The organism is Bradyrhizobium erythrophlei, from assembly GCF_900129505.1.
In the GTDB taxonomy this organism is placed as follows: domain Bacteria; phylum Pseudomonadota; class Alphaproteobacteria; order Rhizobiales; family Xanthobacteraceae; genus Bradyrhizobium; species Bradyrhizobium erythrophlei_D.
Map to the genome: position 1 here is coordinate 4,179,759 of NZ_LT670818.1, position 113,978 is coordinate 4,293,736.

Annotated in this window: 105 protein-coding genes and 6 pseudogenes; 63 read left to right on the forward strand and 48 right to left on the reverse strand. The window is 61.1% G+C overall.

The annotated features are described in order from the left end of the window. Window positions 1-882 precede the first annotated feature (882 nt). Together B5525_RS19410 and B5525_RS19415 are read right to left on the reverse strand one after the other, a co-directional pair. On the reverse strand, window positions 883-3,990 hold the full coding sequence (locus B5525_RS19410) for an efflux RND transporter permease subunit (RefSeq protein ID WP_079567443.1): 3,108 nt from the start codon (window positions 3,988-3,990) through the stop codon (window positions 883-885). Window positions 3,991-4,003: 13 nt separating this feature from the next. Continuing rightward, complete coding sequence (locus B5525_RS19415) at window positions 4,004-5,251, reverse strand: efflux RND transporter periplasmic adaptor subunit (protein WP_172899929.1); 1,248 nt, start codon at window positions 5,249-5,251, stop codon at window positions 4,004-4,006. Window positions 5,252-5,484: 233 nt separating this feature from the next. Between B5525_RS19415 and B5525_RS19420 the strand changes: the two genes are divergently transcribed. Beyond that, window positions 5,485-6,141, forward strand: coding sequence for a response regulator (locus B5525_RS19420; protein WP_079567445.1), 657 nt, complete (start codon window positions 5,485-5,487; stop codon window positions 6,139-6,141). 3 nt (window positions 6,142-6,144) lie between these two features. Beyond that, on the forward strand, window positions 6,145-7,479 hold the full coding sequence (locus B5525_RS19425; protein WP_154073313.1) for an ATP-binding protein: 1,335 nt from the start codon (window positions 6,145-6,147) through the stop codon (window positions 7,477-7,479). A 294-nt stretch (window positions 7,480-7,773) separates the two neighbouring features. On the opposite strand, the gene B5525_RS19430 is transcribed toward B5525_RS19425, so the two are convergent. Further along, window positions 7,774-8,397, reverse strand: a complete 624-nt coding sequence (locus B5525_RS19430) for a tyrosine-type recombinase/integrase (protein ID WP_079567447.1) — start codon at window positions 8,395-8,397, stop codon at window positions 7,774-7,776. Between the two features lie 521 nt (window positions 8,398-8,918). Here B5525_RS19430 and B5525_RS19435 point away from each other — a divergent pair. Beyond that, a complete protein-coding gene (locus tag B5525_RS19435) occupies window positions 8,919-9,188 on the forward strand; it encodes a DUF2312 domain-containing protein (RefSeq protein ID WP_079567448.1) in 270 nt (89 codons plus the stop codon). 486 nt (window positions 9,189-9,674) lie between these two features. Here the strand turns inward: B5525_RS19435 and B5525_RS19440 are convergent, their stop codons facing one another. Further along, complete coding sequence (locus B5525_RS19440) at window positions 9,675-11,003, reverse strand: MFS family transporter (protein ID WP_197687936.1); 1,329 nt, start codon at window positions 11,001-11,003, stop codon at window positions 9,675-9,677. 770 nt (window positions 11,004-11,773) lie between these two features. Here B5525_RS19440 and B5525_RS19445 point away from each other — a divergent pair. Genes B5525_RS19445 through B5525_RS19460 form a run of 4 tightly spaced genes read left to right on the forward strand, consistent with a single transcriptional unit; the run spans window position 11,774 to window position 15,520 of the window. Continuing rightward, complete coding sequence (locus tag B5525_RS19445) at window positions 11,774-12,688, forward strand: ABC transporter permease (RefSeq protein ID WP_079567449.1); 915 nt, start codon at window positions 11,774-11,776, stop codon at window positions 12,686-12,688. Then, on the forward strand, window positions 12,685-13,578 hold the full coding sequence (locus tag B5525_RS19450) for an ABC transporter permease (RefSeq protein ID WP_079567450.1): 894 nt from the start codon (window positions 12,685-12,687) through the stop codon (window positions 13,576-13,578). Before B5525_RS19445 ends, B5525_RS19450 begins: the two co-directional genes overlap by 4 nt. Then, window positions 13,575-14,570: an ABC transporter ATP-binding protein gene (locus tag B5525_RS19455; protein ID WP_079567451.1), complete on the forward strand. Its 996-nt coding sequence runs from the start codon at window positions 13,575-13,577 to the stop codon at window positions 14,568-14,570. Before B5525_RS19450 ends, B5525_RS19455 begins: the two co-directional genes overlap by 4 nt. Then, window positions 14,567-15,520 carry an ABC transporter ATP-binding protein gene (locus B5525_RS19460; RefSeq protein ID WP_079573566.1) on the forward strand — a complete coding sequence of 318 codons (954 nt, stop codon included), beginning with the start codon at window positions 14,567-14,569 and terminating at the stop codon, window positions 15,518-15,520. The genes B5525_RS19455 and B5525_RS19460 overlap by 4 nt, the downstream gene beginning before the upstream one ends. Before the next feature lie 63 nt (window positions 15,521-15,583). On the opposite strand, the gene B5525_RS19465 is transcribed toward B5525_RS19460, so the two are convergent. Together B5525_RS19465 and B5525_RS19470 are read right to left on the reverse strand one after the other, a co-directional pair. Further along, on the reverse strand, window positions 15,584-17,110 hold the full coding sequence (locus B5525_RS19465) for an ABC transporter substrate-binding protein (RefSeq protein ID WP_079567452.1): 1,527 nt from the start codon (window positions 17,108-17,110) through the stop codon (window positions 15,584-15,586). 129 nt (window positions 17,111-17,239) lie between these two features. Next, window positions 17,240-18,358 carry a serine hydrolase domain-containing protein gene (locus B5525_RS19470; RefSeq protein WP_197687937.1) on the reverse strand — a complete coding sequence of 373 codons (1,119 nt, stop codon included), beginning with the start codon at window positions 18,356-18,358 and terminating at the stop codon, window positions 17,240-17,242. A 467-nt stretch (window positions 18,359-18,825) separates the two neighbouring features. Between B5525_RS19470 and B5525_RS19475 the strand changes: the two genes are divergently transcribed. From B5525_RS19475 to B5525_RS47205, 9 genes and pseudogenes are all read left to right on the forward strand, one after another. Next, a complete protein-coding gene (locus B5525_RS19475) occupies window positions 18,826-19,758 on the forward strand; it encodes an N-carbamoyl-D-amino-acid hydrolase (protein WP_079567453.1) in 933 nt (310 codons plus the stop codon). Between the two features lie 92 nt (window positions 19,759-19,850). Beyond that, window positions 19,851-21,020 carry an amidohydrolase/deacetylase family metallohydrolase gene (locus B5525_RS19480; protein ID WP_079567454.1) on the forward strand — a complete coding sequence of 390 codons (1,170 nt, stop codon included), beginning with the start codon at window positions 19,851-19,853 and terminating at the stop codon, window positions 21,018-21,020. 236 nt (window positions 21,021-21,256) lie between these two features. After that, window positions 21,257-22,861 carry an ABC transporter substrate-binding protein gene (locus B5525_RS19485; RefSeq protein ID WP_079567455.1) on the forward strand — a complete coding sequence of 535 codons (1,605 nt, stop codon included), beginning with the start codon at window positions 21,257-21,259 and terminating at the stop codon, window positions 22,859-22,861. Window positions 22,862-22,878: 17 nt separating this feature from the next. Further along, window positions 22,879-23,819, forward strand: a pseudogene (locus B5525_RS19490) (ABC transporter permease). Next, the gene (locus B5525_RS19495; protein ID WP_079567456.1) at window positions 23,816-24,739 is read left to right on the forward strand and encodes an ABC transporter permease; all 924 of its coding nucleotides are present in this window, start codon (window positions 23,816-23,818) and stop codon (window positions 24,737-24,739) included. The pseudogene B5525_RS19490 and the gene B5525_RS19495 overlap by 4 nt, the downstream one beginning before the upstream one ends. Continuing rightward, window positions 24,740-25,729, forward strand: coding sequence for an ABC transporter ATP-binding protein (locus B5525_RS19500; RefSeq protein ID WP_079567457.1), 990 nt, complete (start codon window positions 24,740-24,742; stop codon window positions 25,727-25,729). Further along, the gene (locus tag B5525_RS19505) at window positions 25,726-26,721 is read left to right on the forward strand and encodes an ABC transporter ATP-binding protein (RefSeq protein ID WP_079567458.1); all 996 of its coding nucleotides are present in this window, start codon (window positions 25,726-25,728) and stop codon (window positions 26,719-26,721) included. Before B5525_RS19500 ends, B5525_RS19505 begins: the two co-directional genes overlap by 4 nt. A gap of 118 nt (window positions 26,722-26,839) precedes the next feature. Next, window positions 26,840-27,319 carry a molybdopterin cofactor-binding domain-containing protein gene (locus B5525_RS19510; protein WP_244567959.1) on the forward strand — a complete coding sequence of 160 codons (480 nt, stop codon included), beginning with the start codon at window positions 26,840-26,842 and terminating at the stop codon, window positions 27,317-27,319. A 25-nt stretch (window positions 27,320-27,344) separates the two neighbouring features. Next, window positions 27,345-28,024, forward strand: a pseudogene (locus B5525_RS47205) (biotin/lipoyl-binding protein); the annotation flags it as partial. On the opposite strand, the gene B5525_RS19520 reads toward B5525_RS47205, so the two are convergent. From B5525_RS19520 to B5525_RS19620, 21 genes are all read right to left on the reverse strand, one after another. Beyond that, window positions 28,022-29,524: a PAS domain-containing sensor histidine kinase gene (locus B5525_RS19520; RefSeq protein ID WP_079567460.1), complete on the reverse strand. Its 1,503-nt coding sequence runs from the start codon at window positions 29,522-29,524 to the stop codon at window positions 28,022-28,024. The pseudogene B5525_RS47205 and the gene B5525_RS19520 sit on opposite strands and share 3 nt — an antisense overlap. Window positions 29,525-29,539: 15 nt before the next feature. Next, a complete protein-coding gene (locus B5525_RS19525) occupies window positions 29,540-30,427 on the reverse strand; it encodes an acyltransferase domain-containing protein (RefSeq protein ID WP_244567960.1) in 888 nt (295 codons plus the stop codon). Between the two features lie 61 nt (window positions 30,428-30,488). Continuing rightward, on the reverse strand, window positions 30,489-31,436 hold the full coding sequence (locus B5525_RS19530) for an AEC family transporter (protein WP_079567462.1): 948 nt from the start codon (window positions 31,434-31,436) through the stop codon (window positions 30,489-30,491). Then, a complete protein-coding gene (mdcB, locus tag B5525_RS19535) occupies window positions 31,424-32,242 on the reverse strand; it encodes a triphosphoribosyl-dephospho-CoA synthase MdcB (RefSeq protein ID WP_244568057.1) in 819 nt (272 codons plus the stop codon). Before mdcB ends, B5525_RS19530 begins: the two co-directional genes overlap by 13 nt. Window positions 32,243-32,319: 77 nt before the next feature. Further along, window positions 32,320-33,000 carry a malonate decarboxylase holo-[acyl-carrier-protein] synthase gene (mdcG, locus tag B5525_RS19540; RefSeq protein WP_079567464.1) on the reverse strand — a complete coding sequence of 227 codons (681 nt, stop codon included), beginning with the start codon at window positions 32,998-33,000 and terminating at the stop codon, window positions 32,320-32,322. Further along, the gene (gene mdcE, locus B5525_RS19545) at window positions 32,975-33,700 is read right to left on the reverse strand and encodes a biotin-independent malonate decarboxylase subunit gamma (RefSeq protein WP_079573257.1); all 726 of its coding nucleotides are present in this window, start codon (window positions 33,698-33,700) and stop codon (window positions 32,975-32,977) included. Before mdcE ends, mdcG begins: the two co-directional genes overlap by 26 nt. Beyond that, window positions 33,687-34,634, reverse strand: a complete 948-nt coding sequence (locus B5525_RS19550; protein ID WP_154073172.1) for a biotin-independent malonate decarboxylase subunit beta — start codon at window positions 34,632-34,634, stop codon at window positions 33,687-33,689. The genes mdcE and B5525_RS19550 overlap by 14 nt, the downstream gene beginning before the upstream one ends. Then, the gene (gene mdcC / locus B5525_RS19555; protein ID WP_079566215.1) at window positions 34,631-34,948 is read right to left on the reverse strand and encodes a malonate decarboxylase acyl carrier protein; all 318 of its coding nucleotides are present in this window, start codon (window positions 34,946-34,948) and stop codon (window positions 34,631-34,633) included. The genes B5525_RS19550 and mdcC overlap by 4 nt, the downstream gene beginning before the upstream one ends. A 13-nt stretch (window positions 34,949-34,961) precedes the next feature. Continuing rightward, window positions 34,962-36,608, reverse strand: a complete 1,647-nt coding sequence (mdcA, locus tag B5525_RS19560) for a malonate decarboxylase subunit alpha (protein WP_079566216.1) — start codon at window positions 36,606-36,608, stop codon at window positions 34,962-34,964. Between the two features lie 135 nt (window positions 36,609-36,743). Continuing rightward, window positions 36,744-37,295: a cytochrome b gene (locus B5525_RS19565; RefSeq protein WP_079567465.1), complete on the reverse strand. Its 552-nt coding sequence runs from the start codon at window positions 37,293-37,295 to the stop codon at window positions 36,744-36,746. After that, the gene (locus tag B5525_RS19570) at window positions 37,292-38,413 is read right to left on the reverse strand and encodes a catalase family peroxidase (RefSeq protein ID WP_079573568.1); all 1,122 of its coding nucleotides are present in this window, start codon (window positions 38,411-38,413) and stop codon (window positions 37,292-37,294) included. The genes B5525_RS19565 and B5525_RS19570 overlap by 4 nt, the downstream gene beginning before the upstream one ends. Window positions 38,414-38,583: 170 nt before the next feature. Beyond that, window positions 38,584-38,862 (reverse strand): BA14K family protein, encoded by a 279-nt coding sequence (locus tag B5525_RS19575; RefSeq protein ID WP_079567466.1) that lies wholly within the window; start codon window positions 38,860-38,862, stop codon window positions 38,584-38,586. Between the two features lie 82 nt (window positions 38,863-38,944). Then, window positions 38,945-39,919, reverse strand: a complete 975-nt coding sequence (locus tag B5525_RS19580) for an MBL fold metallo-hydrolase (RefSeq protein ID WP_079567467.1) — start codon at window positions 39,917-39,919, stop codon at window positions 38,945-38,947. A gap of 74 nt (window positions 39,920-39,993) precedes the next feature. Continuing rightward, a complete protein-coding gene (locus B5525_RS19585; protein ID WP_079567468.1) occupies window positions 39,994-40,419 on the reverse strand; it encodes an organic hydroperoxide resistance protein in 426 nt (141 codons plus the stop codon). A 104-nt stretch (window positions 40,420-40,523) separates the two neighbouring features. Beyond that, complete coding sequence (locus tag B5525_RS19590) at window positions 40,524-41,294, reverse strand: alpha/beta fold hydrolase (protein WP_244567961.1); 771 nt, start codon at window positions 41,292-41,294, stop codon at window positions 40,524-40,526. Between the two features lie 138 nt (window positions 41,295-41,432). Next, complete coding sequence (locus tag B5525_RS19595; RefSeq protein ID WP_079567470.1) at window positions 41,433-41,675, reverse strand: hypothetical protein; 243 nt, start codon at window positions 41,673-41,675, stop codon at window positions 41,433-41,435. A gap of 286 nt (window positions 41,676-41,961) precedes the next feature. Further along, the gene (locus B5525_RS19600; protein WP_172899930.1) at window positions 41,962-42,666 is read right to left on the reverse strand and encodes a sensor histidine kinase; all 705 of its coding nucleotides are present in this window, start codon (window positions 42,664-42,666) and stop codon (window positions 41,962-41,964) included. A 299-nt stretch (window positions 42,667-42,965) separates the two neighbouring features. Beyond that, a complete protein-coding gene (locus B5525_RS19605) occupies window positions 42,966-43,349 on the reverse strand; it encodes a hypothetical protein (protein ID WP_079567472.1) in 384 nt (127 codons plus the stop codon). 183 nt (window positions 43,350-43,532) lie between these two features. Then, the gene (locus tag B5525_RS19610; protein WP_172899931.1) at window positions 43,533-46,496 is read right to left on the reverse strand and encodes an ATP-binding protein; all 2,964 of its coding nucleotides are present in this window, start codon (window positions 46,494-46,496) and stop codon (window positions 43,533-43,535) included. Window positions 46,497-46,688: 192 nt separating this feature from the next. Beyond that, entirely contained in the window at window positions 46,689-49,553 is a 2,865-nt protein-coding gene (locus tag B5525_RS19615; protein WP_079567474.1) for an ATP-binding protein, read from the reverse strand. After that, window positions 49,550-49,969 (reverse strand): winged helix-turn-helix domain-containing protein, encoded by a 420-nt coding sequence (locus B5525_RS19620; protein ID WP_079567475.1) that lies wholly within the window; start codon window positions 49,967-49,969, stop codon window positions 49,550-49,552. Before B5525_RS19620 ends, B5525_RS19615 begins: the two co-directional genes overlap by 4 nt. A 275-nt stretch (window positions 49,970-50,244) precedes the next feature. Here B5525_RS19620 and B5525_RS19625 point away from each other — a divergent pair, with 275 nt between their 5' ends. The 18 genes and pseudogenes from B5525_RS19625 (at window position 50,245) to B5525_RS47860 (ending at window position 70,112) form a co-directional block, all read left to right on the forward strand. Further along, entirely contained in the window at window positions 50,245-50,652 is a 408-nt protein-coding gene (locus B5525_RS19625; RefSeq protein WP_079567476.1) for a nuclear transport factor 2 family protein, read from the forward strand. Window positions 50,653-50,776: 124 nt separating this feature from the next. Then, window positions 50,777-51,742: an AEC family transporter gene (locus tag B5525_RS19630; RefSeq protein ID WP_079567477.1), complete on the forward strand. Its 966-nt coding sequence runs from the start codon at window positions 50,777-50,779 to the stop codon at window positions 51,740-51,742. A gap of 39 nt (window positions 51,743-51,781) precedes the next feature. Continuing rightward, the gene (locus B5525_RS19635; protein WP_079567478.1) at window positions 51,782-53,200 is read left to right on the forward strand and encodes an MmgE/PrpD family protein; all 1,419 of its coding nucleotides are present in this window, start codon (window positions 51,782-51,784) and stop codon (window positions 53,198-53,200) included. Continuing rightward, complete coding sequence (gene ripC, locus B5525_RS19640; protein ID WP_079567479.1) at window positions 53,197-54,039, forward strand: itaconate degradation C-C-lyase RipC; 843 nt, start codon at window positions 53,197-53,199, stop codon at window positions 54,037-54,039. The genes B5525_RS19635 and ripC overlap by 4 nt, the downstream gene beginning before the upstream one ends. Window positions 54,040-54,086: 47 nt before the next feature. Continuing rightward, entirely contained in the window at window positions 54,087-54,614 is a 528-nt protein-coding gene (gene ripB, locus B5525_RS19645; RefSeq protein ID WP_079567480.1) for a (R)-specific enoyl-CoA hydratase RipB/Ich, read from the forward strand. A gap of 25 nt (window positions 54,615-54,639) precedes the next feature. Further along, complete coding sequence (locus B5525_RS19650; RefSeq protein WP_079567481.1) at window positions 54,640-55,962, forward strand: acetyl-CoA hydrolase/transferase family protein; 1,323 nt, start codon at window positions 54,640-54,642, stop codon at window positions 55,960-55,962. Window positions 55,963-56,044: 82 nt separating this feature from the next. Further along, window positions 56,045-57,774: pseudogene (poxB, locus tag B5525_RS19655) on the forward strand (ubiquinone-dependent pyruvate dehydrogenase). A 14-nt stretch (window positions 57,775-57,788) separates the two neighbouring features. After that, window positions 57,789-59,204: a cytochrome ubiquinol oxidase subunit I gene (locus B5525_RS19660; protein ID WP_079567482.1), complete on the forward strand. Its 1,416-nt coding sequence runs from the start codon at window positions 57,789-57,791 to the stop codon at window positions 59,202-59,204. A gap of 2 nt (window positions 59,205-59,206) precedes the next feature. Further along, a complete protein-coding gene (cydB, locus tag B5525_RS19665; protein ID WP_079567483.1) occupies window positions 59,207-60,187 on the forward strand; it encodes a cytochrome d ubiquinol oxidase subunit II in 981 nt (326 codons plus the stop codon). 265 nt (window positions 60,188-60,452) lie between these two features. Further along, a complete protein-coding gene (locus tag B5525_RS19670; protein ID WP_079567484.1) occupies window positions 60,453-60,833 on the forward strand; it encodes a tautomerase family protein in 381 nt (126 codons plus the stop codon). 103 nt (window positions 60,834-60,936) lie between these two features. Continuing rightward, the gene (locus B5525_RS19675) at window positions 60,937-61,266 is read left to right on the forward strand and encodes an AraC family ligand binding domain-containing protein (protein WP_338075291.1); all 330 of its coding nucleotides are present in this window, start codon (window positions 60,937-60,939) and stop codon (window positions 61,264-61,266) included. 66 nt (window positions 61,267-61,332) lie between these two features. After that, window positions 61,333-62,907 (forward strand): malate dehydrogenase (quinone), encoded by a 1,575-nt coding sequence (gene mqo, locus B5525_RS19680; RefSeq protein ID WP_079567486.1) that lies wholly within the window; start codon window positions 61,333-61,335, stop codon window positions 62,905-62,907. 28 nt (window positions 62,908-62,935) lie between these two features. Beyond that, a pseudogene (locus B5525_RS19685) lies at window positions 62,936-64,281 on the forward strand (class II fumarate hydratase). 85 nt (window positions 64,282-64,366) lie between these two features. Further along, window positions 64,367-65,503, forward strand: coding sequence for a threonine/serine ThrE exporter family protein (locus tag B5525_RS19690; RefSeq protein WP_172899932.1), 1,137 nt, complete (start codon window positions 64,367-64,369; stop codon window positions 65,501-65,503). A gap of 180 nt (window positions 65,504-65,683) precedes the next feature. After that, complete coding sequence (locus B5525_RS19695) at window positions 65,684-67,528, forward strand: FUSC family protein (protein ID WP_079567488.1); 1,845 nt, start codon at window positions 65,684-65,686, stop codon at window positions 67,526-67,528. Next, window positions 67,525-67,740 (forward strand): DUF1656 domain-containing protein, encoded by a 216-nt coding sequence (locus B5525_RS19700; RefSeq protein WP_079567489.1) that lies wholly within the window; start codon window positions 67,525-67,527, stop codon window positions 67,738-67,740. Before B5525_RS19695 ends, B5525_RS19700 begins: the two co-directional genes overlap by 4 nt. Window positions 67,741-67,742: 2 nt before the next feature. Continuing rightward, entirely contained in the window at window positions 67,743-68,711 is a 969-nt protein-coding gene (locus B5525_RS19705) for an efflux RND transporter periplasmic adaptor subunit (protein ID WP_079567490.1), read from the forward strand. 362 nt (window positions 68,712-69,073) lie between these two features. Then, window positions 69,074-70,112 (forward strand): annotated as a pseudogene (locus B5525_RS47860) (IS630 family transposase). Between the two features lie 393 nt (window positions 70,113-70,505). Here the strand turns inward: B5525_RS47860 and B5525_RS19715 are convergent. From B5525_RS19715 to B5525_RS19755, 11 genes are all read right to left on the reverse strand, one after another. Further along, window positions 70,506-70,733 carry a hypothetical protein gene (locus B5525_RS19715; RefSeq protein WP_079567491.1) on the reverse strand — a complete coding sequence of 76 codons (228 nt, stop codon included), beginning with the start codon at window positions 70,731-70,733 and terminating at the stop codon, window positions 70,506-70,508. Window positions 70,734-70,757: 24 nt separating this feature from the next. Beyond that, complete coding sequence (locus tag B5525_RS19720) at window positions 70,758-71,096, reverse strand: hypothetical protein (RefSeq protein ID WP_079567492.1); 339 nt, start codon at window positions 71,094-71,096, stop codon at window positions 70,758-70,760. 168 nt (window positions 71,097-71,264) lie between these two features. Then, window positions 71,265-71,627: a hypothetical protein gene (locus B5525_RS19725; RefSeq protein ID WP_154073317.1), complete on the reverse strand. Its 363-nt coding sequence runs from the start codon at window positions 71,625-71,627 to the stop codon at window positions 71,265-71,267. 170 nt (window positions 71,628-71,797) lie between these two features. Further along, window positions 71,798-72,196, reverse strand: coding sequence for a hypothetical protein (locus B5525_RS45850; protein ID WP_197687938.1), 399 nt, complete (start codon window positions 72,194-72,196; stop codon window positions 71,798-71,800). Between the two features lie 254 nt (window positions 72,197-72,450). Next, a complete protein-coding gene (locus tag B5525_RS19735) occupies window positions 72,451-73,215 on the reverse strand; it encodes a hypothetical protein (RefSeq protein ID WP_154073318.1) in 765 nt (254 codons plus the stop codon). 241 nt (window positions 73,216-73,456) lie between these two features. After that, window positions 73,457-73,702 carry a hypothetical protein gene (locus tag B5525_RS19740; RefSeq protein WP_079567495.1) on the reverse strand — a complete coding sequence of 82 codons (246 nt, stop codon included), beginning with the start codon at window positions 73,700-73,702 and terminating at the stop codon, window positions 73,457-73,459. Between the two features lie 58 nt (window positions 73,703-73,760). Then, entirely contained in the window at window positions 73,761-73,883 is a 123-nt protein-coding gene (locus B5525_RS47210; protein ID WP_276328855.1) for a hypothetical protein, read from the reverse strand. Between the two features lie 87 nt (window positions 73,884-73,970). Continuing rightward, window positions 73,971-74,231, reverse strand: a complete 261-nt coding sequence (locus B5525_RS45430) for a hypothetical protein (protein WP_079567496.1) — start codon at window positions 74,229-74,231, stop codon at window positions 73,971-73,973. Between the two features lie 240 nt (window positions 74,232-74,471). Further along, entirely contained in the window at window positions 74,472-74,645 is a 174-nt protein-coding gene (locus B5525_RS44080) for a hypothetical protein (protein ID WP_154073320.1), read from the reverse strand. Between the two features lie 30 nt (window positions 74,646-74,675). After that, the gene (locus B5525_RS19750) at window positions 74,676-74,972 is read right to left on the reverse strand and encodes a hypothetical protein (RefSeq protein WP_154073321.1); all 297 of its coding nucleotides are present in this window, start codon (window positions 74,970-74,972) and stop codon (window positions 74,676-74,678) included. Between the two features lie 125 nt (window positions 74,973-75,097). Beyond that, window positions 75,098-75,529 (reverse strand): hypothetical protein, encoded by a 432-nt coding sequence (locus B5525_RS19755; protein ID WP_079567498.1) that lies wholly within the window; start codon window positions 75,527-75,529, stop codon window positions 75,098-75,100. Between the two features lie 391 nt (window positions 75,530-75,920). Between B5525_RS19755 and B5525_RS19760 the strand changes: the two are divergent. Both B5525_RS19760 and B5525_RS19765 read left to right on the forward strand, forming a co-directional pair. Then, a pseudogene (locus tag B5525_RS19760) lies at window positions 75,921-76,234 on the forward strand (winged helix-turn-helix domain-containing protein); the annotation flags it as partial. Then, entirely contained in the window at window positions 76,231-76,725 is a 495-nt protein-coding gene (locus B5525_RS19765; protein WP_079567499.1) for a hypothetical protein, read from the forward strand. The pseudogene B5525_RS19760 and the gene B5525_RS19765, both read left to right, overlap by 4 nt. A 397-nt stretch (window positions 76,726-77,122) precedes the next feature. Here the strand turns inward: B5525_RS19765 and B5525_RS44085 are convergent, their stop codons facing one another. Further along, entirely contained in the window at window positions 77,123-77,296 is a 174-nt protein-coding gene (locus B5525_RS44085; protein WP_154073322.1) for a hypothetical protein, read from the reverse strand. 2,107 nt (window positions 77,297-79,403) lie between these two features. On the opposite strand from B5525_RS44085, the gene B5525_RS19770 reads away from it, so the two are divergent. The 4 genes from B5525_RS19770 (at window position 79,404) to B5525_RS44090 (ending at window position 81,529) form a co-directional block, all read left to right on the forward strand. Continuing rightward, window positions 79,404-79,664 (forward strand): hypothetical protein, encoded by a 261-nt coding sequence (locus B5525_RS19770; protein WP_079567500.1) that lies wholly within the window; start codon window positions 79,404-79,406, stop codon window positions 79,662-79,664. Further along, a complete protein-coding gene (locus B5525_RS19775; RefSeq protein WP_154073323.1) occupies window positions 79,664-79,963 on the forward strand; it encodes a hypothetical protein in 300 nt (99 codons plus the stop codon). Before B5525_RS19770 ends, B5525_RS19775 begins: the two co-directional genes overlap by 1 nt. 418 nt (window positions 79,964-80,381) lie before the next feature. Continuing rightward, entirely contained in the window at window positions 80,382-80,960 is a 579-nt protein-coding gene (locus tag B5525_RS19780) for a hypothetical protein (protein WP_079567501.1), read from the forward strand. 407 nt (window positions 80,961-81,367) lie between these two features. Further along, the gene (locus B5525_RS44090; RefSeq protein WP_154073324.1) at window positions 81,368-81,529 is read left to right on the forward strand and encodes a hypothetical protein; all 162 of its coding nucleotides are present in this window, start codon (window positions 81,368-81,370) and stop codon (window positions 81,527-81,529) included. A gap of 34 nt (window positions 81,530-81,563) precedes the next feature. Here B5525_RS44090 and B5525_RS19785 read toward each other — a convergent pair whose 3' ends face one another. After that, a complete protein-coding gene (locus tag B5525_RS19785) occupies window positions 81,564-82,532 on the reverse strand; it encodes a LysR family transcriptional regulator (RefSeq protein ID WP_079567502.1) in 969 nt (322 codons plus the stop codon). 119 nt (window positions 82,533-82,651) lie between these two features. Here B5525_RS19785 and B5525_RS19790 point away from each other — a divergent pair, with 119 nt between their 5' ends. From B5525_RS19790 to B5525_RS19810, 5 genes are all read left to right on the forward strand, one after another. Further along, window positions 82,652-83,764 (forward strand): alpha/beta fold hydrolase, encoded by a 1,113-nt coding sequence (locus B5525_RS19790; RefSeq protein WP_244567962.1) that lies wholly within the window; start codon window positions 82,652-82,654, stop codon window positions 83,762-83,764. Between the two features lie 105 nt (window positions 83,765-83,869). Then, window positions 83,870-84,580, forward strand: coding sequence for a hypothetical protein (locus tag B5525_RS19795; RefSeq protein ID WP_079567503.1), 711 nt, complete (start codon window positions 83,870-83,872; stop codon window positions 84,578-84,580). A gap of 41 nt (window positions 84,581-84,621) precedes the next feature. Next, entirely contained in the window at window positions 84,622-85,440 is an 819-nt protein-coding gene (locus B5525_RS19800) for a class I SAM-dependent methyltransferase (protein ID WP_079567504.1), read from the forward strand. 23 nt (window positions 85,441-85,463) lie between these two features. Further along, on the forward strand, window positions 85,464-85,964 hold the full coding sequence (locus tag B5525_RS19805) for a hypothetical protein (RefSeq protein WP_079573574.1): 501 nt from the start codon (window positions 85,464-85,466) through the stop codon (window positions 85,962-85,964). A gap of 38 nt (window positions 85,965-86,002) precedes the next feature. Then, window positions 86,003-87,010: an alpha/beta fold hydrolase gene (locus tag B5525_RS19810; protein ID WP_079567505.1), complete on the forward strand. Its 1,008-nt coding sequence runs from the start codon at window positions 86,003-86,005 to the stop codon at window positions 87,008-87,010. Window positions 87,011-87,436: 426 nt separating this feature from the next. Here B5525_RS19810 and B5525_RS19815 read toward each other — a convergent pair whose 3' ends face one another. Beyond that, window positions 87,437-87,925 carry a winged helix-turn-helix transcriptional regulator gene (locus tag B5525_RS19815; RefSeq protein ID WP_079567506.1) on the reverse strand — a complete coding sequence of 163 codons (489 nt, stop codon included), beginning with the start codon at window positions 87,923-87,925 and terminating at the stop codon, window positions 87,437-87,439. Window positions 87,926-88,124: 199 nt separating this feature from the next. Between B5525_RS19815 and B5525_RS19820 the strand changes: the two genes are divergently transcribed. The 11 genes from B5525_RS19820 (at window position 88,125) to B5525_RS44095 (ending at window position 98,371) form a co-directional block, all read left to right on the forward strand. Then, entirely contained in the window at window positions 88,125-88,763 is a 639-nt protein-coding gene (locus B5525_RS19820) for a 2-hydroxychromene-2-carboxylate isomerase (protein ID WP_079567507.1), read from the forward strand. A 65-nt stretch (window positions 88,764-88,828) separates the two neighbouring features. Further along, complete coding sequence (locus tag B5525_RS19825; protein WP_338075292.1) at window positions 88,829-90,373, forward strand: class I adenylate-forming enzyme family protein; 1,545 nt, start codon at window positions 88,829-88,831, stop codon at window positions 90,371-90,373. Between the two features lie 49 nt (window positions 90,374-90,422). Then, complete coding sequence (locus tag B5525_RS19830; RefSeq protein WP_079567509.1) at window positions 90,423-91,160, forward strand: SDR family oxidoreductase; 738 nt, start codon at window positions 90,423-90,425, stop codon at window positions 91,158-91,160. Window positions 91,161-91,172: 12 nt separating this feature from the next. Then, window positions 91,173-92,354 (forward strand): acyl-CoA dehydrogenase family protein, encoded by a 1,182-nt coding sequence (locus B5525_RS19835; RefSeq protein ID WP_079567510.1) that lies wholly within the window; start codon window positions 91,173-91,175, stop codon window positions 92,352-92,354. 23 nt (window positions 92,355-92,377) lie between these two features. Further along, window positions 92,378-93,508, forward strand: a complete 1,131-nt coding sequence (locus B5525_RS19840; protein ID WP_079567511.1) for an acyl-CoA dehydrogenase family protein — start codon at window positions 92,378-92,380, stop codon at window positions 93,506-93,508. Between the two features lie 14 nt (window positions 93,509-93,522). Next, window positions 93,523-94,710, forward strand: a complete 1,188-nt coding sequence (locus B5525_RS19845; RefSeq protein ID WP_079567512.1) for an acetyl-CoA C-acyltransferase — start codon at window positions 93,523-93,525, stop codon at window positions 94,708-94,710. Window positions 94,711-94,731: 21 nt separating this feature from the next. Then, the gene (locus tag B5525_RS19850; RefSeq protein ID WP_079567513.1) at window positions 94,732-95,742 is read left to right on the forward strand and encodes an NAD(P)H-dependent flavin oxidoreductase; all 1,011 of its coding nucleotides are present in this window, start codon (window positions 94,732-94,734) and stop codon (window positions 95,740-95,742) included. A gap of 11 nt (window positions 95,743-95,753) precedes the next feature. Beyond that, window positions 95,754-96,527 (forward strand): enoyl-CoA hydratase-related protein, encoded by a 774-nt coding sequence (locus tag B5525_RS19855; protein ID WP_079567514.1) that lies wholly within the window; start codon window positions 95,754-95,756, stop codon window positions 96,525-96,527. A gap of 141 nt (window positions 96,528-96,668) precedes the next feature. Next, entirely contained in the window at window positions 96,669-97,397 is a 729-nt protein-coding gene (locus tag B5525_RS19860; RefSeq protein WP_244567963.1) for a glutathione binding-like protein, read from the forward strand. 39 nt (window positions 97,398-97,436) lie between these two features. Continuing rightward, a complete protein-coding gene (locus B5525_RS19865) occupies window positions 97,437-98,138 on the forward strand; it encodes an SDR family NAD(P)-dependent oxidoreductase (protein ID WP_079567516.1) in 702 nt (233 codons plus the stop codon). A gap of 77 nt (window positions 98,139-98,215) precedes the next feature. After that, entirely contained in the window at window positions 98,216-98,371 is a 156-nt protein-coding gene (locus B5525_RS44095) for a hypothetical protein (protein ID WP_154073325.1), read from the forward strand. A 167-nt stretch (window positions 98,372-98,538) separates the two neighbouring features. Here B5525_RS44095 and B5525_RS19870 read toward each other — a convergent pair whose 3' ends face one another. After that, the gene (locus B5525_RS19870) at window positions 98,539-99,420 is read right to left on the reverse strand and encodes a LysR substrate-binding domain-containing protein (RefSeq protein ID WP_079567517.1); all 882 of its coding nucleotides are present in this window, start codon (window positions 99,418-99,420) and stop codon (window positions 98,539-98,541) included. Window positions 99,421-99,697: 277 nt separating this feature from the next. On the opposite strand from B5525_RS19870, the gene B5525_RS19875 reads away from it, so the two are divergent. The 4 genes from B5525_RS19875 to B5525_RS19890 all read left to right on the forward strand — a co-directional run bounded on the left by B5525_RS19875 (window position 99,698) and on the right by B5525_RS19890 (window position 103,824). Beyond that, window positions 99,698-100,159 carry a (2Fe-2S)-binding protein gene (locus tag B5525_RS19875; protein WP_079573576.1) on the forward strand — a complete coding sequence of 154 codons (462 nt, stop codon included), beginning with the start codon at window positions 99,698-99,700 and terminating at the stop codon, window positions 100,157-100,159. 2 nt (window positions 100,160-100,161) lie between these two features. After that, window positions 100,162-102,342, forward strand: coding sequence for a xanthine dehydrogenase family protein molybdopterin-binding subunit (locus B5525_RS19880; RefSeq protein WP_079567518.1), 2,181 nt, complete (start codon window positions 100,162-100,164; stop codon window positions 102,340-102,342). A gap of 7 nt (window positions 102,343-102,349) precedes the next feature. Then, complete coding sequence (locus tag B5525_RS19885; protein WP_079567519.1) at window positions 102,350-103,069, forward strand: hypothetical protein; 720 nt, start codon at window positions 102,350-102,352, stop codon at window positions 103,067-103,069. Between the two features lie 560 nt (window positions 103,070-103,629). Further along, window positions 103,630-103,824, forward strand: a complete 195-nt coding sequence (locus tag B5525_RS19890; RefSeq protein WP_079567520.1) for a hypothetical protein — start codon at window positions 103,630-103,632, stop codon at window positions 103,822-103,824. A 555-nt stretch (window positions 103,825-104,379) separates the two neighbouring features. Here the strand turns inward: B5525_RS19890 and B5525_RS45855 are convergent. From B5525_RS45855 to B5525_RS19915, 6 genes are all read right to left on the reverse strand, one after another. Beyond that, a complete protein-coding gene (locus B5525_RS45855; protein ID WP_197687958.1) occupies window positions 104,380-104,490 on the reverse strand; it encodes a hypothetical protein in 111 nt (36 codons plus the stop codon). A gap of 48 nt (window positions 104,491-104,538) precedes the next feature. Then, complete coding sequence (locus tag B5525_RS19895; protein ID WP_079567521.1) at window positions 104,539-105,288, reverse strand: DoxX family protein; 750 nt, start codon at window positions 105,286-105,288, stop codon at window positions 104,539-104,541. Between the two features lie 227 nt (window positions 105,289-105,515). Beyond that, window positions 105,516-106,067: an ester cyclase gene (locus tag B5525_RS19900; protein WP_079567522.1), complete on the reverse strand. Its 552-nt coding sequence runs from the start codon at window positions 106,065-106,067 to the stop codon at window positions 105,516-105,518. A gap of 12 nt (window positions 106,068-106,079) precedes the next feature. After that, on the reverse strand, window positions 106,080-107,111 hold the full coding sequence (locus B5525_RS19905) for a polysaccharide deacetylase family protein (RefSeq protein WP_079567523.1): 1,032 nt from the start codon (window positions 107,109-107,111) through the stop codon (window positions 106,080-106,082). Between the two features lie 71 nt (window positions 107,112-107,182). Further along, complete coding sequence (locus B5525_RS19910; protein WP_079567524.1) at window positions 107,183-107,620, reverse strand: DsrE family protein; 438 nt, start codon at window positions 107,618-107,620, stop codon at window positions 107,183-107,185. Window positions 107,621-107,705: 85 nt separating this feature from the next. Next, complete coding sequence (locus B5525_RS19915; RefSeq protein WP_079567525.1) at window positions 107,706-108,623, reverse strand: MBL fold metallo-hydrolase; 918 nt, start codon at window positions 108,621-108,623, stop codon at window positions 107,706-107,708. A gap of 39 nt (window positions 108,624-108,662) precedes the next feature. Between B5525_RS19915 and B5525_RS19920 the strand changes: the two genes are divergently transcribed. The 3 genes from B5525_RS19920 to B5525_RS19930 all read left to right on the forward strand — a co-directional run bounded on the left by B5525_RS19920 (window position 108,663) and on the right by B5525_RS19930 (window position 113,221). Beyond that, window positions 108,663-109,067 (forward strand): hypothetical protein, encoded by a 405-nt coding sequence (locus B5525_RS19920; RefSeq protein ID WP_154073326.1) that lies wholly within the window; start codon window positions 108,663-108,665, stop codon window positions 109,065-109,067. A gap of 118 nt (window positions 109,068-109,185) precedes the next feature. Then, complete coding sequence (locus tag B5525_RS19925; protein WP_244567964.1) at window positions 109,186-111,966, forward strand: winged helix-turn-helix domain-containing protein; 2,781 nt, start codon at window positions 109,186-109,188, stop codon at window positions 111,964-111,966. A gap of 409 nt (window positions 111,967-112,375) precedes the next feature. Next, entirely contained in the window at window positions 112,376-113,221 is an 846-nt protein-coding gene (locus tag B5525_RS19930) for a CmcJ/NvfI family oxidoreductase (protein ID WP_079567528.1), read from the forward strand. Window positions 113,222-113,978 lie beyond the last annotated feature (757 nt).

Genomic DNA, 113,978 nt, shown 5'->3' on the forward strand with positions numbered 1-113,978 from the left:
AGCTATCAGGTCGGGGACTGCCGGCCGCCGCTGGCGTGAAGCGGCCGTTAGTCGAGTATGCGATCTACGTGGTTCACGGAACCAAGAAGCGGCGACCAATCGTCCGGCACCTCATCGGAGGCGCGCTTGGCATCCTCGCGCAAGCGATCGGGAGAGCCTCCAAGGGAAGCCGCGACATTGCCGGCATTCTCGCAACGTCATTGCGGCGTAGTTCGTTCCGTTCATCGGCGACTGACGCATATGCAACTCCATGAACCCGATTGGGGCGAGAGCCATGAACCTTCGTATCGGCTCGTGACCCCTTTGGATGCCCTACGTTTACCCTCGTTCAATTGAGCCGCTGATCGCGATCGGTTTAGATAGGGCGTGCGGTAGCTCTCCCGCTATCGCTGCCCTCCTGGGGCGTTTCCTCCCTAGACTTGGGCCGCTTGCGGCAATGTAGGCGGCCCTTCTTTCTCGCGCTGACGACCAAGGCCAATCTCGAGTGGAGGACGGCATAATGTTGTTATTCATCTATTGGTCCGTAATGTTGGACCCTGCAACCTGGTCGCCGAATAGCGTGCCGTTGCAGCGTGATCAGGATTAAGTCCAAGGTCGATGGAATTACGGTCACTATCTTCCTTGCCATCCCTGAATTCTCGGAACGCATCGAGAAAGAAAGTTTGCCAATAGGGATCGGTGAACTCCGCGATGCCAGTGTTCCGCTACAAGGGAAGTCGTCGCTCGATTCGTTTCCATCATCGAGGGTGGCTCGATTCCTTGGCCGCAAGTCCGAAATATTTCAAATGTAGACGATGATTATCAAGGAAGGACCGCTCTTGGCGCAAAGCGGCCGTAGGCTGGCGGCATTTCTGCGTTTGCGTGTCACGTGCCTCGACATCATCACTCTGCTGGATGCGGCGCGTAGGAGGGATCGCGTGCGGCCGCGCGAACGGAGCGGCGCACATGGGAGAACCACGGATAGAGGGCAGGGAGCACCAGCAACGTGAGCAAGGTCGCGCTGATCAGTCCTCCGATGACAACGGTCGCAAGCGGGCGCTGCACTTCGGCGCCGGAGTTCGTCGAAAGCGCCATTGGAAGGAAGCCGAGGCTGGCAACGGTCGCCGTCATCAGCACCGGGCGCAGCCGCGTCATCGCAGCTTGCCAAGCCGCTGCGACGGCGGCGAGTCCTTCCTTGCGCCGTTCCTCCATGTAGCTCACCATCACGACGCCATTCAGAATGGCAATGCCGAACAAGGCGATGAAGCCGACCGCGGCCGAGATGCTGAATGGCATGCCTCGTAGCGCCAGGGCGAAGATCCCGCCGACGGCTGCGAACGGTACATTGAAGAAGATCAGCGTCGCGAGCCGCGCGCTGCCGAACATCAGATGGAGCAGCAGGAAGATGACTGCGAGCGCCACCGGCACGACGGTCGACAGCCGCGCCATGCCCTCCTGCAGATTCTGGAAACTCCCACCCCAGGAGATCGTATAACCCGGCGGCAGATGGACCTGAGCTGCAACCGCCTGTTGTGCGTCTGCCACGAAGCCTGCGAGCGGCCGCGCGCGCACGTTAGCCTGCACCTTGATGATGCGTTTGCCCTGCTCGCGTTCGATCTGGGCAGGACCAGGCTCCCAGCTGACGTCGGCCAGATCGCTAAGCGCAACCGAAAGGCCGGCGCCGTTGCTCACACGCAGCGCCCGGATACGGGCGATGCTGTCACGGTCCTGCGGCGCCAACCGGACGCGGATGTTGTACCGCTCTTCCCCGTCCTTCATGGTGCCCACCGTGCGTCCGCCGAGCGCTTCGACAAGGTCAAGCACCTGGGTCGCGTTGAATCCGTGACGGGCGATGGCATCGCGATTGACGACGACGCGCAGATAAGGCTGGCCGACGGTTTGCTTGGCCTGCACGTCGGCGGCGCCAGGAACGCTCGACACCACGCGCGCCACATGGTCGCCAAGGTCGCGGAGTGTCGCCGTATCGGTCCCGTGGATGACGATGGCAAGGTCCGCCATCACGCCCTGCAGCAGGTCGTCCATCCGCATCTCGATCGGCTGCGCCCAGCTCTGGGTAATTCCGGGCACGCTTTCATCCAGAGCCTGCTTGTAGGCTTCGATCAGCCCGGCCTCGGTCTGCGCGGTCTGCCATTCCGACTTCGGCTTGAGAATGATGAAGGTGTCGCTTTGCTCGACTCCCATGGGGTCGGTCGGGATCTCCGAGCTGCCGCCAAGCGTGACGACGGTCTGGACCTCGGGGAATTTCTTCAGCGTCTTCTCCACCATGGTCTGTGTGGCGATGGCGGATTCGAGCGAGATGCCGGGCACTTTGGTCGTGGTGACGGTTAGCGCACCTTCCTCCAGGCGAGGCAGGAACTCCGCGCCGAGGTTTGAGCCGATCGCGAGCGCGCTGCCCAGCATCATCGTCGCTACCAAGATCGTGATGGCGGGATGGCGCATCGTCCTCGCGAGCACGGGCGCATAACCGCGGCGGGCGACTCCGATGATGCGGCTGTCCCGTTCGGCGACCGGCCTGCGAAGGAAGAATGAAGCGAGCACCGGCATGAGCGTGAGCGTCAGCACGAGCGATGCGACCAGCGCGAACATTACCGTCAGCGCCATTGGGCGGAACATCTTGCCCTCGACGCCCTGCAGGCTGAGGATCGGCAGATAGATCAACGTGATGATCGCGACCGCAAAGGCGACCGGTCGCGCCACATCGTGCGCGGCCTCGCGCACCACCTGCGCCGCGGGGAGGGAAGGCGCCTCGGCGCGGCGACGCACGATGTTCTCGATCATCACCACCGCCCCGTCGACCAGGAGGCCAAAATCGATGGCGCCGAGGCTCATCAGGTTGCCCGACAGTCCGGTGAAATACATCGCGGTGATGGCGGCCAGCATCGAAAGCGGAATCGCCAGCGCCACGATGATGGCGGCGCGGAAATTGCCCAGCAGCAACAACAGGACGGCGATGACCAGGAAGGCGCCCTCAGCCAGGTTGTGGGCCACGGTCTCCAGAACGCGGTCGATCAGATCGGCGCGATTGTAGTAGGGAACGATGCTGACACCGGGCGGCAGCGTTTTGTTGATCTGTTCGACGGCGGTACCGAGCCGCTGCGCGACCACGCGCGTGTTCTCGCCCAGCGTCATGAGTGCGACGCCCACCACCGCTTGGCCGTTGCCTTGGTTGGTAACCGCGCCGAGCCGCGGCATCGGCGCCTCCACCACCTCGGCGACGTTCTTGACGTACAGTGGCGAACCGCCGGCTGCCGTGCGCAGGACGATATTGCCAATATCGCCGATCGATTCCAGCAGTCCTTCGCCGCGGATGACAGCCTGCTCGCCGTTGCGAGCGATCGTCGCACCGCCGGTAGCGCGGTTGTTCTGCGCCACCGCGTTGTAGATGTCCTCGATCGACATTCCAAAGCGCGTCAACGCGCTCTGGGAGACACGGACCTCGTAGGTCTTGAGTTCGCCGCCGTTGACATTGACCTCAGTGACGCCCGGGACCAGCTTGAGCTGCGGCGCGACCTGCCAATCCAGGATCGAGCGCAACTGCATGAGCGAGTAGTTCTTGCCCTCGACCCTGAACTGGTAGATCTCGGAGAGGCCGTCGGAGAGCGGGCCGAGCCTGGGCGCCCCTGCTTCTGCGGGCAGCGCTGCCTGGCTCAGCCGCTGCGCTACAAGCGTGCGGTCGGTCAGGATGTCGCCGCCGTCAGCGAACTTCACATAGATGACGGAAAGCCCGTAGCGAGAAATCGAGCGGTAGCTCGTCATGCCCGGCAGGCCCTGCAGCGCGAGCTCGATCGGCGTGGTGATCGAACGCTCCACGTCCAGGGGGGCGAGCCCTGCCGCTTGGGTGGTGACCAGCACCTGAAGCGGCGAGATGTCCGGGTCGGCGTCAAACGGCAGGCGCTGCATGCTCAAAAGACCGGCGGCGACAAGCGCGGCGATGAGCATGAGCACGACCATGCGGTTGCCAAGGGCGGCATCGACAATTCTGTTGATCATGGCGATCTCACCCTTAGCCTTGGTCCGGAATGGTGGATTGCATCAGGGTCGCCTTCAGCCAATAGCTGCCTTGGCCGACGACCGGCGTCCCAGCCGCGAGTCCGCTCGTGATTTGCGTCTTTCCGTTCGCGATCAGGCCCGTATGGACCGCGCGCCAGGCGAACCGGCGGTCCGCCGTCGGGATGAACACGACACTCTGCCCATTGACTTCCTGCAGGCTTTCGCTCGGCACCGTGACACCGTCGTCTCCCTGCGGTGAGAGAATCGTGACGGTCGCGAACATGTTCACGCGCAGCGCGTCGTCCGGATTTGGCACCTCGCACCGTATTTTGGCCATTCCGGTGGTCGGCTCGATCGCGTCGGGAATGTAGGTGACATGACCGGTAAAAACGCGCCCTGGAAAGGCGTTCACTCTCACTTCCACGGCGTCCCCGACCTTGACCAAGCCGAGATCCTTCTCCGCCACGTCGGCCTGAACCCAAACGGTCGAAAGGTCGGATACGGTGAAGATCGGCGTCGCCGGATCCACGATCTCTCCGGTTGCGACAGCGACCGAATCAACGACCCCTGCAAATGGCGCGACGATGGCGCCGCGGGAAACCGCCGGCGGCTGATCGCTTGACGAGCCGGAGTCAGCAGCGGCAGGGCGCACGGGCAATAGCCGGGCCTCTTCTTCGTGGTACTGCCGCAACTGCGCTTCCTTGGTGCGGAGATCGGCTTCCATGGTGGCCACGGTGGCGCGCCGGGCTTCGAGCTCGGCCTGGGTCACCAGGTCGCTGCGAATAAGGTTTGCCGCGCGGTCATAAGCAGCACTAGCCGCTGCGAGTTGCGCTTTTGCCTGACTGAGCGCCGCCTCGGCGCTCAGAACCCTGCTATGGGCGGCACTGAGGTCGAAATTGTCGAGCACCGCAAGACGTTGACCTGCAACGACCCGATCGCCGGCGGTTACATCGACTGTCTCGATCCGGCCGCGCGCCGTAGGCTTGATGCGGGCAAGGTGGAGCTGATCGTATCCGACGCTACCTGTCGCGGACACGGCGCGCACCAGCGGCCCGGCCTTCGCCTGCCCAATCTGCAATTGCAGGTTCGCCAGCTTCGGCTCGGAGAGAGTAATTGTGGCGGGCAACTCCGGAACGGCGGCAACTGCCGAAGGGGCGCTCACGGGCACGGCGATCGAGGCGGACGGCAACGAACGGCCCGCCGCAAATCCCGCGGCTACGGCGATAGCGACCGTCGCGACACTGAGCAGCAAGCGCTTCACAATCGGTAGCCTCCCAGGAAGGAGGGACCGATTGTCGGACTCCGACCAATGGATCGCGAATACGTGAGCTGTGCGTGATAGGCTTGTATGAATCATCTTCCCGCTCCGACGAAATATCGTTGGCCGGCATCGTTAGCGGGCTTTTCTGACGCCGGCCTGAAGGCTATCTGCTTGACGTTCAGGCTGGCGTCAGCTTTCTCCTGCAATTAACCCTCATGACGACGAGCGGGCCCATGCGAGTCTTGCTAATTGAAGACGAACCACATCTCGGATCGGCTGTGCAGGAGCATGTTCGCGCGGCAGGACATGCGGTCGACTGGTTCGAAAGGCTAGAGCCGGCGGAGCACGCGGTGCGCACGGTATCTTACGACGCGCTGCTGCTTGATCTGCACCTGCCCGATGGGCGCGGCCTGGATTTCCTGCGCAAACTTCGCCGCCGCGGTGATGTGCTGCCGGTCGTCATCCTCACCGCGCGCGATTTGGTCAGTGACCGGATCGAGGGGCTTAAGGCCGGCGCCGACGATTACATCGTCAAACCTTTCGACCTCGACGAAGTGAATGCACGTTTGGAGGCCGTCAGCCGCCGGTATTTCGGCAAAGCAGTGCCGGTCGTTCAGGTCGGTCCGGTGGAGCTGGAGTGGGAATCGAAGGTGGCGCGGCTGGACGGGCGACCGATCGAACTAAGCGCGCGGGAGTGGGCCGTGATTGGAGTGCTGGGGCGACGACGGCAATCGACGGTGTCGAAAGAGCAAATCGAGGATGCGCTGTATGCGTTCGGGGAGGAAATCGAGAGCAACACCATCGAAGTTTATGTCAGCCGCATTCGCCGCAAACTCGGGCGGGATTTCATCCGCACGATACGCGGTCTCGGTTATCGCCTGGGAGACTAAGACGTGGCAGGCAGGAGTCTGGTTTCGCGGTTGATTTGGCTGTTGTGCTCGTCGATGGCGGGACTGTGGCTGCTGGGCAGCGTCACGGCAGGCATGCTCACGGTATTCGAGATCAATGAAAGGCTCGATAATGCGATAGAGGAAGTGGCTCAGCGGCTGCTGCCCGCGACATACGATGTCGTGCAGCAGCCGCAGGCCATGCAGCAGATGGTTCGGCAACTGGTCGCGACGACGGATCCGAAGGCTCTGGCCTATCAGATCATCGGTCCGACCGGCGAAATCGTCATGCGCTCTGACAATGCGCCAGAGACACCGTTTCAGGTCCCGCGCCAGACTGGCTTTCACGACATCCCGCGGTACCGGGTCTATGCTCAGCCTGCGGCTGCTGACGGGTATTTTGTTGAGGTCGCCGAGCCAGCAGCGCATCGCTCCGAGGCGCTATGGCGGGCCGTCGGGCTCACGGTCGGACCGCTGCTGCTTTTCTTGCCGTTGTCCTGGTTTTTGATCCGCTGGGCGGTGTTTCGGAGCATGAGCTCTTTGGACCGGTTGCGCTGGGAGATCGGTCATCGCGACGGCTCCAATCTGTCGCTGATCCCCGATATGGGCCTGCCGACCGAACTCGCTCCAATCCTTGCAGCAGTCAACCGGCTGCTGGAGCGGCTGGGGCGTGCGCTGGCGGCGGAACGCCAGTTCGCCGCGAACAGCGCCCACGAGTTGCGGACGCCAATCGCTGCCGTGCGGGCGCAGATGCAATTGCTCTCGGCACAGCTTGCCGGCACGCAGCACGCAGAACGTGCAGCGCGTGTCGTCAACCAAATAAAAGGGCTAAGCAGTCTTGCCGAGAAGCTGCTGCAACTATCGCGGACTGGCGCAGGAGTCGGGATGCAGCAGGATCCCGTCGATATATTGACTGTCCTACAAGTGCTAGTCGATGAGTTTCGCCGACGCGAGGACGTGGGAGACAGACTGGTCGTCAACGCGGAATGCCGGGACGAATTCATCGTGCTGGGGGAATTGGACATTCTCGGCATCACGCTCCGCAACCTGATCGAAAATGCTGTCCGTTATGGTGCGCCCGACGAGCCGATCGAGATCGTTATCGAGCGCGGCCGACAAATTCGGCTGCTCAATGGCGGCGCCATCATTTCGTCCGAGACTCTCGAAGGTCTGAAGAAACCTTTCGTTCGCGGATCATCGGTCGGCGCCGGCGGCGGTCTCGGGCTTGCCATTGTTGATAGCGTCATGAAGCAGATTGGTGGCAGCCTGACCCTCATTTCCCCTGTCATGGGCCGTGGCAGCGGCTTTGAGGCGCGCCTGGTCTTCCCTGAACCGAATTGAATAATTCGGATCACATCTTCAGGACCTGAGCGTTTGCCGGGCGCTCGTCAGTTGTCGAGCGACGTGGTTGAAATGCGCCTGTGTTCCGGTTGATCCTGAAGGCAGCGCTCCCTCGGAGCGCTCGGGCAACTGAGCAGGATAAGCATGACGGATTCTCCGCCATCCCGTCCTCCGCGCACTCCATAGCGAGCGACGGATCGTAGCCACAAAATGCGCCGTGATCCCACCCAATGCCATTCCTGCTTGGCCGCCTCTGGCGCGCAAGAGACCACCAGCTAACGCTCGCGTCAGCGGCTAGAGTTCGATCTGCTCGGCGATGTTTAGAGCGTCGTCCACCTCAATCCCAAGATATCGAACGGTGCTCTCCAACTTCGTGTGGCCGAGAAGGAGCTGAACCGCACGGAGGTTGCCGGTTTTGCGATAGATCTGGGTAACCTTGGTGCGTCGCATCGAATGCGTGCCGTAAGAGACCGATTCCAAGCCAATGCTGTCGACCCAGCGATGCACGAGCCGACCGTATTGTCGTGTGGATAGGTGAGGGCGCGCATGAAGTCGACTTGGGAATAAGTATCGACAGCCAGTTGTCCTGACCGTTCTTAGCCAGGCTTCAACAGAGACCCTTGTCTGCTCTGTAATTTCGAATTGGACTGGTCGGCCCGTCTTCTTTTGAACGATCGTTGCTCGATCCCGCACCTTGGCGCCTAAACAGACTTCATCCAAACGAAGCTTGACTAAATCGCAGGCGCGAAGTTTGCTGTCGATTGCTAAGTTGAAGAGTGCAAGGTCGCGCCATTTACGCGAGATCTCTAGGCGAACGCGAATGGACCAAACGTGTTGGGGTTGGAGCGGTTTCTTTTGACCGACGAGCAATCCCTTATTCCAAGGTCGTGGCCGGTCTTTGTCGACAACAGTAAGCATGACGCTTTCTCCACCATCCCGCCCTCCACGGCGTTCTATGGTGAGCGACGGATCGTAGCTACAAAAATGCGGCGTGATCTCATCCAAATGCCATTTCCGATTGGCCACTTCTGGCGCCAAGCGGACATTTCGATGGCGCACTTGAGTCCGCGATGAATTCAAAAACGGTCCTCGGTCTATCGTTGACGACCTTTCATTTATGAGCCTTTGCTCGTGCCACTTGCTTGTTCAACCCTTGGAGAATTCACGCTCGATTACCCCGATTGCGGACAAACCGTGACGAAATGTGCAAGTGGGGCATCGAGTGGGGATACTGGTGCACCACGCCGTGGAGTCGAGCTACTGCGTTGAAAACTGAAGAATACATTGGGGTCACTGATCTAAATGGGGCTCCGATTCGGAGCGGTTTTCCATGCTGCCGCCGGGTCCGCCGTTAATCACCTTTCGCTTTGGTTTTTTGGGTTAACACATTAGTTATTTTTTTGCGGGCATTTTGTGCTTCCATCAATCAGGGAGGCACTATGTCTGACGTCACCATTCCCGGCGGCAAAATTCGCGCTTTCGTTGAACGGATCGAAAATCTGGACACCGAATTGTTGGAGTTGAACGAACAAAAGAAGGAAGTGTTTGCGGAGGCTAAAGGGGAAGGGTTTGACGTGAAGATCCTCAAAGAGATCGTCAAACTTCGAAAGCAGGACCAGGAAGAGCGCGACGAGCGCGAGGGTCTGCTCGATCTCTATATGCGCGCCATGGAGCAGGCCGGGCCAGAGAAGGTCGCCAAGGCTGCATGATGAGGTAGGGCGGGTTCGTTCGCCGCAACTGTGGGTAATTCCATCACACCCCGAGACAGGCGCCTCCACCCGCACACTATGTGCCCCGAGACGGAAGCTCGGGAGGGCCTAGGGAACAGTCTCGAAGGCCACGCGGTGTAATTCCCGCGTGGGCCTTTGTCTTTTGTTGTCTGACCACAAAATGGGGACCGTGGGTGAACGGCCGCTTCTGGCGCAAAGCGGTCGTTGATCTGGATTGCGAGGCAATTATCCGAAAGGGCGCCGTGGCTCCAATGTCCGGTTTGTAGTTTGATTTTCATGCGGTATGCCGGAAAAGGAGACAGACAATATTGCCCACAGAAACATTCCCGCGGCGTTTGGTGCGTTCGACGCCAGCATCCACCTGGCAAGCTGCCGGTCACAGTCCGCTCTCGGGCGACCTTGCAGGCCATGACCAGGTCGGAGGCTTCTTTCCGCACGCAATGAAGCTTTCGGGAGGCACAGCAGCTAGATTTCTGTTCCAGAGCCTTGCAGATAGCCCTCCAGTTTCGGATTTGGCATGATGATCGATGCGACGAAAGCGATGGCGCACATGAAGGTCACATACCAGTAGAAATTTGACTCGGTTCCGCTATCCTTGAACAACAGCGCCACATATTCGGCGGAGCCGCCGAAGATCGCGTTGGCGATCGCATAGGCAAGGCCGACGCTCATCGCTCGTACTTCGGGCGGAAACATTTCCGCTTTCACCAGTCCGCTGATTGACGTGTAGAATGACACGATGGCGAGCGCCAGGACGATCAAAGCATACGCCGCGAAGGGGCTCTTGACGTCGGCGAGAGCGTACATGAGCGGCACCGTGAAAACGGTTGCCAGTCCGCCGAACAGCAGCATCGATGTCTTACGGCCGAGGCGATCTGAAAACGCTCCGAACGGCGGCTGCATGACCATGTAGGTGCACAGTACCGCGGTCATCACCGCATTGGCGGTCCGATCGTTCATATGCGCGGTGTTGATCAAATATTTCTGCATGTAGGTGGTGAATGTGTAGAAGATCAGCGAGCCGCCGGCGGTAAAGCCGAGAACGATCAGGAAAGCCCGGGTATGATGTTTGAAAATTTCGCGCAACGAGCCGGCTTCCTTGCGCGAACGGGTTTCGGCCGAAGAAGTCTCGGTGAGCGTGGTGCGCAGAAACAACGCGACCACCGCGAAGATAGCTCCAATAAAGAACGAGATACGCCATCCCCAAGCTCTCAGTTCGGAGTCGGACAGCATCAGCTGAACAATCAAGACTACCAGTGAGGCGAGCAACTGGCCGCCGATCAGCGTGACATATTGAAACGACGCGTAAAAGCCGCGCTTACCTGGCAGCGCTACTTCGCTCATGTAGGTTGCGCTGGTGCCGTACTCGCCGCCGACCGACAGTCCCTGCACCATGCGTGCGAGCAGCAGCAACACAGGTGCCGCCGTTCCGATGGTCTCATAGGTCGGCAGTACGGCGATGGCGAGCGACCCCGCGCACATCATCAGCACCGAGATCATCATTGAGTTCTTTCGGCCATATTTGTCGGCGACGAAGCCGAAAACATAGCCGCCCACCGGCCGCATCAGAAAGCCGATCGCGAACACCGCCGCAGTCTGCAAAAGTTGCGTGGTTTGATTGCCCTTGGGAAAGAACGCCGGTGCGAAATAGAGCGCCGTGAAGGCGTAGGCATAGAAATCGAACCACTCGACGAGGTTCCCTGACGAACTCGCGAAAATAGCCCAAATTCGTCGGCGGCGGTCCGCGCGATCATGAAGCGTCGCTGCGCCGAGGGTCATCGTCTCGCTGGTCATCGGTATGCCTCCCCGCTGAGATTGTTTATTTCTCGTTTTTTGGACCAGGAACCTAGAACGAATTGCGCCGCAATGGCTTTTAGGTCCTCGACAGCTTCGGCTTCAGCGTTCTGTCTCTCGCCTGCTTCGGCTAGGTTGAAACAGCACGTGGCAATCGAGTTCGGGCCACGAGAGACGTTGACAGGTTATACGATCCGTCGTCACTTTGAAGCTAATAAGCAGCGGCCGCGTTGTTGCAGCGCGATGGGCGCCTCCCTGAAAGGCGCGTTCGTGCGAAGCACAGAGGGAGCAAGCATGTCAGCCCAAGCTGCAGACGCAATCCCGTCGGGCGCGAGCGGTCTTCAAGACCTTCAAGAGGAAGCCGGATTGCACAGCCGCCAATACGTCAGCGGTTCCAGCCGGAGCGGTGGCTACCCAGTGACCGCGCAAAGCAGCCGTTCGCCAGGACAACGACGCCAGCCAAGTGACAGCACGGCACCCTCGCCTCGTCGACGGAGTTGCATACCGGCCCGCGCAACCGATTTTTCCGGCCACCAAGCGTCTGACAGGCATTATCTTGTGCCATGTCCCACCCCCGGTTGCGAACGAGCTACGCCATGAACCTCTTTTAGCCCATACACCGTGGGAGCGGCGGTCGGTGCTGCAGGCTTCGGCATATGGCGAACATGTCGCGAGCATATGTAGAAAACACCGGCAGATTTCGATGTCGCCATTGCAATGGTTCTACATCTCAACTTGCAGTGACCGGCTCGCTATCGTAGTTGTCGGTAATGGTCTTGTTTATCGTCCGCAGACTGTGGCTGGCCGCCTTGGTGTGCCTGACCGTACTGGTCGTCAGCTTCATCCTGACACGCCTTTCCGGCGATCTGGCCGCGTCGATCGCAGGCCCGAACGCTTCGGCGGCCGATGTCGCAATCATTACCAAGAATTATGGCCTCGACCGCCCTTTGGTGGTGCAGTTTCTCGAATGGGCCAGCCACGCCGCCGAGGGCGATCTCGGCCGATCCTTCCTCTACCATGTCCCGGTCTGGGGACTTATCCGCGATCGATTACCGGTCACTCTGACGCTTGGCCTGACCGGCCTTGCGATCGCGCTGTTGGTCGCGCTGCCGCTGGGCATTCTGGCGGCGGTGCGTGAGGGCACGGCGACGGACCGAAGCATCATGATGGTGGCCCTGCTCGGGCAGGCGATGCCGGGTTTCTGGTTTGGCCTGGTCATGATCGTCCTCCTGGGCGTCGACTTGCAATGGCTGCCGATTTCGGGCGTGGACACATGGCAAGGCTACATCATGCCGGGGGTCGTGCTGGCCTTTTCGGCAATCCCAGCCTTGATGCGCCTGACCCGCTCGGGAATGATCGACGCGCTGGCGGCGGATTACATTCGCACCGCGCGCGCGAAGGGACTGAGCCAAGCGAAGATCATCCTCAAACACGCCCTGCGCAATGCGGCGATGCCGGTGGTCTCCATCGCGGCGGTGCAGCTCGGCTTTATGTTGGGAGGATCCGTGGTGATCGAGTCTGTCTTCGCGCTGCCGGGCGTCGGCTATCTGGCCTGGGAATCGATCACCAAGGATGATTTTCCGGTGGTCCAGGCCGTCGTGCTGTTTTTGGCCGTCATCTACATAGCCCTGACCTTGCTGGCGGACATGATGAATGCGCTGCTCGATCCGAGGTTGCGTGGATGAGTGACAGTGTGATTGCACCAGAGGTAATCAAACAACATCTGCCGGCCCGCCGGCGGTTACCCGCCTTTCGTCACCTCGCCACGCTGCTCGGCGCCGTGATCATCGGGACCGCAGTGCTGGTCGCGATTTTCGCACCCTATCTGGTGCCGCATGATCCATTCGCTCAGGATCTCAACCAGCGCCTCATTCCTCCGGTGTGGATGGAAGGCAGCCAGCCGACGCATCTATTGGGCACGGATCAGATCGGCCGCGATTACCTGTCGCGCCTGATCTACGGCACGCGCATTTCCATGCTGATCGGCGTGCTGACCGTTATCACATCCGGTGTCATTGGCATCACGCTGGGAATCATCGGCGGGTTCTATGGCGGGCGCACCGACGACGTCGTGATGTTCCTGACCACCTGCCGCCTGTCGATCCCGCTGATCCTGGTGGCGTTGACGGTGGTGGCGCTGGTTGGCAGTTCGCTTGCGGTGGTGATTCTCACGCTCGGGCTGTTGCTATGGGACCGCTTCGCCGTGGTGGCGCGCACCACCGCGATGCAGGTGCGCAACCTCGATTACATCGCCGCCGCCCAGGCGGCCGGTGCATCGCGCATCCATCTTCTGTTGCGCGAGGTGCTTCCCAACATTGCCAATCATTTGGTGGTGGTGGCAACGCTGGAAATGGCACTGGCGATCCTGCTTGAAGCGGCCTTGTCATTTCTCGGCCTTGGCGTGCCGCCGCCGTTGCCGAGTTGGGGGCTGATGATCGCCGAGGCCAAGGAATACATGTTCTTCAGTCCATGGGTGATCATGACCCCGGGGGTCGCGCTGTTCGTCCTGGTGCTCGGAATCAACCTGCTGGGTGACGGGCTGCGCGACATGCTGGGCGCGGATCTGCGGCAATGACATCCTTGATACCGGACCCAGTCCTCAGCGTCGCCAATCTGCGCGTGTCGTTCGGCGGGCGAACCGAAGCGGTGCGCGGCGTATCACTGGCGGTGGCGCGCGGCGAAACCCATTGCATGGTCGGCGAGTCCGGTTGCGGCAAATCCATCTCGGCGCTGTCGGTGATGAACCTGTTGCCGCGTGGGGCCACCCGCACCGCCGATCACATCCGCTTTCACGGACAGGATCTGCTGGGTCTGTCGGAGCGCCAGATTGCACGGCTGCGTGGCGACAAGATTGCGATGATCTTCCAGGAACCGATGACGAGCCTGAACCCTGCCTACACGATCGGGTCGCAAATGTCCGAGGTGTTCGAACGCCATCGGCGGGCCACGCGACGGCAGGCCATGGACCGGGCGGCCGAGTTGCTGGCGCGCGTAGGCATCACCGCGCCCGGGATGCGCCTCGGCCAGTATCCCCATCAACTCTCGGGCGGCCTGCGACAGCGGATGATGATCGCCATGGCGCTGATGTGCGATCCGGAGCTCTTGATCGCCGACGAGCCCACAACGGCCCTCGATGTGACGGTGCAGGCGCAGATCCTGCGGCTGCTGCAGAAGCTGCAGCAGGAGCTGGGGCTGGCATTGCTGTTGATCACGCATGATCTCGGTGTGGTGGCGCGCATGGCGCAGCGTGTCTCGGTGATGTACGCCGGCGAGGTGGTCGAAACCGGCACGGTGGCCGAGGTGTTCGCAGCACCCAAGCACCCCTACACGCGCGGGCTGTTGGACTGCATTCCCGTGCCCGGCAAGACGCGGACGGGCGAGCCCCTTGGCAGCATTCCGGGCGTGGTGCCGCGCATACCGCCGGGCTTCGTCGGTTGCGGGTTTCGTGACCGCTGTGCCTGGGCCATGCCGGAATGTGCCGAAACTGTGCCGCTGCGCGACGCCGGCGGCGATCATCGCTATCTCTGCCGGCTGCCGCCGGATTGGAAGCGGGCTGCCGCGGCATGACCTATGCGATCGAAATTCGGAATGTGTACCGCGAATTCCAGCAGCGCGGCGGTATGGGTACCCGTCGCCCGGTGCGCGCGGTGGACGGAGTGACCTTCTCGCTCCCGGCGGGCGATGTGCTGGGTGTGGTGGGCGAGTCCGGCTGCGGCAAGTCAACGCTTGCCCGTCTCATCATGGGCCTGCTGCCGCCAACTTCTGGCGAAGTTCTGGTAGATGGACGCAGCCTCAATGGCATGGATCGACGCGAACGCGCCCGAATGATCCAGCCCGTGTTCCAGGACCCGTACTCCTCGCTCAACCCGCGCCAGCGCATTCGAGATATCGTCGGGCTGCCACTGGCCGCCCAGGGCGATCAGCCCAAGGCGCGGCAAGCCGATCGCGTCATGGAGATGCTGGCGCGCGTTGGAATTTCCAGCGAGATGGCCGAGCGCATGCCTGGCCAGCTCTCCGGCGGACAGCGGCAGCGCGTGGCCATCGCGCGGGCGCTGGTGCTGCATCCGCGCATTGTGGTGTGCGACGAGCCCACCAGCGCGCTCGATGTGTCGGTGCAGGCGCAGATTCTCAATCTGCTGGCGGAATTGCGCGGCGAGCTTGGACTGACCTATCTTTTCATCAGCCACAATTTGGCGGTGGTGGAACACATTGCGACCGAAGTGGCGGTGATGTATCTCGGCCGGATCGTCGAGCAGGCGCCGGTGCGGGAGCTGTTCCGCACCCCCACGCACCCCTACACAAAGGCGCTGCTGGCCTCGGTCCTGACACCGGATCCGGCGCTGGGGATTCCCGATGTCGGTCTCGGCGACGCCTATCCGGATCCCACCAACATCCCGCCGGGTTGTCGTTTCCACCCGCGTTGCCCGAGCGCCCTGGCGAAATGCGCGGCAACGATGCCCGACAACATTCGCAAGGATGGCCGCCTGGTCGAGTGTCTGCTGGCGGTTCCGGCATAAGGCAAGCGCCACCGCATCCAGATTTGATGCGGCCGCGCCGGCTGTCGAGATCGCGCCAGTAACCTACTTCCAGGTCGACAAATAGAAGCGCGGCACATCGTCCGGGAAGCCCTGGAAACTCAACTGCTTTGAAAACGCGACGTAGCGGACGTCGCTGAAAAGCGGCACGAAATCGACGCGTTCGGTGGCGAGATGGATTGCCTCGCCGAAGGCCTTGCGGCGCTCTTCCGGATCGATGCTGCCCCCGGCCTGTTTCAAGAGCTTTTGCACATCGGCATCGCGCGCGTAGTCGTTCAATCCGCCGCCGAGCCAATAGGGCATGAACGCCGAGGTATCGTTGACGGAATTGCTGCCCCAACTCCCCGAATACAATGGAGCTTTGCCCGCTTCCGCGAGCTGGATGGCGGCGCCGATCTGGAGCTGCTGGATCCGCATGTTGATGCCGACGGCCTTGAGATAGTTCTGCACGGCAGCGCCGACCTGCGGTGTGGCATAGGACACGAGCTCGGTATCGAAGCCGTTGGGATAACCGGCCTCGGTCAGAAGCTGCTTGGCCTTGGCCGGGTCGTAGGGATATTTCACGGCCGCCGCTACGTCACAGCCGAACTGGGTCGGGAAACACGGCGTGTCGATGACCTTCGAATCGCCCTGGATCAGCTGCTTGGCCATGGTGCCGCGGTCGATGGCCGAGATGATCGCCTGCCGCACCTTCAGCTTGGTCAGCGGATTGTCGGCGCCTGAACGGCCGGCGCCGTCGACGGTCATGAAATGCACCCGCATGGTGCCGAACCGTACCGCCTCCAGATTCGGCATCCGGGCGATATTCGCGAACTGATCGGCATTATAGCCCCAGATCCAGTCGGCTTTTCCGCCGAGCAGCTCGGTCAGCTCGGTGGTGGCGTCGGGTACTTCGTGGATCTTGATGTAGCGGATGGCAGGCCGGCCCTTGGGGCTGCCGGCGTAGTAGCCGTCATACCGCTCCATATCGATCTCGGTGGTGCCGTCAACCTTGGTGATCTTGTAGGGGCCGGTGCCGATAGGGGCACGGGCGTAGGCATCGGCACCGATCTTCTCGCGATAGGCTTTCGGCCAGATCGGCGTGACCATCGCCAAATATTCCATCACGGCCGGAGACACGCCGGTCAGCTTGAGGCGGACGTGAAAGTCGTCGATCTTTTCCGCGCCGGCGTAGGAGGTGTAATAGGCGGGGATGGCCACCTGTTTGTCGTGGATGATGTCGTTGATAGTGTACACTACGTCATCGGCGGTAAACGGGTCGCCGTTCTGGAACGTGACGCCCTCGCGCAGGGTGAAGTCGATGGTGGTGGCGTCGACCTGCTTCCACGACGTGGCTAAAGCAGGCTTCATATCCATGGTGACGGGATCGCGATACACCAGACAATCGAAAGCGTGGAAGGCCACGACCATGCCGGTGCGTTGCGAATTATAATAAGGGTCGACATCGGGAATGGCATCGCGCCAGGTGACGCGCAGCGTGTCAGCCGATTTTTGCGCAAGCGCCGGGGCCGTCATTGCCTGTGTCATGAAGGCGGCCAGGAATGCGCCGCGGCGCCAGGTATCGGTTCGCATTTATTTGGTCCTTTTCAATTCCGACGCTTTAGATGACATCGGAAACACATCGCGCCGCAAACATACGGCACCGGAAATAGAAGCAACCCGCATGCCAACGCACTGGTTGCGGGCCGCTGACGCGCCAACCTATCCGTGATCGATGGCCGCGAGCAACCGTTTCAGGAAACCGTCAATCGCCTCACCATCGATCCAGCGAACCACGGCCACGAGATCGTGCTCCTGATCGACATAGACCAGGTTGGTGCCGTTGCCGCTATGGGCAAAGGCGGTGGCCGGGGCACTTGGCCAGCGCTTGCCGTCGGTGTTGAGAAACCAGTTCATATAGCCGTAGATCGGCTCCGGCCTGGTCGGCGTGCGGGCCTGATCGATCCATTGCTCCGAGAGCAGTTGACGGTCATTCCATTTGCCGCGACGCAAGCTGAGATAACCGAAGCGGGCCATGTCGTAGGCATTGATATACATGCCGCCGCCCCAGTGGCCGCCGCCGGTCACCGACTGCATCAGGCTGCCGTCCAGCACCACCCAGGAATTCTCGTAGCCGAACCAGCGCCAGCTGCTGGAGGCGCCGATCGGGTCCATGATGGTTTCCTTCAGCACCTGCGGCAGCGGGCGTCGCCAGACATTGAGGGCGGCGAGCGCCAGGACATTGGTGCGGACGTCGTTGTATTTATACACGGTGCCCGGTGTGTTGCGCGGCCGCGTGGTCCATTGCGCCGGATTCTCGTCGGGCCGGTCTGCCCAGTCCGGCTTGCCCCACAGTGTGCCTTCCCAATCGCTGGTCTGCCGCAACAGATTGTCCCAGGTGATCGTGCGGTTGTGCGGCGATTCAAAGGGGAACAGCAGATCGGGCGTGGTGAGCCGATCCGATTTGTTGGTGGTCGAGGGCGGGGCGTAGAGCTGTATCGGTGCGACATATTCCCTTACGGCGTCATCGACGCTTCTGATCATGCCGCGCTCGACGGCAATTCCGACGACGCTGGAAAGCAGGCTCTTGGTCACGCTATGAGTCATGTCTACACGAAGCGGCTCTCCCCATTCAGCGACGATGAAGCCCTTGTGAATAATGATTCCAGTTGGATCACCGCGTTCCCTGATGGGCCCGATCGCGTAGCCGAATGGTTCGCGGCCGAAGGTTTGATAATGGTTCATCACGAGATCGCGGGGTGCCTTCGTCTCCCCGGCGACCGCAAAATCGATCGCCTGCTTCAGGAGACGCCCGATTCTGAAGGCGTCCTGTGCTGCCACGTTGCATCGGGGTAATAGGCCGCGTTGTGGTCAGGTTGATCGGCTGGTCCATACAGGCTGGAACGAGAAGTCATGACTTTCCTTCAATTAGGATTCTTCAGGAGCGTGGCTGCCGGCTGACCTTCGGCTTCGACGGATTCCGCAAGATGCCCGCCGATGTCTGTCCTGACCGCCTACACTATCCCACTGCAATTGCCTACCGTCCGATGGAGCGCACAGGCCTTCGCGCGCACAAGACCGGTGGCCCGTTCGACTAAGCTGACGAGGGCCGGAAAGTAAGGATTATCCCGCGCAGGCAGGCCTGTCCTCAGGTCACGTCGCCGTTATCCAGCGCGCAAAGCGGTCGTTGACTTCGTGTGAGGCAAAACTCTAACTGCTGATCGAGCAGGAAATGACTCCGAAATCCGCCTGTCCGCAAGCTGGTTCATTTCTTGCGACGTGGCCACAAAAATCTTAGGAAGCTTTCAATGCGCGTCATCAATGTTGCTGCCGCCCAGTTGGGCCCGATCCAGAAAGCCGACAGCCGCCAAGCCGTCGTCAAGCGCATGATCGCGCTGATGGATGAAGCCAGGTCGAAGGGCGCCGATCTGATCGTCTATCCGGAGCTCGCACTCACCACGTTCTTTCCGCGCTGGTACATGGAGAATCAGGCCGAGGTCGATGCCTGGTTCGAACGCGAGATGCCGAATGCGGCCACCAAGCCGCTTTTTGAGCGCGCCGCGCACCACCAGATCGCCATGAACTTTGGCTATGCCGAACTGACGCCGGACGGGCACCATTTCAACACCAGTATCCTCACCGATAAATCCGGCAAGATTGTCGGAAAATACCGCAAGGTTCATCTGCCGGGTCATTCGGAATTCGATACCGAACGCGCCTTCCAGCATCTGGAGAAGCGTTACTTCGAGCCCGGCGATCTCGGCTTCAATGTCTGGCGTACGCTCGGCGGCATTATCGGCATGGCGATCTGCAACGACCGGCGCTGGCCGGAGACCTATCGCGTGATGGGGCTGCAAGGCGTCGAGATGGTTTTGATCGGTTACAACACGCCCTCGGCCAATCCCGAGAAGCGCGTGGAAGCGCTGGAGAAGCGGATGTTCCACAATCGGCTCTCGCTGCAGGCCGGGGCCTACCAGAATTCGACCTGGGTCGTCGGCGTTGCAAAGGCCGGTGTCGAGGACGGCCACCCCCTGTTCGGTGGCAGCCTGATCGTCAATCCCGACGGCGAGATCGTCGTTGAGGCCAGCACCGAGGCGGACGAGCTGCTGGTTCATCCCTGCGATCTCGACGCCACCCGGTTCGGCAAGAACACGATTTTCAATTTCGCCGAGCACCGCCGTATCGAGCATTACGGCTTGATCAGCAGCCGCACCGGCGCGGTGCCGCCGCCGGAAACCTAGCTGTCCGGGATCTGCTTCCGCGATCCACCCGCACCCGAGAATTGGCGGGTCGCGTCCAACGGCTTCCTTCACTATAATTTCAGGAGACTACGATGCCCTTCGATTCAATCCTGCGCGGCGGCCGCGTAATCGATCCTTCCCAGAAGCTTGACGCCGTGACGGACGTTGCCTTCGCCGGCGGCAAAGTGGCGATGGTCGGAAAGGAGCTCAAGGCCGATCCCGGATCCGATGTGCGTGACGTGTCGGGGTACATTGTCACCCCGGGCCTGATCGATCTGCACACCCATGTCTATTGGGGCGGCACCTCGCTCGGCATCGACGCCGAAGAATTTTGTCGCACCTCCGGCGTCACCACCGCGGTCGACACCGGCAGCGCCGGCCCGGGCAACTTTGCGGGCTTCCGCAAGCATGTGATCGAGCCGAGCCAGGTCCGCATTCTCGCCTATCTGCATGTCTCGCACGCCGGCATTTTCGGCTTCTCGCACCGGATCATGGTCGGCGAGAGCGAGGAGATCCGGCTGATGAATCCGATCGACGCCGTCACGGTGGCCGAGCAGAACCGCGACCTGATTGTCGGCATCAAGGTGCGCGTCGGCCTGCACTCGTCGGGCACCTCGGGGATCGTGCCGCTCGAAATCGCGCTTGAGGTCGCCGAACAGGTCGGCATGCCGCTGATGGCGCATATCGATCATCCGCCGCCGAGCTACGAGGACGTGCTGGCGCGCCTGCGTCCGGGCGACGTTCTGACCCACGCCTTCCGGCCGTTTCCCAACACGGCCGCCACCGCCCAGGGCACCGTGAAACGGGTGGTGCTGGAGGCGCGCGAACGCGGCGTATTGTTCGACATCGGCCACGGCAAGGGTTCGTTCGCCTTCAAGACCGCACGCGCAATGCTTGCCAACGGCTTCTATCCGGACACCATCTCTTCCGACGTCCATGCGCTGTGCATCGACGGCCCAGCCTTCGATCAGGTGACCACCATGTCAAAGTTCCTGTGCATGGGGATGCCGCTGCCGGACGTGGTCGCGGCGTCGACGGTTAATGCGGCGATGGCGATGCGGCGTCCCGAACTCGGCAGCCTCAAGCCGGGGAGCGTCGGCGACGCCACCCTGATTGCGATCAAGCAAGGCCAGTTCGACTATGTCGACGTCGTCGGCGAGCACCTGATCGGTGACCGCAAGATCGCTTCCGAAGGCGTCGTCATTGGCGGCCGCTGGTGGCACCCGCAAGAGGCGTCGAAATTCAAGCAGCTCGCGGGCTAAGCGGGCCCTAAATCGATGTGATCGCTCGGAAATGTGATCACGCCAAAATGCATTCTCCCTGGTGACCGACCCGGTAATAACGGCGGCACAAGTGGGCTCCGCTGGCATACCGATTGCAAGCAAAACAGGCAGATCGCCATCGATCTAACTGGCCCGCATCACCTCATTTGGCGCCGAACCCTCGGCCGAAGATAATGGGGAGAACCGCGGGAGCAACTCGAGACCGGGAGAGCTCCATGGATCGCAGGACTGTGTTGAAAGGATTAGCCGGGGTAGGGAGCCTGGCGGCGACGGGCGGGTTTTCGATGCCGGCCCTTTCGCAAGGTGCTTCGGCGCGCACCCTGCGCTTTGTGCCCCAGGCCAATCTCGCCAATTTCGATCCGATCTGGGGAACCCAGTATGTCGTGCGCAACGCCGCAGCCCTGGTGTGGGACACCCTTTACGGCCTCGACGCAACGCTGCAGCCGCAGCGCCAAATGGTCGAGTTCGAGGAGGTGTCCGATGACGGCCTGGTCTGGACCTTTCGGCTCCGGCCGGGCTTGAAGTTCCACGACGGCGAGCCGGTGCTGAGCAAAGATGTGGTGGCGAGCCTGACGCGCTGGTCGGCGCGCGATACCATGGGCTTGATGATCAAGGCGATCCAGAACGAACTAACCGCGGTCGACGACAAGACCTTCAAGTGGTCGCTGAAGGCGCCTTATCCCAAAATGCTGCTGGCGCTGGGCAAGAACAATGCGCCCTGCGCCTTCATCATGCCGGAGCGTCTGGCCCAGACCGACCCGTTCAAGCAGATCGGCGACTATGTCGGCTCGGGCCCGATGAAGTTCGCGAAGAGCGAGTGGGTGCCCGGCGCCAAGGCGGTGTTCGAAAAATTTGCCGATTACAAGCCGCGGCAGGAGAAGGCGTCCTGGCTCGCCGGCGGCAAGCAGATGCAGGTCGACCGCATCGAATGGGTGGTGATCCCGGATCCGGCGACGGCAGCGGCCGCGCTGCAGAACGGCGAGGTTGATTGGTGGGAGTCGCCGATCCCCGATCTGGTGCCGCTGCTCAAGAAGAACCGCAATGTCAGCGTCGACATCGGCGACGCACTCGGCAATGTTGGTTCGTTCCGGATGAATCACCTTTTTCCGCCCTTCAACAATGTGAAGGCGCGACGTGCCGTGCTGATGGCACTAAGCCAGGAAGATTACATGCGTGCGCTGGTCGGGGACGATACCTCGCTGTGGAAGCCGCTGCCCGGTTTCTTCACGCCGGATACGCCACTCTACACCGAGGCAGGCGGCGAGATACTGAAAGGCAAGCGCGATCTGGTGGGGGCCAAGAAGTTGTTGGCCGAGAGCGGCTATGCGGGCCAGCCGGTCACCTGCTTGGTGGCGCAGGATCAACCGATCACCAAGGCGCAGGGCGACGTCACCGCGGATCTGCTGAAACAGTTGGGTATGAATGTCGACTTCGTCGCCACCGATTGGGGCACGGTCGGTTCGCGCCGCGCCCAGAAGACACCGCCGGGCCAGGGTGGCTGGAACATGTTTCACACCTGGCACGCCGGCGCCGACTGCCTCAGCCCAGCGGGCTACAGCGCCATTCGCGCCAATGGCGACAAGGCGTGGTTTGGCTGGCCCGACAGCCCGGCCTCGGAAAAGGAGATTGCATCGTGGTTCGACGCCAAGAATCTCGATGAGGAAAAGGCAGCGATCGCCCGCCTCAACAAGGCGGCACTCGAAGACGTGGTTTATGCGCCGACCGGCTTCTTCCTGGGCTACACGGCGTGGCGCAACAACGTCTCCGGTATCGTGAAGGGACCGCTGCCGTTCTTCTGGGGCGTGTCGAAGACCGCATGACGGCGCGGTAATTCCACATGCTCTCGTATATCCTGCGGCGTATTCTCTCGACCTTGCCCGTCATGGGGATTGTCGCGATGTTCGTCTTCAGCCTGCTCTACATCACGCCGGGCGATCCGGCGGCGGTGATCGCCGGCGATCAGGCAAGCCCCGCCGACGTTGAGCGGATTCGGCAAGGCCTCGGCCTCGACCGGCCGTTTTTGGTCCAGTTTGGGGCCTGGCTCTGGGGTATCCTGCACGGCGATCTCGGCACCTCGATTTTCACCAACCTGCCGGTCGCCTCGCTGATCGCGCAGCGTATCGAGCCGACGCTGTCGCTGATGGCGATTACCCTGGTGCTGACCATTCTGATTGCCGTGCCGCTCGGCGTGGTGGCGGCGTGGAAGGCGGGAAGCTGGGTCGACCGCAGCATCATGGCCTTTGCCGTGTTCGCGTTCTCGCTTCCGGTCTTTGTGGAGGATACGTGCTTGCCTATGTGTTCGCGCTGCAGTTCGAGTGGCTGCCGGTGCAGGGCTACACGCCGCTGGCCCGGGGCTTGTGGCCGTGGCTGCAGAACTTGATCCTGCCGGCCATCACGCTCGGCAGTGTGTACATCGCGCTGATCGCGCGCATTACCCGTGCGTCGATGCTCGAGGTGCTGCAGCAGGACTATATCCGCACCGCACGCGCCAAGGGCCTGGACCAGCGCCGCATCCTGTTCGTTCATGCGTTGAAAAACGCAGCCGTTCCGATCGTGACCGTGATCGGTATCGGTGTCGCCCTCTTGATCGGCGGCGCGGTGGTGACCGAAAGCGTGTTCGCGATCCCCGGCCTTGGCCGATTGACCATCGACGCGATCCTGCGCCGCGACTATCCGGTCATCCAGGGCATCGTGTTGTTATTCAGCTTCGTCTATGTGCTGGTTAATCTGTTGGTCGACGTCACCTACACCCTGGTCGACCCGAGGATCCGCTATTGAGTATCTCGACCATCAGCACTGCATCGATACCGCCGGGCCTTGCGATTGCGCCGCAACTGCCGGATCTGCTGCTGCCGGCTAAAATCCGGCGCGGTGTCCTCGGCTTCCTGCGCAATCATCCGACGGTTGCGATCGGCGGCGCATTGCTGCTCTGCCTGGTGCTGGTCGCGATCTTCGCGCCTTATCTCGGGACCGTCGATCCGACCGCGCTGGCGCCCGCCAAGCGCACGCGCGCGCCATCCGCGGACTTTTGGTTCGGCAGCGATATGCTGGGCCGCGACATCTACTCACGCGTGCTCTACGGAGCACGGGTCTCGCTCACCGTCGGCCTTTCGGTGGCGACACTGGCCACGCTCGCCGGTCTCGCCATCGGCCTCGTCTCGGGCTTCGTGCGCTGGGCCGACGGCGTCATCATGCGGTTCATCGATGGGCTGATGTCGATACCGCCGATCCTGCTCGCCGTCGCCCTGATGGCGCTGACACGGGGCAGCGTCGGCAACGTCGTCCTGGCGATCACGATCGCTGAAATCCCGCGCGTGACGCGTCTCGTGCGCAGCGTCGTACTGTCGCTGCGCGAGCAGCCTTATGTTGACTCTGCCGTGGCTTCCGGCACGCGAACGCCGATGATCATCCTGCGCCACATTCTCCCCAACACCATGGCGCCGATGCTGGTCCAGGCAACCTATATCTGCGCCAGCGCCATGATTGTGGAATCTATCCTCTCCTTCATCGGCGCCGGCACGCCGCCCACCATTCCGTCCTGGGGCAACATCATGGCCGAAGGCAGGGCGCTATGGCAGGTAAAGCCATACATCGTGTTCTTTCCCGCCGCGTTCCTGTCGGTCACCGTGCTCGCCGTCAACCTGCTCGGCGACGGCCTGCGTGATGCGCTCGATCCGCGAATGGCCAAGAGCCTTTAGATGGCATTGCTCGAAGTCGAGAACCTGCAGACCCATTTCCGTACCCCCGAGGGCATCAACCGCGCGGTCGACGGCGTCTCGTTCCATGTCGACGAGGGCGAGACGCTGGCCATCGTCGGTGAATCCGGCTGCGGCAAGTCGGTCACCGCGATGTCGCTCCTGCGGCTCATCCCCGAGCCCCCGGGCAAGATCGCGGGCTCCGTCCGTTTCCAGGGGAGGGATCTACTGCAACTCTCCGAACGCGAGATGCGCGCCATCCGCGGTAACGACATTTCGATGATTTTCCAGGAGCCGATGACGAGCCTCAATCCGGTGCTGACCGTCGGCCGCCAGATCGGCGAGACGCTGCGGATGCATCAGGCACTGGACAAACAGGCCGCAGAGGCGCGCGCCATCGAGATGCTGACCCTGGTCGGCATCCCGGAGCCGGCGCGGCGCGTGCGCGAATATCCGCATCAACTCTCCGGCGGCATGCGCCAGCGCGTGATGATCGCGATGGCACTCGCCTGCAACCCGAAACTTCTGATCGCCGACGAGCCGACCACGGCGCTCGACGTCACGATCCAGGCGCAGATCCTGCAGTTGATGCTGGATCTCAAGCGCCGCGTCGGGGCGGCGATCGTGCTGATCACCCACGATCTCGGGGTGGTCGCCGAAGTCGCCGAGCGCGTCATGGTGATGTATGCCGGCCGCAAGGTCGAGGAGGCGCCGGTGGCCGAACTGTTCCGCTCGCCCCGTCATCCCTATACGCAGGGGCTGCTCGGCGCGGTGCCCAAGCTCGGTTCCTCGCTATCAGGCGCGGCGAGGCGCCTCGCCGAAATTCCCGGCCAGGTGCCGAGCCTGAAGCAGCGCATCGAGGGCTGCGTCTTTGCCGGACGGTGTCCGCTGGTGACCGATCTCTGCCGTACGGTTGCGCCCGGTCTCGAAGAGAAGGCGCCCCGCCACATCGCCGCTTGCCATTACGCGTCGAAAGCGGTGGTCGCGGCATGAGTGCCCCGCTGCTCCAGGTCAACGACCTCAAGAAGCATTTTCCGGTCCGCGGGGGCATGTTCAGCCGCAAGGCCTTTGTCTATGCCGTGGACGGGGTGTCCTTCGAGCTCGCGCGTGGCGAGACCCTGTCTCTCGTCGGCGAGTCCGGCTGCGGCAAGTCGACGGTCGGTCGCGCCATCCTGCGACTGTTCGACGTCACCGCCGGCCAGTTGGTGCTGGACGGCCAGCGGATCGACGATCTTCCACCCGGAAGCTTGCGCAGCATGCGCCGCCGCGTGCAGGTGGTATTCCAGGATCCGTTCTCAAGCCTCAATCCGCGGATGCGCGTGCGCGACATCCTGGCCGAGCCGATCCGCAATTTCGGCCTCGCAAAAACTTCCGCCGAACTCGAAGCCAAGGTCACGGCACTGATGGGCACCGTGCGCCTGCCACGCGACGCGCTGAACCGCCGGCCTCACGAATTCTCGGGCGGTCAGCGCCAGCGCATTTGCATTGCCCGGGCACTGGCGGTGGAACCCGAACTGATCGTCTGCGACGAGGCGGTTTCGGCGCTCGACGTCTCGGTCAAGGCGCAGATCGTCAACCTGCTGCAGGACCTGCAGCAGCAGTTCGGCCTCGCGCTGCTCTTCATCAGCCACGATTTGGCGATCGTCGAGCACATGACGCACCGTGTCGCGGTCATGTATCTCGGCAAGATCGTTGAGATGGCGGGAAGGCAGCAAATCTTCACCGCGCCGAGGCATCCCTACACCAAGGCTCTGCTCTCGGCCGTGCCGGTGCCGAAGCCCGGAGCCATCCGCAACCCGATCATCCTCAAGGGCGACGTGCCGAGCCCGATCAATCCACCAAGCGGATGCCGCTTCCACACCCGCTGTCCATACGTGTTCGATCGCTGCCGGACCGAGGAACCGGAGCTTCGATCGACCGGAGACGGTCAGTGGGTGGCGTGTCATCTCGAAGCGGTGCCCGAAAAGCCGGGGCCCGTTCGGTGATTCGCGTCAGGCGCCGCAGTACCGGGGAGCGACAAGATGCAGGGCCTTGATCGCCTCGCCCTTCAGACTCATGCGGATTACGGCCAACCGCGGTCACTGCGAAAAAAGAGTCCTGCCCGTGAAAATTAAGGAAGCGCCCATCGAGCGGCTGCTCCTGGCGCAAAGCGGCCATCCAGTAGAGCCTCGCGCCCAACCGATCGCCTTTGGAAGCTATCTTTCGCAAGTGGCGGAGGTGGCCGTCGACGAGAAAGGAAATGTGAGGGTGGAACGTGTTGTCTGCGCGGTGGATTGTGGATTGCCGGTCAATCCGATGATGATCGACGCACAAATACAGAGCGGAACGATCTTCGGACTCACGGCTGCGCTGCGCGGCGCGATAACGATCAAGGACGGCCGAGTCGAACAAGGCAATTTTGACTCTTATCCGCCGCGGCGCATCGATGAAACGCCACCAATCGAGACCCAATTAGTGGCGAGCACGGCTGATCCTGGCGGCTTGGGCGAAGCGGCTACAGCCGCTGTGGCCCCCGCGGTCACGAATGCCATTTTCTCGGCGACGGGGCGCCGCATCAGAAGGCTGCCGATACAGCCGGCCTAAGAGCAAGGCCTAGGGAGAGAATGCTTTGAATCAAGAGCAGGGCGTCGCTGCACCGCCGGCCGCTCACACCGTATCGCCACCCGCAACCCCGCTCCCTTCCGCCCCACCCAATGGGTCGGCGTCCGCGCCGATCGGTTCGCGCAGCACTTTGGCGCGGCTGGCCGTTCCGTTGTTCGCCGTGCTGGTCGCGCTTGCCTTCATCGCGCTTGCGACGCTGCGCTGGGACGCCTGGGTCGGTCATGCGACGATCCAGACCACCAACGATGCCTATGTCCGTGCCGAGCTGTTGACGGTGGCCGCGAAGGATTTGCAGCGCGTCAAGGCCGGCGATCTCCTGGTGCAGGTCGATCCCGCCGTGTACCAGGCGCAGGTCGCGCAGGCCGAGGCCGGCGTGGCGGGCGCGCAGGCCGCACTCGACAATCTGAGCAACCAGGTCGAACTGCAATACGCGACGATTGCGCAGGCCGAAGCCCAGCTTGCATCCGCGGCGGCTCAGGAGGTCGAGGCGCGTCAGGAGCAGGAGCGCCAGCAATCGCTGTCGCAGACCGAATCCGGAACGCGGTGGAACAGGCAACTGCGACCTACGCCAAGGCGCAGGCCGACGTGCGCGCCAGCCGCGCCGTCATCGCCGCGCAACGCCACCAGCTCGAAGTACTGTCGGGAACTAAGAAGCAGCGCGCCGCCGATCTCGAGGGCGCCGAGTCAGTCCAAGTTTGGGCAGGCAATTTCCGCCGTGCAACCCGGGCCGTCCGAAATCCTAAAACGGAAGTCATGCAATTTGATGATCGCGGCGACTATGCTCAGCCCCAGACCCAGGCCTTTGGTGTTTCGACTTTTGTCTGAGCGATAAAAGCGCTGGGTCACCGCTTCTCGTTCGATCTCGGGGATGCCGGGGCCGGTGTCAATCACCCGGATGACGGTCTCGCCTTCCTTGCAAAGCAGTATGACCTCCACGCGTCCGCCTTCGGGGGTGAACTTCACTGCGTTGTTGACCAGATTGACAACGGCCTCGAACAGAAGATCGCGGTCGCCCTGCACCGTCGCCCCATCGGGAGCTTCGGCCCAAAGGGTGACACCCTTGTCCTCGGCGATCGGACCGTAGAGATCGCCCACTTCGCGAATCAGATGGGCGAGTTGGACCTCGCCAAACCTTTCGCGCCGTCGGCTATGCTCGATTTCCGCAATGCGCAACAACGCTGTGATCGTGGTCAACGATTGGTCGAGACCAGCGATCGCCTGATCGGCAACAGCGCGGAGTTCCTCTAGCGTTGAGGCGTGCTCGCGGCCGCGTTCGAGACGTATCCGCACGCGGGTGAGCGGCGTGCGCAGGTCATGTGCGATATTGTCGCCTACAACCTTCGCCTCCTGCAGAGCTTCCTCTAGCTGCCCCGCGCGCACCGCCGCGGTTAAGTTGCTGCCCACGCCCCGATAACCGAGAAAATTGCCGTTTGTGTCATAAAATGGCTTGCCGCTCGTTTGGATGTATATCGGAGATCCAGTCCCGACGGTGTACACGAAATTGCGAAATGGCCGATGCGCGTCGAGCATCGCCCGATGCAGTCGCCATTTTTCGGGTTCCGATTCGGTATCAGTTGCAATATCCCAGCGAGAAAGGCCGGCGAGGCCTGGTGGCACGAACCCAATATCACTGACGTGTTCCGATATGCGGGTGACCCGGTGGTCAGGTCCGGTCTCCCAGAGCCAGTCGGAGGCGGTTTCGGCATAATCACGCAAGCGCTGCTCGCCAAGGGCCTCCTCGGCCCGCTTGCGGTCCTCGATGTCGGTGGACGACCCGTACCATTTGACAATGTTGCCCGACTCATCGCGCAACGGCACGGCTTGGAACAAGAACCAGCGATATTCACCATCGAAGCGCCGGAGCCTGGCTTCAAGCCCGCCCGGCATGCCTGATTCCCATATTGCGGCCCACTTCACCAACATGCCCTTCTCGTCGTCAGGATGAAAAGCGCGAGGCCAGCCAGTTGCGGCCTGGTCAAGTGAGAGGCCCGTGTAGTCGAGGGCTGTTTGATTGAGGAAATCGGGGACTCCGTCCGGTCCGGCGCGCCAGACCAGCGTCGGGATTGTGTCGATGACCAGTCGAAGCCGATCCTCGGACTGCTTGATTTCGTCAAAGGCTTTTTGCAGCGCCTCCCTTGCGAGGTGCTGCTCGGTGACATCGATATGCGTACCTACCAACTCGGTCACGTCTCCTATCTTAGTTCAGTTGACGACGCGCGCGAGCCACGCACGCGCGCCTTGTAGCGTTCTGAAGTCTTCCAGGCTACGAGCCGAGATATCGGGATAAGCGCCGGCGGCCATTTCGTTGAGTGCCCGGCCAGGGCCGAGTTCGAAGAAAACGCTCGCTCCTGCTTCCACGCAGCCTTCCAGGCAGTGCGCCCACTGGACCGTGTGGGAGATCTGTTTGGCCAGCTTGTTCAAGCCGGCTGAGATGTTGACAACAGGAGAACCATCGATCCCGCTAAAGAGACGCACATTCGGGTCCGGCGCAAGTTTCGTCGGAGTTTGGTCTAAAATTTTGCGGAACTCCGCCGAGGCCGCAGCCAGGCGCGGGGTGTGAGAGGCCACGTTCACCGCTAACCGAACGGCGCGTGCGGCGCCCATCCTTTTTGCGACATCAGCTATGATGTCCAGCGCTACACCGGGGCCGCCGAGAACGAAGGCGTCGCCGGGATCGACGATGGCGATCGCTGCATCGTGGCGATTGCACAGATCTTCGACAGCGCCATAAGACAAGCCGCGGACGAATAGCAAGCCGTCTCCGGGCCTGCTGAATGCGTCCATGGCGTTGGCACGTCGCGATACAAGGTCGAGGGTCATCGTGGCGTCCATCAAGCCCGCGACACTCCAGGCCGCCACTTCGCCCACGCTGTAACCTGCAATGATCAGCCTGCGAGGCCAGGCACCACGGAGGGTCGCCGTCGCAGCCAGCGCCTGCAACGTGCAGAGAATTTGTCCGACGCGGTTCTGGTGCAGAGTGTCATCGGGATCGGTTTGAACCATTTTGCGTGGGTCGCGTCCGCCGAGTAGGGTCGCTGCGTGAGCAAAGAGGTTCGCGGCTTCCGGTGCGTCGCCGGTCAAGGCAAACATATTGGACCGCTGTGGCCCCTGTCCGGAGCATAAGACGGCAAGTGTCATCGACAGCACCTCATTAGGGAAAGAGCACCGCGATGGTGATCGCCAGCGTCACAATACTGAACGCGGTGCTCGCGATCACCGTGGAGCCTACTTGAGCCGAGTCCAACCGATAGTTCACCCCGAACAAGATGCCGAAGAAACCCGACGGCGCAGCCGCCAGTAGAATGGATACCTTGGCAATCTCTGAGGGGATCGGAAGCACATGAACGATCGCGGCGACCAGCAGGGGCCGGACCATGTTGGCCGTCCCGGTCGCTGCTGCGACCTGCCGGTCCAGGCGGAGCGACTGGGCCGACAAGATCAGGCCCGTCAGGAACAGCGCCACGCCGCCCGCCGTCTGTCCGATAAGATCGAGAGAGGCTCCCGCGACGGTACCCAAATTCAATCCGGACAGCGAGAGCAGGATTCCCAGCACGGGGGCTAGGACGACGGGCGTAGTCAACGCGTGCCGCAGAGCCCGGCGCACCCGTGCGGCAGAGGTCTCGGCATCGTTCTGTCCCTTGCCAACGGACAGTTCGAGCAGCATCAGTGTGATCGGGCTCACCAGGATCGAACCCGCCGCGAGAGCGACCGCGACGGACACGGTCGCGGTTGGGCCAAGGACCGTACTCGCGATCGGCAGCCCGATCCCAGCATAGTTCGGAAGTGACACCGTCAGAGCTTGTAGCGCAGCCTCACCTCTGGATCTTCTCAAGGCCCTACGCTCGAAGAAATACCAGAGCAGATAGATAATCAGCATGACCGCTCCGAGGATTACGAAGAGCGGCCCTTGCGCCATCATCTCTCCGCGCGGGGCAGAGCCGGTCGACGCGAACAGAGAGGCCGGCAGGGCAAAATCCATGACGAGGGCGTTGATTTCTCCCACATGATGGTTGTCGATGGTGCGCATTCGCCCGGCGACATAGCCAAGCGCCATGACGAAGAAAATGGGCGCAAGCACCGTGAAGATCACCTGCGGCATGAGAAGAACTCTGCTTCGCAAGCCTGGATGAAGAGTGTCATCGCGAGAAGGTCTGCCGACCCGCCCGGACTGAGCCGGCGTGTGACGAACGACTGGTGCACGACGTTAGCCCGCTCGCGCCAGTTGCGTGTACCCACGCCGCCATCATCAAGAAAAACGCGGGCGGCGTACTGGGCATAGCGGAGGCCGGACATGCCGCCCCGGTGCAGAAGGTTGGTGTCCTCAAGAGAGGCGATCAACGCGAAACAGGCCTGTACGCGGGCTGCTTCTGTGTCGCCTGGTGCGATCAGGGCGCCCCATTGCAGGGCGGGCAAACCGACCTCATAGACGCTCAGAAAACCTTGAGCGGCCTCTGCTCGCGCACCGCCAGCTCCATAATGTCGGCGTGCCTCGCCACCATGGCTGTGCAGCTGCACAGGCCCATCCAAGATATTCCTGCCCCACAGCCTCACCACCACGTCGCCGAGCGACATCGTGGGATCGGCCAGCCCGCCTACCTTGGCGCCGGCAGCCGCGCAAAGCAAACCCAATCCGAAGATGGCGCCCCGGTGTGTGTTGATACCCCCGGTCGCGGCGAACATCGCAGCTTCGGCTTCAAGACCGATAATCCTGAGATGCCCCATGCCACGACCCTTGGCACCAGCTTCTGTCAGGGCGTGTAGATAGGGCTTGATTGCGGCGACGCTGCGCTGGAATGTGCCAAAATTCATATCCGAATGGCTGCCGGAGTCGACATGGCTGACGAGCCCGGGCTTGGGCCAAGTCTCCAACTCGCTCAGAAGGCACCGGACGGCAATGGCGGCGATGGCCTCTGCCTCATAAACGTTCGCAAACCTCGCCTCGGACGGGCCGCTCTGGTATGAGTGTCGTGCTAGAGCGGCTGTCACGACTGGGTCCTATTGCTGAGGAAGAGGTTCGCGTCGAGCAAGGCGACGCCATCGGTGGTCTTGACCAGCAACTCGCGCGCGCCACTGTGGAGTTCGCGCCAATTCACGCCCGCACCGTCATCGCGCACTAATTCGCCGTCCAGGCGCATAGGCGCCGTAGCTTCGATTGCAGCAAGATCTGCAGTCAGCCGTACAAGAGGGCTGCCACAATGGATCGGCAGGAGAAGATCGAGGTCCGAAGTGTCAGTCAGGTAGTCCAATCCTGTGAGTGTGCACCACGCCAGACTGCCGAAGATTCGCGCCTCTATGCCATACCGGGAAGCCAGGCTCACCACTGCGCCGAGTGGGTGCTGCCACCGATTCGGTGCCACGCTGATGGCGGCGCTCAACCGGGGCGGCGGTGCTGTCGAAACGATATCTTCAGGCTGGATGAGAACCGAAAGCCGTCGTTTGCCGGCGAATGGTGGCAAAGGTAAACCCAACGGCAGCCCGTCAGCCTCGCCGGGCAGGGTGCGCCGTGCGACGAGAGGCCAGCCCCGATCGACCCACTCGATGACCAGCGGCTCCCCGGCAAGATCGTCTCGCGTCTTAAGCAACGAGCGCCACGCCGCCGGCGACACGAAGATGAGATCGTGGCGGCGTGGCCTCCGATTATTTTGATTGGAGTGCGAGATCATGCACACGCTCCGCGATATCAGCCGCCTTCGGGCGTCCCCTACGAGTCTTGCCGAGACGGTCGCGCCGATCGCCACCATCCTGATCGCCGCCGAGCAGCGTCTGAAGCTGCTCTGCCAGTGAGGTTTTCTCGTCCCAGGTGGAAAGCACCGCGCCCGTCTGAGCCAGGTTGTCCAACCCCGGGGCGAAAACTGGTGTGGACTTGGCCTTCTCCTTGAGGACGTCGATAGAGAGCTTTGTCACCTTGGACATCGAGGGCAGGTCCATAACCTCCGGCTCGGCCCCCGGTAGCGCCACAAGGACCCGGGTCGCCAATGCGGTCGCGAGGAAAGCGCCGGCGGCGCTGTGACCGTAAAGCAGGCCCACGGTTTGGCGGCCCTGCATGTCGGCGTAGATCAGGCACTTGGCGAGATGAGCCAAAAATTCATTCAGTCCTAGAAGCTCGTCGCGTTTGCTCATCCGCTGGCTGTCACTATCTACCAACACTAGAATGGGACCAGTGCCGCCACGCTCCATCGCATTCAGCACGTGGCGCGACAGACGGATCGCCTCGTCCACGCCGACCGCGGTTCGATCGGCGATGCCGATCACCACCGCGCGGCCACCGGTCTTCAACGACCCCGAACCCAGCAACACACCGTCGTAGTTCCTGACGTCGTGGCCTTGCGGAAACAATGAGGCGAGAATGTCATCGAGCGTCATAGCGTGGGTCCCCATCCCTATTGGCAAGATCGATAAAGTCCGAGGAAGACATGATCGGAACGGCTTCCGCGTCGAAGATGTCTTCGGCCCTCCAGATGTCCATGGCGTCGGCACAGTCACCGAAGCGTTGGAGGCGTTCCTCCAGGCGAGCCTGCTCGGCTTTGAGAACGTCCAAGCCGAAGCCCGGTACGGATCCGATCAAATGCAGCGTGATGTTACGGAAGCTCTGTATCGTGTCGTCGACGAAAGCCTCGGCGCCGCCGAGCAAGCGCCGGTGTTTGCCACCCATCGTGCGCCACACCAGCGCGCGATCCTTGGAGTCGAACTCCTCCACTCCGCGATTGGTCTCGATGACCTCGGGACCGGAGACACTGATGCGGCCCTGTTCGGACACGGCAAGCGCCGAGCAACAGCCAGCAATCAATCCGCCACCACCGTAGCAGCCCGCCCGGCCACCAATCAGACCGACAATCTTCACACCCGCCATCCGCGCCTCGATGAGCGCGCGCATGATCTCGGCGATAGCTAATTCGCCGGCATTGGCTTCCTGCAGGCGCACCCCGCCGGTGTCGAACAGAATCAGCACCGGCACCGACTTGGTGTCCCGCGCGGCGCGTAGAAGGCCTGTCAGCTTGGCGCCGTGAACCTCGCCGAAGGCGCCGCCCATGAAGCGCCCCTCCTGAGCAGCAACGTATATAGGCGTGCCAGCAATCCTGCCGCGCCCGACGACGATGCCATCGTCGAACTGCGTTGGAAGATCGAACACCCGCAAATGCGGACTCTGTTCACGCTGCTCCGGGCCGATGAACTCTTGGAAGCTGCCGGCGTCGAGCATCAATCGGACCCGCTGGCGTGCGGATGCCTCGTACCAGCTCACGGTCTTGCTGTTTGCGACGCGCGACACATCCGGCGCCTCCAATTTTCGAGCGTTCATCGATCTTCCTCCTCGATCAGGCGGACGGCCTGTGCCAGGCGCAGGGCGACCGTATCTGGACGCGCACCCCCATCGTTGACGGAGAGCTTCAAGCCGCCGGGTGAGCGACGCTCGACGAAGTCGGCAACGACCGCTTCCCACACCGCACCGAAGCCTTCAGCCGCGGTGTTGATGTCGACCTGGCATTCCGTATCGGGCAACAACCGCTCAACCAGGACTTCCAGATTTCCTGAGGCGACAACGCCGATGATGGCCAATGATTTGGAGCCAGCGGCGCGCTCTTGCGCTTTGTGGCGATAGCTCAGGGTTTCCATCGCAGCTTCCTTCTCACCAGTTGCGGAATTTGGAGGGCGGCGCATAGAGGCCACCGGACCATCGGACGAGATCCTTGATAGAACGTGCCGCTAACAGACTCCTGTCCGCATCGAGCGGATCGATGCCGAGGTCTTCCGGCCGACAGATGACGCCTCGCTCTCGCAGGCGCCGAACCATCTTCCCATCCCGGCCGCGGCCGACATCGGTGTAGCCCGCCACGCCACGGATCGCCTGCTCGCGCTCATCTTTGTCGCGGCAAAGCAGGAGATTGGCGATTCCCTCCTCAGTGACGATGTGGGTGACGTCGTCGGCGTAGATCATCAGAGGAGCGAGTTCGAGATTCAGTTTCTCGGCAAGCGTCAGGGCGTCGAGCTTCTCGACGAACAGTGGGACGTTCTTGTCGCCGAAGGTCTCGCCGATCTGCACGACCAGCTTGCGGCCGCGCCGCAGGGGTGGCGGGCCGTCGGGGTCGGCCTCCTTGCCCGCCTGCAGCCAGGGCGCGCTCGGATGGCGGCGTCCCCGAGCATCAGAGCCCATATTTGGCGCCCCGCCGAAGCCAGCAATGCGCGAGGTGGTCACGGTGGAGGAATTCCCCTGCAGGTCGATCTGCAGGGTGGAGCCGATGAACATGTCGCAAGCGTAGAGCCCGGCGACCTGGCAGAACGCGCGGTTCGAACGCAGCGCGCCGTCGGGGCCAGTGAAGTAGATGTCCGAACGGGCGCGGATGTAGTCGTCCATCCCCACTTCCGATCCGAAGGAGTGGATCTGCTCCACCCAGCCGGACTCGATCGCCGGGATTAGCGCGGGGTGCGGATTGAGCGCAAGGTGTGTAGCTACCTTGCCCTTCAATCCCAGCCGTTCGCCGTAAGTAGGCAGCAAAAGTTCGATCGCCGCTGTGTTGAACCCGATCCCGTGGTTCAGCCGCTTGACACCATAGCGTGCGTAAATGCCTTTGATTGCCAGCATGGCGGTAAGGATCTGGCCCTCGGTGATGGCGCCTGGATCGCGCGTGAACAGAGGCTCGACAAAGAAGGGTTTGTCCGCATTCACGACGAAATGCACGCGGTCACCCGGAATGTCGACGCGTGGCACTTTGTCCACGATCTCGTTGACCTGTGCGATGACCAAGCCATCTTTGAAGGCGGTTGCCTCAACGACCGTCGGTGTGTCTTCGGTGTTGGGCCCGGTATAGAGATTGCCATTTCGGTCCGCGCTGACCGCCGCGATCAGGGCGACATGCGGTGTCAGGTCGATAAAATAACGCCCGAACAGCTCAAGATAGGTGTGCACCGCCCCCAGCTCGATTTTGCCGCCGAACAGCATCTTGGCGATGCGCGCCGACTGCGGGCCGGAATAGGAATAATCGAGCCTGCGCGCGATGCCCTTCTCGAATACATCGAGATGCTCGGGCAGCACGACACCTGACTGGACCATATGAAGATCGTGGATCTTGGCGGGATCGACGTCGGCGAGCGCAGAGGCGAGGACGTCCGCTTGTTTCTGGTTGTCGCCCTCCAGACAGACGCGGTCGGCGGGCCGAATCACCGCTTCAAGGAAATTCGGCAGATCCACGACTTCGATAGTCTTGCCCGAAGCGTACCTGCGTCCATCGGCGAGGCGCTCCGCCAGGGTAGTCTTTTGTGCGTTCCAGCTCTTCATTCCTGATCTCTCTTATTCTAGTGGCTTTCTTCCGCGGTCATGCCGCGATCGTATCGCCATGGTGCAGCCTCCAACCACTGATCCGTGCAAGAACGCCCTCGGCCTGGGGTATGCGGATCCCACGATGGATTTGCCTCATTTCGATGCCCTGCTACGCCATGACGCCATACTCTCGAACACTCCATCGCGGCGGATCAGGCCGTGGAAAAGGGCTGCACCGAAATGGGCGAGGAACGTGCAGAAGAGCAAATAAGCGAGATAGGTGTGCAGGGATCGCAACCACGCATACAGCGCGACGTTGTGTGGCAGGATCGAGGGTAGCTGAAGCGGCCCGTAGAGTACGATCGGGTAACGTTCAGCCGAAAGCATCCCCCAGCCGACTAACGGCATCGCGACCATCGAGGCGTAAAGCACGATGTGGGAGGCCTTGGCCGCCCGGCGCTGGACGGGCGGGACCGTGTCGGGCAGCGCTGGCGGCGGATTGAGGCAACGATTTACTAGGCGGACGACTACCAGGATGAGGATGGCGATCCCAAGCGGCCTGTGGATCGAGATCAGAAGCTCGTAGCGTTTGGAGACCGTGGCAACCATGCCGATGCCGATGAACAGCATCGCCAGGATCATCGCTGCCATCAGCCAGTGCAGGAGCCGCGACAGGATCGGGAAGCGGGCCGCGTATGCAGTCATGACTTGCCTCCTGCCTGTACGTCCTGCCGCGTGATCGCACTTGGGGGCTTTTCCGCCTCCTCTCCGGCACGAAGAGTGAAGGAGCTCGAATAGGCCGCCGATCGAGCACTTAGCAGCGGGTCGTCGGATGGCGCGATGCCGGACGGCAACACCAGCGGGTCGTAATTGACGTAGGCGCAGGGCCCTGTGTCTTCACTCGACACCTCGTCAATTGTCACAGTGCCGGCGTTGATTTGCTGCCGATCGGCGGGCCAGGGCAACGTCGCGTCGTCGGTGGGGTCTCCAGGTTGGCCAATGGTAATCATCAGGCGCCATCGCAACGGATGCTGGTGAATCTGCTGGATTAGGTCGTCGAAGAGATAGTTCTCGCCGTTCGATGCCGACCGCACCGCAGACTCTGCCGCGAACGGCTGCATGGGCACTGTGGCCCAGCGAACCGGAATGGACACACCGGCCGCGTTGACGAGACGGAAGGCGTTGAGACTGTTGAAAGTTGAATCGGCGAAGCCCTGGGACGGCGGGCTTTGCTTGATGACCGCCATGGCCTGTACGGTCTCGGGGTGGGCAGCCATGAACGCCTTGACCTTGGCGGGATCAGGCTTTCCGGTGGCCGGGTCAGGGATGGAGGCGAGGACCTGGTCGCGGAAACCTTGCGCGGAGTTCACACCAAACACTGCCTCGTTGTTCATCGTAATCCGCCACTCCCCGGCCCCGGGCAGCAGGAACTTAACGGCCATGCTGCGCACGATTGCTGGCTGATCGGCCTGGAACGGGTTGGCGCCGGAGAGGCCGAAACGGCCGACGATAGCGGTGCGGCCCGGCTTGAACACGGTGGCCGTGGAGAACGAGACTGCCTGTCCGTTGGCGTCGAACCACCCGCTGACGCAGACGCCTTTCGCGTGATTCCGGCGAAACCCGGGGTGCAGACCTTCAGCGTCCGTGAAAGCCGCCAACATCCGGTCCTCAGTCAGCCGGCGCGGCGAAAGCCAGCCCCCCGTGTAAGCGAATGCGCCGGCGACGCAGAGCACGGCTACGCCAATTGCACCCAACCGGATGACCACTCCTGCGCTCGTCAATGGCCGTTTGCTAGTGGTTTCTCCTGACTGATCATCCGACATCTCGTCAAACTCCTGCATAACCGCCTAGCGACGCCATTTCGGCGTTGTCTTCCAAACAAGCATCACGACCGGCTCGTTTCTTGCTAGTGCCTCAGCCAATCTAATGCGGGGATCGATGACCACTCGGACCAGCGCTGTGACCTTGGAGTCGATCCCAACTTCGCTAACTTTTATCGGCAAGGATGCCATTGACCATCGTCGCCAAGATACTTCCCGGACGCCGGGTCGTAGTACGCCCAACGCTGGGCGCAATAGGAAGCAGCAGTGCTCGATACCACGGAGCCGACGCTTGCTTGAGCACCGCGGCCCTTGACCCGTTTCGCTCCGTGTATCAGCACAACGTTGCGCGCCTCGACCGGCGCGGCCGTCTGGGCGCGAGCCTCAAATCCACCGAGCGTTGCTGTGAGCACGCCAACGGCCATCGCCGCAAGTGTCTGTAATTTCATCATCGATCAGACTCCGGGGTTGATTTTTCTGCGTAGCCCTTATGAGGCCGGCGGGGGAGCACACCGCCCCCGCCCGGCGTGGTCGTTAGCTCGTCCACTGCCAATCTGCCGGCAGCCAGCGGTACCCGTTCCCCTCGCGCACCACGTGCCCGAAGCCAGGGAAGGGCAGATGGTAGCTACCAACCAGCGTCTTGTCGGTCGCTGCGCGGTCGAGGAAGTCCACGCGCGCCCTGGTTGCCTGCGCTATGTCCATGTCAAACTCGAACGGCCATTCCGGATGCAGGAAGCTGATCGTGGAGTTGACGACGACATCGGCAGTAAGGAGCAATTCTTCGCTGCCGGAACTCAGATGCACCGACATGTGGCCTGGTGTGTGACCGGCAGTGTCGATGGTGGTCACGCCCGGCGCCACCTCCGCTCCGGCTTTGATCAGGCGCAGCCGAGGGCTGGCCAATTTCAGATTTGCCCGGGTAACCTCCGGCTTCAGAGCGGGCGGCAATCTGTTGGCCCATTCGGGGGCGCTCCAAAAGGCGACCTCGGTTTCGCTGGCGACGAATTCGGCCGAGGGAAACAGCAGCGACGCGTTCTCGTGATCGCTGATACCCCACAGGTGGTCGAAATGCGCGTGAGTGAGCAGGATCATATCGATATCGCCAGGGGCGTAGCCCGCGGCGGCGAGGTTGCCAAGCAGCCCGCCGGTCGTCTTCTGAAATTTGTCGACGCCGCAGCCTGCATCGATCAACACCAGCTTGTCGCCGGTGTTGACGAGAATGGTGTTGATTTGCAGCCCCACCGGGCTAGGCGGTTGGAACGTGGATGTGAGCAGGCCTCTTGCGTTCTCGGCGCGATCACCCCACAGCGTTTCGGCCGGGAACGCGAGCGTGCCGTCGCTGACGACGGTGACTTCGATGGTGCCGAGCTTGAAGCGGTAGAAGCTAGGCTGCGCCCGCTTGCCCGCTTGGGGCGCATGGGCCAGGGCGGGTACGGTCGGAGCGAGTGCAGCGGCCCCGACGGCGGCAGAGCCGGCACGTAGGAGCATCCGGCGGTCGAGCTTGAGCATGTCAGTTCTCCATTGCGAGTTGCGTTTGTGGGGGCTTTCTTCCGAGGAGGTGGCATGAAATCGATCGGTCAGGCTCACCGGACCGAGACGGACGTTGCCACATCGACGTTGCCCCGGATCGCATTCGAGTACGGGCAGATCGCATGAGCACCCTGGACGAGCCGTTCAGCGGTCTGTCGGTCGATGCCAACCATGGCCACGGCAAGCGCGGCGGCCAACACGAAGCCTCCTGTCTCATTTCGACTGAGATCGATCCTGGCGGCGACGGTGATATCGTCGTCGCCAAAGCGGTGGCCGGCATCTCGGCTCACATGAAGGAGCGCATTCTCAAAGCAGGCTGCATACCCGCCGGCGAAGAGTTGTTCGGGATTGGTCGCATCGCCCCTACCGCCAAGCGCCCGGGGCAGTGCGAGCTTGAGGTCGAGCAAACCGTCTTCGCTGCGGATCGAACCGTGACGGCCTCCGCTCGCCGTGACTTTTGTGGAATATAGACTGGCCATAGCACATATGCCTTCTTCGCTGGGATTCGTTAAATTGGGACGGGTCGTCCGGACTGTCGCCGCAACTCATCGGCGAACAGCCCGTGCACGAGGACGCACACCCGCTAAGCGGGCTGTCCGGCGGCTTCCAGGATCAACCGGCTGATCTCGTCGGGTTGGGATATCAGCGACAGGTGACTCGCCTTCACTTCGATGGTCTTGGCGCCCATGCGCTTGGCCATGAAGCGTTCGAGATCGGGATTGATCGTCCGGTCTTCCGTCGAAACGGCATAGAAACTCGGCTTCGACCGCCAGGCCGCATGCGTCGTCTTGCCCGAGAGCAGAGCCTTGTGGAACGGCTCTTGGACCGCATAAAGGACCTTCGCCTTCGCTTCCGGCAGGTCGCCGGCGAAATCGCGCAAGAACGCAGCCTCGCTGAGGCGTCCTTCATCGCCGTCGAAGACAATCCCGGCGGACGCCGGTGGCGTCGGAAATGTCTTGGCCAACGCCGCGTAATCCTCGCCCGCATCCGGCGCTCGCGCCGCCACATAGACAAGAGCCGACACGTTCGGATGCATACCGGCCTCTGTCACGATCATTCCGGAGAAGGAATGCCCGACCAGGACCGTCGGACCATCTTGCCGCGCCAGCACGCGCTCGGCCGAGGCGACCGCTTCAGGCAGCGTTGTCAGTGGGTTTTGCACGGCTGTGGCATTGAGCCCCGCTGCCTGCAATCGTGCAATCACCTCGGACCAGCTTGACCCGTCGGCGAACAGCCCGTGCACAAGGACAACATTTCGGGCCTTCGTCGCCGGCTGCGCGGCAGCGGCGTTGCCCTGGACAAGAGTGCTTGCCGCTCCCGCGGCCACCATGCTTACGAAGGTGCGTCGATTCATAAGATATCTTGGCCGAAGATTGTCTTGGCTATTCATGGAAGTTCTCCTTTGCGTAAAGTTGGAGTTGGCTACTGGGACGGCAGCGTTAAAGGGGACGTTTTCGCTCCTTGACACCATCGGCTCGCTCCTCTGCGCAGCTCAGCATAAAAACGGGTTGTCGCCGACATCGCAATTTTCTCCGTCTGGCGGCGTAGCAAATGGGCCGACGTGCGGCGCTGGAATGCGAGCATAGCCGTCAATATAGCGAGCGGTGGGCGACGCACGCGCATCGGCTTTCTTCGCAACATGCCGCTTGGCTAAGCAATTCTTGCGGGCCATGGTGGGCGTTGAGAGCATGACGGTGGCGATCAATCCCGCCGACAATAGCTTGATTGTGGTCATTGAACTTCCTTTATGGATGCAGCAAACCAAACGTGATCGGTGCTCACGGCACTCTGCGACCGTCAGAAAGTACTTGAGAATCGCCGCAAGAGTGCCGGCAACAATCGTCAGTGTCGCAACATCGTCACCGATCGCTGCTCCGTGATAGCGCCTACCGACCAAGCAAACGGATTTCATTGTCGGCGGGAATTAAAATCGAGAGCGATCGCAACTGTTCGCAAACACCTCCCATTCGTCGTTGCCGTGCGTCTTTGCATTGCTCCGATGGTGGGATAAGTGCTGGCGCTCATTCACTTCTTTCGGCTTGGTTCGCAAGAATTGAAAAGCGTGACCCGCGACAGGGAGTGGAAGCGACGTCGATGCGGTGTCCCAGAATTCCGATCGCCTGGCGCACGATGAAGAGGCCAATGCCTAGACCATCGCATCGCGCAGGATCAAAACGGGTGAAGGCCTCGAACATTCGAGGGATCTGGTCCCCGGTTATGCCGATTCCAGTGTCATACACGTCAATGCGGATCCTCTGGTCGGTGTGCCGGCAACCGACGAGAACGCGGCCACCAGGCAGTGTGTATTTGATGGCATTGCTGACCAAGTTGCGCAGAACGGTACCGAGAAGCAGAGCATCGCTCTCAATCGTAGCGCAAGTCGGGACCGTACGAACGCTGACTCCCTTTGTTAGAGCTGCGACTTTGTTCGCGTAGGTAGCTTGCTGCAACAAAGGCTCGACCCGCACCGACGTTAGCTTCACCCTTTTGCCGCTCTCGCAGAGCCGAAGGGCGGCGAGTAATTCATCAAGCTGATCCCTCAATCGCTCGACCGCGCTCTGACCGTACTGCAGTAGGCGCAACTCAGATGCCGTTCGAAGGCCGCGACAGAGAATATCGTGAACGTTTTGGATGACTTGAAGTGGCTGCCTTAGATCGTGTCCTGCTATCGCAAGTAACACTGACTCAAACTCGGACGGCTTGTGTGGTTTCGCCTTGGCCGTCATGCTCCAAGTCATGGGTCGCGTTGGCATCCGTGGGGTACCAAAAGCCGCGCTGCCTTCTGTCGCTTTGACATGTCCGTGTGTCTCGTGCATGACGTGCTCTCTTAGTTGGGAGGCATTGAACAAATCTGATTGAAAGTGTCGCGCAATCTCGCGACGTACGCGAGTTTGATGTTGTAAGATTGTGTTAGTCATGCAGCTGAGGCGCGCGTTTTGGGCGACGCATCGACTCCCCAGGGAGCTTCAGCTAGACGAGGTGATCTCGTTGGTTGAAATGACCATAGCGACGGCCATGTTGATTCTCAAATATCGTATCGATTACGAAGAATGATCAGTTGAACGATCAAATCGCTCTGGGGGGTGAAATAGAAGGCGAGCACCAGCGGATCAGGCAGGCCGCGCTTGTCATAGTTGCCATCGACATTGGCCGTCGCGATGAAGTTCCCATAGTGGTTGATCACCTTGGTTACGTTCATCGTCAGACGCTCGCCGATGATATCGTGCTTCGCCCACTCTCTGATGGCCGGCTTTCCCCAGTAGTCCCGCAACTGATCATTGACGAGAGCGTCCTCGGCGAAAGTGGCCAGCAGTCGCTCGAGATCGAAACTGTTGGTTGCTTCAACGTAGGCGGCCACCAGGGGTGGGAGGGCGACGGGAGCGTTTGGCGGAACGGAGGATTTCATCATGGTGTCGGGTTCGAACGATTCTTGGCAATTTGCACGCGACGACCATGCCCGATGGACGACGGCTTGGCCCGTTTGATTACGTTAGAAAATGTTAGACGGGTGCAGGGAGTCCAGTTCCGCCGGGTCTCCAGGCGGAAAGAATGTTGCGGAGGTCGTCGGTTTGGCGTGGAGCGGCTAAAAAGACTATCGCAAGTCCTCGAGCAGCGCGCGCGCAAGCCTGAGGTCTGCGGTTTCGAATCCTTCGGTGAAGCGGTCGTAGACGAGGGCGAGCGTATGGCGGGCCTGATCGCGCTGCCCGTCTTCGGAAAGCATGCGCGCCAAGGCCATCGAGGACCTCAGCTCCCAGGCTAGGGCAGATTGCGCGCGTGCGACAGTGAGCGCTTCGGTCAGGCAGTTCATGGCTGATTCACGGTCATGTTGTGCCGCGAGAATCTGAGCCTTGATCCGAAGCAGTTCGGACAAGTTAAATTCCACGCCACCATTTGTCGCGCGCGCAATAGCTCCATTGATCGTAAGCAGCGCCTCCTCGAATTGCCCGGTCTTGCGCAGGCCCTCCGCCAACCCGCCGATGAAGCCCGTGATCTGGAGATTGTACTGTTGAGCGCGCAGGGTCTCCAGCGCGCTCCGTAGCAAATCGAGACCGGCTTCCGGCTCATCTCGGGCGATGGCAAGTTCGCCTTTCAGCGCGATGCCGAGAGCACGGTACGGTGCAAGCGAGTGTCGTCCGGCGTGTACGATCAGTTGCTCGATGAGGTCGCTGGTTCCTGGCAAATCACCGGTCCACAGTAACAAGGTCGAGGCATAAACGAGCGAGATGCAAGTCGGAACTGGGTGATCTCGGCTCGCCGCTTCATCGATGGCCCCTCGCACGAATCTGAGAGCCTGATCGGAGAATCCACGCAGCCACAAGGCGCGGGCAAGGAAGATCATCGCGATGCTGCGAAAATCAAAGACGAAGAAGTTGGCGTTGAAGGTACCAAGTTCGACCGCGAGTGCCGTGCCGCGCTCAAGATGGAGTTGTGCCGCGGCCTGGTTGCCTAGAAAGTGGTGAGCATTGCCCACCCAACACTCTGCCCAGACGGTGCCCGCCGGGTGCTTGGCGGCCTGCGCGATGACGCCGCCCTGTTCCGCGACCGCCAGGGCGCCTCGAACGTCACCAAGTCGGCCAAGAAAGAGGTTCAGACCGACGAGAAGGCGCAGCTGGCGCGGCCGATCCTCAAGAGCTTCCGCAAGCGCAAGTCCACGCTCGATTGCGACGCGCACCTGATCGTTGTGACCCCTGGTGTACATCGACGACATCGCCAGGGCTTGCTGAAGAATCATCTCCTGTCTGGTGCCACGGCTGGCGTCGTCGAGCGCGGCCAGCGCTCGTTCACACCAACCCCTGCATTCTTCGAACAGCGACAGTCCGAAGAACAGCGGCGCTGCCCAGGTGGCGAGTTCGATGCCGACCGCGGCATCGCCGTTGTCGGACAGCGCCCATCCGAGCGCCGCCCGCACATTGCCGATATGTGGGGCGTATCCCGAAAGATCGTGTTCGCCGAATAATGACTGGATGATCTCGTCGTGTTCGAGAAACCTGGAATAAAAGATCGCATGGCGCCGGGCGATGCGAGCCGCTTCGCCACGCGCTCCGAGTTTGGCAGCGGCGTAGGCGCGCGTGGTGTCGAGCAGCCGATAATATGTCGATTCGTTGATGACGGTCGTGGATATCAGGGACTTCGCAACCAGGCTCGCGACCGCGTCGGTAGCGTCCGCCTCGTCTACCTCCGTCTCCGACGCAACGGAGCCGGCGGCCTGAAGCGTGAAGGCCCCGACAAAGACGGACAGCCGGCACAGGACCACCTTCTCGCGCTCCGAAAGTAGGTTGTAACTCCAATCGAGCATCGCATTCAGCGTCTCGTGCCGCGGCAGCGCGGTGCGACGGCCCTGCCAGAGCAAGCCGAAGCGGTTGTCGAGCAGCTCCGCGGTTTCACGAATCCCAAGGGAGCCGACGCGACTTGCCGCGAGCTCAATGGCAAGTGCCACTCCGTCAAGCCGGCGGCAGCTCCGGGCGACGATCGGCGCATCGATATCGCTGAGCGCGGCGCCATAGCCGCTCGCCGCGGCCCGTTCCATGAAAAGCTGGGCAGCGGGATACCGAAGCGCTTCCATGGCGGTCAGGCCGGCATTCTCGGGTGGACAATCAAGTGAGTACAACAGGTGGACATGTTCACCTTCCACCCGGAGGGCTTCGCGGCTGGTCGCCAGGATGTGCGCTTGTGGTGCCTCGCTGACGATGCGTTCGGCCAGTGCTGCCGCAATGCCGATCACGTGCTCGCAATTGTCGAGCACGAGGAGGATCTTCCTGTCGCCGATAAAGGCCAACAGACTAACGACCGGATCCTGGGTTTGCACCGCGAACCCGAGTGCCGATGCGATCGCAGTCACCACGAGTTGGGGATCGGTCAGCGCAGCCAGATCGATGAAGAAGACCGCGTCACGGAATCGATCAGTCAGATTATGAGCGACGGAGATTGCCACGGTCGTTTTGCCGATACCGCCAGGGCCGACGATGCTGACGAAGCGCCACATCTGGATTTGGTGCGCCAAGGATCGAACCGTGTCATCGCGGCCGACCATCCGCGCTGGTCGCGGCGGCAGCTTTTGAACTCGTTCCGTTGTGGCGATCGCGGTGACCGGAACCGTTCTGGCGGCCGTCGAGCGTGTGACTGGCGCAACAAAACAATAACCCCTACCGGCAATATTGGATATGTAGCGAGCACCGCCTCGTCCGTCGCCAAGTGCCTTCCGAAGGGCAGCCATTTGAAAGCGGAGGTTGGCTTCCTCCACCGTCACATCCGGCCACGCGGTCGAGATAAGTTCCTTGTGCGTGACGACTTCCCCGGGCCGCTCCGCGAGTGCGATCAGGATGTCGAGCGCGCGGCCACCGAGCGGTATCGGTTCGTCACCCTTCTTGAGCAGCCTCTCGGCCGTAAACAGGCTGAACGGGCCGAAAGAAAGCACGTCCTTGGGCAGTGGGTTGCGACGATGATTTTCTGACGTCTGTTCGTCCCGCGAAACTCTTCGCTGCAGGCCATTGCAGCTCACCGAAAATGCTAGTCCCATATCCCATATAGGGTCATCACGAATTGGTGATGTTCTCATCCAGGTAGATCCGAACCGCATATGAGTTCGAGACGTTCGGACCGCGCGTCATATAGAATGGCATATAGATCGCAGCTGGCGCCACAAGATGAATGCGGTGGAGTTGCGCGTCGGCAATGCTCAGATCCGCCCGAGCCTGCGCCACCCCGTAGAAAGAATGATATCGTGGCTACCAGCGGTGCTGTGGAGCGGCTAAAATGCCTGTCGCAAATCCTCAATGATCGCCCGCGCCAGCTTGAGATCCGCGGTGTCGAATCCTTCCGTGAAGCGGTCGTAGACGAGAGCCAGCGCATGCCGGGCCTGATCGCGCTGGCCGTCTTCGGAGAGCAGGCGGGCCAGCACCATTGTCGTCCTCAGCTCCAGGGCGAGCGCAGATTGCTCGCGTGCGATAGTGAGCGCTTCGGTCAGGCAGTTCAGGGCGGATTCACGGTCATGTTGTGCTACGAGAATCTGCGATTTAATCCGGAGCAGTTCGGACAAGTTAGATTCCGCTCCACTATTTTTCGCACGCGCAATGGCTCCATTGACCGTAAAATGTGCCTCTTCGAATTGCCGGGTCTTACGCAAGCCTTCCGCCAACGCGCCGATGAAATCTGTGATGAGGATATTGTACTGCTGGGCGCGCAGGGACTCCAGCGCGCTCTGTAGCAAATCGAGACCGGCTTCCGGCTCATCTCGGGCGATGGCAAGTTCGCCTTTCAGCGCGATGCCGCCGGCACGGTACGGCTCCAGCGAGTATCGTCCAGCATATGCGATCAGTTGCTCAATGAAGTCGCCGGCTTTTAGTAAATTACCGGTCCACAGTTGCAACATCGAGGCATAAACCAGCGAAACGCAAATCGGAACTGGGTGATGCCGGCTCGCCGCTTCATGGCTAGCCTTTTGCTCGATTTTGAGCGCGCGATCAGAGAAACCACGCAGCCACAAGGTGCGGGCGAGGCCGACGAGCGCGCGGATGCGCTGATCAAGACCGAAGAAATTGACGCTGAAGGTATCAAGCTCGACCGCGAGTGCCATGCCGTGCTCAAGATGGAGCTGTGCCGCGGCCTGGTTGCCCAGAAAGTGGTGAGTAATGCCCACCCTCCACTCCGCCCAGACGGTGCCTGTCGGTAGCTTGGCAGCCTGCGCGATGGCGCGGCCTCGTTCCGCGACCGCCATGGCGTCGCGGAGGTCGCCGAGCCGATGAAGAAAAAGGTTCAGACCGAAGAGAAGGCGCAGTTGGCGCCCATGGTCCTGGCAAGCTTCCGCCAGCGCAAGTCCACGCTCGAGTTCGGCCCGAACCTGATCGCTGTGACCCCTGGTGAGCATCGACGCCAGCGCTAGGGCTTCCTGAAGAACCATCTCCTGTCTGGTGCCTCGGCTGGCGTCGTCGAGCACGGCCAGCGCCCGTTTACACCAACCCCTGCATTCCTCGAACAGCGACAGTCTGATGAACAGCGGCGCCGCCCAAGTGGCGAGCTCGATGCCGACCGCGGCATCGCCATGGTCTGACAGCGCCCATCCGAGTGCCGCCCGCACGTTGCCGATATGTGGGGCGTATCCCGAAAGATCATGTTCGCCGAACAATGACTGGATGATCTCGTCACGTTCGAGAAACCTGGAATAAAAGATCGCATGGCGCCGGGCGATGCGAGCCGCTTCGCCGCGCCCTGCGAGTCTGGTAGCGGCGTAGGTGCGCGTGGTGTCGAGCAGCCGATAGTAGGTCGATTCGTTGATGACGGTCGTGGATACCAGGGATTTTGCAACAAGGCTCGCGACCGCATCGATAACCTCTGCCTCGTCTGCGTCTGTCTCCGACGCAACGGAGCCGGCGGCCTGACGCGTGAAGCCCCCGACAAACACTGACAGCCGGCACAGCACCACCTTCTCGCGCTCCGAAAGCAGGCTGTGACTCCAATCGAGCATCGCGTTCAAGGTCTCGTGCCGCGGCAGCGCGGTGCGGCGGCCCTGCCAGAGCAAGCCGAAGCGGTTGTCGAGCAGCTCCGCAACTCCACGAATCCCAAGGGAGCCAACGCGACTGGCCGCGAGCTCAATGGCAAGTGCGATCCCGTCGAGCCGGCGGCAGCTCCGGGCTACTATCGGCGCATCGATATCGCTCAGCTCGGCGCCATAGCCGCTCGCCGCGGCCCGCTCCATGAAAAGCTGGGCAGCGGGATACCGGAGCGCTTCCGTCGCAGTCAGGCCGGCATCCTCGGGGGGACAATCAAGTGAGTACAATAGGTGGACATGTTCACCTTCGACCCGGAGCGCTTCGCGGCTGGTCGCCAGGATGTGCGCTTGTGGCGCCTCGCTGACGACGCGTTCGGCCAGTGCGGCCGCAGCGCCGATCACGTGATCGCAATTGTCGAGCACGAGGAGGATCTTCCTGTCGCCAATAAAGGCCAGCAGACCAACGAGCGGGTCCTGGGTTTGCACCATGAACCCGAGTGCCGATGCGATCGCAGTCACCACGAGTTGGGGATCGGTCAGAGCAGCCAGATCGATGAAGAAGACCGCACCACGGAATCCATCAATCAGCGCATGAGCGACGGAGATTGCCACGGTGGTTTTGCCGACACCGCCGGGACCGACGATACTGACGAAGCGCCACTCCTGAAGTTGCTGCGTCAACGCTCTAACGGTGTCATCACGGCCGACCATTCGCGCTAGTCGCGGCGGCAGCTTCTGAACTCGTTCTGTGGTGGTGATCCCGGTGACCGGAGCCGTTTGCCTAGCACTCGAGCGTGTGACTGGCGCAACAAAACAATAACCCCTACCGGAAATATTGGATATGTAGCGAGCGCCGTCTCGCCCGTCACCAAGCGCCCTGCGAAGGGCAGCCATTTGAAAGCGGAGATTGGCTTCCTCAACCGTCACATCCGGCCACACCGTTGAAATTAGGTCCTTGCGGGTGACAACTTCCCCAGGCCGCTCCGCGAGTGCGATCAGGATGTCGAGCGCGCGGCCGCCGAGCGGTATCGGCTCGTCCCCCTTCTTCAGCAGCCTCTCGGCCGCAAACAGGCTGAACGGGCCAAAAGAGAGAACGTCCTTGGGTTCTGGCTTGCGGTGATCACTCATACGCGTTGTCCGCGGTCGCGCTTAAACATTCCGATCAGGGGGGGTGGACGGTTGGCGTGCGGAAAACGAGCCGAAGCCGCAATCTCCTCGACCCGATCGCCCGCTACAAAACAATAGCCTCGCGCCCTCAAGGTCGCGATGTCTCGCGCGTCGTCCTTTGCGTAACCAAACGCCTTGCGCAGGTCGACGATGTGAAACCGAAGACTGCCTTCTTCCACTATGACATCAGGACAGACCCGCGCCAGCAGATCGTTCTTGCTCACGACATCGCACGGACGGGACACCAGCTCCATTAAAATGTCGAGAGTTCGCGCGCCCAATTCGATGCCGTCTTCCACGAGGAGTCGTCGGCTCGCATCCAAGCTGAAAAGCCTCAACGATGTTGCGTCTCTGGTCTCCGTCACCGGTTCCATCATGGCGTCATCTTTCGTAGCCGCCTGACCACCTGGTTTTGACTTTAAGCCAAGGATCGGTTCCGCACAATCAGGATGGGAACCTGCTGTTGTTGCCAGACAAGCTTTGCGAGTTGCTGCCGCTGACGATAACTAACAACATCTTACGATATCAAACGAGCATTCCCACGGCTCCTGCGTAAATCCTTGCAGTAGGCAGCGGATTGCGGCGGAGCGGAAACTCCCCTCACTGCAGTTGCAACGATCGGCCAATATTCAAATGGCCAAGGAGAAATCAGATGGCTGTTACACCTGACTTCGTTCGTGAAATATTCAAAGATCTGGAGGAAAGCGACGGAGCCGCCTTTTTTACACATGTCGCTGACGACGTCGATTGGACCGTGATGGGTACTCATCCGCTCGCCGGTCGCTATCGCAGCAAGGCGGACTTTATCGCCGGTACCTTTACCAAACTGGGCAAAGTGCTTCCGCAAGGAACTCAACTCCACTTGGAATATCTCATCGTCAAAGGCGACCAAGCGGTGGTCGAGCTCCATTCCCTGGCGTCGGCACGGAACGGCATGAGATTCGACAATCGTTACTGTTGGATCCTCTTTTTCGAGGCCGACAAGATCGTGCGAGTTCGAGCTTATCTCGACTCGGCTCTGGTCGCCCAGCTTTTCAAAGAGAATCCGGTCGCCGCCTAGTCCAGACGCCTGCGCACGAGCTCGCCTCCAGCGCTCTCTCAGAGCGGCGCCCGAGGCCGAGAGCACCCGAAGCGTCTTGGCATTGCACCTGAATTGAGACGCCAAGTGGTCGAGGACAACCTTAATGCTGTACACCATATTGGGCGCACTCCTGCCGATGGTCGTCACCTTCGTGCTCGGCTTCATAGCGTCGTGGCATCACGACCTCGGGCGGAACGATGCCTCGATCCTGAATCGGATGGTTCTGCTTTACGCCGTCCCGCTGGCGCTTTTTGCTGGAACGGTCGCGACGTCCCGCGCAGCACTCAGTCAAGACATCCCGCTGGTCATCGCTTTGTGCTTCGCCATTATTGGTCTCTACGGTGTGGTGTTTCTGTTCTCTCGTATCATCCTTCGCTTCCCAACGGGCATCAGCGCGCTCCACGCGCTGACGGCTTCCGCGCCAGCAGTGCCCTTCGTGGGCCCGGCCGTCCTCGGTGATCTGTTCGGAGGGCTCAGCGCCATTCCGATCGCGATAGCCAGTCTCGTCATCAACCTCACCGTCGTGCCAGTCACGATTCTTCTTCTCGCACTGGATACGGCCGCGAGAGACCCACAGGGAGCGAGCTTGGCGGCGCAGGACAAAGAGTATTTGGCCTCGCCCGCAGCCAAACTTGCGGAGACGGTCAAACAGCCGCTTGTTTGGGCACCCGTACTCGCTTTCGTGGTGGTGCTGAGCGGGCTCCACATTCCTCAGCTCATCATCCACTCGCTTTCGCTGCTGGGAGGCGCTTCCGCGGGCGTCGCGCTGTTTGCCAGCGGGATCGTGCTCGCGTCCGGAAAAATCAGAGCCAATTCGCATGTCCTGTTTCTCGTATTCCTGAAAAACATCCTGCAGCCCGCCCTGGTCTTGGGCGGATTGCGATGGGTCGGCTACGGCAAAACTATTGTTAGCGAGGCGGTGCTGACGACGGCGATTCCAACCATGCCCATAGTGATCATGCTCGCTCTGCAATACCGCGTCGAGCAGGAGGACGCAGCTTCCGCCGTATTCCTCAGCGTGATCGGCTCGATCGTTACGATGGGGGTTTTCATCGCCCTGACGTCCTAGCGACGCCAGCCTGTCCACTGAAAAAGGAAAATTCCAAACATGACCCAAGTCGAAGCTCTCGCCAGGTACGCCGCTCGTGCCAAATTCGACGACCTCTCGGTCGAATCGCGCAAGCAACTGCCGGTTCACATCCTGGATTCGCTGGGCTGCTGCATCGCCGCCCTTGGGGCCGGCCCTGTTCAGGCCTGTCGCGAACAGATTGCAGAGTTTGGTGGCACCGGCCCGTCCACGCTGATCGGTGGTGGAAAGGCGAACCCGATCTACGCCGCGTTCTGGCACACCGCACTCGTGCGCTACGTTGATTTCATGGACAACTTCCTGGCCCAGCACGAAACCTGCCACACGGCAGACAATTTCGGCGTGGCGCTAACGATTGCCGACTACGTCGGCGGCACTGGCCGCGACCTGATGCTCGGGGTGGCCCTGGGCTACACGGTGCAGTCGCGGTTCGTTGATCATGCCAACTTCATGACGCGCGGCTTCGACCACACAGCGCAACTAGCCTTCTCGCACAACGCCGCTGCTGGGCGACTGCTTGGCTTGAGTGAGCAGCAGATTGGTCACGCCATCGCGATGGCCGCGGTCAGCGATGCGTCATTCGCTGTGGTTCGGGCAAAGCCGCTCTCGCAGTGGAAAGGTCTCGCCTCGGCGCAGTCGGCGCTCGGTGCCATGAACACGCTCTTCCTTGCCCGGCGCGGCGTGGAAGGGCCGCTGCAAGTGATCGAGGGCCCGCTGGGGATTGACCACCTTCTCGGGATGAAGATCGACATCGATTGGGACAAGCAGGGATATGACGGCGTCACGGAGAGCACCATCAAGAAGTACAACTCCATGATCCACACGCAGTCCGCGGTCCATTGCATGGTCGAACTGGCGAGGCAGAAAGGACTCGATCCCAACAAGATTGTCTCGATCGAGGCAGAGGTGTTCCAACTCGCTTTCGACTTCGCTGGTGGCGGCCTTTACGGCGTGGACAAAGTCATCCGTACCAAGGAACAGGCGGATCACAGCTTGCCGTACCTGCTTTCGGTCGCCCTAATCGATGGCGATGTGACGCCGGCACAATTCAAGCCGGACCGTATCGCCAAGCCCGATGTGCAAGCGTTGCTAAAGAAGGTTTCGGCCCGTCCGAACCACGAATTCACGGCTCAATATCCCCGGAAGATGCCCGCCAAGATCACTGTCCGATTTCAAGATGGGACAGTGATCGAGCACGAGGTCCAAGACTACCCGGGTCTCGCTTCCCGTCCGTTCACATGGGAGGAATCCGTTGAGAAATTCGACGGGCTCGTAGTCGGTCGCATCGACGCGGGGCTAAGTCGGGAGATAAAGGACGCCGTGCTTTCGCTCGAAAGCATCCAGGTTCGGGATTTGCTGAAACTGCTCAGCTACGCAAAGGCACCTGGCGGAGAGGTCGGTGATGCGGGCCGCAGCTTATCCAGAAAGGAAACCGCATGACCAGCCAGGCACCGATCCGCACTCGAAGCTGGCTGTTCACGCCGGCAACCCGCCCGGAACGCTTTGCGAAAGCTTCCCAGGCCGGCGCCGACGTTGCAATCCTGGACCTTGAGGATGCCGTGGCACCGGGGGATAAGGCGCGCGCAAGGACCACTGCTCTCGATTACCTGACGAAAAACCCTTCCGATGGTGCGCTACACGCGCTGCGAATCAACGGGCTCGACACGCGCGCGGGCATTTCTGATCTGGACGCGTTGCTCGGATCCACGGCGGCTCCAGACTTTCTGGTGCTGCCCAAAACGGAGACGGCCGGCCATATTGAAATTCTCGATCGTCTCCTGACTGCGGCCGGGAAAGCGACCCGTCTCATCGGTCTGATCGAGAGCGCGCGTGGCCTCGCCGCGGTCGAAGCGATCGCGACGGCAACGCCGCGGCTCGCGGGTCTGATGCTGGGTGCAGCGGATATGGCGGCCGACCTGGGCGCGACCGTCGCTTGGGAACCTCTCGCCTTTGTGCGCTGCCGCCTTATCGCCGCCTGTGCTTTGGCAGGGGTGGTGTCAGTCGACTCGCCGTACTTCGACCTGCATGACGAGCCCGGCCTCAAACGGGAGGTCGTCGGTGCGGTAACGTTCGGCTTCAGCGCTAAAGCCGCCATTCACCCTGCACAAATCGGCGCGATCAATGCGGCGCTTACGCCGAGTGCCGAAGCGGTGAAAAGAGCCCGCGCGATTCTCGCCGAGAACACCAGGGGAGTCGGCACCGTGGACGGCCAGATGATCGACGAGGCTGTCGCCCGCAAAGCACGCCGCACGCTCGCTTCGGCCGGGCTCGAGGCCTAAGCCAACAACCGCTTATTCAATCCCACTTTGATGAAGGAGACAATGTCATGGAAACCATCCTTCCCGCCTATAAGACCGTCGGCTCCCGCCGCTACCGCGAAACCTCAGGGCTCTATTTTGAGGACTTCGAACCCGGCGACGTGTTCGAGCATCGCCCCGGCCGCACCGTCCTCGATGTCGACAACACTTACTTCACCCTGCTGACCCTCAACATCCAGCAGGTCCATTTTGATGCGGCGTACGCCGCCAAAACCGAGTGGAAGAAGATGCTGGTCGACTCGACCTTCACGCTTGCGTTGCTCACCGGCATGAGCGTCCGCACGGTCAGCGCGAAAGTCGTCGCCAATCTCGGCTGGGACAAGGTGAAAGCGAGCCATCCGGTGTTCGCCGGCGACACGCTCTATGCCGAGAGCACGGTGCTGCACAAGCGCGAGTCCAAGAGCCGGCCGACCCAGGGGATCGTCACGGTCCTGACGCGGGGCATCAACCAGGACGGCGCCGAGGTGATGAGTTTCGAGCGCACCATGCTCGTCCATCGCCGCGGCCATTCGTCCGAGGAAGCAGCCAACTACTAAACGATGACTGAGAGGAGTCACTACGATGGACACTAACTCGCTCTATCAATCGAAATTGACCACGCCCGACCAGGCGGTGGCCTCCATTCCTTCGGGATCAAAGCTCTCAATCGGTATGGCAATGGCCGAGCCGCCGGCGCTTCTGAAGGCCCTGGCGGACCGCGCCGGGGCCGGCGGCATCGAGAATCTCAATGTCTATTACTTCGAGGCGACGAGCATCGCCGGAAAGACAATCCTTCGCTACGAGCTGAACGACCGCATTCGCCCGTACTGCATGTTCGTCACCGAGATCGAGCGAGCACTGATCAAGCGAGGTGTCGAGGATGGCGACCGCAAGGTCATCAACTATGTGCCCAACAACTTTCATCAGGCGCCACGCCTGCTGATAGACGAGATCGGCATCGACACCTTCGTCTGCACCGTCTCGCCGATGGACCGCCACGGCTATTTCACCTTCGGTACCGGCAACGATTATTCGACCAAAGTCGCCCGCTCGGCCAGACGGCTTATCGTCGAGGTCAACAAGAACATGCCGCGCGTGAATGGTGCCGGGGCGGAGCTGCACGTGTCAGAGGTCGACGCCATTGTCGAGAACCATATACCGCTGCTCGAACTCCCTGTGCGCGGACCTGCGGCTGAGGATGAAGTGATCGGCAGGACGATTGCGAGCCTGGTGCCCGACGGCGCCTGCTTGCAGATGGGTGTCGGCGCCTTGCCAAACCTCGTCTGTGCGGAATTGAAAGACCGCAACGATCTCGGTATTCACACCGAAGCACTAAATCCCGGCCTCGTTGACCTGATGCGCGCCGGCGTCGTCAACAACCGGCGGAAGACGATAGATCGCGGCAAAACCGTCTTCACCTTCGCCATGGGGCAGAAGGCGATGTACGACTTCCTGAACGACAATCCAGCAATCGCGAGCGCGCCGGTCGACTACGTCAACGACCCGCGGATCATTGCACAGAATGATAACGTCGTCTCGATCAACGCCACGATTCAGATTGATCTGACCGGCGCCTGCAATTCCGAGCACATGCTCGGCCACCAGTACAGTGCCTCCGGCGGCCAGCTTGATTTCGTCCGTGGTGCCTATGCGTCGAAAGGCGGCAAGTCGATCATTGCCGCGCGCTCGACCGCGGCGAAGGGCAAAGTGTCACGCATCGTATCTCGGCTGGAGGGGCCAATTACTACGCCGCGCATCGACACGCATTACATCGTCACTGAGTTCGGCGCCGTTAATCTCAAGGGCCTGTCCTCGACCGAGCGTGCGCTCAGACTGATCGAGCTCGCCCATCCCGAGTTTCGGGACGAACTGACTGACGCCGCGAAGCAGCTTCACCTCATCTGAGTGAACACCGTGGCAGACGCAAACCAGGACCGGCAAATGGTATTGGCGACCTTCCACATTGACTGAGCACAAGAGAACCGTCATGGCAAAGACTGTTGCTGATCAATTCGCAGAAACCCTCGCCGCGGCTGGTGTCAAACGAATATACGGCATCGTGGGCGACAGTCTGAACGGGTTGACCGATTCAATTCGTCGGCAGGGCAAGATCGAATGGGTGCATGTCAGGCACGAAGAGGTCGCCGCCTTCGCGGCCGGCGCCGAGGCGCATCTGACTGGAGAGCTTGCGGTGTGCGCGGGCAGTTGCGGGCCGGGCAATCTGCATCTCATCAACGGCCTGTTCGACTGTCATCGCTCCCGCGTGCCGGTCCTCGCCATCGCCGCGCAAATCCCATCGAGTGAGATCGGCTCCGGATATTTCCAGGAGACGCATCCGGAGCAGCTGTTCAAGGAATGCAGTCACTACTGCGAGTATATTGCCGGTGCCAATCAGATACAGCGCACGCTGGAGCTCGCGATCCGTCAAGCCGTCACCAATCGTGGCGTCTCTGTGGTCGTCATCCCCGGCGATGTCGCGTTACAGCTAGCCGCTGCGGCGACTGATCCGATCCCTGCGAATCTCCTGCCAGTTCGGCCCGCCATGCCGGCGGCAAATGAAGCTTTGGATCAGTTGGCCGCACTGCTCAACGGAGACAGCCGCGTGACGATGCTGTGCGGCTCGGGCTGTCAAGGCGCTCAGGTCGTCGCTCTCGCCGAACGTCTCAAGGCTCCTGTCGTTCACGCGCTAAGGGGTAAGGAGCACGTCGAATGGGATAATCCGTACGACGTCGGCATGACCGGATTGATCGGCTTTTCGTCGGGCTATTACGCGATGATCGATTGCGATGTCCTGTTGATGCTCGGAACCGACTTCCCTTATCGGCAGTTCTATCCGCGTGGTTCTGGGGTCCGGATCGCCCAGGTCGACCTGAGGGCAGAGGCCATCGGGCGCCGCGCGTCGGTCGATCTCGCCGTGATTGGCGACGTGCGCGCGACCACGACGCGCTGCTGCCACGCCTTGAGGAGAAGCGAGACGGTAATCATCTCGGCCGGGCGCGCGAACACCATCGCAAAGCGCGCAAGGGTCTCGATGAGCTTGCTCGTCCGGCCACCGGCAAGACGCCGATTCACCCTCAGCAGATCGCCAAGGCGATCAACGACCTGGCGGCCGAGGATGCGGTCTTCACCTGCGACGTCGGTCTGCCGACGGTCTGGGCAGCCCGTTACCTCGCGATGAATGGCAAACGGCGGCTGATCGGGTCATTCTGGCACGGGTCGATGGCCAATGCGATGCCACAGGCGATTGGAGCACAAAGCGCGTTTCCCGGTAGGCAGGTGATCTCGCTCTCAGGCGACGGGGGCTTCACCATGCTGATGGGCGACCTGCTCACCCTCGTGCAGCACCGCCTCCCCGCCAAGGTGGTCGTGTTCAACAACGGTGCACTCGGCTTCATCGAGCTTGAACAGAAGTCGACGGGCTTCCTCGATTTTGGGACCGAGCTCAAGAATCCGAATTTCGCGGCCATGGCCGAAGCGATCGGTATTCGCTGTATTCGGATCGAAGACCCCGCCGAGGTCGAGGACGGTATCGCCGCTGCCTTCGCGCATGACGGCCCTGTTCTCATCGACGCGGTCGTCAGCCGGACAGAACTCGCCATTCCGCCCTCGATCAACATCGAGATGGCGAAGGGCTTCTCGCTCTACATGGTGAAGGCGATCATGAGCGGTCGGACCGACGAGATCATCGATCTCGCAAAAACCAATCTCTGGCGGTAAAGGCGCGACGCACGATGGATGTCACGGCGCTCCTTCTCTCGCGGCTGCAATTCGCGTTCACTGTATCGTTTCACATCATCTTCCCGTCGTTCACGATTGGGCTGGTAGCTTGGCTCACCGTTCTGGAATCCCTTCATCTCGCGACGGGGCGCCTGACCTACCGCCTCTTGTTCGAGTTCTGGCTCAAAATCTTCGGTGTGGCTTTCGGATTCGGCGTTGTCTCCGGGATTGTCATGGCATTCGAGTTCGGCACCAATTGGAGCGAACTGTCCCGCATGTCGGGCCCAATCCAGGGGCCGCTGCTCACCTACGAGACCTTCACCGCTTTTGCGTTGGAGGCGACTTTCTTCGGCGTGCTTCTGTTCGGCCGTCAGAGGGTTGCCCCCTGGTTCTATCTGTTTTCGACCACGATGGTCGCCCTCGGCACCACGCTGTCGGCGTTCTGGATCATGATCAACAACAGCTGGATGCAGGTTCCGGTCGGCTATGTCGTCGAGAACGGCATGTTCGTGGCGAATGATTGGACCAAGATCATCTTCAACTCGGTGGTCTGGTCGCGCTTTCCGCACATGCTGCTTGCCGCTTACTTGACCGGCGCATTCTGCGTTGCTGCGACCGGCGCGTGGTATCTGCTGCGTGGCACGTTCGCCGCCGAGGCGAAGATCATGCTCCGCATGGGCCTGTATCTGGCCGCCGTGCTCATGCCAATTCAGCTCTTCTTCGGGCACCTCAACGGTGAATACATTGTCCGTTACCAACCCTCAAAGATGGCCGCCATTGAGGCGCGATGGCACGACGAAAAGCCGGCATCCGAAGTGCTGCTCGCGTGGCCGGACGTAGCGCAGCGGCGCAATCGCTTCGCGATTACCTTACCCGCACCCTTGGGCAGCTTGATCGACTCCGACAGTCTCGACGCTGCGGAAGTTGGGCTCGATAGCATTCCTGAGAGCGACTGGCCGCCGGTACTCATTCCGTTCTTCAGCTTCAGCATCATGGTAGGATGTGGCCTGCTCATGTTGGCCTTGGCCTGGGCCGGAACGTATCTGAGCCGAGACGGACGTCTCGAGCGCAATCGGCTGGTGCTCTGGGCAACGTTCTTCAGCTTCCCGCTGCCCTTTATTGCAACGTTGACCGGCTGGTTCACGGCCGAGGTGGGACGCCAGCCGTGGGTGGTCTATGGCATGCTGAGAACTGCGGACGCGATGACGCCGTTCCTGACGACGCGGGCGGCGACGATTTCTCTCATCGTCTTTTGCGCGATCTACACCTTCATCTTCGCGTTCGGTGTTTTCTACATCTACCGGCTGCTGCGCGCAGGACCGGTTGGACACCTGGTGCTGCCGCCTTCGGCCGCCGTTCCCAACCGGCCCCTATCCGTCGTCGACCACCCAGATACTGCGGGCGTCCTTCACGTTGGAGCGGGAGAATAGCCATGATCATGTTCTGGGCGACGCTCCTCGCCGTCAGCATTCTCATGTACGTCTTGCTCGACGGCTTCGATCTGGGAATTGGCATGCTCTTCGGCGTGGCCGCCAGCGAGCAGCGAAGGCATGCCATGATTAGCGCGGTGGCGCCAATCTGGGACGGCAACGAAACCTGGCTTGTCGTCTCGGGCGTGATCCTCTGGGGTGCCTTTCCGGTCGTCTATTCAATCCTGATGTCGGCATTTTATCTCCCGGTTCTGTTGATGCTGGCGGGATTGATCCTCCGCGGCGTGGCCTTCGAGTTTCGCTCCAAGGCCGAGCGGCTGCGGTGGATCTGGAATGCGAGCTTCGCGGGAGGCTCGCTTGTCGCGGCGTTCACTCAGGGCTTGATGGTAGGCGCCCTTGTGGAGGGTCTGCCGCTTTCCGACGGTCGATACGCTGGCGGCGAATTCGGCTGGTTCAGTCCCTTTGCGGTGCTTTGCGGGATCGGCCTGTGTGTCGGTTACGCGCTGCTCGGCGCCTGCTGGCTCGTGCAGAAATGCGACGACGAGATCCGCGATCACGCCCATCGCCTCATCCCCTATCTGTCGGCGGCGCTGCTGGTTTTTCTGATCGTCGTGTTCGTCTACGCGCTGGCCCAAGACTTTGCGGTCATGACGCGCTGGCTCGACCGACGCTCCTTGTTTGTTTTCCCGGTCGTCTGCGCGTTGGCCGCAATCACTCTTGCCGCCAGCGTTCACCGCCGGCATGACGCGCTGCCGTTCCCGATGGTCGCTGTGATCTTTGTCGCGGCCTTCTGCACGCTGGCGATCTCGTTCTGGCCCTACATGGTCCCATTCTCGATCACGGTCGAACAGGCGGCCGCCCCGTACTCGAGCCTTGCCTTCATGTTTTGGGGAGCGGGTCTCTTCGTGTTTCCGCTCATGCTGCTTTACACCGCGATCAGCCTGACTGTGTTCAGAGGCAAAGTCGTGAGGCCGGCAGATTAGAGCCGAAGCGCTTAGAAAGCAGTGAAACGAGAAAGGCACCATGAGCGCTACACGAGCTGATATCTCTAGAGAATAAGTCGAAGGGAGCTCGCAAGTGCGAACGACATCGGCTGATTTTCGCAAGCGGGCACGATATTACCGTTTTGCCGCAGCTCTAACAAATACTCCACGAAACGTAGCGACGTTCGACGGGCTCGCAGCCATGTTCGATCAGATCGCTTGTCGTTTTCGTCGAGCAGAGACGAGACCCGTAGGAGACGAACTGATGCCTCTCGTTCGCGTTGAACTGCCCGCGGGCAAACCTGCTGAGTATCGAGCAGCCGTGGGTGAAGCAATCCAGCAAGCCATGCATGCGGCGCTCAAGGTCCCGCTGCAAGAACGATTCCACATCTTCACCGAGCATGCGCCCGCCGACCTTGTGATCGACCAGACCTACCTCGGGATCGAACGCTCCGTTGATGCGATTGTGGTCCAGGTGACGCTGAACGAAGGTCGTGATGCCGAAGTGAAGAGGGGCTTCTACAGAACCCTGGCGGACGGCCTGCGCGAGCGCATTGGGCTGCGCCCGGAGGACCTTGTAGTCAATCTCGTCGAAGTGAAACGCGAGAACTGGTCGTTCGGCAACGGCGAGGCGCAGCTCGTCTAACGCAAACACCCGGCGCCCAGCCAACTTTCAAAGGAGAGATGTGATGATACGATGTGTGCGGATCTGGACGGCAAAGGATGGTAACTCGCTATTCGAGGAAGGGATGATCGACCTTCCGAAGGGCGAGCGTGGCGATATTCTCAGCGACAAGATCATGGCGTCAAGCATCTCGTTCCGCGAGACTAGATCGGGCGGCACCTTTGCCCCGCATGACGCGCCGGCCCGCCAGTTCGTCATCACCCTATCCGGTACGCTTGAGTTCAAGACCGCCAAGAACGAGACCTTCATCATCCGTCCCGGCGATATTTTGTTGGCCGAGGATACGACCGGCACCGGGCATAGCTGGCGGCTCGTGGACGACCAACCCTGGCGCCGAGCCTATGTAATCTTGGCGCCCAACGTCGCGGTCCCATTCCGCAAAGCGGATCGCTGATCTTGCGGTCACGAACGACACGTCACCCGCATCCAAACGCCTCGATCTCGAGGGGGAGAACTTCCCATGCCCATCTTTAGTAATTCGGATAGTCCCGACGTCGTTCTGATCGGCGCCGGTATCATGAGTGCGACGCTCGGAACTTTCCTGAAGGAGCTCGAACCGTCGCTGACTGTCGTCATGTTCGAGACGCTTGGCGATTGTGCACAAGAGAGCTCGGAGGGCTGGAACAACGCTGGAACCGGTCACGCCGCCAATTGCGAGCTGAACTACACACCTCAGCGCAAAGACGGCAGCGTGGATATCTCCAAGGCGCTCGAGGTCAACACCGAGTTCGACCTGTCGCGCCAGCTCTGGTCGTTCCTGGTCAAAAAGGGCGCAATCCCCAACCCGCGTGCTTTCATCCACCCGTGCCCGCACATGAGCTTCGTCTGGGGTGCCAGCAACGTTGCGTTCCTGCGCGAGCGCTTCAAGGAGATGTCGGCCAATCACTGCTATCATGGCATGGAGTACAGTGAGGAGCGCACCAAGATCGCTGAGTGGGCGCCGCTGATCATGGATGGGCGAGGCGACGAAGAGCCATTCGCGGCAACCCGCATGATCACCGGCACCGATGTCGATTATGGCGCGTTGACCCACCTGCTTGTCAAACACCTGTCCGATCAGTCCGGCTTTCACCTTCACTATAATCGCGAGGTCGTTGGTCTGGACCGCGAGGACAACGGGCGCTGGCGCGTATCGGTCAAGGACACCAATGATGGCGGGCTCGCAACCGTGTCGGCCAAATTCGTCTTCATCGGAGCAGGTGGCGGCTCCCTGCCGTTACTACAGAAGTCGAAGATCCCCGAAGGCAAAGGCTATGGCGGATTCCCGGTCAGCGGCATCTGGCTGCGTTGCGATGTCGAGGACGTGAGTCGGTGCCATCATGCCAAGGTATATGGCAAGGCCGCCTCGAGCTCTCCCCCGATGTCAGTGCCGCACCTCGACACACGCGTCATCGGCGGCAAGCACTCGCTGCTGTTTGGCCCCTACGCAGGCTTCTCCACGCGCTTCCTCAAGCGTGGTGCACTTACGGACCTGTTCACGTCGCTGACCTTCGACAACATCATTCCACTGCTCGACGTCGCACGCGACAATATCGATTTGACCGAATATCTCATTGGTCAGGTCCTGCAGAGTTCGAGCCATCAGTTCGCGACCCTTAAGCAGTTCTTCCCGCGCGCCGCGAAAAAAGATTGGAAAGAGGCCGTCGCTGGGGTGCGCGTGCAGACCATAAAGCCGCACGAGAGCAAGGGGTGGCTCAATCACGAGGTGGGCGATCTTGAGTTCGGCACCGAGCTTGTGGCGGCGGAAGACAAATCGATCGTGGTGCTTTTGGGCGCTTCGCCAGGCGCGTCCACGGCTGCGTCGATCTCGATCGACGTGCTCAAGAAATGCTTTGGAAACGAACTGACCGAAGGCGCCTGGTTACCCCGGCTAAAAGCTATCATTCCGACATACGGGATTGATCTCAAGACCGACGCAGACGCCTGCCGGCGCGTCCGCGCTGAAACGGCGCTAGTGCTCAAGATCAACGACATCTCAGCAGCTCCGGATCCGCAGCGTCCGCCGGCTCGCGAGAAAGATCCTGCCCATCGGTAGCTTTACGCAGCAATCCCAGGAGAGATCCATGGTCGAGATGAGAAAAGAGACCGATAGCCTCGGAGTGGTCGAGGTGCCGGCGGACAAGCTGTGGGGGGCGCAGACCCAGCGCTCGCTCGAACACTTTAGCATCGGCAAGGATCTGATCCCTCGCGAGATGATCAGCTCCTACGCCACCCTGAAGAAGGCCGCGGCCACCGCGAATCACGCGAGTAAGCGGCTTGACGATCAACGATACAAACTGATCGTTCAGACCTGTGACGAGATTCTCGCCGGCCGGCACCACGACATGTTTCCCTTGCATGTCTGGATGACCGGCAGCGGTACGCAGTTCAACATGAACGTCAACGAAGTGATCTCCAACCGTTGCTGCCAGCTCGCAGGGACCCCTCTTGGCGGCCATGCCCCGGTGCATCCCAACGATCACGTCAACATGGCGCAGTCGTCGAATGACACGTTTCCATCGGCCATGTATATCGCCGCAGCCGTCAACGCGAAGCAGCGTCTCATGCCTGCGGTTTTCGCGTTGCGCGACGCCATCGCCACGAAATCAGAAGCGTGGAACGACGTCGTAAAGATTGGGCGCACGCACATGCAGGACGCCACCCCGCTGACGTTGGGACAGGAATGGTCTGGCTACACCGGAATGTTGTCGGACGATCTGGACCGGATCGAAACAGCCCTGCAAGGCGTGTATCGCCTAGCACTCGGTGGCACGGCGGTCGGAACCGGCATCAATTCGGCACCGGGCTTTGCCGAATCGGCGGCTGCCGAGATTGCCAAGCTGACCGGGCTGCCGTTTATCACCGCGCCGAACAAGTTCACCGTGCAGGGCTGTCATGCGGACCGCGCGCCGGATTTGCGGAATTGGAAATCCCGAAGAATGAGCCGGGCTCCTCGATCATGCCGGGCAAGGTCAATCCGACCCAGTGTGAAGCGCTGACAATGATTGCCGTGCAAGTTATGGCCAATGACGTCGCGGTAGGCTTCGGTGGCGCGGGCGGCTACCTCGAGATGAACGTCTACAAACCGCTGATGATCTTCAACATCACTCACTCCATCACGATCATGACCGACGGCTGTGTGAACTTCCGAAGGTTCCTGATCGAGGGTACCAAGCCCAACCTGAAGAAAATCAACGAATATGTCGAGCGTTCGCTGATGCTCGTCACGGCACTTTCCCCTGTCATCGGCTACGACAAGGCGTCGAAAATCGCCCACTACGCCATGGACAATGATCTCACATTGAAAGCTGCGGCATTGAAACTTGGCTTCGTCACGGAAGCCGAGTTCGATCGGGTCGTCGATCCGAAGAAGATGGTGAAGCCCTATGTCGCAACTGATGCATCCGCCAACAGCGCGGCCTGCGCGTAGACGGAGCAAGTTGGAGCCGTGCCGACCGGCTCGGGGCGGCTCCACGAATAGTTCAACCCTGACAGATGGATTGAGGGAAGCTTCGATGGCGATGGATGAGCGATCAACCTTGTCCTCGTTTCAGTCAGACGAAAAAAGCATCGATGTGGTTAACCAGCTGGCGGCCAATCCCACCGGCGTGGATATGGATCGCGTGGTTTCCGCAGTGCGACTGATCGAGGATGTCGAGGCTGGCAGGGTTGTACCAGGAGCCGCAATGGAGATGATCGGCGCGATCTCACGGGCGCCGCCGGCTCCGACATGGCTTTTCATCCTCGCAGCTGCGGCAGGCGCGGTGGCGCTGGCCGCGATCTTCGGTGTCGGGCATTTCGCTCCTGCGATCTTGATCTTCGTGAGCGCGGGGTGCGGCGCCTTGCTGCGTCGCGGTTTGGCGAGTTTGAGCCAGAACGTTTTCGTCCAGCCGTCCTGTGCGGTGCTCCTCGCGGGCTTGGTCGGCGCGCTCGCGGCTCGTTATGATCTCAGTTCGTCGCTGCGCCTTGTTGCGGTCTGCCCGTGCATGGTCCTGGTGCCGGGACCGCATCTTCTCAACAGCGCGTTGGACTTTATCAATGGCCGAATTCATCTCGGCGCCGCCCGCCTGATCTATGCGGGGCTTATAGTTGTGGCGATCTCGGTGGGATTGCTTTTTGGACTTGCGGTTATCGGCGTCTCGCTCCCGGCTGATGCGCCCGGCAGGGCCGTCCCGATCTGGCAGGACGTGATCGCTGCCGGCATCGCCGTTGCCGCTTACAGCGTGTTCTTTTCCACACCGCTCAACATGCTGCCATGGCCTGTGGCGGTGGGCATGCTCGCCCACGGACTGCGCTGGGCGATACTGACCTTGCTCGGCTTCGCCGCCCCCGTCGGCGCCGGTGTCGCTTGTGTTGTCGTCGGGCTGATCCTGACGCCCGTCTCACGCCGTAGTCACATGCCGTTTGCGGCGATCGGGTTTGCCTCCGTCGTTTCGATGGTGCCGGGCGTTTACCTGTTCAGAATGGTGAGCGGTCTTGTGCAAATCGGAAGCGGCTCGCAGACCACGTTGCAACTGATAGGTGCGACAACTTCCGACGGCATGATTGCCGTAATGATCATATTGGCGATGAGCTTCGGCCTCATCATTCCAAAAACGTTAATCGACTTCATTGGCGAGAGATCACTGGAGAGCCTGTGCAATGATAGATGATGCACGGCAACCCGGCGGCGAGGGGGCCTCCCGCGCTTGCGATCGACGCGGTCACTTGCTGCGAAGCTTCTGACCACGGTGCTCAGCCTGACGGCCGGCAGCGCCGACATCATCAGTTTTCTTGGGCTCGGCGGCTGTTCACCGTTGGCCATTGTGTTGACCGGCTAAGGATTACGCGGGATGGCAAAGACTTACCATCTGCATCGGCTGGCGCGATCTGTTCGCGTCTGGCGCGCGGCAATCGCGTCACAGATGCCGCGACCATGCTGGCCGACGGAAGCGTTCAGCGCGGCGCGGCTCGCACTGACATCCGTGGGGGCAATCTACCTAGCCATGCTGCTGGAACTCGATCGGCCGGAATGGGCGGGTTGGACCGTGCTGTCCGTCTCCCTCGTGACGCGCGCCAGTTCGCTGCAGAAGAGTCTGTGGCGGGCTGTCAGCAGCATCATCGGATGTGGCATCGCGCTCGCGCTGACCGCGAATTTCGCCCAGTCTACGCTCGCCTTCGATGCCGCCGTCGCGTTGTGGCTCGCCTTGTTGACGGTACCTGCGAGCATGGAGCGCGGGCAGCGGTCGTATGGCTTCGCCCTTATGGGCTACACGGTGCCAATTGTGACGCTGGCCAATTTGGATCAGCCTAGCCTGGTCTTCCAAGTGGCGGTCGACCGGTGCTCGACGCTGCTGCTGGGCATCGCCTGCGCCCACGCTTCGTCGGTTCTGGTTGCCGCTGGCGTGCGCGAGGTCAGCAGCAGCCTTGCCGACCGGCTGGACGCCACGGCGACGGCGTGCGGCGAGTGGCTGCGGGCTGTCCAACGCGGCGGCAACGTACCCGAACCTCCCGTCTCCCAGGTTCTGGCGCTGGATCTCGCGGTGGCTGACGCGTTCACCGAACAACCGTCGCTGCAGACCGGCCGACGCGCCGTGAACGACGCGCCAACCCGCCTGTTGCACCTGCTCGCCGTCGGTCTGCTGGAGCGCAGGCTGGGGCCGCGGGATGGCAGCGAGACCAGCGAGCTCTTGGGAAACCATTTCGCCGACTGGGGCCGGCAGTTGCCGCGAATCCGGTCGGCCAGCCTGCTGCTGCGGGAGGGGCGGCGGGTCGGCAACCGCCGCACCCCCGTTCGACTGCTTTCGATCGACAGAGATGGACGACAGGCCTTCAACAACGCGATACGAACCGCCGTGGCGGTCTCCTTAGCCAATGGCTTCTGGTATGCGTCCGGTTGGCCGTCGGGGTCAGGCGCGGTAACCTGGACAGCCGTCGCGTCGATACTCCTGGCCGCGCGCCCCAGCCCAACCATCGCGACGCGAAACTTTCTCGTCGGAGCTGCGCTGGCCGCCGTCGTCGGCGTTGTGGTGCATTACAGTGTCTTGACGACAAGCGGCATTTTTCCCTTGTTGGCGGTGGTGCTCCTGCCGGTGTGCATGCTGGCGGCGCTGGGGCGTTCGGACGCGCGCGCGGTATCCGGCGGCGGTTACGGCCTCGTGGTGTTGGGCATCATCGGACCGACCAATGTCATGCAATATCAGTTGGACGCGACGCTGAATGACGTGGTGGCGGACCTGCTGGGTCTGTGGCTGGCGGTGATCGCGTTCTCCGCACTGCCGCCACCGGCATCCGCTTCTACACGGCGCTCGCGCGCCAGGCGACGGATGGCCAAGGGCTTTCTTGCCAGCGTTTGTGCGCCGGACTTTCTGCGCCCAGACACGGATCGCTGGCTCGCGCGAATGTTCGACCGGCTCACCCAGGTTGGCGACGAAGACGGCGCCATCAACGGTGGCCAGGCGCTGCTGCTAGCCGGCCTGCTGGGTTTGGCGCTCCGGCGCGAGGATCCCGATCTCGGGCGTCAGGTAGGCGCGGTCGTGCGGGCGCAAGGCCTGAAGGCCGGTTCCACCTTAAGACAGTTAGTCAGCAATGTGGACTGCACGACGCGCCAGCATGACCGAATCGTTGCCTTGTCGTTGCTCATCGGCGCGGGCGAACTGGAACTCTGGCCCGACCTTGCGGGAGAGCAGGTGCAGTGATCCCTTTGCGCGAAATCGATCTGCTCGGCGTGTTCGTCAGCCCGGCTTTGATCTGTCTGGCTGTGGCATTGATCCTCTCGCTCATCTTGCGGCGTCTTCTAGACAAAACCGACATCAACCGCTTCGTATGGAATCGCGCCTTGTTTGACCTGAGCCTGTTGATCGTGATGACCGCCCTATTTATCCTGTCGCTCCGTTTCGGTGGGACGTAACGATGCCAACGCGCCCGTGGGTGCCGCCAGCAGCATTCAATTTCGTCGCTACGCTAATCATGTTTGGCGCTGCGATCGGCCTCGCCTGGATGGCATGGAATTACTACGAATATGCGCCGTGGACACGGGATGGACGGGTGCGGGTTTACACCATCCAGCTGGCACCCGAGGTGTCGGGCACAGTTGTTTCGTTACCCATCAAAGATACCCAGTTTGTGCACAAGGGCGACGTGCTGTTTCAGATCGATCCTCGCGACTACCAGAACAAACTTAAGGAGGCGACCGGACGGGTGGCGCAGACCAAGGCACAGGCAGACTATCTGGGAGCGGAGGCGACACGTCGGTCCCAGCTGTCGGACCTCGCCGTGTCAGCTGAACAGCGGCAGAACGCCATCGGCATCGCCCAGGCCGCAAACGCTGCGATGCAGGAGGCAAACGGCGCCCTTGATCAGGCGAGGCTCGACCTGGAGCGCACCACCGTCCGCTCACCCGTGAATGGCTGGATCTCGGATTTGATCCTGCAACAAGGAGGCTTCGCCAAGGCCGGCCAGCCGGCGGTGACGGTCGTGAATGCAGACAGCTTCTACGTGGTCGGGTATTTCGAGGAAACCCAGCTGCCGCGCATTCGGTTCGGCGACAGCGCGCAGATGGTGCTGATGGGCTATCCAGACCGGCCAGCGCGGGGGCATGTCGCGGGTTTTGGCCACGGCATCAGCGTTGCGGACGCTGCGCCCGGCGTGCAAGGCCTTCCGTCGGTGAACCCGGTTTTCACTTGGGTCCGCCTTGCGCAACGCATTCCGATCCGGGTGGAGCTGGACGACGTACCATGCCCGATCATGCTGTCAGCGGGCATGACGGCGACCGTCTCGATCCAGGGCGGAAAGGCAGGACAAGCCGATGTTCATCGCCAGTCAAGTGCCCGACGCGGATCGGATGCAGCCCAAACGTGCGAACAAACAGGGCGGAATTGACGAACGACGGTTCACCACACCCGCCGTGCAAAAATACGGACGATCCTTCCGGCCCACGTAATGCCCAGCCGATGACCGTCGCGCGGTCGCGGAACAATGGCACCTCCCGATCGCGAGAAGGGATAAGTCATTGGGCTTAAGGGATGACTTAATATTAGGGGCGACTTAAGGGCGGACTTAAAGGGGTGACTTAGCCCCCGGGCGCCGGTAGAGCAGTTTGCGCTCAGGAGGCTGCGACTTTCGCTCGCCGGTCGCCAAACGCCTTGAGTGATACCAACGGGCCCAAACACTGACTCATTTTTGGGATTCCCAAATCAGGGAAACTCTGACTCGATGCTGGCTCTTTGAGAGGAGCGGCATCGATGGGAGCGGCGATTTCGATCACCCGGTTTGATCTTACGGCTCGGGAACTTCGCAAGGCGGCGAGTGGGGAAAAGGATGGTGCGGTGTCACGGCGGATGCTGGCACTTGCGCTGGTGCTCGACGGCATGGACCGCAAGACGGCGGCCGAAACCTGCGGCATGGATCGACAGACCTTGCGGGACTGGGTGCATCGTTACAACGCCGAGGGACTGGCTGGGCTTCGCAATCTCACACCGCCAGGCCCTGGATCGAAGCTCACGGCACAGCAGCAGGCCGAATTGGCTGAGCTTGTCGAGGCCGGCCCCGATCCGGCGCGGCACGGAGTGGTGCGTTGGCGGTGGATCGATCTGCGCGACGAATTGCAGCGGCGCTTCGGTGTCGCGCTCCACGAGCGTTCGGTCGGGAAGGTTCTGGCCAAGCTCGGTTACCGCAGGCTGTCGGTAAGGCCCCGCCACCCGCAGGCCGACGAAAAAGCCCAGGAGGCGTTTAAAAAAACTTCGCCACGACAGTCACGGCGCAGCTCCTCGACCACGCCAAAGACAAGCCGATCGAAATCTGGTTCCAAGACGAGGCCCGGATCGGCCAGCAGGGCACGCTAACCCGCGTCTGGGCCAAGCGTGGAACGAGGCCCCGCGCGACCAACGCTACGACTGGGCCTATCTGTTCGGCGCCGCCTGTCCGCAACGTCGCGTCGCCGCAGGCCTGGTCATGCCGGCGGCGAACGCCGAGACCATGTCGCTGCATCTCATCGCCATCGGCCGCATGGTCGCCACAGGTAGCCACGCCGCCCTCGTCCTCGACGGCGCGGGCTATCACATCGCTGCCGCACTCACCATCCCCGACAACGTCACCCTCGTGCACTTGCCGGCCTACGCCCCTGAACTCAATCCAATCGAAAACGTCTGGGAATATCTGCGCGGCAACAAACTCGCGATCACCGTCTTCGACGACTACGACGACATCGTCGATAAAGCCTGCGCAGCATGGAACTTCTTCGCAGACGATCCAAATCGATCATGGGCAACGGTCAATCCTTAGGGCCGTTGGTATTAGACCGGGGTGACGAAGCTCTGGGTGCTCCGGCATCGCCTGCATTCATAAATGTGATGCACGAAGCCCGGCTTTTCCTCCTCGGTGAATGAAAACAGCATCTACTTCCCGCATTTGACGCAGGTGGCCTCTTTCGGGAGCGTATTACTCGCGTGTCACCCTATTGCAACTGAAGCATCGGAAAACGAACACAGCTGGTTTTTGTCCGATTGGGGGAAGCATACCGAGGTAAAGCATTTGCGCGCCGCAGCCTTCGCAGATTCGAACCTTGGCTTGCTCCGAATCACCCATGCTCGAATCATTAGGCTATGCGACCGCCACCGCTGCACGAAAACCGTCAGTCAACATGAAAAACAGAACAGGGTGTTACGGATTGAGTCCTCACACGACGTGTCGGTTCAACGCCCGCAGCATGCCGACGCGCGCATGCAACAGCGGGCCTCGATCTTCCGCCGCCATGATTAGGGCCTCGGTCGCCGCCTGCCACTTAGGGAGGTTCTGCTCGCCCTTCGGCAGCTTCATGATGTAGGCGGCAGCCTCATCGAGGGTTAGAAGTTGCCGGCCTTTTGGCAGCGCGATCGGATCCTCGAACGCGCGCGACCACGGCATCAGGCAAATGCACCGTACTTATCGCTAGTCCTTCGGCAGTTTTCGGACATCCTGTTGGTCTTGGAGGCACGTCAGCAACTCGACGTAGCTCGGCGTAATCAAACCAGAGGTACCGCTGACCGATTCAAGGCACATTTTTTGGTCGGATGGTTGAAATTGCGACCACTGCGTTTGAAGCTGAGCCTTGGCCGCCTTCTCCTCATCTGAACACCTCTTGATCGTGGCGTCCAATCCGGCATTGGGATCGAATGCGGCTTCGCTGTCGTCCTTGCACCCGCGCTCGATGTTGAAGTTTGGAACATTATCCGCGACCGCAACGATCAGCGACGATGACAGGGCCAGGGCCGAGAAGGAAATCAACATGACTTTTCTCCTAGTGGGCGAGGCGAACCACAAACGCTACGCCGAGTGGTTTGGGCGCGCAAGCCGCGCTCGGCGTGCGGGGTGGACGCCGGTTGCAATTGTGGGGCGGGTGGTGGCGCACTTCGAGGCGCACCCGAATGATCGGGTCCTCGAAGCGGCGAGACCAGGTCATGCGGCCATGTGGGCCGCGTAAACGTGGCCTGCGGTGCCGGCAATGTCGATCGTTTCACCGCAGAAGCACTGTGACCGGCCATCGGTCGATTGCGTCGGTATCCTGCAGCCCTTGTCCCACATGGCATATTTCCACGATGTCCAGGCAACCGAGCGGCGGTATTCCTCGAAGTCGGCCCGCGAGCACTTCGGAAGATATTCTTTCCATGCGGCCTCGAAGTCGGCCCGTGCCTGTTCGAAGGTCTCGGCCGTGCCCTGGACATGCAGGCCGTGGTGCGATGGTGGATAGAAACCGCAGTCCCAACCCCATTGGTCGACATCAACCGGCACGCCGGCGCGGACAGCGATCGTTCCGGACATGCACGTCGCCATAGTAGACGTGCCAGCAGTCCTGGCGTTCGGGATATCGGCGGCGGGTGAGAGCGGGCATGCCCTATCATCGCGCGGGCAAGACTCACAGTGAAGCCGCTGGATGTCGGGGCCTTCACACGGGAAAGCCACTATAGAACCCGCGAATGGGGGCCTGGCGGTCATTGCCCCGGGCCCATCGCGCCGGTGAATTTGTCGAAATCGCGGAATTTAACCATCGCTCCCTGCATGATCGCGTCGATTGATCCGTCTGACGCTACTCGATACGGCACACCGGCATAGACGCCGTCGGGTTCGAATGGGCGAGGGGTCCGGTCGACGGCGACGCGCGTGCTCTTGCCGCCCAGGCTGGGGCGGGGGAGTGCAGGCGGCTCTGATTTAGCCAGTCGGGTAAGTAACTCCTGTTGCTTCAGATTCGGTAGTGCCAGAACAAACAGGATCGCGATCAAAGGCGAGATTATCACTGCGAGGATAAACCATCCTCCGCCACTGCGGCCACGCGAGCTGGCAGCAATACCAACAAGAAAAGCGAAAACCAGCCAGATTATGAATATTTCCATAAGACAGGATCATCCTCGTTCATTTAATCGCCTTCCCGCCAAGCAATCCGAAGATCGCGCCTGAACCGGCTTTCCAGGCAAAGTCCATCGCCGCATAAGTCTGTTTTTGAAGGTCCATCGCCTTACCCACATTGCCTTTCAGATCGTGACTTTAAGCGCCCGACGGCCGCGGCCCCTGAAACCGGATCCCGCACTTCATCGAATTCGAGGCTTGCTCGACGGCTACTACGCCGCGCTTGTTTGGCGGATGTGGATCACGTTCCCGTTGCGCCCTGAGCAACCTCGATCACATGGCGATCACTCCCGACGGTGATGACGATCGTGTAGGTCTTTTGTCCGTCGGCTTGGTCGGTCGGCGGCGCGATGTGAAGCTGGCCGCCATACCATTCACCTGGCATCAGCGTGTTGTCCTTGATGACCGATTGCTCCAGCACCGCCATGTTCCGCTGCCCGCTCTCGACCGTTGCCGCGACCATCGCCTCATTTTGAACGGCCGCATTGTTCTGAGCGATGGCCGCAGCGGTTGGGCTGTAAAATGTTCCCGTTCGACCGTTGGGCGTCGCGTAGTGGCCGTAGCCTGCCTGCGAAGCACTATAGGCATTCGCCGCGCCAGCGATCCCGGTGAGGATAGCCGCAGCGATTTGCCTGTTATTCTCCTCCTGCACCAGCATTTCATAAGTCACGATCTTCATCTCGAAGTCGGAGCCAGCAACGTGCTGGAACGCCTCGACCTGGCCAACCCGAAACTCGACAGGCTGTTTCCCCAAATTATTGATGCCGACCACGAACACCGGCCGGCCATTGCTTTTGAGTTGTCGAGAGGCTGGCCGCACCAGCACCAGCGAGGTTTTTTGTCGCGACACGAGCGCCGGCTGCCCGTCGCGCATCATCGTCTGCTGCTGCGGATTCGATGCCCGAAATGAAACCGTTTCGCCGCCAGTAACGCAACCGCCCAACGCGGCGCACAGCGCCACGATTGCCAGAATTCTCATTTGATCGCCCCCTAGACCCGCATTCATCCAAGCGCAACTTGCGGTGGAGGGCAAGGGCGGCGATCTTACCGCGCTGCAGCCGGAGGCGGGGCAGCACCTAAAGGAAACGGCTCCAGCCCGGGGGAAGCTGGAGCCGCACTTGGGACGTGCCGGGAGGGACTAGCTACCGCCACTACTACGATTTAGGTCCGCAATCAGTGGGTGCCATTAAATTCGGGTTTAAGAACTTGCGGTGGTGGGTAAGGGAGAACCGCGAAAGTCTCCCGGGCTAGGCTCCGGCGTCGTACAGCCGCTTCAGTCGCTCGATGATGATTTCAAAAAAACTGTCTAGCTCGGCCTTATTCGGGACGGGGCCGGCATCGACGCCAAACGTCAGCATCGCATTCCATGGGTTGAAACCATAGACAGTCACGACAACTCCGCGCTCGGGGCAGCCGTCCATCTTGCTCAGATCTTCGCGGATCATCGCCGCCAACTCTTCCGCTGTTTTCTTTTCCTTTGTTGGGCGCTCCATTGTTAGCCCTTTGGCTTCGCCTTTAGCCCGATCTCGACCAGGCGGCGGATGGCATTCGTCATTTGAAGAACGCCAGGAGATCCTCGATCACAAAGTAGCCCGTGAGGTATATGACGGCGACGACAATCATCAGTCCCAACGTGAGCCTGACGCATAGAGGCACCGCTTCCCGAGGTTGCATTAGTTGGCTCTCCGCCTAACCGTATCCAACCGCAACCGCAGGTCGAAAGCAATGCTTCACTCGCGAAAGCCGCCCCGAAGGGCGTGGCTACTCGATCTCGTTCGTCAGGTGGCCCAGCATGGCCTTGCAGGCTTCTTCGGCCTCAGCGAGCGTTTTGAAGGGCGAGCCGCCGATCTTGATGGCGCCCTTGTTCTGATCGATCGATCGCCACGACGCCACGAAGCCCGTGTGTCCGTGAAAGCCGGGGCCGCCGCGGCTCTCATAACTGATCACGAACGAAAAGCCGCCGCTGCTGGCGTTCCATATTTCCATGTCCTCGACGGGACTAATGACGCGGCTGAACTCCATGGGCCATTCCCACCGTCGACTTCCCCCCGGGGGGCGGAATTGTCAAATCAGCAAATCAGGAACGTTTCGGCGGAAGCCGCTTCCCGGGCTTTTTAAAAAGGTAAATTCGCGATTGGATGGCTCCGATGGAGCGTTTCATCTTTTGGGAAATCATCCGCGGCTTCATTCCCGAAGTTACTAGCTTGCGCAGCATATCGTCGTCGGTAAGCGTCCAAGGGCGGCCCGCTGGACGTGGGCCCGTCATTTTCCCTTCGCCTTCAGGTCCTGCGCCGGAGATAGCCCGCCCGCTTTGGTAAGTGGATCGTTCGGATCACGGAGCACGAAGCGGTCGAGCACTAAATAGGTAACCTCAGCCGTGAGGGCAGTAGCTGCAACGGCCGCTAAAATCAACAGAGCGATCGTGCGCTTGCTCATCTTCTCGCTTTCGGCCGATCGACGCGCAGGTTAAGTTGCGCAAGCTCTAACTTCCGGCATGATTTTGGCGGTGCTCATAGTGTCGGGGCCCCACATGGTCTGCACGACCGACAGGTCCACCTTGGTTTCATTCTTTCCAGCGGGCCGGAAGAGCAGTTCCCAATAACGAACGCCGCCGGACTCCAAGGCGAGCCTGGAGGATCCTTCTAGGTCGGCTTTTTTGATCCCGTTGCCAGCAGTCTTCTCGAGGCGCTCGTAAGCGCAGCCAGCGATTTTCTTGTAATCTCCGATCAATAGGGCGCTTTCAATCGGCGCCTGATCAAGCACGCTTGTTGCCTCCCCATCGGAGTGGCATCCCGCTAGCGAGCCTGCGACAACCGCCGCGGCGATTGCGATCCTCATTTTCCCTTCACCTTCAGCCCGATCTCGACCAGGCGGCGCTGGCGTCCTCATTAATCATGAACCTCGAACAGGCGAGGATTCGCCTCGACGTACTCTACCCACAACTGCTCCATCAACATCTGAACCTCATGGGGGCGATAATCTTCGCCATTCGGCAGCACGCTTCCAAGCTGCCCAAGATTCGTGTTTCCCGAGTACGGGGCGCCAGCATGGGGAGTGTACGTCGCCCCGGTCGGCTTGTGGGTTATACCCTTAGGCGAAACCTCAAATTGGTCTCGCTGAGCCGGCGTCGACGACATTTGCGCTCCTGCCAGCCCCTTGTCGCGACGTCGCCGCTGACGTCGATTGAGCCATGGGAGTTTTCCCCGACCGACAGTATTGCGCAAGCGGATTCCCCAATAGGGGATGGACTTTTTTAACCAAATCAGTTGAGCATGTTCACTGGGTTTGATCACCCGGACCAGTGAATACCCGAAATCCATCTAAGGATCAGTGCGTTCGATTGGCGTCGAGCGCGGCGGGTTTGAAACCTTTCCCTTCGGGATGAGGTTTCGACGGACGCGCTTGGCGGCGCGGCTCCGAACGGCCAGATAATGGCCGGGGGCGAGCGTGCTGTCCAGAGGGCTTCGGCCCTTAAAAGCGTCTCGACCAGTCTCACTGGCTGGTGATCAACCCCCGGCTGCTCGGTCTGACACCGGGCGACGGCTTTGATCAGCCGAAATCAGTGAGCAAACCACCATGACCCTCGAACGACCCATGTTTCCGCCCGTCGACCCGACGCGGCGGCGGTTTTTATCAGTTGCGGCCGGCGGCGCAGTTGCCACCGCGGCGAGCACCACGACCCAGGCCATAGGTACCCCGGACACCCCGGATCTCCTTCGCGTGGGATCCCTCGAGCTTGATCTCACCAATCGAATAGCGAGGCGCGGCGACCGATCGCTCGACCTCTTGCCGCGAGAATTCTGCCTGCTCGAATATATGATGCGCCGCCACGGCCAGATCCTGACACGCGCCATGCTCTTCCAAGAGGTGTGGCACTACAAATTCGTGCCTGAAACCAACCTCGTCGATGCTCACTTGGGAAAACTGCGTCGCAAGGTCGACGGGCCAAATGAAGCCCCAAGATCCGCAATATCCGCGGAGCCGGGTTCATTCTCGCTGCGACCGAGAAAGCGGTGCAGGCATGAGCAACGTCGTCAAATTCCCTTACAGCGCCAGCCACCGCGTCCACTCCAAAAAGCCGCGCCGATCAAAGAACGGCACACCAGAGGCGCGGGCGGCGAAAGTCGCGACGTTGGAAACAGCGCCGGCCGATATCGTCTCCATTTCGCGCGTTCGAGCAGAAGCGTATTCGGAGGTCGATCGCAGAAAACTCCGCGGTAGCCCGTTGCGGGACTGCATCGCCGCGGTCTCGTTCGGTGCAACAGTGGTCGGCAAAATGCACACCGCCGGATTGAAGGGCGAACCGCTTGCAGCGGTCCAATCCGATATCCGAAACGAGTGGCTTCAAACTTTGGACCGCGCATTTGGAGCGCTGGCCACGATCAGCGTCGGGCTCACTCAGGCGGTGCAGACCCTGAAGGCGCTGCAGTCGGAAACTTCCGACTTTCCGGTAAATTTACCGGCCCCCGACTTGGGACAACCTGTCCTAAATTTAGCGACTGAGCACGACCAGTGAAGCGCCGGCGCCGAACGGCTAGAAAGCGCAACCGCCAGCGGCTCGCCGCTCACGCAAGACGGCTACGGCGATAGACGACGAGACCGCCCCCGGTCACTCCCGGGCCGCCTCTCTTTTTGGTTTCCCGGAATGTCTCTCCGTCGACTCTGAAATATCGGAGCTACGAAATATCGGACGCTGCACGATTATCTCGGGTCCATCCTGTGGAAACGTGTGCACGTGCAGCGCACAACCTTGAATTGGCCTAAATCGCCTGTTGGAACTTTTATTAGTTGCGGAGCGTGAGTCGCTTCTAATCCTCGTAAATCAAACAAGGGAGATACGCGATGGGGGTCGCGTTGGAAGTAAACGTTGCGCTCTGGATCATGATTGGCTGCGCGCTCGCCGGATACTTGAATTAGGCCAACAGCCATTTTGCAACCGCGACGGTGGCCCAACCGAACGCGGACAGCCAACCGATCATTGCGACGGCGGTCGAGGCCAAATAGCAGGCCGTGAACAGCCGGTCCTTCATAGTGGTCCTCGTGATCGCCATTGCCACCATCGGCATAGTTTCCGTTAGGCTGTTCATGGCACCGCTCTTTCCCGCTTCGGGCCTACACAGAGAACACAATCCGCAAGGGTGGTCTGTGAGCTAGGTCACAAGTGTTTGGCTCCTCCGCTAGATCCACCGGTGTTGATGCCGCGACATGTCGGCAAGGTATTTCTGGCAGGACCGGTCGTAAATCAGGCTGATGATCAAGGCCCACACGGCTGCACCCCCTTGTTTGATCGGGGTGAGGCTAGGCCGTCAATGTTTCCGGGACGCTTCGCGGGTCGGCCAAAATGGTTTCACGGGAGCCGAGGCGAGTCCGCCCATCCGGCGGCGCCGATCGGCCTAGACAGAAAACCAGGTCTCAAAAAAATTTGCGCCGTCGGGCTCGAAATGTGTGTCCCGGCGGCGCCTGTTACTGGCCATGAAATCCCCAGCGGTAACAGGTTAGCAGGCGCCATGCCGAGCAAATGTGAACTGGTTCACAATCGTGCTCGTTCTTTCCAAACGGCGAGGGGCTTCGGTCCCGCGCTCACATCACCGATCAAGGTTTCGAGCCCGCCGCTTCAACCCGGTGGGTTTTTCTTTTACTCTTGTGAGGCCCGGCCATCTGCGGGCTCCCCCTCTCCAGCCGCTGGGTTCGAGGTGCGACCGATTCCGTCGGCCGGGAAAGTCGAGCGGCCCATCGCCGTTCGCACCGTCTTTGGAGGTCCAGGGGGATGATACTCATATCAACTCCGGGTTTTCGGTGATTTGACGCGCTCAATCGCCAAACAGCTTCCCGAAGTCGTGCGAACGGCGGTGGGCACAACTGTGTTCCGAATAAGGATAGAGCTGATTTTCCGCTGGTGTTGGAATCTGATCACACCATCGCGGCCGTGCGAGGGCTCTACGCCCAATGGACTGGTTGGCGCGAGCGGCCGGCACATGACAGCCGGGGCGAGCCGGACTCACCAGCGGGCTTCCTAGAGTCAGGGAGGGCTGATCTGCGGCGAGGGCGGAAGTTCAAATTCCTGGAACGCGATGACCGCAACCGGTTCGCATTCGTCGCAAAGGAAAAATCCAGAGTCGGTCTCGATCGTCGCGCAAGCAGTCTGGCAGGCGTCGCAAACCCTACATCGCATGATCATCAGCAAGTCCGGTCACAGTGCTCTAAATGCATAACGCATTGCGCGTGCGCAGGTTCAAACTCGCGGCAATCGATTTGCAGACACTATGCAGACACGGCCGGTTTGGGGGATTTTAGGTTTATTCGCTAAGTGATTGATTTGGTTGGCTCTCCGGGCTGGATTCGAGAGATGCCCTTAACGCGTTGAAATGTTAGCATTATCTCCAACGGCACTTCTCAGAAGGCCCACAAAAAGGCCCGCAGGGACCGTCTAGGGCAGGGCGCTTTCTGAAAATATATTTTTGATTCCGGCCTCGCCCAGGCTTCAATGGCCCCATGCCCGACCCCCGCCAAAAGAATCACCTTTCGGCGAGATGCGCGCCTCCGGCGTTCGCGGTCTCCTGATCTATTGCTCCGATTTCCGCTGCAGCCATTGGACCGCGATCAGCGGCGACCGATGGCCCGGATCAAAAGATCATCGACCGGATGCGGCCTCCTGTGTGAGCCGTATGCTCACAAACGCCAGTTTATTGCTCTTGCCGCTCGGCGGGCGCGCGCAACAACCGTCTTTTCGGCACGTTGGTTGCATGAATTTTGTCGGTCGCGCATAGGAAGACCTCAGAAAACTCCTATGATGCACGACTGGCCCGGCGCGCCTTCTCCCGGCAGATTGCGCGTCGGGCCACTTTAAGGTTCTTCCAACAGGAGGGCCGCATGTGGGGATTTTTGATCGGCCTCTATATTGCAGTGATTATCTACCCGTTTTTGAAGAGTGGCAGCAGAAGCGCGCCGACAAATCCGCCTTAGCGAACATGCGCCGACATAGCGCGTTGGGGCATCGCTGGGACGCGACCAAAGGTCAATGGATGGACAAGTAGCCGAGCGCTCGCACCTCTGGGGTAAGAGAAAAGGGGCGTGCCCGGCTACCCGGCCCATACGCGACGCGGACGCCGTTAGGTAGCGACCGATTTGTGGCGAAAACCATTCTGCAAGAAGGCATAACGTTGCTGATGCCGCCGATCATGGTAACCAGAGCCCATGAAATTCGTTTCGCCGAGCCACTTCGCTGATCCAGACGCCGCCGCCCGCAGACTGGTTGAGATCGCCAATGCGGTCGAGGCGGTCCAAGATGGTCGCATTTACATCGAGCTGATCAACGGTCCTTTCCTCAAGGAGGGCGGCACACCGGACCAGTACCGAGCCGCGCTCGCGCGAGCGGTCACGTTGGGCTGGCTGTGGCTGCACGAATCCGGGACCTATGTGACGTTCACCCCTGCCGGTGCCGAGCCGTTCGCCTGATGGCGGCCAAGGACTGGCAGCGCGCTTTCGACGATCCGATTCTCTTGCCGCGCGGTCGTCAGCTCACCACGCTGCAGGACGCTGGCACCTTCATCACCAAGCTGCCGAAAGCCGAGCACGACGCCCCGGAATGGCAAGCGGCGATGGAGGCACTGCTCTTGGTCGTTGAACTTGGCGGCCCGACCATGTTCGCCCGGATCGGCGTCATACGGGCGCACAATCGGCACGTCGAGCGGGAGTTCAACCCCGACCGCAAAGAGACGCATTGGGGGCGGCGGAAATTGGCAAGGGATCGGTGAGGCAGACCTGATACGGTGTGGCGGTCGTATAGTGCTTGCCGCCGATAACGGTTACGCGCAAGCTGTCGGCAGAAAGCGGGGACGGTGTGGTCCATAACAACGATCTAATCGTGGCATCGTCGACAGCGCTATCGCTTGCTACGCTTATTCCGTCATGGCGGATTCTAGGCCGAGTGGGAATTTCGCGTTGGTGGTCTTTTGTTTCGTTTGTGCCGTTTTTGGGAACACTTATCGTTTTGTGGATCATTGGATTTCGCGCATGGCCCAAATTGAAGTTGGATGCTCAGAGACCCTAAACGTTCCGGCATCATAGTCGCTGATGTCCGTCCGAATTTCCATTGGGGAGCAAGAGGCCCGGCGGGCGGCGGGGAGTGCGCAAGCACCGACCGTATATTGGCAAATAGCAAGAGCGACATGAATGCGGTGGCCTACGTGGGCGGACCTTAGAGGCATCGGCAATTCGAACGCGGTCCGCGCTTCGATCATCGTGCCGGTTATCGGTTATCTGATCATCCTCAATTCGACTATCGCCGATTATCTAAAGCTGCACGGGATTGAGTGGGTGCATCAACCTGCGAGCGTTTGGGACCACCTCTGGAGCCTTAAGCTTTATCTGGTCTATTTCGGGCTCATGTTCCTTGGTGTCGGAGCAGCCATCTATCAATGGAAGTGCCCATCGTTCGTGAAAAAGTATGGAGATTGGGCGGATTACGTTGCTGGCGTGGCACCTCACATAGACAGCGCGCAAGTAATGACGCTCGGGAACGTTGTTGGGCAATCTGTATCAATAGACGATTTGCGTTTTGACACCACCGGCGATCTAGCGCGGAGCCTTCTGCGCCGACACTTTAAGCATATGTCGAACTACTACCGGGGTTGGCGAATAACGACCGCCATCCTGTTTGCTTGGGGCTTCGCGCTGCTGAGCATACCTTCGTTTATGACGGCTGTTCGCGTTGCCATTGCGCTCGTAACCGGCGAACGCTCGTCCACCTAGGTTGCGACAATCACCGGCCCGGCGAAGCGCTGCGCCGCCCCTGACCGCTACTTTTCTTCTCGCATGTTGGACGGCGATGGAGGCGGAAGGAGTGGCGTTGCAGGAGATTTAGATGTTGGCGAATCTTTGATCCTAATAGGGGTAAACGACATGCCGCCTCCCATGCTTGGCGGGAGTTGCTGCGCCATTTCGCGCCTGTCACTACCAGCTCTTAAATAAGTCACTTCGGACGGAAGAGAGACGCGAACAAAATACTTGCTTTGGCTATAGGCATAAAATGAAAGCCACATCTCAGGAAGGACCGCTTCTGGCGCAAAGCGGCCGTTCATGCGCCAGGCTGCTGTCGATCTCCAGATTGAACATGGTTAGGTCGCGAGCGCGGCGAGGGCGACCCGGTTCGGACAGCCGTGAAGCAGCGCAACGTGGTCAATCTGATCGACGCGCCACGCAAGAGCCTGAACGATGCCGGCAACGGTGGCGCCTCGGAGCCGGCCGAGGGCCGCAAGTCCAAGAAGGCGGCATCGGGCCAGCGCGAAATGCTGATGGCGATATCCGGCAGGACAAGGTGAAGCCAGCAGCCAAGGAGACAAAGCGTTCGGCCCGTTAGCGCCTTTGCATATTGGTTTTCGCGCGCACTTTGCCGGCAGCCGAAAGCAGGATCGAATCCGAGCGGCTCTTCACGTGATCGATGAAGGCACGCAGTTTCGGCATCATTTGATGGCGGCTGGGATAGTAGAGAAACACGCCCGGCGCCATGGGCGCGAAGGGTTCCAGCACGGGCACGAGTTTCCCCGCTTTCACCGCGCCGGCAGCGATCGGCTCGGGCACCTGCGCAAGGCCCAATCCTTCGACGGCTCCGCCAAGCATTGTGGGCATGTCGTTGGCGATCAAAGGTCCTGAAACGATGACTTCGACCGCCTCGTTGCCGTTGACGAAGGACCAGGGCGCGATCGACCCGTTCGAGCGGCGCATGCGCAGGCAGGCATGCCGGCGCAGATCGTTGATGAGTTCCGGCCGCTGCCGCCGACGCAGATAGTCCGGGCTACCGACCACCGTCAGCGGGTGCGCCGGCGTCAGACGCACCGCGATCATATCGGCCTCGATGAACTGGCCTTGCCGGATGCCGGCGTCAAACCCTTCGGCAGCGATATCGACCAGATCCGCGCTCGCGACGATCTCCACCTCGACATCGGGATAGGCTTTGCAAAACGAAGCGATCAGCCGCTCCAGCAGGATCGGCACCACCGCCCGCGGTACCGTGAGGCGCAACAGTCCGGCAGGCCGCTGCCCAAGGTCACGCGCGACCTCGCTTGCGGCGACAAGCTCCTCGAAGGCGGGCTTTGCGCGCAGGAGAAATCGTTCGCCGGCTTCGGTCAACCCGACACTGCGAGTCGTGCGAATGAGGAGTGCCGCGCCGACGCGCGCCTCGAGTGCCCGTATGGCCTGGCTGATCGCCGACGGCGTCACCCCAAGTTCTGCGGCGGCTCTCCGAAAGCTGCGGTGCTGGGCAACGCTCAGGAACGCCTCCACGCCGTCGAGCGCGCCTTGCCTGACTGTGAAGTTCTGCTTCATAGCCCGTCAATATTATCACGAATAGTCGCCCGCCGGAAGCAGACGTATGTTCGACGTGCAAATCGGGAGGCACCCCGACGTCGAGGCCCCGGATGCGCGACAATCAAGGGAGCAACACCATGCGAGACGCGACGTTTTCCCGACGCGACATGCTCTGGGCGGGGGGCGCGCTCACCGTCGGCGCGGCTTTCGCGGAGCCGCTCAAAGCCGCCGCCGCCGAGCCCGGCGGGGCTGGCCCGGAGCCGACGTCCTGGGTGGATCCGGCGATGCCCGAGGTGACGCACCGGATGATCGGAACGAACGGCATCCGCTTGCATGTGGCCGAGCAGGGTGAAGGCCCGCTCGTCATTCTCTGCCACGGCTTTCCCGAATGCTGGTATTCCTGGCGCCATCAGCTCCCGGCGCTGGCGAAGGCTGGGTTCCGTGCGGTGGCTCCGGACTTGCGCGGCTATGGGCTAAGCGACCGTCCGGAGGGCGTGGAGAAGTATACGATTCTCGATGACATCGGCGACATCGTGGGTCTCGTCGATGCTCTCGGTGCCAAGCAAGCGGTGATCACCGGCCACGACATCGGCGCCGCAATAGCATGGCAAGCGGCGTTACTGCGCCCCGACCGCTTCGGCGCTGTTATCGCGCTCAGCCCGCCGTTCCGCTCGCGGGGGTTTGGCGACCCGGGGCCACCGACGACGCTCATGCCGCGGACCGAGGACGCAGTGTTCTACCAGCTCTACCTCCAGAATCCCGCGGCGGAGGCGGGGCTCGAGCGCGACCTGCGTCTCACCTTCCGCTACCAATTCTACACGTTGTCGGGCGACAGCCCACGGTCCGCGGGCGTTGGAGGACTTCCGCCCGGGATGATGCCTCGGAAGGGCGGCTTCATGACCGACCCGCCTTCGTTGCCGGCGTGGGTCACGGAATCCGATATCGATGTCTACATCAAGGAATACACGCGGAGCGGATTCCATGGTCCTCTCGCCTGGTGGCGCAACATCGATCGCGGCTGGGAGTTGATGGCTCCGTTCGCCGGAGCGGCGGTGACTGTTCCCGCGCTGTACATGGCAGGCGACCGGGATTTTGTCGCCAGCGTTTTCTCCGAGGACATCGCGAAGCAGTCGGCACTGGTCCCCAGGCTCCGGCCCTCGATCATGCTGCCGGGCTGTGGTCATTGGACCCAGCAGCAACGCGCTCCGGAGGTAAGCGCCGCCATGATCGACTTCCTTCAGAGCTTGTAGGTGCTGTTGCAGGTGCCCGTCGCCCGGCGGCCCGACGAAATCCACCATTCGTAGCAGGCGCCTCGGGCCAGACTGTCTTCGAGCCATTTCTGTTGGAGCAGACACATGACCGCGCAAATGTTTCTAACCTATCTGGTTTTCGTCGTCGCGGCGGTGATCGGCGTTTCCGCCGCCTATCTTCCGCGCCAGATGACATTTGCCATCATCGCGGGGCTTGCGATCTGGCTCGCTTATGTTGGCCTGTTGAGCGCTCTCGGCTACGTGCGCGATCCGTCGCTACGGCCGCCTGGCATAGTCTGGCTGGTTGGCCCCTTCCTTCTGTTCGTTGTCTTCGTGGTCCGCTCCAACATGGGGGCATGGGTAGCGGCCGCCATTCCGCTCTGGCTGATCCTCGGCTTCGAGAGTTTCCGCATCGGCGTCGAGCTTTTGATCCACCGCCTGCGGGAGGACGGCCTCGTGCCGAAGCTGCTCACCTACGCGGGCGGTAACGTCGACATGTTCGTCGGCTTGTCGGCCCCGATCATCGCCTGGATTGCCACCAGGGAACGGCCTGGGTTGAGGCTCGCCATGGGCTGGAACGTGCTCGGGCTGCTGTCTCTCGCCAACGTCGCGACAAGCTCCATGCTCACTGGCCCCTTGAAACTGATCAGCACCCAGGTGCCGAACGTGGCGATGGGGTTCTTCCCCTACAGTTTCATTCCGGGCTTCCTGGCCCCGCTTGCTGTCACACTTCACGTGCTCGCTATCCGTGCCATTGCAACCCTGCTCCGGGATACGCGATCGCCTGCATCGGGCATCTCCACGTCGACGAGCTGAAGATCCGCGACAACAGCCTGAAGGCTGAGAGGAACCTTACAATGACCGATATCTTTGATGACGTGCGCGACCACTATCGCGCGACCGGCCTGACCGAGCGGCTGAAGACGGCGCTGATGGCCCTCGGATCGGAGGATCAGCGGCTCACGCCCGAGCAACTGGGCGCCCTCGACCAGTTTCACACCCGTGGGCTCGCAGCGACCGCCGAGCTTGCCAAGTTGGCTGGGATCAGCGCCGACATGTCGGTTCTTGATGTCGGTTCGGGCGTCGGCGGACCGGCGCGCTTTCTGGCTGCGACCTACGGCTGCCGGGTGACGGGCGTCGACCTCAGCGAGCCATTCGTGGATGCCGCGCGCTATCTGACCGAGCGCACAGGCCTGACCGGGCAGGTCTCGTTCCAGACCGCCAGCGCGCTGGAGCTTCCGTTTGACGACGGCCGTTTCGACGTCGCGTTGCTGCAGCACGTGGCGATGAACATCTCCGATCGGGCGCGGCTCTACCGCGAGACCCGTCGCGTGCTGAAGTCAGGCGGCAGATTCGCGACCTTCGACGTCGTATCAAACGGCGATGAACCGCTTTATCCCGTGCCTTGGGCGCGGACGCCGGCGACGAGCTTTCTCATGACAGCTGCCGCGACACGCGAGGCGATCGAACAGGCCGGCTTTCGCACGCTGACATGGCAAGACGACACGGAGGCCGCCAAATCCTGGATCACTCAGTTGCGCGCATCGGGGCCGCCGCCCTCGCCAAATCTCGGCGTGGTGATGGGGCCGGACTTCGCGCAGCTCTCCGCCAATTTGGGACAAAATTTCCTGGAAAGCCGGATCGGCGTCCTGACCGCCGTGTTCGAGGCCCTGTGAACGAACTGCTGATCGGAGGCCAAATGTCCACGGAAACGCTGTTCCGAACCCATCTTGTTCTCGATTATGTCGCGTGGCTGCTCTGCTTCGGCGCGTACGTCTGGCCCTGGCTCAGGTCGATGGACCGGGTCGCAGCGCATAGCACCATTGCTACCCTACACAGCTTCCGCTTTTTCGGGCTCGTATTCATCCTTCCGGGTGTTGTAAGTCCCAACCTGCCCGCCGGATTCGCCATGTTCGCAGCCTACGGCGATTTTGCAACCTGGGTTCTGCCCATGTTGTCGCGTCTCACGGTGAGGATTCGCCCGCTCTTCTGGCCGTTCGTCCTCGCCTTAAATCTCGTGGGCGCGGTCGACCTCATCGTCGACTATTACAACGCCATCCAGGTCGGCCTTCCCGCGCATGCGGAGTGGCTGAACGCCACCTACGCGATCCCGATCATCTACGTACCGCTGCTGATGATTGCGCACATCGCCGCATTCTATTTGCTGGTGCGAGCATCGCAACGGCAAGCAGCGGCGTAGGACGATGCTGCATACACCCAAAAAGCAGGAGCCCTAATATGCTGGATCTGGTTAGCACAGTTACCGACCCGGCCGCCTACTCGGGCCCGACCGCGTCTGCTCAAGTGTGGTTCGCTGGTGGTGAGCGCGTCGGCTACGACCCCGGGGCCCACGCTATCGTTGCGGCGCAAGGCGCGCCGCTCAATATTTTCTTGAGGCGCGAGGGAGATCTTGCGCACGCCGTCTCCTTCCTGCCGGGATTCCCCGATGGCTCCTTCGGGTGGGCAAAGGTTCAGCCGCATTTGCCGAGCGCGGTCGATATGCCGAAACTCTTCGTCGAGTATGTCGGCATGGGCGATAGCGACAAGCCAAAGGACTATGCCTATTCCACAGCGGAACGCACGGATCTCCTCGAAGCGATCTGGCGTGATATCTCAGTTCGGTCGACGACATTGGTCGCCTTCGACTTTTCCTCGCTTGTCGTCTTGGAGCACTTGCGACGCCGGCTTGAGCGCTCAGAGCGGGGCGAACCCGTGGGCGGGCCAGACATACGCGGCGTTTTCATCTTCAATGGAGGACTATTCACGGACGGGCACTCCCACCCATGGTACACCACGCCGATCTTGCGCCGCCTCCCCACCCGGGCCCGTCAGCGCGTGGGGCGCTCCTTCACCCTGTTCAAGATGATGGTGGGGGCGATGTGGTCCCAAGGCCATCAGGTAACTGATGCCGAGGTCCGCGAACTTCACGGCGTCCTGGATCGCCACGATGGCTTGTTCTACCTCGCGGCCGCAGCGGGCTTCGTTGCCGATCACAAAGCGCAAGGCGATCGGCTCGACTTTGGCCGCCTCTTCAGGGTTTATCGAGACCAGTTCCCGTTCCTCGTCGGCGGCAGTAGCGAAGATGCCTTTGAGCATCGGCAGGTCGATCTCGCGCACGAACGACTGGGAAAACTCGGCCTTCGGATCGAGCGGTTGCCCGGCGGTCACCTCACCACGAATGAGCAGCCGGAAGCCCTGGCCGCCTTGATCGCGAAGTTCGAGCGAGGATTTACAAGAACGCCGTAACCGCGATCCGCTATTTCCGCTCGGCGCAGTGCGCGCTGATCAAGGCGCCACCGGCTGATGCAAAGCGGAAGGTGGATTTCGAGCCCGCCAAGGGCAGCTTCTGGTGCGAAGCGGACTTTGGTCGGTCTGATTCATCGATGGTGTCAAAGTTGTAGTTGGCGACTCGAAGGCATCACGACCTGCGGGCGGACCGGATTGCGTGGACAAGCGCCTGTTTGACCGTAAGAGCGGTAAGATCCCAGTAAACCCGAAAACCAATCGGCTGATGCCGGAACCTCTGGTGCAGAAAAAGGTATCGACGCCGTGATTTGAAGGTTGCTGACAGTGCTGAAGCTCTCGCGATGCTCTTCTGGGCGACCTGCCATTCAGATGAATCGAGCAATGCCTTCATTGGAAGGGGGCGGCTTGGCTCGAGGGAGCGGCCGGCTATCTCGTCCTTGGAATGGTCTCCGCAGTTGAGGATTTCCGCGCACCCGGTCCAGGATGCACATGCACGGACTTCGCCGAAAGCGGCTCGCCGCATTCCGAGCAGACCATCACGGGGTCAAACATATGCCCGCAGTTCTTGTGCTGGTGCAGCATCGGTCGTCCCCGCGAATCCACCATGTGGACATTGCCCCAATGCACGATCGACATGATGATCGGATAGAGGTCGAGGCCCTTCTGCGTCAGGATGTATTCGTAGCGCTTGGGTGATTCCTGGTAGGGAATCCGCCGCAACACGCCGAACCGGACCAGCTTCTTCAGCCGTTCGGCAAGCAGATGGCGAGTGATGCCGAGCGAGGCCTGGAACGCCTCGAACCGGCGTTTGCGCAGAAAACATTCGCGCAGGATCAACAGGCTCCAGCGGTCGCCGATCACCGCCACGGTGCGGGCCAGCGAGCACGGCTCCTCTTCAAGCGTGTCCCATTTCATCAACGTCTCCAGTCACCTGCTGCCGCGAGGCGAAGCATGTTCCATTCTAATTCGGTACTAACTTTTATTCAACCTCGTCAAACTTCTTTGTGAAATGTGGCCTATCTGATAGATATTGACAGTTCTAAAATAGAACTTTAAGGCAATATCCGGCAATGAACGGCTGGTTCATTGGTTTCCCCAGGAAAGGCGCTCTGCGATGGCTGCTCCGCTCAAGGTCGAGTTCCACTTCGATTTCGGCAGTCCTAATGCCTATCTTGCCGAGCTCGTGCTGCCTGCCATCGAGCAGCGCACGGGCGTCAAGTTCGACCACGTCCCGGTGCTGCTCGGCGGCGTCTACAAGGCGACCGGCAACATGTCTCCCGCCGACTCGCTGCGCGGGATCAAAAACAAGCCGGAATACAACGAGCTCGAGACACAACGCTTCCTGCGTCGCCACAACATCACGAAATTCAGGTCGAACCCGTTCTTCCCGGTGAACACCCTGATGCTGATGCGCGGCGTCGTCGCTGCCGAGTTCGAAGGCCTGTTCCGGCCCTATTTCCGCGCCGCCTATGACCACATGTGGGTTGAGCCCAAGAAGATGGACGATCCGCAGGTTTTCCGCGATGCCTTCCTGACTTCGGGCCTCGACATCGATCGCATCATCGCCCGTGCCCAGCAGGACGACGTCAAGAAGAAGCTGATCGAGAACACCAACAGCGCGGTAGCGCGCGGCACGTTCGGCTCCCCGACCTTCTTCGTCGGCAACGAGATCTATTTCGGCAAGGACAGCCTGCGCGACGTCGAGGAAGAAATCATCGCGCAACAGGCCGCGGCGCGGCGCAAGACTGCATGAGCGTGCCCTAGCATCGAGAGCAAACCGAGCCCGGACAAGGGCCCTTGCAGCGGGAGGTGTCATTGGTGAGTTGGCAGCAGGCGGCAGCCGAGATTCTGAATGTGTTGCCGAGCCGCATCCATGAGGTAATGGATCCGCATGTAGCCGCCACGCCCGACCGGGTAGCGCTGATCGACGACAACGAGACCCTAACCTATCGCGAGCTCGATCGTGTGGTTCAGGGCACGGCGGATGCGCTGCGCGCACTCGGCATCCGCGCCGGCGACCGCATGATGATCGTCAGCGAGAACTCGATTCCGCTCGCGTGTCTGCTCCTGGCCGCAAGCCGCCTCGATGCCTGGACGATTGTTGCTAATCCGCGGCTGTCGCCGCGCGAATTAGATCAGATCAGTGATCACAGCGGCGCCCGGCGCATGTTCTTCACGGTTGAGGTCTCGGAAGAAGCGGCCGCGCACGCGGCGCGTTACGGCGCGCCGGCGCAGGATGTTGGGCCGCTCTACGGCATCGGCGTTTCCGTGCTGAACAAAGCGACGCAGCCCGAGGCGGTCGAGGCTGATGGCGCAAGTCAGGTCGCGGTCCTCATCTACACCTCCGGCACGACCGGAATGCCGAAGGGCGTCATGCTCACGCACCGGAACCTGCTGTTCTCGGCGCAAACCACGGCGAACTTGCGCAATATGACGGCGCAGGACGTACAGTATTGCGTGCTACCGATCTCGCACATCGTCGGCATCTCGCTGTTGACGATGACGCTGATGGTCGGCGCGGTGACACGGCTGGTCAGCAGGTATAACCCGGCCGCGCTTGCCAAAGCGCTGGCCGAAGAAGGCGTCACGCTCTTGAATGGCGTGCCCGCCACCTATCAGCGCCTGCTGGAATACAAGCAGATGGCGGGCTTGCCGAAGCTAGAGCGCGGCGCGCTGCGCCTGATGAGCGTCGCCGGCGCGCCGCTTGATCTCGAGCTCAAGGAGCGGGTGGAGAAGGAACTCGGACTTCCTTTGTCCAACGCGTTTGGCATCACCGAATGCTCGCCGGGGATTTCCGGTGTCCGTCCGGAGGCGACGCGCAGCGACAATTCGGTCGGCACCCTAGTGCCGGGCGTCGAGGCCAGGATTGTCGGCCGCGACGGCGCCGTGGTGGCGAACGGCGAGATCGGCGAATTGCACGTCCGCGGACCGAATGTGATGCGCGGCTATTACCGGGCGCCCGACCTCACGGCGAAAGCGATTGATCCTGACGGCTGGTTCAACAGCGGCGACCTCGCGCGCTTCGAAGCCGATGCGTTGTTCATCGTTGGCCGCACCAAGGAGATGATCATCCGTTCCGGCTTCAACGTCTATCCGGCCGAGGTTGAGGCGGTGCTGAGCACTCATTCCGCGGTGGTGCAATGCGCTGTGGTCGGACGGCCGGTCGAGGGCAATGAAGAGATCGTGGCCTTCGTCCAGCTGCTGAAGGGTTCCAAGGCTACCGCGCAGGACCTCATGGCTCATGTCGCGCCGCGGCTCACCTCCTACAAGCGGCCATCCGAGATCATTCTCATGGACGCACTGCCCGCCACCTCGACGGGCAAACTCTTGAAGCACAAGCTGGCGGAGTCGCTGCGCAACTGAAGCGGGCGAGATCGCTTCACCACTCACTTTGCAAAGCCGGAGAAGACCCTTGCAGAAGAGAAACAGAACGGTCGCGGTGATCGGCGCCGGCGACTTTATCGGCGGCGAGATCGCCAAGAAGTTCGCCTCCGAAGGCTTCACCATCTTCGCTGGCCGCCGTAACGGCGCCAAGCTGGAGCCGCTGGTCAAGGAGATCGAGGCCGCTGGCGGCGAGATCCACGCCCGTTCGCTCGACGCGCGCAAGGAAGAAGAGATCATCTCCTTCCTTAACGATGCCGAGAAGCACGCGCCGATGGAGGTCTGCATCTTCAACATCGGCGCCAACGTCAACTTCCCGATCCTTGAGACCACCGAGCGCGTGTTCCGGAAAGTTTGGGAAATGGCATGCTATTCCGGCTTCCTTGCCGGGCGCGAGGCGGCGCGGCTGATGCTGGCGCGCGGCGGCGGCAACATCTTCTTCACCGGAGCCACCGCGTCCTTGCGCGGTGGTAGCGGCTTTGCGGCATTTGCCAGTGCCAAGTTCGGCCTTCGCGCGGTGGCGCAGGCGATGGCGCGCGAATTAGGGCCGAAGAACATCCATGTCGCGCACCTCATCATCGACTCCGGGGTCGATACGGAATGGGTGCGTCAGCGCCGCATCGAGGCGCTCGGCCCCAATGCGCTCGATGATCCCGACCTGCTGATGCCGCCGTCCTCGGTCGCAACATCCTACTGGCAGCTCTACCAGCAGCCGAAGAGCGCCTGGACCTTCGAGTTGGAAATCCGTCCCTTCGGCGAAAAGTGGTAGGGAGCATCCCCGATGGAACTGGTGCTGTCTCCGGAAGACGCGGCATTTCGCGACGAGGTGCGCACATTCATCGCTGAAAATTACCCGGCGGAGATGCGTGTTGCCAATCCTGAGACCGACTTGAGCAAGGAGCAGATGCTGCTGTGGCATCGCATCCTGCACAAGAAGGGCTGGATCGCGCCGCTCTGGCCAAAGGACTATGGCGGTCCCGGCTGGTCGATCACCAGGCGCTTCATCTTCGAACAAGAGACGACGCGCGCCGGCACGTTGCCGCCACTGGCGTTCAGCGTCACCATGGTCGGCCCCGTGATCTATACGTTCGGCAATGAGGCGCAGAAGAAGAAGTTTCTGCCGCGCATCCTGTCCGGCGAGGACTGGTGGTGCCAGGGCTATTCCGAGCCCGGCTCGGGCTCCGACCTCGCCACCGTCCGCACTAAGGCGGTGCGCGCCGGCGACCATTACATCGTCAACGGCCACAAGACCTGGACCACGCTGGCCCAGCACGCCGACTGGATCTTCTGCCTGGTTCGCACCGATTCATCAGCCAAGCCACAGTCGGGTATCTCCTTCCTGTTGATCGACATGAAGACGCCGGGCGTCTCCGTGCGGCCGATCATCACGATTGACGGCTCTCACGAGGTCAACGACGTCATCCTTGATGACGTCCGCGTGCCGGTCGAGAACCTGATCGGCGAAGAGAACAAGGGCTGGACCTACGCGAAATTCCTTCTCGGCAATGAGCGCACCAGCATGGCCGGGATCGGCCGCTCGACCCGCTACATCGAGCGGTTGAAGAAGATCGTGAAGGCCGAGATCCCGGAAGACGATCCCGCCCATCTCGAATTCATCCGGGACATTGCCCGCGTCGAGCTCGACGTGCTTGCGTTGGAGGCGACCGAGCTTCGCGTCGTCGCACAGATGGCGCGCGGCATCGATCCGGGGCCGGCGGCATCGCTGTTCAAGATCCGTGGCACGGAAATCTTCCAAAACATCACAGAGCTGACCCACCGCGCGATCGGCAATTACGGGCTTGCGATCCGCGAGCACCCAGTCAGCGCCAACCACTTCATGCCGGGTCCGGACTACGGCCACACCGCGTCGGAGAAGTATCTCAACTCGCGCAAGCTCAGCATCTACGGTGGGTCGAACGAGATCCAGCGCAACATCATCGCCAAAGCGGTACTCGGTCTCTAGCAACAGCGCAACGAGAGGATCGGATGGATATCCAGTTCACGGAAGAGCAGGAATTGTTGCGATCCAGCGTTCAGCGCCTGCTGCACGATCAGTATGGTTTCGACGCGCGCCGCAAGATCGTCGCGAGCGAAGAGGGCTTCAGCCGCAAACAATGGCAGGCCTTCGCCGAGCTCGGCCTGTTCGCGGCGCCGTTCTCCGAGGGCGTCGGCGGGCTCGGCGGCGTGCCGCTGTCGGCCATGATCATCATGCAGGAATTCGGCCGTCACCTTGTGGTCGAGCCGTTCGTGGAGACGATCGTGCTCGCCGGTGGCCTGATCGAACAGATGGGATCGGAGGAGCAGAAGCAGGCCTTCATTCCCGACATCATCGCGGGAGCGAAGATCTGGGCCCTTGCCTGGACCGAAAAGGGCTCGCGCTTCGATCTCGCGACTGTTACGACCACGGCGCGCAGCGATGGCCAGGAATACGTCCTGAATGGCGAGAAGACGGCCGTGATCGCGGCGCCCTGGGCAGATTATTTGATCGTTTCTGCGCGCACCTCAGGCCACCGCCACGATCGCGGCGGTGTCAGCCTGTTCGTGGTCGATCGCCGCGCCGCCAATCTGGATCTGCAGAGCTTCAAGACCATCGATGGTCGCCGTGCCGCTGAAGTCAACCTGCGTGATGTCCGCGGCCAGTTGCTCGGGCGAGAAGGCGAGGGTGTCATGGCGTTGGAGGCATGCCGCGACCGGGCTATCGGCGCGCTTTGCGCCGAAGTGGTCGGAGCGATCGGTGAACTGAATTCAGCGACGCTGGAGTACTCAAAGACGCGAAGGCAGTTCGGCGTCACGATCGGCTCGTTCCAGGTGCTGCAGCACCGGATGGTCGACATGTTCATTGCGCACCAGGAAGCGCTCTCCCTGATGCAGCATCTCAATCTCAGCCTCGGCACCGCCGACCCCGGCGTTTCGCGCCTTGCGTCCGGCGCCAAGTCGAAGATCGGGTATGCCGGCAGGTTTATCGCCGATCAGGCGGTCCGGCTTCACGGAGGTATGGGCATGACCGACGAACTAAATGTCGGCCATTACTTCAAACGCATTTCCTCCATCAACATCCAGTTCGGAGATCCCGCCTACCACGTGCTGCGCTACGCCCAGCTCGACACGGCGGCTTAAGCAGAGAGGCAAATATGACGACTGAGGCAGTAATCGTTTCCACCGCGCGCACCGGCGTCGGCAAGGCCTATCGCGGCGCGCTCAACAACGCCGACGGCCCGACCTTGGCCGGCCACGTAATGGCCGAGGCGGTTAAGCGCGCCGGCATTGCGCCCGGAGAGGTCGAGGACGTGGTGATGGGCTGCGCGATGCAGCAGGGCACCATGGTGATGAACGTCGCCCGCAAGGGGGCGATCCGTGCCGGCCTACCGGTGACCGTGGCCGGCACCACCATCGACCGGCAGTGTGCCTCCGGCCTGCAGGCGATCGCAGTCGCTGCGCGCTCGGTCATGCTCGACGGCGTCGAGATCGCGATTGGCGGCGGCATCGAATCGATCAGCCTTGTTCAGAACGAGCACATGAACAAGTTCCATGCCGTCGACGATGAGCTGATGGCGATGAAGCCGGAAATATACATGCCGATGCTCGAGACCGCCGAGGTCGTCGCAGAACGCTACAAGATCGGTCGCGACAAGCAAGATGAATACAGCCTCGAGTGCCAGCGCCGCGTCGGCGCCGCGTTGCAGGGCGGCCGCTTCAATGACGAGATCGTGCCGTTCACGACCAAAATGGCGGTGGTCAACAAGGACACCAAGGAGGTCAGCTACCAGCAGGTGACGCTTTCGAAGGACGAGGGCCCGCGTCCAGACACCACCGCCGAAGGCCTGGCCAAGATCAAGCCGGTGTTCGAGGGCAAGACAATCAGCGCCGGCAACGCCAGCCAGCTCTCGGACGGCGCCTCGGCGTGCGTGATCATGAGCGACAGGATTGCGGTACAGAAGGGGTTGAAGCCGCTTGGCATCTTCCGCGGCTTCGTCGCCGCCGGCGTCGAGCCGGACGAGATGGGCGTCGGCCCAGTCGCCGCGATCCCGCGGCTCTTGAAGCGCCACAATTTGAAGATCGACGACATCGACCTCTGGGAGCTCAACGAGGCCTATGCGGTGCAGGTGATCTATTGCCGCGACAAGCTCGGTATCGATCCGAACAAGCTAAACGTCAACGGCGGCTCGATCGCGATCGGCCATCCCTATGGCATGACCGGGGCGCGGCTGACCGGCCACCTCCTGATCGAGGGCCGGCGGCGCAAGGTGAAATACGGCGTGGTGACCATGTGCATCGGTGGCGGTATGGGCGCGGCCGGCTTGTTTGAAATCGTCCACTGATCGGAAACGCAGGAGATATTCGTGAAGACAGCGATCACTGAACTGTTCGGCATCCAGCATCCGATCATCCAGGGCGGCATGCACTATGTCGGCTTCGCCGAGCTCGCCGCTGCGGTGTCGAACGCCGGGGGGCTCGGCATCATCACCGGCCTGACGCAGAAGACGCCGGAACTGCTGGCGAAGGAGATCGTGCGCTGCCGCGACATGACCGACAAGCCGTTCGGCGTGAATCTCACCTTCCTGCCGAGCTTTACTGCACCGGCCTATCCAGAATATATCGCCGCGATCCGCGAAGGCGGCGTCAGGATCGTGGAGACTGCGGGTCGCAGTCCGGAGCAGTACATGCCGGCCCTGAAGGCGGCCGGCATCAAGGTGATCCACAAATGTACCTCGGTGCGGCATTCGCTGAAAGCCGAGAAGATCGGCTGTGATGCGGTCAGCGTCGACGGGTTTGAGTGCGGCGGCCATCCCGGCGAGGACGACATCCCGAACATGATCCTGCTACCGCGGGCGGCGGATGAACTGAAGGTTCCGTTCGTGGCCTCCGGCGGCATGGCGGATGCGCGCAGCCTGGTCGCCGCGCTGTCGATGGGCGCCGCGGGCATGAACATGGGCACGCGCTTCATCGCGACCAAGGAGGCGCCGGTCCATCTCAATGTGAAGAAGGCGCTGGTCGAGGCGACCGAGCTCGACACCCGCCTTGTAATGCGCGCGCTGCGCAACACCGAGCGCGTTCTGAAGAACAAGGGCGTCGATGACATGCTCGAGATCGAGCGCGAGAAGGGGGCCAGCCTGAAGATCCAGGATATCCACGAGCAGGTTGCGGGCGTCTATCCGAAGGTCATGGTCGACGGCGACATGGATGCCGGCGCTTGGAGCTGCGGGATGGTGGTCGGCCTGATCAACGATGTTCCGACCGTCAAGGAGCTCATCGATCGCATCATGGCGGACGCCGAGGCGATCATCCGGCAGCGGCTGACAGGTTTCCTCGACGGCGTCGAGGCGCAGAAGCCCGCCCGCGCGTTTGCCTGACGGAGAATGTTATGACCGAGCACGTCAAAACCGAAATCGTAGACGGCGTCATGACGCTGACATTGCAGCGTCCAGAGAAGAAGAACGCACTGACCGGCGCCATGTATGACGCGTTGTCGGGTGCGCTTAAACAGGCAGAGACGGATGCTTCCGTCCGCGTGGTCGTGTTCCAGGGCGAGGGCGATAGCTTTACGGCCGGCAATGATCTGGCGGATTTCGCAAGCCAGGCTCGCGGCGAAGATTCCGTCGACAGTCCTGCCCATCGCTTCATCGAAACCGTCAGCAAGGCCAGCAAGCCGTTGGTCGCCGCCGTACAGGGGAATGCCGTCGGCGTCGGCACCACCATGCTATTGCACTGTGATCTCGTCTATCTCGCCGACAATGCGCGGCTGAGCACGCCCTTCGTCAATCTCGCGCTGGTTCCGGAAGCGGCGTCGAGCTGGCTATTGCCAGTGCGGATCGGGCACGCGCGCGCTTACGCCATGTTCGCGTTGGGAGAGCCGATGGAGGCGGCCGCTGCACTGGTGTGTGGCCTGGCCAATGCAGTGGTGCCGCGGGACGAACTGCGCAAGAGAGCGCTTGACGCGGCGATCGCGCTGACCAAGCGCCCCGCGGGCTCGCTGAGCCTGACCAAGAAGCTGATGCGTGATCACCAGCGGATCGCGGCGAAGATCGCCGAGGAAGGGCAATTGTTCAAGGAGCGCTTGAAGACACCGGAGGCGCGCGAGGCGTTTGCCGCATTCGCCGAACGAAGGTCACCAGACTTTGCGAAGTTGCTGCCCTAACGTTCGGGAGCGCCGGCTCGGGGATCACCCTGCGGGCACTAAGTTCATCAGGAGCAATCCACGATGGCTGACCTACGAATATTCTCATACTTGCCGAACCCGCGTGTATGGAAGGCGACCATCGCTGCCCGATTCTGCGGAGTGGACGTCGAGATCAGGGGGGCGTCCGGCAACGAGTTGAGGGACTGGCTGTGGGACTACGACGCGCGTCCCCTGGTCGAGCAGGAACGTCAATCGCTTTCGTCCCTTTCCCGAACGGGGCGGGTCGGGCTGACCGGCGCCCAGCTCTTCAAGACCGATGCCTTCCTGGAAGCGCAGCCGTTCGGCAACGTGCCCGCCGCTTTCGGGCCCAATGGAAAGATCGGAATCTTCGAGTCGAACAGCATCATGCGGGCGGTGGCTCGTCTGGGCGAAGCGACATTCCCGCTCTACGGGCGTGACGCTTATGAGGCCTCCAGGATCGACAGTTTTCTGGATGTCAGCCTTGTCTTTGCCAGGGATTCGCAGATCTATCTCCTTGCGCTTTCGGATGGCACAGTCGATGCGGCTATTCACGCGCGAGCCAAACAGGCATTTGCGATCTATGCCTCGGGGCTTGAACAAGCGTTGTCTCCACGGCGGGACACGCTTGTAGGGAACGGTATTTCGCTGGCCGACATCTGCTTTGCTGCCGAACTTGCGCTGTTCATGAATGAGCACGCGCGGGTCGAGCAGTTGAGCGAGCGCGGGCTGGACAAGATCCTGCACGCGGGGCTCCGGAATGACTACCCGCTGGTGTTCGCTCACTTTGCTCGACTGGTCGATCACGAGCACTTCAGGCAGGACCTCAAGCCGTATGTTGAAAAATTGGTGTCTAAGGCGGCCGCCTGAACATGAAGGCTGCCGGCTCCAACGTGGAGGTTTGATCGCATGGCCGAGCCTGTTTGTCTGATATCCGGCGTTGGACCCGGCACGGGTTCGGCACTCGCCAAGAGATTTGCTGAAGGCGGTTATCGCTTGGCCCTCCTCGCAAGGAACGAGGAGCGTCTTGCCGCTCTCGAGAAACAACTGGCGGACGCAAAGGGATATCGATGCGATGTGTCGGATCCTGCGCAGATCGAAGCGGTGGCGTCCGCGGTGGAACGCGATCTCGGCAATCCGAGCGTCATCGTCCACAACGCCGTTGGGGGAGCATTCGGCACGTTCCGGGAGATAGATCCATCAATTCTGAACCGCAACTTCCAGGTTAACACGATGGGCCTGCTGTACCTGGCCAGGCGATTTTGTCCTGCGATGGTCAACGCCGGCAAGGGCGCCATAGTAGCCACTGGGAATACTTCGGCGTTGCGGGGCAAGCCTGCCTTCGCCGGTTTCGCGCCGACCAAGGCAGCGCAGCGGATCCTCGCCGAGGCTATGGCACGCGAGCTGGGCCCACAAGGCGTGCACGTCGCCTATGTCGTTGTCGACGCTGTGATTGACCTGGAGTGGACGAGGAAACGCTTCCACGACCGGCCGGACGACTTCTTCATCAGGCCTCGAGCGATCGCGGACGAGATTTGGCATGTCGTTCACCAGGATCGCAGCGCGTGGTCATTCAACGTCGAGCTGCGGCCCTTTGGAGAAAACTGGTAGCCGCAACGCAAGGACAACGGCGAACGCGCAAAGAATGTGAGAGCTGGTCAATTCATAACAACCCAGGGGAGAGTTTGATGTTGTTGAGGAAGATTGCAGTATCGCTTGCGGCGCTGACGGCGCTCGCCGCCGGCCCCGACAACAGCATGGCCTATACGCAGCTTCAGCTTCAACGCTGGACGGGAAGCTCCTGGGAACAGTTCGGCGGCGTGCTGAGTGCGGACCAAAAGTGAGCTGGAGCGGGCTCGGCTGGTCCGTCGAGGAAGTTGCTCGGGCGGTACGGGCGGCTAGGATCGGAGTCGGGCAAGAACCCGACGATCGATAGTGCAAGAATGATACCGCTAGGGAGTTACTGCGCCGTACAGGGCCATGCGCGGGAGCTAAAGCGCCAAAGCGCGCCTCAGCCGTAAGTCTCCGCGATGAAGTCGATGAAGGCACGAAGTTTCGGAGTCATCTTGCGATTCTTCGGCCATAGGATCTGGCGTGTGCGCGCCTGCGTTTTGTAGTTGGACAGCAAGACCTGCAGCCGGCCTGCAGCGATATCTTCAACAAGAAGTTCGTCGCGCATCAGCACGATGCCGGCACCGGCGAGTGCGGCATAGCGGATGCCGAACGCGCTATTGATGGTCAGGCGGCTCCTGACGTCGACCTGGACTTCGCCTTCCGGTCCGAAGAACGTCCATCTCTGACCGTCTGCCCAACCCGGGTAGCGCAGGCATTCGTGATCAACGAGCTCCATTGGATGCGTCGGCTTGCCGTGTTCGGCGAGATAGCTCGGCGCCGCGCAAACCAAGCCCGTATAGGGTGAGAGCGAGCGCGACATCATGGATGAATCGACCGGAGTGCCGACCCGGATCGCGGCATCGAGACCTTCCTCGAGCAGGTCAACCATCCTGTCGCTCAGCACGAGCTCAACCGAGACGTCAGGACATCTCTTCATGAAACGAACGACCGCCGGAGCCAAGCTGTATGATCCGAAGGCAACCGAGGTTGCCACGCGGAGCTTGCCGCGCGGTGCGCTCAGAGCCTCTTCGGCCAGCGCATCTCCCGCCTCGGCCTCCTCCAGCAGATGCCGGCAATGATCGAGATAGCTGCGGCCGAGTTCGGTCAAGCTCTGCCGACGGGTCGATCGGTTGATCAATTGCGACCCGAGCCGTTCTTCGAGGAAGCGTATGTGCTTGCCGATCATCGTCGGCGACAGCCGCAGCTCCTTTGCCGCCGCGGCGAAGGAGCCGAGATCTGCAACCTTGGCGAACACAGACATGCTTGTCAGTCGGTCCATGATTATAAACCATTGGTTCTTTCAGAACGGAACAAAGCGCGGTTTATACACGAATTGTATTGATTACCATGAGTGAGCAATCAATGCGAACGCTCAGGGAGGCTTGGGTGCAGTTCGATTTCGAGACGATGCTCGCGTCCGAGCGCATGGAAGGCGCCCGGTACGCTATGACGCGCGACCGGTTCGAAATGCCGCCCATCGCGCTCAGCGACTGGAACGAGATGCGAGCCGAGCAGTGCCGCGCAAGCGAACCAAGAAAGTTCCGAAGGAGGTCACCATGGCTTTCCAGCTCACGATCAACGGAGATCTTCATTCCGTCGACGTCGACGGAGATACACCGCTCCTGTGGGTGCTGCGCGACGTGCTTGGCATGACCGGCACGAAATTCGGCTGCGGCATGGCGCTGTGCGGCGCCTGCACGGTGCATATCGACGGCGAGGCCGTCCGTTCGTGTATCACGTCGATAGACAGCATCGGGGAGTCGAAGGTCACGACGATCGAGGCGATCGGCAAGACACCTGCCGGCAACAAAGTCCAGCAAGCCTGGTTCGACCGCGAAGTGCCGCAGTGCGGCTATTGCCAGTCCGGCCAGGTCATGTCCGCGTCCGCTCTGCTGGCGAGCAATCCGCATCCGACCGATTCGGATATCGATGACGCGATGTCGGGCAACATTTGCCGGTGCGGAACCTATGTGCGTATCCGCGAAGCGATTAAGCAAGCCGCGCAATCGGGAGGCTGATCATGACGCTCGCACACATTGATTCCGACCGACCTCAAGATGATCTGTCACGGCGCGGCTTTCTCCGCACGAGCGCGGCGGCAAGTGGTGGGCTCTTGCTCAGTTTGAGCCTGCCCTTCGCACATCGTGAAAGCCAGGCTGCGGGCTCCGACACATTCGAGCCGAACGCCTTCATCCGGATCGGCGGTGATGGCCAGATCGTTCTGACGATGCCCTATGTCGAGATGGGGCAGGGCACCTACACCTCGATTCCGATGTTGATCGCCGAGGAGCTCGAGGTCGATCTGAAGCAGGTCCGCCTGGAGCACGCGCCGCCAAACGAGAAGCTCTATGTGAACCCGCTGCTCGGCGTGCAGGCGACCGGCAACTCGAATGCGATACGTGGGTCCTGGCAGCCCCTGCGCAAGGCCGGCGCGACCGCGCGGACAATACTCGTCACGGCGGCGGCAAAGCGCTGGAACGTCGATCCTGCCTCCTGTCGCGCGCAAAGCGGCGAAGTGCGTCATCAGGCGTCGGGACGAAACCTCGGCTATGGCGAGCTTGCCGCGGAGGCGGCCCGCATGCCGGTGCCCGAGAATGTGACGCTGAAGCAGCCTGCTGATTTCAAGCTGATCGGCACGCCCGCGAAGCGGCTCGACACGCCCTCCAAGATCAACGGCACGGCGATCTACGGCATCGACGCGCGGCCACCCGGGGTGAAGATCGCAACGCTCGCACAATCGCCGGTGTTCGGCGGGCGCGTGAAGCGCGTGGATGATGCCGCGGCCAAGGCCGTCAAGGGCGTCCGCCAGATCGTCCGGCTCGATGATGCGGTCGCGGTTGTGGCGGATCACATGGGCGCCGCGAAGAAGGGGCTTGCCGCACTCAAGATCGAATGGGACGACGGGCCGCACGCCAGGCTCGCGACCGCTGATATCGCACGCGAGCTCGAAACTGCCACGACCAGGCAGGGTGCGGTGGCGCAGAACATCGGCGATGCGGACAAGGCGATGGCGGGTGCCGCGATCAAGATCGAGGCGAACTACCAGGTCCCGTTCCTTGCGCATGCCACCATGGAGCCGATGAACTGCACGGTGCATGTCCGCGCAGACGGCTGCGAAATCTGGGTCGGTAGCCAGGCGCTCGCCCGCGCCCAGGCATCCGCTGCAAAGGTCCTCGGCATCCCGCCTGAGAAGGTGATCGTGCACAATCATCTGATCGGCGGCGGCTTTGGGCGCAGGCTCGATGTCGATGGCGTTGCCCGCGCGGTCGAGATCGCAAAGCAGGTCGACGCGCCGGTGAAGGTCATCTGGACACGCGAGGAAGACGTCCAGCACGACATGTACCGCCCTTATTGGTTTGATCGGATCTCCGTTGGCCTTGACAAGGCAGGCAAGCCGGTCGCCTGGAATAACCGCTTCGCAGGATCCTCCGTGATCGCGAGATGGCTGCCTCCGGCGTTCAACAAAGGTCTCGATCCCGACACGACCGAAGGCGCCATCGATCTCCTTTACGATATCCCGAACTTCCACGTCGAATATGTGCGGGTCGAGCCGCCGGGAATTCCGACCGCGTTCTGGCGCAGCGTCGGACCGTCGCATAACGTCTTTGTCACCGAAAGCGTGATCGACGAACTGGCTGCAGCCGCGAAGCAGGATCCGGTCGAATATCGGCGGGCACTCCTCGACAAGGCTCCCCGCGCCAAGGCGGTGTTGGATCTCGCCACGGCAAAGGCCGCTTGGGGACAGCCGCTACCCAAGGGAAGCGGCCGCGGTGTCTCGCTGCAGTTCGTGTTCGGCAGCTATCTGGCACAGGTCGCGGAGGTGGAAGTCGCGAAGGACGGCAGCGTTCGCGTTCGACGCGTGGTTTGCGCGATGGATTGCGGCACGGTCGTCAACCCCGACACGGTTCAGGCGCAGCTCCAGAGCGGGACCAACTTCGGCGTCACCGCCGCGCTCCACGGCGAAATCACGCTCAGGGACGGACGGGTCGAGCAGACCAACTTCGACACCTACCAGATGCTGCGCCTCAATGAGGCGCCGGTGATCGAGGTCCACATCGTGCAAAGCGCCGAGCCGCCTGGAGGAATGGGCGAAACTGGGACATCGGGGATCGTGCCTGCGATCAGCAACGCGATTTTTGCAGCGACGGGCAAGCGGCTCCGCAAAATGCCGGTCGATGCCGCACTACTGAAGCACACGTGAGGTATTGATGAACGCGCTGCTCCGTGAAATCCTCGATGTGCATGGCGGGCTGGAACGCTGGCGGCGATACAACAAGGTGGAGGCGACGATCGTCAGCGGCGGCGGCTTCTTCCCCCTGAAAGGCGTGTTGCAGGATCGCAATCCGCGGCGCATGACCGTGTGGTTGCACGAGGAGCGGTCGTCCGTCACGCCCTACGGAGCTCCCGATCAGCGCACGATGTTCACGCCGGACCGCATCGCCATCGAGAAGCTCGATGGCACGGTGGTCGCCCAGCGCTACGCGCCGAGGGATTCTTTCGCCGGACACCAAATGCATACGCCCTGGGATCCGCTGCACCGCGCCTACTTCAACGGCGAAGCCGTGTGGACATATCTCACGACGCCATTCCTGCTGGCGATGGACGGGGTCCGCGTCGAAGAGACCGAGGCCTGGCGCGAGGGGACGGAGACCTGGCGCGTGCTGCGCGCCTACTTCCCCAGCTGGATGGAAACCCACTGCATGGTCCAGGACTTCTTCTTCGGCGAGGACATGATGCTGCGCCGTCATGATTACAGCGTGAACGTGGCGGGAGGTTTTCCGGCTGCCCAACTCACGTCCGGCTATATCGAAGCGGACGGCATTCGTCTCCCGAGCTTACGGCGCGCCTACACACGCGGTCCCGATCGCAGGCCCATTACGGACATGCTGATGGTCTCAATCGATTTCAGCGAGGTTGCCTTCGCATAGTCATCCGCCGCTCGGCACGCTCAGCGGCGGCAGGGCGGCCGAACCGACGGGTATTGTCGGTTCCTGAATCGGTCTCTAATCTTCGTCGCCCCGCCGCGTGTTCGGGGAAACACTCGAGCCCGAGGCAATGGCTCGTTGAGCGCATCGAGCGGCCAAGCAGCTACCCCGCTGCTGACAAGAACAATGAAATCACGCCATCTCATGGGTTCGTCTGCCCCAGGCCAACCAACTCCCTTTTATGGATTTTATATCTGTTGCGGATGCGCGACTAGGTCACTGGTTAGCGGCTCTTGATGTCCCCTCAGGGTCAAAATCGGCCCTGACGGCCCGAAACGCCACTTCCGCTTTGCCCCAATCAAGGGACATCAACAGACCGGTCCGGTAGGTCCGGTTGGTGCCAGGTCATACGGAATGTCCAACAAGACGAAGGCCCTCGGATGGGAATGGCGCGAAGAAAGCCCTTAGCCGGTGGCGTGACGTTGCGATTCTTAGCTTTTGTTTAGTTGTTTCTGCCTTGTGATGTGTTAGTACGCGGCGCCAGCAAATAAGGAGCTAACAAGTTGAAAGTTGCGAAGCCAAAGAAAAACGGCAAAGCAGTGCGTCGCGAATGGACGAAGACTGACGTCAAGGAGCTCAAGGCACATTCGAAGGCGAGAACACCGGTCACCAAAATATCTAAAGAGACAAAGCGCACGATTGGTGCGCTGCGCCAGAAGGCGCTACATCTCGGGATTGGACTCGGGCATCAGCGGTAAACGCCGAGCACGGCGCGGCAGAGCTGAGAAGACGAAACCTGCCGCGCGGCAAGTTAGTCCCCTAGCCATGTGGACGGCATCTTAGCGGCTCAACCAAGTTAATGTTTCAGTTGGGTCAAAGGCGTCACTTTGAACGTGCGTCGGTCACTTCCGGTCGATCCCGATAAGCAGACGTTCTCAGTGTCCCTCGGCATGTATCAAAGGTGCCAGCAGACGACATTCCATTTCGGACGCCTCGCCCCACAGCCGCCGCGGGGATAATTTTCTGCAATCTCTCGTTAGCGGTGTCCCGCCGCAACATTAGCCTACGATTCTTAACCCTTGCCGTTGCTGCGCCCGCCCATCATCATTGGTGCCAATTCTTCATCGCAGCTAGGTGGTGACCGTGCCGGGCACGAGTAATTGGCGGCTCCGCGACGGCGAACAAATCATTGCTTGCAATACAAGCCTATTGGGTCTTAAGTTCCTCGCCGAATCGGTTGACGGCGCTTGGATCAGCTAGGTCGACGTTGAGGGTGAGGCTCCGCACGCCGTAATTGGCGGTGAGGCGTTTAGCTAGGCCCGCAATACCTCGATAGAGCCGGCAACTAACACCAGGTTCACGCCACGCGCCGCGAGTGCATCCGCAAAGGCTTCCCCTAATCCTTTGGATGCCCCGGTGATCAGTGCAGTGAGCCGCGGTAAACCACCATCTGTGCTCCTTGCATAAGAGGACTAGGTGGCCAAGACCTTGCGTACGACGCTGGGCACGAGGCGGCGGGCCGATTCGCTCCGCCATAAATCCGTGTCTGCCGAATAGCGGCCGCCGCCGACCACTGCGAACACCGCGATCATTGCGGCCCAAAATACGCCGAATTCGTAACCTCCCTCTGGCAGCGCCCATACGTAGCCGATCTGAAAGTGACCGCCCCAAAGCATCGACATCAGCAAATATACCGATCCGAGCAAAGCAACGGGGCGCGTGAAGATTCCCAACGTGAGTCCAACAGCGGAAATGAGCTCGATCGTTCCGGCGAGTGCAACCTGTATGGCGGGCATATGAAGCCCGAGGCTCTCAAAATACAGTACGTAAATTTTGAATTGAAAGGGCCCGCCGAGGATGTGACTCCCAAGATGAGGCACAAACATTAAGCCGACGTAGACTCTAATAAAGAACAGTGCAGATGCATTGAGCGCCTCTTCTCTTGAATCCGCCGCTGCTGCAACCGATGCGGACCGAAGGATGAATTGGACGAATATCAGCGCGCCAAGAAGCCAACCGAGCAGCTCAAAGCCCGGTACGCCCGGGCCTGTCGCGACGAGCAGGTCGAGATCATCGGGTTTCAATCCGGCGATGCTGGCCGGAGGGTTCAAATTCAGAATGCTGAACAAGCGCGAAACGACGGCGGTGGCCAGAGCCAACGCTGCGACGGCGATGAAAGAGCCACGCAGGTGCCAAATCGCGGATATTAGCAGTAGCGCCATCCCAAACCGTGGTCGATGCGGTAAACCACGCGGTGACAGGCTGGGCGAGGATAACGCTTAAGCCCCATCCGATCATGATGAGGGCGACGACCAAAGTCACACGGCTCAGCCAGCGCGTAGAGTCATTGATACTCGTTACACGTGTTTCGCTGTTGTACTGGGGTTGGAGTGAGCTCATGATTTCGTCCTTTCTCACAAACAAAATCTTGCGGTCTTCGGCTTGCCGATCACGATCCGACCTTGGCGACGCCCATCTCTTGCAGCAGCGTCAGATTGTCCTCGATGTGCCAATTGTCGGTGATGCGGCCGTTCCCGATCTTGACGAGGTCGGTGGCCGTGAAGGGGACCGGCTGGCCTTTGCCCTGCGTTTGTCCGAACCTACCGGTGAAATGACCGGTGAAGTTCATGTGCACGGTGACGTAGTCGCCCGCCAGGATCATTTTCTTTACCGTGACCTTGAGATCGGGCACGGCGGCGCGGAACCGCCGCGAGGCGAAAGCCGGTCCCTCGGGCCCTTGCGGTCGGCCCGGCGGCAGCGTGTGATCGGTGAAGTTAGGCGCGATGGCTTCCTTCAGCAGGCCTTCATCGCCGGTGTTCCAGAAATCGTAGAAGGCGCGAACTGCCTTCATCGTCACCTCGCGTTCCGCATCGGGGCTTGGCGTGGCGATGACGAGGTCATCGATCTTGACGCTATCGGCGGCAAAGGCCGGCATGGAGATCCAAAGCGTCAATACGGCGAGGACCTCGATCATGCGGGCAGGCTTCAGCTTCTCTGACATCGAAAGTCTCCTTCAGCCTGTCGGCCCGGGCAGGCCGGTTGCGCTCGGTGGACCCCGATCGACAACCGGCGTGCTGGCGCGGTTGGCCAGCACGTAGCGGGCGATCTCGTCCTTCCGGGCGAACCAGACATCCTCCTTTCCCTTAGCGTAGGTGAGGAAGCGGTCGAGGGCTCGTATCCTGCCGGCGTGGCCGGAGATGCGATCGTGCAGGCTGACCACCATCATGCGCCGTCGATGCACGCCCTCTTCGTAAAGCTGATCGAACTCGTCGCGCAGCGCCTGCTCGTAGGCGGCCGCGTTCCAGCCAACGAAGGGAAAGGAGACGATGTCGTTCATGTGGAAGGTATAGGGGACCGTCACGAAATCCCTCCCGCGTAACGGGACAATAAACGGCTCGTCGTGGCTCGGTTCGTCGATGTGATAAACAAAGCCCAGATCCTGCAGCGTCTCCAGGATGGCGATGGAGTTGCGCATCCAGTACGCGTTCCAACCGATCGGTATCTGGCCGGTGATCTTATGGATCGTCTCGACGCTATCGGCGATGAAGCGCTTCTCTTCGTCACGGGAGAGTTGATACGAGTTGTCCCACACCCGGCCGTGCGCGGCGGCTTCATGCCCGCGTCGCACGATCTCCCGAGCCAGATCCGGGGAGGTTTCCACCGCTTTGCCGATCATGAACGATGAGAGCTTGATGCCGTGCTTGTCCATGAGGTCGAGCACGCGGGGGATGCCTTCGTAATGGCCGTAGGCGAAGAAGGCGTTGGTCGGCAGATCCGGCACGCCCTTCTCGATTGGGTCCGGGATTACACCGCCTGCGCCCGAGATCGGCTGCCCGCCGCCTTCGAACATGAGCGAGAAACTCACCGCCAGCCGCGCGCCGTTCGGCCAGAAGCCGCCTGCGTTGCGGTCAGACGTACTGATGGTTGTCGTCGCGGCGCTGGCGACGCCGGATAGGCTACCGGCAGTGGTAGCTGTCGCGAGTGCGACGGTTTGAAGAGCCTCTCGGCGATTGAGATGCAAGGGCTTCGGTGCAGGATTGATCATTCGCGACTCCGTCTGCTTGACGCCCTCTCAACTCTTCTTGGATAGATTGTATTCGGCGCTTGGCCTTGGTTTCATTCCGTGATTTTCACGAACCCCTCTTGTACGAGCTGCGTCGTTCTCGCCATGGCATCCGTATTGACCTTGACTCCAGGAAGCAGATCTACGTTTCCCCAGTTGTAAATTTTCGCAGTCGCGCCACATAACTCAATTTCCGCACCGCGTTTCATCAGGTCAGCGACAAGCTCCTTGTAAGGGTTGCCGGTCGCTATATTACGTTCGGTGTTGTAGGCGCTGTCGTTCAACGTCACGTGGCCGGCGTTCGTGTGAAAGACGGCGATGACCTCCGACTTGGCGTTCCAATCGGTGATGTCGTTCTCGATAAGCTGAAGGTGGAAAATCGAAGCAGGCAGATCCCCTTCGAACGCCAACGCGCCAATACTGAACACCGTCTTCACGTTCGACAGCTTCACCGGTATATCGATGGGAAGGAGTTTTTCGGAAGCAGACATGTCAAAGTTCCTTTCTAAGGCTGACGCTCTTTATGCCTTGCAGGACGGAGTTCGCGTCGGCGGCTGAACATCTGAGCGAACGGCGTCAGACGCCTTGGTAAACCAGTTGCGTGAAGAACGCCGGGCTTATGACGAATTGACCCCACTTCGCGTCGTATGCGGCGGTAGGCTTGGCGGCGATCGTCTCGTCGAGGGAGCGACCCTGCTGCTTGAGTTTTGAGACGTTCTCGTGGATGGCGAAAAGCATGTCGCGATAGGCCGAAAGCTCTGCCCTGTTGCTCACCGGCTTACCATGACCGGGGATCACGATTGTTCTATCAGTCGCGGCAGCGAGATTTGCCTCGGCGGCCTTGATCATCCCCTCGATGTTTCCACCGGTCGAGTAGTCGATGAATGGATAGATGCCGTTCCAATACGTATCGCCGGTATGAAGAATATCTGCTTCAGGGATGGTGACGGATATATCGCTGTCCGTATGCGCCGGACCGTAATATTTGAGGGCAAGCGTGGAGCGATTGAGGGTCAGAGTCTTCTCCGACGAGAAAATTTCGGTCGGGATCGCCGCTAACGGCGGCGAAGGGAAGTTGAAATTCCAGTCCTCGACCCGCTGAGCTACCAAGAGATGCTTGCGGGTATTCTCATGGGCCAGAATGGCTACCCCTTCCGCATTCAGCCATTGATTGCCGTCCGTGTGATCGAAATGCCAGTGGGTGTTGATCAGATGTCTGATCGGATCGCGGCTGAGGCCGTTGGCGGCCTCCAGGATTCGCGGGCGGGATGCGGTGATTCCGGCATCGATGAACACCTTGCCGTCGGCACCGGTAAGGACAGCGATATTGCCGCCAGAGCCCTCGAGGATGCTGACGTCACCGCGCAGCCTGTGGACCTTGATGGGCGCCTTGGTGGCGTCATCACGGATCAGATCCACGATATTGCGTGCTTCGGCGTAGGCTTGCGAGGGGCTCAACCAGCTGCCGGTGGCTGTAAACGTGGCGGCGGCCATGCAGCAGAGGCAGAAGCCGCGACGTGATAAGGTGTGTGGATGCAGGGTGGGCATCGAATTCTCCTGACAGGAAAGACGGGCATCGCGAGTGCGACGATCGCCGCCGACGGTCCGACGAGTCTCTCGACGATTGAGATGCGAGGGCTTCTGTGCGGAATTGATCATTCGCGACTCCGTCTGCTTGATGCGCTTTCAACTCTGCTTGATTGGGAAGTCTCCTCGGGTTGGGGTGAACACCGAAAGGAAGAGTTCCATGCGGTACGCCGCGCCAGGACGACGTTCTACCGTGGCGCAGCGCAGCAATTCCTTGAAGCAGTCCTGAATATTTCTGAGAAGTTGAGAGGCCTTGCCCGGAAAGCGGTCGGCGACCCAACGCTCGTGCAGCAATGGTCGTCGGCCAGCGACGGAACCGGTCCTTGCGGCTTGCGCGCTGCCGAATTCTGATAAAACGTGAGATATCCTGAACAGGGACCGCGACGTGCGCGCACAAGGTCGACGACTGGTGTATCAGTTAGACGAGTGGGAGGTCGATCTTGCTCGGCGCGAACTGCGAGCGCGTGGAGTGCCTGTCCCGATCGGGGGGCGCGCATTCGAGATCGTCGAGGTTCTGGTTCAGTCGGCAGGTGAACTTGTCACCAAGAATGACCTCTCGGCTCGCGTATGGCCGGGCGCGATCGTAGAGGAAAATACGCTTCAGTTTCATATATCCGCGATACGCAAGGCGCTCGGTTCGGATCGTGGAATGCTAAAGACTGCGTCCGGTCGTGGCTATCGCCTGTTCGGTGCGTGGACATCCCGGGAGAGCACATCGTCAGTAGATTCGATGGATCTCGAACCGATGCGAAGCCGGGCCGAGCCATTTCAGACCAACTTGCCTGCGGCAGCATCCGAGCTGGTCGGCCGAACTAATGCCGTGCAGCAGCTGCGCGGTCTTCTATCCGCTTACCGGGTGGTCACGCTGACTGGACCGGGGGGGATTGGGAAAACTAGGCTGGCGTTAGAGGTGGCCCGCGGCTTGTTTCCGACCTTTCAGGGTGATGTTCGGCTCGTCGAGCTGGTCTCGTTGTCGGATCCCGATCTGGTACCGTCTGCCGTGGCAGCGGGCCTCGGCCTAAAGTTAGGCGGCGACCAGATTTCCGCCGAATCCGTCGCCCGGGCCATCGGACTACAGAGGCTTCTGCTTGTTCTCGATAATTGCGAACACGTGATCGACGCAGCAGCCAAACTGGCGGAAACGGTCGTGCGCATGTGTCCGCGAACCACCATTCTCGCAACGAGCCGGGAGATCCTGAAGATCGAGGGCGAATACGTCTACCGCGTTCCCCCGTTGGATGTACCCTCTCAACATGAGGAACCCGACGATATACTTGGTCGCAGCGCGGTGCAGCTTTTCATGGCCACAACGAGGGCGTTGCACTCGGATTTCTCGCCGAATGGAGAGAACCTTCCGGTAATTGCTGCAATCTGTCGGCGCCTCGATGGCATCCCGTTGGCCATCGATCTTGCGGCAGCTCGCGTCGCCACCCTTGGGCTCCAGCAGGTTGCCGTAGACCTGGATGATCACCTGGGAATGCTGACCGGCGGCCGCCGAACGGCTCTGCCGCGGCATCAGACACTACGCGCGACGCTGGACTGGAGTTATGAGTTGCTGCCCGAGCCGGAGCGCTTGGTGATGCGGCGTCTTGCTGTGTTCGCCGGCGACTTTACGGCAAAAGCGGCGAGTTTGGTCGCTGCGGGAGGGGGGATCGCCGCATCGGAAGCGGTCTGCTCTCTGGCGAACCTCGTCACGAAGTCCCTAGTCACCTTGGAGGTCGGAGGTGTGATTGCGTGCCATCGGCTACACGAGACTACGCGCGCCTACGCCCTCGAGAAGCTTGATGAAAGTGGCGAGTTCGAACAAGTGGCACGACGCCATGCAGACTATTATCGGGGTGTCTTTGAAAGAGCCGAGATAGAGTTGGAGACCTTGCCGGCGCCCGCCTGGTTGGCGCGCTACGGAAGTCAAATCGGACAGGTACGCGCGGCCTTGGACTGGGCGTTCTCGCCGACTGGTTCCGCTGAAGTCGGCGTAGCGCTAACCGTGGCTGCGGTGCCACTGTGGGTACACTTGTCCCTGATGGAAGAATGCCGCGGACGCGTCGAGCAGGCACTTTCCAGTCCCGCCGAGAGCCGAGACGCACATCGCAATATGCAATTGTATGCGGCGCTTGGTGCGGCACTATTTCTGACAAAAGGCTCGTGCCCCGAGATGGTAGCGGCCTTTACAAGGACTCTCGAGATAGCGGAAAGCCTCGACGATACGGATTATCGCCTCCGAGCGCTTTGGGGCTCGTTTATGGAACACATCACGAGTCTTCGCTATCGGGCAGCGCTGGCGGTGGCCGAAAAATTCTGCACGTTTGCGGCGAAGTCGACCGATCCAGCCGACGGGCTGGTCGGCGACCGTCTAGTCGGCGTGGCGCTGCTTGCTCTGGGTGACTTGGAAGGCGCGCGGAGGCGCATCGAGCGCATGCTGGGCCGCTATGTCGCCAGGACGCCGCACATCATTAGGTATCAATTCGATCAACAGTTGTTAGCGTATTCGTATCGCTGCCGAATACTTTGGTTGCAGGGATTTGCCGACCAAGCGTTGGCAAGCGTCGAATCCCATTTAGTCGCCGCTCGCGCCAGCGATCACCCGTATTCGCTGTTCAGTGGCCTGCTTCAAACCGCATGCCCCCTTGCGCTTCTCGTTGGCGATCTGACTTTGGCGGAGCGCTACGTGAAGGCGCTTATGGATCTTTCCGCAAGGCACGCCGTTGAGCTATGGACTCTCGGTGGTCGCTGTTTCGCAGGCGTGCTGCTCATCAAGCGCGGCAACACTGGTCCTGGGCTGGAACTTCTGCGGACCGCGTTCGCCCGCGTTCCTCAGGGAGCGTTTACTCTTTTTTACACTCCAATGCTCGCTTCGACAGCGGACGCCCTCGGTCGTGACGGCAAGACTGCCGAAGGGCTCTCGATAATCGACGAGGCGCTTGCGCGATCGGACTCCAACGAGGAGCGCTGGTGCGTCGCCGAGCTCCTGCGCATCAAAGGCGAACTCATCCTGCGGGAGGGTGCGCCGCGGGCCGCGGCGGCCGCTGAGGAGCACTTTTTGCGCTCGCTCGACTGGGCCCGGCGGCAAGGCGCCCTGTCATGGGAGCTGCGAACATCCACAAGCCTTGCTCGCTTGCAGTATGATCAAGGGCGGATCGCCGAGGCACGCAGCCTTCTGCAGTCGGCGTACGATCGCTTCAGCGAGGGCTTTGAAACCGCCGACTTGAAGAGCGCGAAGGCGTATCTCGACTTTTGGGTCTCGCGATAAATGCCGCAGGCGTGATCAGGCTGAAAGGCGATCGGCTGATACGTCTTATCACGACGGGTTGGGATGCAGTTACGGCCCGGCCGCCGGCGAAACCGAGCTCTTCGAATCCAGTGAAAGGTCAGATCGCTACGGCCGGTTCTGGCGCAAAGCGGCCATTGAGATGTGATGTCGTCGACCGATCGCTCTCGGAACCGACTAGGAGGGCCGCCGGCCCGTGAGTTCGCGAGCCCCTTCGTTCACGACTTCGTTAGTCGAGAATAGGACGTTCGACCCGGACGCCGCCCTCAGAAAGTTCTTCCAAATTTTCTGCCGGTGAGAAGGGCCGCGTTGCTATTTCGTGCGCTGACTTGTCTGGAGAGCCGCTCGGGCCAAGATTCTAGTTCTAAGACTTTGGAATTCGGAGATCACCATGGGCCTGCAGCAGTCAAACATCGAAGCGCTTCCGTTCGTGACAGCCGAGCTAAACTATCTGGCTCCAACATTGGGCAGACCGCGAACCTATGCATTCGATCCCCCGGCGGGCGAACCTAAGACTACGGCCTTGCCGGATCCACGCCAGGTCCCCATTTTCGATGCGCGTTTGATTGCCGAAAATATTTCACTGGACCGTGAAGGTTTCGCGCTGGTTCGTCACCCGACCAGGGTGAGGGACTTCTACGACGATAAAGAGGTTAGGGACGTCTACTATCCCGCCGCAGAAGCATTCCTCAAGGCGACGCTCAAGGCCGACCGCGTTTTTATTTTTGACCACACCGTGCGGAAGAGGGTCGAAGGTGCGGCGGATGTACGTGGCGGCGGTCCACGGCAACCCGCGACGCGTGTCCATGTCGATCAGACCGATGTCTCTGGTGCAAACCGAGTGCGCGAGCATTTGCCTGAAGAAGCCGACGAACTCCTGAAGGGACGCGTGCAGGTCATCAACCTTTGGCGGCCGATCCGTGGACCGTTACGCGATGCGCCGCTGGCCATGTGCGATGGGCAGACCGTAGCACCGGGTGATCTCGTCGCTTCCGACCTGATCTATCCCAGCCGAAAGGGGGAAACCTATTCGGTGAAGTACAACCCCAACCATCGCTGGTTCTATGTTCCGGAAATGACAGCGGACGAAGCGCTGCTGCTGAAGTGTTACGATTCGGCAACCGACGGACGGACGCGATTTGGGCCGCATACAGCGTTCGTCGATCCGACAACGCCGGCCGACGCGGCGCTGCGTGAGAGCATCGAACTGCGGACGCTGGTGTTTCACAAACCTTGATATTTGCTACGGGTCGGGACGTTCGGCCATGATCATATGGCCGGCGTCAGGCAAACCTCATCGACGAAATCCTGATCCAAGCGGCGCGTCGACCGGTTGAGACCAACACCAATCTCGGACATTTCTCGCTAGTTGAAACCCGTGTTTGGACGCATACAGCGTGCACCTGAAGCGCCCGTGAACTGGTCCGGAGTTCAGGCTGGCGGCGTGCTGAATGACGCGACCGCTTTATCAAGTTCAAATGAAAAACCGGACCGTTATGCAGCAGCCATCTGCATAATGGTCCGGCCCGACTGTTTGTTGCGCGGATATTCTGTCGGCTAAAGCTGCGGCCTGTCCGTGCAGCAATGGGTGTAACGGACGTCAGACGCTATCCGGATGCTAAGAGGTTTCGTCGAACGGTTACTTCTTTTTCTTCTTGGTTGCCTTCTTTGCCTTTGCCTTCTTCGCTTTCTTGGCCATGTTGCCCTCCGTGATCCCAAAAGTTGGCTCGATGCAAGTCGACAATCGACGTGCATAGATTCAGACTACACCATAATTGCAAAATTGATACTGCGCGCTTCGAAGAAGGTAAACGACCATCGCACCGTCGCAACTCGCAACCGGACGAAGCGCTCGCGTGATACGTGGAATCAGCACGGTTTGCCGGATCAAGACGGGTAGACGCTCTCTTGTCGTTGGTAGATGAAGCCGAGCCATCCATTGGATTTGTGATCTTTAGCCACTATTTTCGAGAATCGATGCGCCACCTGATGCC

Excerpts from the sequence above, each read along its gene's own strand:
- B5525_RS19410 (WP_079567443.1), bottom strand. The coding sequence starts at position 3,990 with ATGATCAACAGAATTGTCGATGCCGCCCTTGGCAACCGCATGGTCGTG.
- B5525_RS19420 (WP_079567445.1), top strand. The coding sequence starts at position 5,485 with ATGCGAGTCTTGCTAATTGAAGACGAACCACATCTCGGATCGGCTGTG.
- B5525_RS19430 (WP_079567447.1), bottom strand. The coding sequence starts at position 8,397 with ATGCTTACTGTTGTCGACAAAGACCGGCCACGACCTTGGAATAAGGGA.
- B5525_RS19435 (WP_079567448.1), top strand. The coding sequence starts at position 8,919 with ATGTCTGACGTCACCATTCCCGGCGGCAAAATTCGCGCTTTCGTTGAA.
- B5525_RS19440 (WP_197687936.1), bottom strand. The coding sequence starts at position 11,003 with ATGACCAGCGAGACGATGACCCTCGGCGCAGCGACGCTTCATGATCGC.
- B5525_RS19445 (WP_079567449.1), top strand. The coding sequence starts at position 11,774 with ATGGTCTTGTTTATCGTCCGCAGACTGTGGCTGGCCGCCTTGGTGTGC.
- B5525_RS19450 (WP_079567450.1), top strand. The coding sequence starts at position 12,685 with ATGAGTGACAGTGTGATTGCACCAGAGGTAATCAAACAACATCTGCCG.
- B5525_RS19455 (WP_079567451.1), top strand. The coding sequence starts at position 13,575 with ATGACATCCTTGATACCGGACCCAGTCCTCAGCGTCGCCAATCTGCGC.
- B5525_RS19460 (WP_079573566.1), top strand. The coding sequence starts at position 14,567 with ATGACCTATGCGATCGAAATTCGGAATGTGTACCGCGAATTCCAGCAG.
- B5525_RS19465 (WP_079567452.1), bottom strand. The coding sequence starts at position 17,110 with ATGCGAACCGATACCTGGCGCCGCGGCGCATTCCTGGCCGCCTTCATG.
- B5525_RS19475 (WP_079567453.1), top strand. The coding sequence starts at position 18,826 with ATGCGCGTCATCAATGTTGCTGCCGCCCAGTTGGGCCCGATCCAGAAA.
- B5525_RS19480 (WP_079567454.1), top strand. The coding sequence starts at position 19,851 with ATGCCCTTCGATTCAATCCTGCGCGGCGGCCGCGTAATCGATCCTTCC.
- B5525_RS19485 (WP_079567455.1), top strand. The coding sequence starts at position 21,257 with ATGGATCGCAGGACTGTGTTGAAAGGATTAGCCGGGGTAGGGAGCCTG.
- B5525_RS19500 (WP_079567457.1), top strand. The coding sequence starts at position 24,740 with ATGGCATTGCTCGAAGTCGAGAACCTGCAGACCCATTTCCGTACCCCC.
- B5525_RS19505 (WP_079567458.1), top strand. The coding sequence starts at position 25,726 with ATGAGTGCCCCGCTGCTCCAGGTCAACGACCTCAAGAAGCATTTTCCG.
- B5525_RS19525 (WP_244567960.1), bottom strand. The coding sequence starts at position 30,427 with ATGTTTGCCTTGACCGGCGACGCACCGGAAGCCGCGAACCTCTTTGCT.
- B5525_RS19530 (WP_079567462.1), bottom strand. The coding sequence starts at position 31,436 with ATGCCGCAGGTGATCTTCACGGTGCTTGCGCCCATTTTCTTCGTCATG.
- mdcG (WP_079567464.1), bottom strand. The coding sequence starts at position 33,000 with ATGATCTCGCACTCCAATCAAAATAATCGGAGGCCACGCCGCCACGAT.
- mdcE (WP_079573257.1), bottom strand. The coding sequence starts at position 33,700 with ATGACGCTCGATGACATTCTCGCCTCATTGTTTCCGCAAGGCCACGAC.
- B5525_RS19550 (WP_154073172.1), bottom strand. The coding sequence starts at position 34,634 with ATGAACGCTCGAAAATTGGAGGCGCCGGATGTGTCGCGCGTCGCAAAC.
- mdcC (WP_079566215.1), bottom strand. The coding sequence starts at position 34,948 with ATGGAAACCCTGAGCTATCGCCACAAAGCGCAAGAGCGCGCCGCTGGC.
- mdcA (WP_079566216.1), bottom strand. The coding sequence starts at position 36,608 with ATGAAGAGCTGGAACGCACAAAAGACTACCCTGGCGGAGCGCCTCGCC.
- B5525_RS19565 (WP_079567465.1), bottom strand. The coding sequence starts at position 37,295 with ATGACTGCATACGCGGCCCGCTTCCCGATCCTGTCGCGGCTCCTGCAC.
- B5525_RS19570 (WP_079573568.1), bottom strand. The coding sequence starts at position 38,413 with ATGTCGGATGATCAGTCAGGAGAAACCACTAGCAAACGGCCATTGACG.
- B5525_RS19575 (WP_079567466.1), bottom strand. The coding sequence starts at position 38,862 with ATGATGAAATTACAGACACTTGCGGCGATGGCCGTTGGCGTGCTCACA.
- B5525_RS19580 (WP_079567467.1), bottom strand. The coding sequence starts at position 39,919 with ATGCTCAAGCTCGACCGCCGGATGCTCCTACGTGCCGGCTCTGCCGCC.
- B5525_RS19585 (WP_079567468.1), bottom strand. The coding sequence starts at position 40,419 with ATGGCCAGTCTATATTCCACAAAAGTCACGGCGAGCGGAGGCCGTCAC.
- B5525_RS19590 (WP_244567961.1), bottom strand. The coding sequence starts at position 41,294 with ATGAATCGACGCACCTTCGTAAGCATGGTGGCCGCGGGAGCGGCAAGC.
- B5525_RS19595 (WP_079567470.1), bottom strand. The coding sequence starts at position 41,675 with ATGACCACAATCAAGCTATTGTCGGCGGGATTGATCGCCACCGTCATG.
- B5525_RS19600 (WP_172899930.1), bottom strand. The coding sequence starts at position 42,666 with ATGACGGCCAAGGCGAAACCACACAAGCCGTCCGAGTTTGAGTCAGTG.
- B5525_RS19605 (WP_079567472.1), bottom strand. The coding sequence starts at position 43,349 with ATGATGAAATCCTCCGTTCCGCCAAACGCTCCCGTCGCCCTCCCACCC.
- B5525_RS19610 (WP_172899931.1), bottom strand. The coding sequence starts at position 46,496 with ATGAGAACATCACCAATTCGTGATGACCCTATATGGGATATGGGACTA.
- B5525_RS19615 (WP_079567474.1), bottom strand. The coding sequence starts at position 49,553 with ATGAGTGATCACCGCAAGCCAGAACCCAAGGACGTTCTCTCTTTTGGC.
- B5525_RS19620 (WP_079567475.1), bottom strand. The coding sequence starts at position 49,969 with ATGATGGAACCGGTGACGGAGACCAGAGACGCAACATCGTTGAGGCTT.
- B5525_RS19625 (WP_079567476.1), top strand. The coding sequence starts at position 50,245 with ATGGCTGTTACACCTGACTTCGTTCGTGAAATATTCAAAGATCTGGAG.
- B5525_RS19630 (WP_079567477.1), top strand. The coding sequence starts at position 50,777 with ATGCTGTACACCATATTGGGCGCACTCCTGCCGATGGTCGTCACCTTC.
- B5525_RS19635 (WP_079567478.1), top strand. The coding sequence starts at position 51,782 with ATGACCCAAGTCGAAGCTCTCGCCAGGTACGCCGCTCGTGCCAAATTC.
- ripC (WP_079567479.1), top strand. The coding sequence starts at position 53,197 with ATGACCAGCCAGGCACCGATCCGCACTCGAAGCTGGCTGTTCACGCCG.
- ripB (WP_079567480.1), top strand. The coding sequence starts at position 54,087 with ATGGAAACCATCCTTCCCGCCTATAAGACCGTCGGCTCCCGCCGCTAC.
- B5525_RS19650 (WP_079567481.1), top strand. The coding sequence starts at position 54,640 with ATGGACACTAACTCGCTCTATCAATCGAAATTGACCACGCCCGACCAG.
- B5525_RS19660 (WP_079567482.1), top strand. The coding sequence starts at position 57,789 with ATGGATGTCACGGCGCTCCTTCTCTCGCGGCTGCAATTCGCGTTCACT.
- cydB (WP_079567483.1), top strand. The coding sequence starts at position 59,207 with ATGATCATGTTCTGGGCGACGCTCCTCGCCGTCAGCATTCTCATGTAC.
- B5525_RS19670 (WP_079567484.1), top strand. The coding sequence starts at position 60,453 with ATGCCTCTCGTTCGCGTTGAACTGCCCGCGGGCAAACCTGCTGAGTAT.
- B5525_RS19675 (WP_338075291.1), top strand. The coding sequence starts at position 60,937 with ATGATCGACCTTCCGAAGGGCGAGCGTGGCGATATTCTCAGCGACAAG.
- mqo (WP_079567486.1), top strand. The coding sequence starts at position 61,333 with ATGCCCATCTTTAGTAATTCGGATAGTCCCGACGTCGTTCTGATCGGC.
- B5525_RS19690 (WP_172899932.1), top strand. The coding sequence starts at position 64,367 with ATGGCGATGGATGAGCGATCAACCTTGTCCTCGTTTCAGTCAGACGAA.
- B5525_RS19695 (WP_079567488.1), top strand. The coding sequence starts at position 65,684 with ATGGCAAAGACTTACCATCTGCATCGGCTGGCGCGATCTGTTCGCGTC.
- B5525_RS19705 (WP_079567490.1), top strand. The coding sequence starts at position 67,743 with ATGCCAACGCGCCCGTGGGTGCCGCCAGCAGCATTCAATTTCGTCGCT.
- B5525_RS19715 (WP_079567491.1), bottom strand. The coding sequence starts at position 70,733 with ATGCCGTGGTCGCGCGCGTTCGAGGATCCGATCGCGCTGCCAAAAGGC.
- B5525_RS19720 (WP_079567492.1), bottom strand. The coding sequence starts at position 71,096 with ATGTTGATTTCCTTCTCGGCCCTGGCCCTGTCATCGTCGCTGATCGTT.
- B5525_RS19725 (WP_154073317.1), bottom strand. The coding sequence starts at position 71,627 with ATGTCCGGAACGATCGCTGTCCGCGCCGGCGTGCCGGTTGATGTCGAC.
- B5525_RS45850 (WP_197687938.1), bottom strand. The coding sequence starts at position 72,196 with ATGGAAATATTCATAATCTGGCTGGTTTTCGCTTTTCTTGTTGGTATT.
- B5525_RS19735 (WP_154073318.1), bottom strand. The coding sequence starts at position 73,215 with ATGAATGCGGGTCTAGGGGGCGATCAAATGAGAATTCTGGCAATCGTG.
- B5525_RS19740 (WP_079567495.1), bottom strand. The coding sequence starts at position 73,702 with ATGGAGCGCCCAACAAAGGAAAAGAAAACAGCGGAAGAGTTGGCGGCG.
- B5525_RS47210 (WP_276328855.1), bottom strand. The coding sequence starts at position 73,883 with ATGCAACCTCGGGAAGCGGTGCCTCTATGCGTCAGGCTCACGTTGGGA.
- B5525_RS45430 (WP_079567496.1), bottom strand. The coding sequence starts at position 74,231 with ATGGAGTTCAGCCGCGTCATTAGTCCCGTCGAGGACATGGAAATATGG.
- B5525_RS44080 (WP_154073320.1), bottom strand. The coding sequence starts at position 74,645 with ATGAGCAAGCGCACGATCGCTCTGTTGATTTTAGCGGCCGTTGCAGCT.
- B5525_RS19755 (WP_079567498.1), bottom strand. The coding sequence starts at position 75,529 with ATGGATTTCGGGTATTCACTGGTCCGGGTGATCAAACCCAGTGAACAT.
- B5525_RS19765 (WP_079567499.1), top strand. The coding sequence starts at position 76,231 with ATGAGCAACGTCGTCAAATTCCCTTACAGCGCCAGCCACCGCGTCCAC.
- B5525_RS44085 (WP_154073322.1), bottom strand. The coding sequence starts at position 77,296 with ATGAACAGCCTAACGGAAACTATGCCGATGGTGGCAATGGCGATCACG.
- B5525_RS19770 (WP_079567500.1), top strand. The coding sequence starts at position 79,404 with ATGAAATTCGTTTCGCCGAGCCACTTCGCTGATCCAGACGCCGCCGCC.
- B5525_RS19775 (WP_154073323.1), top strand. The coding sequence starts at position 79,664 with ATGGCGGCCAAGGACTGGCAGCGCGCTTTCGACGATCCGATTCTCTTG.
- B5525_RS19780 (WP_079567501.1), top strand. The coding sequence starts at position 80,382 with ATGCGGTGGCCTACGTGGGCGGACCTTAGAGGCATCGGCAATTCGAAC.
- B5525_RS19785 (WP_079567502.1), bottom strand. The coding sequence starts at position 82,532 with ATGAAGCAGAACTTCACAGTCAGGCAAGGCGCGCTCGACGGCGTGGAG.
- B5525_RS19790 (WP_244567962.1), top strand. The coding sequence starts at position 82,652 with ATGCGAGACGCGACGTTTTCCCGACGCGACATGCTCTGGGCGGGGGGC.
- B5525_RS19795 (WP_079567503.1), top strand. The coding sequence starts at position 83,870 with ATGACCGCGCAAATGTTTCTAACCTATCTGGTTTTCGTCGTCGCGGCG.
- B5525_RS19800 (WP_079567504.1), top strand. The coding sequence starts at position 84,622 with ATGACCGATATCTTTGATGACGTGCGCGACCACTATCGCGCGACCGGC.
- B5525_RS19805 (WP_079573574.1), top strand. The coding sequence starts at position 85,464 with ATGTCCACGGAAACGCTGTTCCGAACCCATCTTGTTCTCGATTATGTC.
- B5525_RS19810 (WP_079567505.1), top strand. The coding sequence starts at position 86,003 with ATGCTGGATCTGGTTAGCACAGTTACCGACCCGGCCGCCTACTCGGGC.
- B5525_RS19815 (WP_079567506.1), bottom strand. The coding sequence starts at position 87,925 with ATGAAATGGGACACGCTTGAAGAGGAGCCGTGCTCGCTGGCCCGCACC.
- B5525_RS19820 (WP_079567507.1), top strand. The coding sequence starts at position 88,125 with ATGGCTGCTCCGCTCAAGGTCGAGTTCCACTTCGATTTCGGCAGTCCT.
- B5525_RS19835 (WP_079567510.1), top strand. The coding sequence starts at position 91,173 with ATGGAACTGGTGCTGTCTCCGGAAGACGCGGCATTTCGCGACGAGGTG.
- B5525_RS19840 (WP_079567511.1), top strand. The coding sequence starts at position 92,378 with ATGGATATCCAGTTCACGGAAGAGCAGGAATTGTTGCGATCCAGCGTT.
- B5525_RS19845 (WP_079567512.1), top strand. The coding sequence starts at position 93,523 with ATGACGACTGAGGCAGTAATCGTTTCCACCGCGCGCACCGGCGTCGGC.
- B5525_RS19855 (WP_079567514.1), top strand. The coding sequence starts at position 95,754 with ATGACCGAGCACGTCAAAACCGAAATCGTAGACGGCGTCATGACGCTG.
- B5525_RS19865 (WP_079567516.1), top strand. The coding sequence starts at position 97,437 with ATGGCCGAGCCTGTTTGTCTGATATCCGGCGTTGGACCCGGCACGGGT.
- B5525_RS44095 (WP_154073325.1), top strand. The coding sequence starts at position 98,216 with ATGTTGTTGAGGAAGATTGCAGTATCGCTTGCGGCGCTGACGGCGCTC.
- B5525_RS19870 (WP_079567517.1), bottom strand. The coding sequence starts at position 99,420 with ATGGACCGACTGACAAGCATGTCTGTGTTCGCCAAGGTTGCAGATCTC.
- B5525_RS19875 (WP_079573576.1), top strand. The coding sequence starts at position 99,698 with ATGGCTTTCCAGCTCACGATCAACGGAGATCTTCATTCCGTCGACGTC.
- B5525_RS19880 (WP_079567518.1), top strand. The coding sequence starts at position 100,162 with ATGACGCTCGCACACATTGATTCCGACCGACCTCAAGATGATCTGTCA.
- B5525_RS19885 (WP_079567519.1), top strand. The coding sequence starts at position 102,350 with ATGAACGCGCTGCTCCGTGAAATCCTCGATGTGCATGGCGGGCTGGAA.
- B5525_RS19895 (WP_079567521.1), bottom strand. The coding sequence starts at position 105,288 with ATGGCGCTACTGCTAATATCCGCGATTTGGCACCTGCGTGGCTCTTTC.
- B5525_RS19900 (WP_079567522.1), bottom strand. The coding sequence starts at position 106,067 with ATGTCAGAGAAGCTGAAGCCTGCCCGCATGATCGAGGTCCTCGCCGTA.
- B5525_RS19905 (WP_079567523.1), bottom strand. The coding sequence starts at position 107,111 with ATGATCAATCCTGCACCGAAGCCCTTGCATCTCAATCGCCGAGAGGCT.
- B5525_RS19910 (WP_079567524.1), bottom strand. The coding sequence starts at position 107,620 with ATGTCTGCTTCCGAAAAACTCCTTCCCATCGATATACCGGTGAAGCTG.
- B5525_RS19915 (WP_079567525.1), bottom strand. The coding sequence starts at position 108,623 with ATGGCCGCCGCCACGTTTACAGCCACCGGCAGCTGGTTGAGCCCCTCG.
- B5525_RS19920 (WP_154073326.1), top strand. The coding sequence starts at position 108,663 with ATGCAGGGTGGGCATCGAATTCTCCTGACAGGAAAGACGGGCATCGCG.
- B5525_RS19930 (WP_079567528.1), top strand. The coding sequence starts at position 112,376 with ATGGGCCTGCAGCAGTCAAACATCGAAGCGCTTCCGTTCGTGACAGCC.